81 protein-coding genes, 1 tRNA gene and 1 pseudogene (1 of these 83 cut by a window edge) are annotated in these 89295 nt (G+C 56.2%); 57 read left to right on the top strand and 26 right to left on the bottom strand.

The window, feature by feature from the left end:
• A partial coding sequence (locus Q1A43_RS19200) for an Ig-like domain-containing protein (RefSeq protein ID WP_299937877.1) occupies window positions 1–1970 on the bottom strand: 1970 nt, incomplete at its 3' end.
• Between the two features lie 794 nt (window positions 1971–2764).
• On the opposite strand from Q1A43_RS19200, the gene Q1A43_RS19195 reads away from it, so the two are divergent.
• Window positions 2765–3181, top strand: coding sequence for a hypothetical protein (locus tag Q1A43_RS19195; RefSeq protein ID WP_299937875.1), 417 nt, complete (start codon window positions 2765–2767; stop codon window positions 3179–3181).
• A gap of 79 nt (window positions 3182–3260) precedes the next feature.
• Here Q1A43_RS19195 and Q1A43_RS19190 read toward each other — a convergent pair.
• Window positions 3261–3346 (bottom strand) — tRNA-Leu (locus Q1A43_RS19190).
• Between the two features lie 259 nt (window positions 3347–3605).
• On the opposite strand from Q1A43_RS19190, the gene Q1A43_RS19185 reads away from it, so the two are divergent.
• From Q1A43_RS19185 to gap, 5 genes are all read left to right on the top strand, one after another.
• Complete coding sequence (locus Q1A43_RS19185; RefSeq protein ID WP_299937872.1) at window positions 3606–5303, top strand: alkaline phosphatase family protein; 1698 nt, start codon at window positions 3606–3608, stop codon at window positions 5301–5303.
• Window positions 5304–5408: 105 nt separating this feature from the next.
• Window positions 5409–5987, top strand: coding sequence for a YqaA family protein (locus Q1A43_RS19180; RefSeq protein WP_299921452.1), 579 nt, complete (start codon window positions 5409–5411; stop codon window positions 5985–5987).
• Window positions 5984–6442: a disulfide bond formation protein B gene (locus tag Q1A43_RS19175; protein WP_299937869.1), complete on the top strand. Its 459-nt coding sequence runs from the start codon at window positions 5984–5986 to the stop codon at window positions 6440–6442. Before Q1A43_RS19180 ends, Q1A43_RS19175 begins: the two co-directional genes overlap by 4 nt.
• A gap of 89 nt (window positions 6443–6531) precedes the next feature.
• On the top strand, window positions 6532–6675 hold the full coding sequence (locus tag Q1A43_RS19170; RefSeq protein WP_299921448.1) for a hypothetical protein: 144 nt from the start codon (window positions 6532–6534) through the stop codon (window positions 6673–6675).
• Window positions 6676–6815: 140 nt separating this feature from the next.
• Window positions 6816–7817: a type I glyceraldehyde-3-phosphate dehydrogenase gene (gene gap / locus Q1A43_RS19165; RefSeq protein ID WP_299921446.1), complete on the top strand. Its 1002-nt coding sequence runs from the start codon at window positions 6816–6818 to the stop codon at window positions 7815–7817.
• Window positions 7818–8292: 475 nt separating this feature from the next.
• On the opposite strand, the gene Q1A43_RS19160 is transcribed toward gap, so the two are convergent.
• The 4 genes from Q1A43_RS19160 to Q1A43_RS19145 form a co-directional block, all read right to left on the bottom strand.
• On the bottom strand, window positions 8293–9066 hold the full coding sequence (locus Q1A43_RS19160) for an alpha/beta hydrolase (protein ID WP_299937867.1): 774 nt from the start codon (window positions 9064–9066) through the stop codon (window positions 8293–8295).
• 15 nt (window positions 9067–9081) lie between these two features.
• Window positions 9082–9573 carry a pantetheine-phosphate adenylyltransferase gene (gene coaD / locus Q1A43_RS19155; protein WP_299921442.1) on the bottom strand — a complete coding sequence of 164 codons (492 nt, stop codon included), beginning with the start codon at window positions 9571–9573 and terminating at the stop codon, window positions 9082–9084.
• A gap of 121 nt (window positions 9574–9694) precedes the next feature.
• On the bottom strand, window positions 9695–10129 hold the full coding sequence (locus tag Q1A43_RS19150) for a CBS domain-containing protein (protein WP_299921440.1): 435 nt from the start codon (window positions 10127–10129) through the stop codon (window positions 9695–9697).
• A gap of 57 nt (window positions 10130–10186) precedes the next feature.
• Entirely contained in the window at window positions 10187–11062 is an 876-nt protein-coding gene (locus Q1A43_RS19145) for a LysR family transcriptional regulator (RefSeq protein ID WP_299937864.1), read from the bottom strand.
• Between the two features lie 119 nt (window positions 11063–11181).
• Here Q1A43_RS19145 and Q1A43_RS19140 point away from each other — a divergent pair, with 119 nt between their 5' ends.
• The 11 genes and pseudogenes from Q1A43_RS19140 to Q1A43_RS19095 all read left to right on the top strand — a co-directional run bounded on the left by Q1A43_RS19140 (window position 11182) and on the right by Q1A43_RS19095 (window position 21146).
• A complete protein-coding gene (locus tag Q1A43_RS19140; RefSeq protein WP_299921437.1) occupies window positions 11182–12681 on the top strand; it encodes a CoA-acylating methylmalonate-semialdehyde dehydrogenase in 1500 nt (499 codons plus the stop codon).
• Window positions 12682–12956: 275 nt separating this feature from the next.
• Complete coding sequence (locus tag Q1A43_RS19135; RefSeq protein WP_299937861.1) at window positions 12957–13418, top strand: hypothetical protein; 462 nt, start codon at window positions 12957–12959, stop codon at window positions 13416–13418.
• Window positions 13419–13474: 56 nt separating this feature from the next.
• Entirely contained in the window at window positions 13475–13900 is a 426-nt protein-coding gene (locus Q1A43_RS19130; RefSeq protein WP_299921433.1) for a hypothetical protein, read from the top strand.
• 291 nt (window positions 13901–14191) lie between these two features.
• Window positions 14192–14464: a hypothetical protein gene (locus Q1A43_RS19125; protein WP_299937859.1), complete on the top strand. Its 273-nt coding sequence runs from the start codon at window positions 14192–14194 to the stop codon at window positions 14462–14464.
• A gap of 187 nt (window positions 14465–14651) precedes the next feature.
• Window positions 14652–15053: a hypothetical protein gene (locus Q1A43_RS19120; RefSeq protein WP_299921429.1), complete on the top strand. Its 402-nt coding sequence runs from the start codon at window positions 14652–14654 to the stop codon at window positions 15051–15053.
• A 72-nt stretch (window positions 15054–15125) separates the two neighbouring features.
• The gene (locus tag Q1A43_RS19115) at window positions 15126–16253 is read left to right on the top strand and encodes a carboxylate-amine ligase (RefSeq protein ID WP_299937856.1); all 1128 of its coding nucleotides are present in this window, start codon (window positions 15126–15128) and stop codon (window positions 16251–16253) included.
• A gap of 65 nt (window positions 16254–16318) precedes the next feature.
• Complete coding sequence (locus Q1A43_RS19110; protein ID WP_299937853.1) at window positions 16319–17458, top strand: glycosyltransferase; 1140 nt, start codon at window positions 16319–16321, stop codon at window positions 17456–17458.
• A gap of 221 nt (window positions 17459–17679) precedes the next feature.
• Window positions 17680–18819 (top strand): acyl-CoA dehydrogenase family protein, encoded by a 1140-nt coding sequence (locus tag Q1A43_RS19105; protein ID WP_299937851.1) that lies wholly within the window; start codon window positions 17680–17682, stop codon window positions 18817–18819.
• 93 nt (window positions 18820–18912) lie between these two features.
• A pseudogene (locus tag Q1A43_RS22500) lies at window positions 18913–19923 on the top strand (enoyl-CoA hydratase/isomerase family protein); the annotation flags it as partial.
• A gap of 30 nt (window positions 19924–19953) precedes the next feature.
• Window positions 19954–20826 carry a 3-hydroxyisobutyrate dehydrogenase gene (gene mmsB / locus Q1A43_RS22495; protein ID WP_366944276.1) on the top strand — a complete coding sequence of 291 codons (873 nt, stop codon included), beginning with the start codon at window positions 19954–19956 and terminating at the stop codon, window positions 20824–20826.
• 128 nt (window positions 20827–20954) lie between these two features.
• The gene (locus tag Q1A43_RS19095; RefSeq protein ID WP_299921424.1) at window positions 20955–21146 is read left to right on the top strand and encodes a DUF2892 domain-containing protein; all 192 of its coding nucleotides are present in this window, start codon (window positions 20955–20957) and stop codon (window positions 21144–21146) included.
• Between the two features lie 47 nt (window positions 21147–21193).
• Here the strand turns inward: Q1A43_RS19095 and Q1A43_RS19090 are convergent, their stop codons facing one another.
• Together Q1A43_RS19090 and uvrA are read right to left on the bottom strand one after the other, a co-directional pair.
• The gene (locus Q1A43_RS19090) at window positions 21194–22081 is read right to left on the bottom strand and encodes a patatin-like phospholipase family protein (protein WP_299937845.1); all 888 of its coding nucleotides are present in this window, start codon (window positions 22079–22081) and stop codon (window positions 21194–21196) included.
• Window positions 22078–24948: an excinuclease ABC subunit UvrA gene (gene uvrA, locus Q1A43_RS19085; protein ID WP_299937842.1), complete on the bottom strand. Its 2871-nt coding sequence runs from the start codon at window positions 24946–24948 to the stop codon at window positions 22078–22080. Before uvrA ends, Q1A43_RS19090 begins: the two co-directional genes overlap by 4 nt.
• Before the next feature lie 226 nt (window positions 24949–25174).
• Here uvrA and Q1A43_RS19080 point away from each other — a divergent pair, with 226 nt between their 5' ends.
• Entirely contained in the window at window positions 25175–27646 is a 2472-nt protein-coding gene (locus Q1A43_RS19080) for a VWA domain-containing protein (protein ID WP_299937840.1), read from the top strand.
• Between the two features lie 56 nt (window positions 27647–27702).
• On the opposite strand, the gene ugpC is transcribed toward Q1A43_RS19080, so the two are convergent.
• The 5 genes from ugpC to Q1A43_RS19055 form a co-directional block, all read right to left on the bottom strand.
• Complete coding sequence (gene ugpC, locus Q1A43_RS19075) at window positions 27703–28791, bottom strand: sn-glycerol-3-phosphate ABC transporter ATP-binding protein UgpC (protein WP_299937838.1); 1089 nt, start codon at window positions 28789–28791, stop codon at window positions 27703–27705.
• Between the two features lie 12 nt (window positions 28792–28803).
• On the bottom strand, window positions 28804–30459 hold the full coding sequence (locus Q1A43_RS19070; RefSeq protein ID WP_299937836.1) for an alpha-amylase family glycosyl hydrolase: 1656 nt from the start codon (window positions 30457–30459) through the stop codon (window positions 28804–28806).
• A 7-nt stretch (window positions 30460–30466) separates the two neighbouring features.
• The gene (locus Q1A43_RS19065; RefSeq protein WP_299937833.1) at window positions 30467–31612 is read right to left on the bottom strand and encodes a carbohydrate ABC transporter permease; all 1146 of its coding nucleotides are present in this window, start codon (window positions 31610–31612) and stop codon (window positions 30467–30469) included.
• Window positions 31612–32613, bottom strand: a complete 1002-nt coding sequence (locus Q1A43_RS19060; protein WP_299921417.1) for a carbohydrate ABC transporter permease — start codon at window positions 32611–32613, stop codon at window positions 31612–31614. Before Q1A43_RS19060 ends, Q1A43_RS19065 begins: the two co-directional genes overlap by 1 nt.
• Before the next feature lie 161 nt (window positions 32614–32774).
• A complete protein-coding gene (locus Q1A43_RS19055) occupies window positions 32775–34043 on the bottom strand; it encodes an ABC transporter substrate-binding protein (protein ID WP_299921416.1) in 1269 nt (422 codons plus the stop codon).
• A gap of 261 nt (window positions 34044–34304) precedes the next feature.
• On the opposite strand from Q1A43_RS19055, the gene Q1A43_RS19050 reads away from it, so the two are divergent.
• The 7 genes from Q1A43_RS19050 (at window position 34305) to Q1A43_RS19020 (ending at window position 43589) form a co-directional block, all read left to right on the top strand.
• Complete coding sequence (locus Q1A43_RS19050) at window positions 34305–35336, top strand: substrate-binding domain-containing protein (protein ID WP_299921414.1); 1032 nt, start codon at window positions 34305–34307, stop codon at window positions 35334–35336.
• Window positions 35337–35371: 35 nt separating this feature from the next.
• The gene (locus Q1A43_RS19045) at window positions 35372–36700 is read left to right on the top strand and encodes a GH1 family beta-glucosidase (RefSeq protein WP_299937830.1); all 1329 of its coding nucleotides are present in this window, start codon (window positions 35372–35374) and stop codon (window positions 36698–36700) included.
• Entirely contained in the window at window positions 36697–37668 is a 972-nt protein-coding gene (locus Q1A43_RS19040) for an ROK family protein (protein ID WP_299937827.1), read from the top strand. Before Q1A43_RS19045 ends, Q1A43_RS19040 begins: the two co-directional genes overlap by 4 nt.
• Window positions 37669–37762: 94 nt before the next feature.
• Window positions 37763–39388: an alpha-D-glucose phosphate-specific phosphoglucomutase gene (locus tag Q1A43_RS19035; protein WP_299937825.1), complete on the top strand. Its 1626-nt coding sequence runs from the start codon at window positions 37763–37765 to the stop codon at window positions 39386–39388.
• Entirely contained in the window at window positions 39388–40257 is an 870-nt protein-coding gene (locus Q1A43_RS19030; RefSeq protein ID WP_299921407.1) for a DMT family transporter, read from the top strand. The genes Q1A43_RS19035 and Q1A43_RS19030 overlap by 1 nt, the downstream gene beginning before the upstream one ends.
• 293 nt (window positions 40258–40550) lie before the next feature.
• Window positions 40551–41825, top strand: coding sequence for a phosphopyruvate hydratase (gene eno / locus Q1A43_RS19025; protein WP_299937823.1), 1275 nt, complete (start codon window positions 40551–40553; stop codon window positions 41823–41825).
• 447 nt (window positions 41826–42272) lie between these two features.
• Complete coding sequence (locus Q1A43_RS19020; protein ID WP_299937820.1) at window positions 42273–43589, top strand: ATP-binding protein; 1317 nt, start codon at window positions 42273–42275, stop codon at window positions 43587–43589.
• Window positions 43590–43614: 25 nt separating this feature from the next.
• Here Q1A43_RS19020 and ccmE read toward each other — a convergent pair whose 3' ends face one another.
• Window positions 43615–44073: a cytochrome c maturation protein CcmE gene (gene ccmE / locus Q1A43_RS19015; protein ID WP_299921402.1), complete on the bottom strand. Its 459-nt coding sequence runs from the start codon at window positions 44071–44073 to the stop codon at window positions 43615–43617.
• A 237-nt stretch (window positions 44074–44310) separates the two neighbouring features.
• Complete coding sequence (gene argC / locus Q1A43_RS19010; RefSeq protein WP_299937818.1) at window positions 44311–45339, bottom strand: N-acetyl-gamma-glutamyl-phosphate reductase; 1029 nt, start codon at window positions 45337–45339, stop codon at window positions 44311–44313.
• A 252-nt stretch (window positions 45340–45591) separates the two neighbouring features.
• Between argC and Q1A43_RS19005 the strand changes: the two genes are divergently transcribed.
• From Q1A43_RS19005 to Q1A43_RS18985, 5 genes are all read left to right on the top strand, one after another.
• Window positions 45592–46182: a TetR/AcrR family transcriptional regulator gene (locus Q1A43_RS19005; RefSeq protein ID WP_299937882.1), complete on the top strand. Its 591-nt coding sequence runs from the start codon at window positions 45592–45594 to the stop codon at window positions 46180–46182.
• 108 nt (window positions 46183–46290) lie between these two features.
• Window positions 46291–46968, top strand: coding sequence for a PspA/IM30 family protein (locus tag Q1A43_RS19000; RefSeq protein WP_299937816.1), 678 nt, complete (start codon window positions 46291–46293; stop codon window positions 46966–46968).
• Window positions 46969–47028: 60 nt separating this feature from the next.
• Window positions 47029–47307: a hypothetical protein gene (locus tag Q1A43_RS18995; protein WP_299921396.1), complete on the top strand. Its 279-nt coding sequence runs from the start codon at window positions 47029–47031 to the stop codon at window positions 47305–47307.
• 144 nt (window positions 47308–47451) lie between these two features.
• Window positions 47452–48180 carry a DUF3592 domain-containing protein gene (locus Q1A43_RS18990; RefSeq protein ID WP_299937814.1) on the top strand — a complete coding sequence of 243 codons (729 nt, stop codon included), beginning with the start codon at window positions 47452–47454 and terminating at the stop codon, window positions 48178–48180.
• Window positions 48181–48259: 79 nt separating this feature from the next.
• On the top strand, window positions 48260–48679 hold the full coding sequence (locus Q1A43_RS18985) for a BLUF domain-containing protein (protein WP_299921392.1): 420 nt from the start codon (window positions 48260–48262) through the stop codon (window positions 48677–48679).
• A 12-nt stretch (window positions 48680–48691) separates the two neighbouring features.
• On the opposite strand, the gene murI is transcribed toward Q1A43_RS18985, so the two are convergent.
• Together murI and Q1A43_RS18975 are read right to left on the bottom strand one after the other, a co-directional pair.
• Window positions 48692–49504, bottom strand: coding sequence for a glutamate racemase (murI, locus tag Q1A43_RS18980; RefSeq protein ID WP_299921390.1), 813 nt, complete (start codon window positions 49502–49504; stop codon window positions 48692–48694).
• A 4-nt stretch (window positions 49505–49508) separates the two neighbouring features.
• Window positions 49509–50417: a lysophospholipid acyltransferase family protein gene (locus Q1A43_RS18975; protein ID WP_299937812.1), complete on the bottom strand. Its 909-nt coding sequence runs from the start codon at window positions 50415–50417 to the stop codon at window positions 49509–49511.
• Window positions 50418–50632: 215 nt separating this feature from the next.
• Here Q1A43_RS18975 and Q1A43_RS18970 point away from each other — a divergent pair, with 215 nt between their 5' ends.
• Complete coding sequence (locus Q1A43_RS18970; protein WP_299921387.1) at window positions 50633–50872, top strand: hypothetical protein; 240 nt, start codon at window positions 50633–50635, stop codon at window positions 50870–50872.
• A gap of 67 nt (window positions 50873–50939) precedes the next feature.
• Here the strand turns inward: Q1A43_RS18970 and Q1A43_RS18965 are convergent, their stop codons facing one another.
• On the bottom strand, window positions 50940–54359 hold the full coding sequence (locus Q1A43_RS18965; protein WP_299937810.1) for an indolepyruvate ferredoxin oxidoreductase family protein: 3420 nt from the start codon (window positions 54357–54359) through the stop codon (window positions 50940–50942).
• A 167-nt stretch (window positions 54360–54526) separates the two neighbouring features.
• Here Q1A43_RS18965 and Q1A43_RS18960 point away from each other — a divergent pair, with 167 nt between their 5' ends.
• From Q1A43_RS18960 to Q1A43_RS18935, 6 genes are all read left to right on the top strand, one after another.
• The gene (locus Q1A43_RS18960) at window positions 54527–55432 is read left to right on the top strand and encodes a LysR family transcriptional regulator (protein ID WP_299921383.1); all 906 of its coding nucleotides are present in this window, start codon (window positions 54527–54529) and stop codon (window positions 55430–55432) included.
• A gap of 252 nt (window positions 55433–55684) precedes the next feature.
• Window positions 55685–56116: a YbaN family protein gene (locus tag Q1A43_RS18955; protein WP_366139969.1), complete on the top strand. Its 432-nt coding sequence runs from the start codon at window positions 55685–55687 to the stop codon at window positions 56114–56116.
• Between the two features lie 25 nt (window positions 56117–56141).
• A complete protein-coding gene (locus Q1A43_RS18950; RefSeq protein ID WP_299921381.1) occupies window positions 56142–56720 on the top strand; it encodes a DUF6151 family protein in 579 nt (192 codons plus the stop codon).
• A 537-nt stretch (window positions 56721–57257) separates the two neighbouring features.
• On the top strand, window positions 57258–59417 hold the full coding sequence (gene purL / locus Q1A43_RS18945) for a phosphoribosylformylglycinamidine synthase subunit PurL (protein WP_299937807.1): 2160 nt from the start codon (window positions 57258–57260) through the stop codon (window positions 59415–59417).
• Window positions 59418–59651: 234 nt separating this feature from the next.
• Complete coding sequence (locus tag Q1A43_RS18940; RefSeq protein WP_299937804.1) at window positions 59652–60746, top strand: porin; 1095 nt, start codon at window positions 59652–59654, stop codon at window positions 60744–60746.
• A 67-nt stretch (window positions 60747–60813) separates the two neighbouring features.
• On the top strand, window positions 60814–61509 hold the full coding sequence (locus tag Q1A43_RS18935) for a M48 family metalloprotease (RefSeq protein WP_299937801.1): 696 nt from the start codon (window positions 60814–60816) through the stop codon (window positions 61507–61509).
• Window positions 61510–61622: 113 nt separating this feature from the next.
• Here Q1A43_RS18935 and Q1A43_RS18930 read toward each other — a convergent pair whose 3' ends face one another.
• Window positions 61623–62768 carry a hypothetical protein gene (locus tag Q1A43_RS18930; RefSeq protein ID WP_299937799.1) on the bottom strand — a complete coding sequence of 382 codons (1146 nt, stop codon included), beginning with the start codon at window positions 62766–62768 and terminating at the stop codon, window positions 61623–61625.
• Between the two features lie 85 nt (window positions 62769–62853).
• Window positions 62854–63633, bottom strand: a complete 780-nt coding sequence (locus Q1A43_RS18925) for an SDR family oxidoreductase (protein WP_299921371.1) — start codon at window positions 63631–63633, stop codon at window positions 62854–62856.
• A 172-nt stretch (window positions 63634–63805) separates the two neighbouring features.
• Here Q1A43_RS18925 and Q1A43_RS18920 point away from each other — a divergent pair, with 172 nt between their 5' ends.
• Window positions 63806–64822 carry a Hint domain-containing protein gene (locus tag Q1A43_RS18920; RefSeq protein ID WP_299937797.1) on the top strand — a complete coding sequence of 339 codons (1017 nt, stop codon included), beginning with the start codon at window positions 63806–63808 and terminating at the stop codon, window positions 64820–64822.
• 102 nt (window positions 64823–64924) lie between these two features.
• Complete coding sequence (locus Q1A43_RS18915; protein WP_299937795.1) at window positions 64925–65635, top strand: transporter substrate-binding domain-containing protein; 711 nt, start codon at window positions 64925–64927, stop codon at window positions 65633–65635.
• Window positions 65636–65708: 73 nt separating this feature from the next.
• Here Q1A43_RS18915 and Q1A43_RS18910 read toward each other — a convergent pair whose 3' ends face one another.
• Window positions 65709–67127: a hypothetical protein gene (locus Q1A43_RS18910; protein ID WP_299937792.1), complete on the bottom strand. Its 1419-nt coding sequence runs from the start codon at window positions 67125–67127 to the stop codon at window positions 65709–65711.
• 143 nt (window positions 67128–67270) lie between these two features.
• Between Q1A43_RS18910 and Q1A43_RS18905 the strand changes: the two genes are divergently transcribed.
• Window positions 67271–68890 carry a peptide chain release factor 3 gene (locus tag Q1A43_RS18905; protein ID WP_299921362.1) on the top strand — a complete coding sequence of 540 codons (1620 nt, stop codon included), beginning with the start codon at window positions 67271–67273 and terminating at the stop codon, window positions 68888–68890.
• Window positions 68891–69122: 232 nt separating this feature from the next.
• Here the strand turns inward: Q1A43_RS18905 and Q1A43_RS18900 are convergent, their stop codons facing one another.
• From Q1A43_RS18900 to Q1A43_RS18885, 4 genes are all read right to left on the bottom strand, one after another.
• Complete coding sequence (locus tag Q1A43_RS18900) at window positions 69123–69713, bottom strand: YeeE/YedE thiosulfate transporter family protein (protein ID WP_299921361.1); 591 nt, start codon at window positions 69711–69713, stop codon at window positions 69123–69125.
• Window positions 69714–69716: 3 nt separating this feature from the next.
• A complete protein-coding gene (locus Q1A43_RS18895; RefSeq protein WP_299937790.1) occupies window positions 69717–70265 on the bottom strand; it encodes a YeeE/YedE thiosulfate transporter family protein in 549 nt (182 codons plus the stop codon).
• A 135-nt stretch (window positions 70266–70400) separates the two neighbouring features.
• Window positions 70401–71651: a VWA domain-containing protein gene (locus Q1A43_RS18890; protein ID WP_299937788.1), complete on the bottom strand. Its 1251-nt coding sequence runs from the start codon at window positions 71649–71651 to the stop codon at window positions 70401–70403.
• 58 nt (window positions 71652–71709) lie between these two features.
• Window positions 71710–72630, bottom strand: a complete 921-nt coding sequence (locus tag Q1A43_RS18885; protein ID WP_299937786.1) for a MoxR family ATPase — start codon at window positions 72628–72630, stop codon at window positions 71710–71712.
• On the opposite strand from Q1A43_RS18885, the gene Q1A43_RS18880 reads away from it, so the two are divergent.
• From Q1A43_RS18880 to Q1A43_RS18835, 10 genes are all read left to right on the top strand, one after another.
• Window positions 72629–72796: a hypothetical protein gene (locus Q1A43_RS18880; protein WP_299937782.1), complete on the top strand. Its 168-nt coding sequence runs from the start codon at window positions 72629–72631 to the stop codon at window positions 72794–72796. The genes Q1A43_RS18885 and Q1A43_RS18880 overlap by 2 nt on opposite strands.
• 137 nt (window positions 72797–72933) lie before the next feature.
• Window positions 72934–73965: a glycosyltransferase family 2 protein gene (locus Q1A43_RS18875; protein ID WP_299921352.1), complete on the top strand. Its 1032-nt coding sequence runs from the start codon at window positions 72934–72936 to the stop codon at window positions 73963–73965.
• Window positions 73962–74603, top strand: a complete 642-nt coding sequence (locus Q1A43_RS18870; RefSeq protein WP_299921350.1) for a hypothetical protein — start codon at window positions 73962–73964, stop codon at window positions 74601–74603. Before Q1A43_RS18875 ends, Q1A43_RS18870 begins: the two co-directional genes overlap by 4 nt.
• Window positions 74603–76981, top strand: coding sequence for a glycosyltransferase family 2 protein (locus tag Q1A43_RS18865; protein ID WP_299937780.1), 2379 nt, complete (start codon window positions 74603–74605; stop codon window positions 76979–76981). Before Q1A43_RS18870 ends, Q1A43_RS18865 begins: the two co-directional genes overlap by 1 nt.
• 1 nt (window position 76982) lies before the next feature.
• Window positions 76983–77684 (top strand): FkbM family methyltransferase, encoded by a 702-nt coding sequence (locus Q1A43_RS18860; RefSeq protein WP_299937777.1) that lies wholly within the window; start codon window positions 76983–76985, stop codon window positions 77682–77684.
• 43 nt (window positions 77685–77727) lie between these two features.
• Window positions 77728–78774, top strand: coding sequence for a glycosyltransferase family 2 protein (locus tag Q1A43_RS18855; RefSeq protein ID WP_299937774.1), 1047 nt, complete (start codon window positions 77728–77730; stop codon window positions 78772–78774).
• Between the two features lie 127 nt (window positions 78775–78901).
• Entirely contained in the window at window positions 78902–79846 is a 945-nt protein-coding gene (locus Q1A43_RS18850; RefSeq protein WP_299921342.1) for a phosphoadenosine phosphosulfate reductase, read from the top strand.
• Window positions 79847–79927: 81 nt separating this feature from the next.
• Window positions 79928–80962, top strand: coding sequence for a dihydroorotase (pyrC, locus tag Q1A43_RS18845; RefSeq protein WP_299937772.1), 1035 nt, complete (start codon window positions 79928–79930; stop codon window positions 80960–80962).
• Window positions 80963–81092: 130 nt separating this feature from the next.
• Window positions 81093–81770 (top strand): orotate phosphoribosyltransferase, encoded by a 678-nt coding sequence (locus Q1A43_RS18840; RefSeq protein ID WP_299921339.1) that lies wholly within the window; start codon window positions 81093–81095, stop codon window positions 81768–81770.
• Between the two features lie 225 nt (window positions 81771–81995).
• Window positions 81996–83480 carry a replicative DNA helicase gene (locus tag Q1A43_RS18835; RefSeq protein ID WP_299921338.1) on the top strand — a complete coding sequence of 495 codons (1485 nt, stop codon included), beginning with the start codon at window positions 81996–81998 and terminating at the stop codon, window positions 83478–83480.
• Between the two features lie 84 nt (window positions 83481–83564).
• On the opposite strand, the gene Q1A43_RS18830 is transcribed toward Q1A43_RS18835, so the two are convergent.
• Window positions 83565–84332: an adenosylcobinamide-GDP ribazoletransferase gene (locus tag Q1A43_RS18830; protein WP_299937769.1), complete on the bottom strand. Its 768-nt coding sequence runs from the start codon at window positions 84330–84332 to the stop codon at window positions 83565–83567.
• A 161-nt stretch (window positions 84333–84493) separates the two neighbouring features.
• Here Q1A43_RS18830 and alr point away from each other — a divergent pair, with 161 nt between their 5' ends.
• The 7 genes from alr to radA form a co-directional block, all read left to right on the top strand.
• The gene (gene alr, locus Q1A43_RS18825) at window positions 84494–85543 is read left to right on the top strand and encodes an alanine racemase (protein ID WP_299937767.1); all 1050 of its coding nucleotides are present in this window, start codon (window positions 84494–84496) and stop codon (window positions 85541–85543) included.
• Entirely contained in the window at window positions 85540–86322 is a 783-nt protein-coding gene (locus tag Q1A43_RS18820; RefSeq protein WP_299921333.1) for an ABC transporter permease, read from the top strand. Before alr ends, Q1A43_RS18820 begins: the two co-directional genes overlap by 4 nt.
• Window positions 86319–87065 (top strand): ATP-binding cassette domain-containing protein, encoded by a 747-nt coding sequence (locus Q1A43_RS18815; RefSeq protein WP_299937764.1) that lies wholly within the window; start codon window positions 86319–86321, stop codon window positions 87063–87065. Before Q1A43_RS18820 ends, Q1A43_RS18815 begins: the two co-directional genes overlap by 4 nt.
• Window positions 87066–87075: 10 nt before the next feature.
• Window positions 87076–87459, top strand: coding sequence for a hypothetical protein (locus Q1A43_RS18810; protein WP_299921329.1), 384 nt, complete (start codon window positions 87076–87078; stop codon window positions 87457–87459).
• Between the two features lie 45 nt (window positions 87460–87504).
• Complete coding sequence (locus Q1A43_RS18805) at window positions 87505–87963, top strand: paraquat-inducible protein A (protein WP_299937762.1); 459 nt, start codon at window positions 87505–87507, stop codon at window positions 87961–87963.
• 97 nt (window positions 87964–88060) lie between these two features.
• Window positions 88061–88903 carry a DNA repair protein gene (locus tag Q1A43_RS18800; protein WP_299937760.1) on the top strand — a complete coding sequence of 281 codons (843 nt, stop codon included), beginning with the start codon at window positions 88061–88063 and terminating at the stop codon, window positions 88901–88903.
• A gap of 82 nt (window positions 88904–88985) precedes the next feature.
• A protein-coding gene (gene radA, locus Q1A43_RS18795; RefSeq protein WP_299921322.1) for a DNA repair protein RadA crosses the window boundary here: on the top strand, window positions 88986–89295 show its start. 1058 nt of this gene lie beyond the right edge of the window; only the first 310 of its 1368 coding nucleotides appear in the window; its start codon is at window positions 88986–88988; the stop codon falls past the right edge of the window.

The raw sequence follows: 89295 nt of genomic DNA, 5'->3' as shown, positions 1-89295 counted from the left end.
CCATCGGGGTTCAACGTCGCGGTGCCGTTGGTTGGGTCACCAATTTCGGTCACGGTTAGCGGGTTGCCATCCGGATCGGAGTCGTTGGCCGCCGGATCTTCGATCACAACTGGCGTGCCCTCTGGCGTTGTGGCTTCGTCATCCACAGCCGTTGGAGGCGTGTTTTCGCCATCTGGTGTCACGGTGACAACGATCTCACCGGTGGCGGTGCCGCCGTTACCATCTTCGATGGTGTAAGGAATGGTGTCCTCGCCGGTAAACCCGTCTTCTGGCGTGTAGGTCACGGTGCCATCTGGATTCAGTGTCGCGGTGCCGTTGGTGGGATCACCAAGACCAGTCAAAGTGATGGGATCACCTTCTGGATCGCTGTCGTTTGCAAGCGGATCTTCGATAACAACCGGCGTATCCTCGGGCGTGGTCGCCGCGTCGGGGTTGGCCACCGGATCATCGTTTTCAGCGTCCGGAGTGACTTCGACGGTCACAGTCGCCGTAGATGCAAGGCCCGACGGGTCTTCTACGGTGTATTCAAACGTATCGGTGCCGGTGAAATCATCGTTTGGAGTATAAACGATAGTGCCGTCGGTTGGATCAATCGTCGCCACACCATTCGCAGGTGTCGTCGTCGACACGATTGTCAGCTCATCGCCATCTGGATCATCGTCATTGCCACGCACATAAATGCGAACAGGCGAGCTTTCCTCGGTGCTGCTGGTGTCGTCTTCGGCCACAGGTGCCCGGTTTCCGCTACCATCTTCAACGCTCACGGTCACAGTGGCCGTATCCGAGCCGCCATTGCCGTCGGAAATGGTGTAATCAAACGTGTCGGTCCCGGTGAAATCGGTGTCGGGCTCATAATCGATGGTGCCGTCTGCGTTCACAGTCACGGAGCCATTGGCCGGGTCAGTTGCGCCCGTCACAGACAGAGCATCCATTTCAGGATCGCTGTCGTTGCCCAAGACCGTGATATTCACAGGTGTATTCACAGAAGTGGTGTCGCTATCATCAACGGCATCAGGGTCGGTGTTGCCGCCGCCACCTTCGGTGACTTCCACAGTCACAGTGGCCGTATCGGTGCCGCCATTCCCATCATCAACAACATAGGTAAAGGTGTCGGTCCCAAGGAAGCCAGGTGCCGGAGTATAAGTCATGGTCCCGTCACCGTTATCGGTGACATTGCCGTTTGTAGGAGCTGTGTATGTCAGAACAGACAAGGTATCGCCGTCTGGGTCGCTGTCATTCGACAGAACATCAATGGTCACAGCTGTGTCCAGCAAGGTGCTGTCGCTGTCATCTACCGCATCGGGATCGCTGTTTTCGTCGTAAACATCAACGGTCGAGAATTCGACATCCGAGATCAAAACCGCCTGTTCGCTTTCGCCACCGTTCTCATAGACGATTTCGATGCGCGACACTGGTCCGTCAATATTGACCAGAACCGAACCGGTTGCCTCTTCGAATTCGGACTCGGTATTGCCATCTACGGTGTTGCCACCAACCGATGCGCTTCCCGCGGGTGTCAGGGAAACGGGTACAGCGTTGCCGTCGGCGTCATAGGCCATAACCGACACGACATCTTCGAAGCCAGTGCCAGGGCCATCAAGGTCACCTGCCATGCCGGCGTCAACGTCATTCAAACGGAAGCTGACATTTTGGACGTTGTCTGTGTAGGTCGCGGTGTCGAGGGCCCGGAAATCCAGAACGGTTGTCGATGTGGCCGACGGGTCATCTCCACCGTCACCGCCTTCGCCAAACAGCTTCAAATGCGAGGCTGGGTTTAGGGTCTCATCGCCTTCGACGTAAGCATAGCCATTATAAGTAAAGGCCTGTGCGCCAGCGTCCTGACCGTCAAATGTGATATCAACAGCTACGCCACCGGTATCAACCGTCGCAGTAACCGCATCGGGTGCAGTGTCGTCCAGTACGGTACCATAGGCACCCAAAGCACCCCAATTTAAAAACAAATCAGCCATTGTTAGACCCTCATATACTTCAGACGGGGGCATGCCCCAACCGCCTAGGCGGCAGACAATGCCCACTGCACTGCCCGTTCAATTTCGCTCGTCGCGCCTGTATGTATGCGAAGTGTTCGCGCTGCCTCTGCCCACGTCTTTACGTGGACGAAGAACGCCAAATTGCGGCTCGGGCGGAATCCGCCCACGCTTCACCTCACATCTTTTCAGATGCACAACAGTTCAGCGGCCGCCCCCGTGGCCTATGTCTTCACCCCCCAGTTGGGCTTGCAATATTGATACTGCGAACCGGCGCGTGTCGGAAGGAAAAAATGGCACAACGGCGGCATTCCTTTTGTTCCATTGGCAGAATCCAGCCGGAAAAGGCTCAATTTTTCCGAAGGTTGAGTGCAAATTGTTTCCACACGCCATGTAAAGGCCGCAATAAAACCGCCCTTTTCAGCCAATTTTAAGCGATTTCGCGGCTAATCCTCGTCTTTGCCCAATCGACCGTCTCGCAATTGGCAACAATCGTGTGCTCAATCGGCATGGCTAGTTGGGATTTCCCCCCGGTTCACAATGTGTCGACGTTTGTATCAAAAGCAGAACCAATACGCCCTGTGGCAGAAAATTGACCACTCGCGTCACATTCAAACCTGCCCCAAATACGAATCATTCTTCACAAATCTAAAGCGAATTACGGGATGATTCGACGCCACGTTCCCGCTAAAGGGCATTCCATCACCTCCACTTCTCGCTTAGATAGCGCCCAGATACACACTTTCTTTCTCAACCCACATTTCAGGAATCCACTCATGCCAGTTAAGGCGACCATTATTTCAGATCACCATTTGGTCTATTCTGGTTACACTGGCATCATTCAGCGCCAGGACATCGTCACAGAGCTTATGCGTGTCTATAATAGTGACGGCTATCAACCGGGCATGAACGAGTTGGTCGATTTGCGACGGGTCACTGATGTGCAGATTAGCTATGCTAAGATGAGTGAGCATGTTCGACAAGCCAACCTAACCCACCGCCATCTACAAAAACCAATCAAAGTCTCGTTTTGGGCCGAGGACAAAGTCGCATTTGGCATGGCGCGGATGTTTCAATCACTGGCCGATGCCTTAAACAGTAATATGACATGTTTTGTGTCCAATAACAGAACCGCAGCCCTATCCGTTCTATGCCTGCCCGCATCGGCGCTTGAGTCGATACTGGACCCGTAACTTGCGCTCCAAACAAAAGAAACCCGCCTCTGATGAGACGGGTTTCTTTTGGCAATATCCCCTGAAAATAGAGGATATATGGTACCCAAGGCCGGACTCGAACCGGCACGTCCGCTAGGACGGGGGATTTTGAATCCCCTGCGTCTACCATTCCGCCACTTGGGCATTGACCTTCGTTTAGCGCCCTGTTCCGGCAAGGTAAAGAGGCAAAACGCGCAGATTTGCGACAAAGATTGCGGGGGCGATTTTGGACAGGCCTTATCCTTGCAACGTCCCCCGAAAGGTAGGCAATACACGCGTCCCGCAGCTCGCCGGTTCCACCGCGCCTCAGGTTCCTTGGAAAGGAAAGCTTTACAGTCTCCAACATCACCTCAATACTTCAACCACTTCCTCATTTTCACGCTGTTTCCTTTTGGAGGGCAATATGTTGACTCCCGTACCGAGCCGTCACCTTATTTTTGCATTGGCTGGCCTGTCCTTCTTTGCCCAACCCGCACTGGCCCAAGAGCCGCCGCGCCTTGTGTTGCAAATCACCGTGGACCAGTTGCGTGGTGATTTGATCCAACGATACAGCAACCATTTTGGCCCGGATGGGTTCAATCGCCTGATCGACAGTGGCACGTGGTTTAGGAATGCCCACCACCGGCATTCAAACACCGAAACCATCGTTGGACACACAACCTTGTCGACGGGCACCGACCCCGCCGTGCATGGCATGGTCGCAAATCTATGGTTCGACCGTATCGCGGGGACTCAGTTCTATAATGTCCAAGATCCCGACTATCCCTTGGTCGGGGCCGAGGGTATTGATAAGGACTCCGAAATTGACCCAACCCAGCGCGCCGCCACCACCGATGGCCGATCGCCGCGCAACATCCTAACCTCGACCATTTCCGATGAAGTCGCGTTGCATTTCGGTCCCGAGGCCAAGGTGTTTGGCGTATCGGTCAAAGACCGTGGAGCAATTGCTATGGCCGGACATGCGGGCCAAGCCTATTGGTTCTCGAAATCCGAAGGCCGTTTTGTCACCAGCTCCTTTTATCGCTCGGACTATCCCGATTGGGTGTCATCCTGGAACGATAGCGGCAAAGTCGCAGCCTATGCCGGAACCGACTGGGCCTTAAGCGGAGACGCCAGCGAATATGACTTTGGCACGCGTGACCTTCAGGGGTGGGAAGTGAACCTCCCCGGTTGGGGCAATGTCTTCCCCCACAATTACGGCCCTGTAGACAATAAATACTACACCACACTTCTCACACTTAGCCCTGCTGGGGATGAATTGACGGTCGATTTTGCAAAAACGCTGATCGATGCCGAAGGAATTGGTCAGGACGACATCACTGATTACCTGTCTGTCAGCCTGTCTTCGACAGATTATGTCGGCCACTTCTTTACGCCATCCAGTCTTGAGGCAGAGGATAACCTGCGTCGTTTGGATCGCACTTTGGCGCAGCTGCTTGACCACGTTGATCAAACCGTTGGGATCGAAAACACCTTAATTGTGCTATCTGCCGACCATGGTGCCGCGGATCACCCCGGTTACCTCAAGACGCTCGGGATCGAAGCGGGCAGCTTTAGCTTTGACCGTCTGGATACAGAACCCGGCCTAGTTCGGCTCAAGGCGGATTTTGGGGCCAGCAGTGAGTTGATCAAAAACTTCTCCAACCCTTATCTCTACCTTGATCTTGATGAAATCGCTGCGCGCGGGCTCGACCTTGATGAGGTTGAGGCCGCCGTTGCCGAAGAATTAGAGAAACTTCCCGGGATCGCCAAAGCCGTGGCCAGCAGTAAGTTACGTCGTGGCGAAGTGGTGGGCGAAGGAGTTCTCAACAACGTTTTGGCCAACTATCACCCTGACCGCTCCGGTAATGTCTACATTGTCTTTGAGCCGCATTGGTTCATCGCCGATTTTGATGGGCTGACCGTCGCCGCCGCACATGGGTCACCTTGGACGTATGACACATTTGTTCCGATCTTGTTTGCAGGCGCAGATGTTCCAAAGGGCACGGTCTACCGCCGGGTTGAAACCGTCGATGTCGCCAGCACAATTGCCGCCTATATCGGCACCAAGCCCCCCAGCGGGGCTTTGGGTCAGGTTTTGCCTGAGATTATGCCCAAGTAACCATGTGCAAGTAGAATGCGCTCAAACACGCCACTGGGGCGGGGCAAGGCTTGACGCCCGCCCCGCCCCATGTTTTTTGCCCGGCAAAACAGGGAGCTTTCGAGCATGTTGCGCCGCCTATATGACTGGACCATGGCTCAGGCCGAACACCGCAACGCGCTATGGATATTGGCGATTGTTGCGTTTATCGAAAGCTCGGTCTTTCCGATCCCCCCTGATGTTCTATTGATCCCTATGATCATCGCCGCACCACATCGTGCCTGGCTGATTGCGGGTGTGGCCACCGTGGCCAGTGTTTTGGGCGGAATGCTGGGATATGGCATCGGCTTTTTCTTCTATGAAAGCCTCGGGCAGCCCATTCTCGAAGCAATGGGCAAGGCCGACTCGATGGCGGAGTTCAACGAGAAGTTCAACGACGTTGGGTTCTGGGCGGTGCTAACCGCCGGGGTGACCCCCTTCCCTTATAAGGTTATCACCATCATGTCCGGCTGGACCGCGATGCCATTGGGGACGTTTATCGTGACCTCGATCATTGCGCGCGCGCTACGCTTCTTTATCGTGGCGGCATTGCTGCGCAAGTTTGGATCACCCATTCGTGATTTCATCGAACGGCGTTTGGGGCTTGTCTTCATCGCATTTGTGGCAATTCTGCTCGGCGGCTTCCTATTGGTGAAATACATATGAGACGCAATCTGATCCTTCTGGCCACGCTCGGCTGTACTGGTTTGATCCTTGGGGCCTATGGCTTCCAATACCTTGGCGACATGCCCCCCTGTGCGATGTGTTGGTGGCAACGTTATGGTCATTTCGCCGGGATCGCTTTTGGCACCTTGGGTCTCTTTGTTGCGCCGCGTTTGATGGCTTTTCTGGCGGGGCTTGGGGCCCTGTCCTCGGGGCTGATCGCGATCTATCATTCCGGTGTCGAACGAAAGATTTTCGAGGGGCCCGATACATGTACGTCGAACCCGGTCGGCAATCTCACCCCCGAACAGTTGCTGGAACAGATCATGGCCGCGCCTTTGGTGCGTTGCGATGAAATTCCATGGGAACTGTTTGGCCTATCAATGGCCAACTACAATATCTTTGCATCGCTCGGCATCGCGGCAGTCTTCTTTTATGCGGCCCGCCTGCCCCGCTAACCGCTGTTTCCTAAAACCGACGTGACACGCCGCGCGGGCTCTGGCATCAAGGCCAAGCCCGGCGGTCGGGCCAAGTTGCGGAGCACGCCATGACCAATAAGCTTGCCATTGTTATCGGGTTAGCCGTTGTTGGCGCTGTGGCCGCTGATGTTTTTCTGGCAGACGGAGAAGCCTCCCTTTTCCTAGCTCGCAAGATGTTTGTCTTGCTCGATTGGTTGGCCTTTTGGCGCTAAGCCAAGTTCCCCTTTTGTGGTAAAGTGACTGTTAGCGGGAACATTCCTGTCTTGACAATTTCGCACGTCGGTGGTTGTTAGCGGTAACACTCGCAAACACCGATTTCCGGCCAATTTGGGCCAAAAAGGGGGAACTCCTCATGACTGTCAAAGTAGCCATCAACGGTTTTGGCCGTATCGGCCGCAACATCCTGCGCGCCATCATCGAAAGCGGCCGCACCGATATCGAAGTTGTCGCGATTAACGATCTGGGCCCGGTGGAAACCAACGCCCACCTGCTGCAATTCGACAGCGTCCATGGTCGGTTTCCGGTCGAAGTTAAAACCACCGAAGACACCATCGACGTTGGCCGCGGCCCAATCCGCGTCACAGCCATTCGCAACCCTGCTGACCTGCCTTGGTCGGATGTTGACGTGGTTATGGAATGCACGGGCATCTTCAAATCCAAAGAGCAGTGTCAGGCCCACCTCGACAATGGGGCCAGCCGCGTTTTGATCTCGGCCCCCGGTAAGGACGCCGACAAAACCATCGTTTACGGCGTGAATGATGACGTTTTGACCGCAGAAGATACCGTTGTGTCCAACGCATCCTGCACCACCAACTGCCTTGCCCCTGTTGCCAAGGTGCTGAACGACAAAATTGGCATCGTCAAAGGCTTCATGACCACCATTCACTCCTACACCGGTGATCAGCCAACGCTTGATACCATGCATTCAGACCTGTACCGCGCCCGCGCCGCAGCGATGAACATGATCCCAACATCAACCGGTGCCGCCAAGGCCGTTGGTCTGGTTCTGCCGGAAATGGCGGGCAAGCTCGATGGTGTTGCTATTCGGGTTCCGACGCCGAATGTCTCGGTTGTCGACCTGACCTTTGAAGCCGCGCGCGAAACCACAGTTGAAGAAATCAACACCGCGATCCGTGACGCTGCCAATGGCCCGCTGAAGGGTGTTCTGGCCTTTACCGATCGTCCGAATGTCAGCATGGATTTCAACCACGATCCAAATTCGTCGATCTTTGCCACCGATCAAACCAAAGTTATGGAAGGCACCATGGTGCGTATCTTGACTTGGTATGACAACGAATGGGGCTTCTCCAACCGGATGGCGGATACTGCCGTCGCCATGGGTAAGCTTATCTAATCGAAAAAGCAGGCGTTCTGCCTGATTGATACACGACCATTTCGGGCCGTCCTTTTGGGCGGCCCTATTTTGTGCCGACCGCTGTTTTTGCCGCCCTGTAGGCCAAGGCCGCCCTTGTCGGAGAGGCCGCCCCCGACGGATTGTCACCGCGTGTTTTCACCTGTGCCGCGGGAACCATCCACGCCTGTATCCCTTGTGGCGGAGGATAGGTTGCCGCAACTGGCCGTGACGAGCCACTGGCAGCAACAGATTGCACCGTAGTTGAGCGAGTTGACCGCGCAACTGGGCGGCGTTGGGTCATCAATACATCCATAGTTCACTCCTTTAAATAAGAGCGTCGCACCCCCCGGGCACGCAATACTGGATACAAGAAAAATATCGTCTATTGGTTACCAAATCCTTACTGGGGCCAGATCGGCCCAATAGGGTAACACAATGACGAATGTGGATCGATGTCGACGGCCCGCTGACCACCTTAGAAACGCTCAACAAATGCATCAATTTCATCAAGGTAAGGCGCGGTGCCGAACAGGTTTGTGTGCCCTGCCCCGTCGATCTTAACAAAGGTTGCGTGTTGTAGTTGTCCGGACAAACGAACACCGTGATCCATCGGAATCAACTCATCCTCATTTCCGTGCAAAATCAAAACCGGTTCAGCAAGGTTTGCAGCAAGCGCTGCACTATCCCATTTTTGCACCCCTGGCAAAACACAAGCCGGCAGATACGCCGCCGCGGTCATCAGCTGGCACATCTTTTCATAAGGTGCCGCGAGGATCACCCCGTCAACCTGGCGCTCAGCCGCCACATAAACGGCGAGGCCCGTTCCCAAGGAATAGCCCTGAACAATGACGGCGTCGCCACTCACCAGATCGGGCAAGGCGTCAAACACCGCCAAGGCATCTCGTTTTAAAATGGTTTCAGACGGGTGACCCGGTACGCCGCCCCCACCCCGATAGGGCATCGCCACAACATTGCGACCGGCGCGACGATGGTGATCCAACATGGCGCGGAACAATTCGAGGCTTCCGACATTGCCCATGAAATACAAGACGGTCGGTGCCCCTTTACGGCCACGCGCCACTTGAACCGGCAAAGGTTCCGCCCCTTGGACGGGTATTGCGACTTCTTCAAACCCCTGCGCAGAAAAGCGATCGGGATAGAACGGGTAGATAAAGCGCGGATGCAGCCAAACCATCAACGACGCATAGGCCAAATAGATCAGCCCCAGCGTCAACAAAAGCCGTCTCATGCGCCGCCGCATGGCTTACTTGAACCTGTCGTTCAAGGCCTCAAGTACCCGTGGCGTAACGAATTTGGAAACATCGCCATCAAGACGGGCGATTTCCTTGACCAGTTTCGAGGCAATCGCTTGATGGCGCGCTTCGGCCATCAAAAACACGGTTTCGACGCTATCATCCAGCGCGCGGTTCATACCAACCATCTGATATTCATACTCAAAATCCGCTACCGCCCGCAATCCACGCACGATAAGAGACGCGCCAACATCCTTGGCGCAATTGATCAGCAGGTTTTCAAACGGATGCACAACAATTTCGGTGCCGGTCTGTTGAGATAGGATCGCACATTCTTCTTCGATCATTTCCACCCGCTCTTCGAGGGTGAACAACGGTCCCTTATCGCGATTGATGGCAACACCAATCACAAGACGGTCAACCAAAGAGGCTCCGCGCCGAATAATGTCGATATGACCATGTGTGATCGGATCAAAAGTTCCGGGATAGAGGCCGATGCGCATGAGGGGTCCCCCAAAGCTGGTTGCGAATTGCTGCGCACGCAACATTATTGCGTACGCGAATGCAAGCGCGAAATGTCCGAATACGCCGCATCGCGGCGTATTGCCCGAAACTTCGGTCGGGTTAGTGCCCCATGATCATGCCTTCGAGGGCATCCTTTTCCATAGCCAGTTGCGACAAACGCGCCTTGACCACGTCACCTAGGGTGATCAAACCAATCAATTCGCCGTCTTCAACCACTGGCATGTGACGGAACCGACCGGCAGTCATCTTTTCCAAAACCGCGTCCGACATATCGGCGCGAGTACAAGTGACAAGATCGCGGGTCATGTAGTCATCGACACTGGCCGACAAACACCCCGCCCCACGCGCTGCCAACTCGCGCACAATATCGCGTTCCGACAAAATACCATCGGCCGTTTTGCCATTTTCGGAAATCACCACCGTACCAATGCGCTTATCCGCCAACAGCTTGGCCGCATCGGCAACGGAAGTGCCGGGCTTGACCGTAAAAACACTATCAGTGTCCTTGCTCTTGAGAATTTGCTGTACCTGCATGTGGAACCTCCTTGCACCTTTTCCGTATTCCCAGCGTCAACCCGGATATGCCTGCTGTCAAGTGAGACCTTCCAACCGCGCCAATTCGCGCCGGATACCTGTGGCCAGCGCCTCGGCAAAGCGGTTCATACGTTCGAGCCGTTGATCATCCGCATGACGCACAAGGTAAAAACTCCGGGTGAGAGTCACCTTGTCGGGCAAAACGCGGCGCAGATCGGGGGCGACGGGCATGGTAAAATCATGGACAACACCGATCCCTGCTCCGGTGCGGACCCAGTTGAATTGGACTGAAACCGAGTTTGAGGCCAAGGGCACCCGCTGCATGCCGAGATCGGAGAGATAATCGAGTTCTTTGTCGAAAATCATATCGGGAATATAGCCAATGATCCGATGACCTTGCAGGTCCGACAGCGTGGTAATGGGGGCGTTTTGAGCAAGATAATCGGCACTTGCGGCAAGATGGAGGTGATAATCGGTGAGTTTTTGGACCAACAACCGGCCTGCGGTTGGGGGCGATACGGTGATCGCCATATCCACTTCGCGGCGCGACAGATTCAGCACGCGTGGCAAGGCAACAATCTGCAAATCGAGGTCGGGGTTGTCCGCTGAAATCTCGGCAAGAACTTGCGGCAGAAGAAAGTTTGCACAGCCATCCGGGGCCCCAATTCGGATCTGCCCCGAAAGCCCTTCGGAGTGCCCGCGCACCGCCTCCCCGGCCAGTGAAAACGCCTGTTCGGCGGCCTCGGCATGTTCGATGAGACGGGTTCCGGCCTCGGTCAATCCATAGCCTTGCGGCGATTTGGCAAAGAGCGGTGCCCCCATGTCTTGTTCGAGACGTGCGACCCTGCGCCCCACCGTCGCCGGGTCCATCCGCAGGTCACGACCCGCCGCAGAGAGGCTTTCACCACGCGCCACCGCAAGAAAGATTCGCATATCGTCCCAGCTGCTCACACAACCACCTTTGCATTTTTGCAAAACCCTTTTGCCACATTACACCTTTGATAGGCAAAATTGCAAGACTACTGTGTGGTCAAATTCCAGAGGAGGATTCCATGCAAGAACTGACGCATTACATTAACGGTGAACATGTCTCCGGCACCTCGGGCCGTTTTGCCGATGTCATGAACCCTGCCACCGGCGAAGTTCAGGCACAGGTGCCTTTGGCCACTGTTGCCGAAATCGACGACGCCGTTGCCAAGGCCGCCGAAGTGCAAAAGGTCTGGGGCGCAACCAACCCCCAGAAACGTGCCCGCGTGATGATGAAATTCGGCGCGTTGATCAACGAGCATATGGATGAGCTGGCCGAGATGCTGTCGCGTGAGCACGGCAAAACCATTCCGGATGCCAAAGGCGACGTTCAGCGTGGCCTGGAAGTTATCGAAGTGTGCATGGGCGCGCCGCATATGCTCAAGGGTGAATTCACCGACGCAGGCGGCCCCGGCATCGACCTGCATTCGATGCGTCAGCCACTGGGTGTTGTTGCCGCCATCACGCCGTTCAACTTCCCGGCGATGATCCCACTTTGGAAAATGGGCCCGGCTTTGGCCGCTGGTAACACCATGATCCTCAAGCCATCCGAGCGCGTACCATCGACCGCCCTACGTTTGGGCGAGTTGCTCAAAGAAGCCGGCCTTCCTGATGGCGCGTTGCAAATTGTAAACGGTGACAAAGAAGCCGTTGACGCGCTTTTGGACAACGAAACCATTCAAGCCGTTGGCTTTGTTGGCTCGACACCAATCGCCCAATACATCTATTCGCGCGCCACAGCGAACGGGAAACGCGCCCAGTGTTTTGGCGGCGCAAAAAACCACATGATCATCATGCCGGACGCCGATCTCGACAAGGCCGCCGATGCGCTTGTTGGGGCGGGCTTTGGCGCGGCTGGCGAACGTTGTATGGCGATTTCGGTGGCTGTTCCTGTTGGCAAAGAAACCGCCGACGCCCTAACCGAAAAGCTGATCCCACGGATCGAAGCGTTGAAGGTTGGCCCTTATACCGCCGGTGACGACATCGACTTCGGCCCCGTGATCACCGCCGCATCGCAGGCGCGGATCAACGGTTTGGTTGAAAGTGGCGTCGAGCAAGGTGCCAAGCTGGTTGTTGATGGTCGTAATTTCAAACTGCAAGGCTATGAAAACGGCTTCTTTGTTGGCCCGTCCTATTTTGACGACGTCACCCCCGAGATGGACATCTACAAAGAAGAGATCTTTGGCCCCGTTCTGTCTCAGGTTCGGATGGACAACTACGAAGACGCGCTGCAGCTGATCATGGACAATGATTATGGTAACGGCACCGCGATCTACACCGCCGATGGCGACACCGCGCGCGACTTTGCGCACCGCGTCAATGTTGGCATGGTCGGCATCAACTTCCCAATTCCAGTTCCACTCTCCTACCACACCTTTGGTGGCTGGAAGAAATCGGCCTTTGGCGATTTGAACCAATACGGCCCGGATGCCTTCCGCTTCTATACCCGTACCAAAACCGTCACATCGCGCTGGTTCTCGGGCATTAAAGAAGGCGGAGAGTTCAACTTCAAAGCGATGGATTGATCCCGATCTTCCATCAATGAAAACGATTGGGCCCCGTCGCATTGACGGGGCCTTTTCGTTTCGTCGCTTTAGCCAATTGCGACGGCACAACACCAAGGCGCGTCACCTTCGTTTCAAATGTAACAATAAATTCTGATAGTTAGCGCACCAACTTGTATTCTTATGGATAGATGCACGATGACAAAGCATAGGTTGTTTCATCGTGAACTAAAGCTATCGTAAGATGCACGACTTTCAATCCTACTTTCGGGAGAACCGAAGTAACGGAGCTTAGTGTGCCGGTAAAGTTTGATATATTTGAAGACCGTGGTTTGACTTGCATTCGACTGGTGGGGGATGTCGATTTGAGTGACATTCTCGAACACCTGATTGCCTACAAAGCCGATCCTTGCTTTCGCCCAGATCTCGATGAGTTCATCGACTTATCCGACTGGACAAACACCGATATGGGCTACAAGGAAATGCGGCAGTTTCGTTACGCCCAACGCCTGCAGCAGTCAAAGAGCCAAACCAAAACCCGATGTAGCATTTATGCTCCCAGTGATTTTCAATACGGAATGGCTAGGATTTATGTGAGCCTTGCCGATGCCTCAGGAGAGGTGAGTTCGCAAGTGTTTGAAAAACGCGATCACGCATTGGCGTTTCTCGACATATGCGCCAGCGATATGCCCTCCGTTTCAACTATCAAAAAAACACCCCAAAACGCATCGTTGGCATTGCGCAAAGCGGTATTGTGAACGGGTGAGACAGGCGTGCTACGAATACCGGCCCACGTGACATCCAAGGTGACCTTATGCCAAGTTTCTATAAGTTCTACCCCCACAACAGGATTGCCGTGATTGGGTATTTGGGTGAATACACCGCCGAGGAAAGCTTGAAAACGATCGGGCAATACCTCCAAGATCCTCAGTATGATCCGGATTTCGAGCTTGTCTTGGATTTAACCGAGGCAGAAAGCACCAGCGCGACCTTTTTCGAAATGGAAAAACTGGTTGGCGAAATTGCGTCGAAAGTTCAGCAAAGCAACCGGAACATCTGTGTCGTGATTGCGGTGACCGATCTATTGTACGGAGCAGCCCGGATGTATCAACAATTGATGCAAGACAAAGTATCCTACCCCATTGAAATTGTACGCAATCGCATCGATGCCCTTGCGCTGCTTGGCCTTGAGGGCGACAGCTTTGAATCCCTTGACCATGCCCCAAACGCGCGCAGCTAGGTCGTTCGCTCAGTTTTCACGGGGAACGTTTGGCCAAAAGGAACCTAAGTTTTCAATATGCCTTTAGTTTATTCTAAAGACCAACCGCGTTAAAAAGCAGGCGGTTGATACTTCCGGTAACTTTATTATTTGCGACTGCTTCAGCGGGTTTAATTCGTGGCATCCTTTTATCGATTTCACAAACGACACAAGTTGTTGATCGTGACCTGCTTGGGTCACTACAGCCCTCAAGAGGCTCAGAGTACCATTGCGGCCTATTTACAGGACCCCGATTTTGACCCCGACCACAATATGTTAATCGATTTATCCAAGGCGACGGGCACTGATGCCAGTTATCAGGAAATGCAAAACCTGGCTCAAAACGTGTCTCCAAAAATGAAAAATATCCGGCGCAAGCGTTGTTTGATTATTGCTGGCAATGACCTGATTTACGGTATGGCGCGCATGTACCAACAACTTACCGAGGGGCTCCTTCCCTATCCCATCGAAATCGTACGAAGCGAGCGCGAGGCCTTGGAAATTTTGGGCCTGACAGCGACCACAATTGCTGAGCTGAAGTCTTAGGTATAAGAGACGTGCCTGACTCCAAAGGCATGGTTGCTTCGTTGGTGTTCAAGAATTGATGATGTCATCCCCGTTCCTGTGATCCAAGGGTTTGGCCCAAGGGTTTTCTGGTTGAAACAACCTCAAGACACTTTAGGTACTAAGGTCCGTTCTCTAGGAAACAGCTACGACACTCAGAGGTTTCTCATTGTCAGCCAACTACGCAATCTACCCCCAACACCGCCTCATCGTATTGACGTTCACTGGCGTTTTCGCGCCCGAAACGGCCGAAAAGACCACAAAGGCGTATTTGGCTGATCCATTGTTTGAAAATGGCTATGAGCAGATCATCGACCTATCAGGTGTCACCGAGGTTGATGCGAAATTCAAAGAGATGAGCGGGTTTGTCGACAACACGGCCAACCGCGTAAAGACAATCAAACGCAGCAGATGTGTTTTAGTGGCGACCTCAGAGGTCGTTTACGGAATGGCGCGCATGTACCAACAATTAGGGGCCGACAAATTTCCTTACGATGTTCTTGTGGTGCGCAGCGAAAAAGACGCGCTCAAGACATTCGGAATTGCCGCGACGCATTTGTCAGACCTCTAGACGAAAATCAAAACCTGCCCCTTGCACGACGCCTGCGATCCGCCCAAACTTGAACCAAAGTGGGGGAAAGGCATGGCACAACCTGAATTTACGCTCGGTATTGAAGAAGAATACCTATTGGTTGATCCGCAAAGCGGAGCGTTGGTCGAGGCCCCGGATGGTTTGATGGCGGCCTGTGCGGCGGATTTACAAGATCAGGTCAGCCCAGAATTCCTTCAGTGCCAGATCGAGATCGGCACAAAGCCCTGTGCCAACATCTCAGAAGCGCGCGACGATCTCCGCCGGTTGCGGGCGGGCGTTGCCAAACATGCCGCCGTTTACGGACTGGCCCCGATTGCCGCCTCGTGCCATCCTTTTGCCGATTGGAAGGCCCAACATCACACCAACAAACAACGCTACAATGAGCTTGATCGCGATTTGGGCGGCGTTGTGCGGCGGATGCTGATCTGTGGGATGCATGTCCATATCGGCCTAAGCGATGACCCAATGCGCGCCGACCTTATGCGCCAGATGAGCTATTTCCTCCCACATTTGTTGGCTTTGTCGACCTCTTCACCGTTTTGGAATGGGCGGGATAGCGGGCTTGCCTCCTATCGGATTTCGGTTTTTGACAACCTCCCCCGTACTGGCCTGCCGCCACATTTTGAAAGCTGGAGCGATTATGAACGCTCGGTTCAGATCCTGATTGATCTCGGTGTTATCGAAGACAGTTCGCGCATCTGGTGGGATTTGCGCCCGTCTTCGCGTTTTCCGACACTTGAAACCCGGATTATGGATGTCCAGCCGCGGATGGAAGACACCCTGACCTTGGCCGCACTCAACCAATGTTTGATGCGGATGCTCTGGCGTTTGCGAGTGAAAAACCAACGGTGGCGGATATATGATCGCTTTTTGATCGGTGAAAACCGGTGGCGCGCCCAACGCTATGGCACATCCGAAGGGTTGATTGACTTTGGTGCCGCAAAGATCGAACCGTTTTCATCTTTGACGGATGAATTGATTGATCTGCTTGGCGAAGATGCGGATGCCTTGGGGTGTCGGCCCGAAATTGAGCGGGCCGCAGTGATTGTTCAGCATGGTAATTCATCGGTGCGCCAACGTGCGGTTTTCAAAGACGCGCAAAAACAAGGCGGCGACAACACCGGCCAAATGCGCGCGGTTGTGCAACATCTGATCGAGGAATTTCACAGCGGCCTGTGATCTCTCACCCTTGCAGAGCCGCGCTGTGCCAGCGATAAGACCGCGTCCGACCAAAGGGATCCCATATGCGCACGGCTATCGTCACCTCCGACTATTTCATCATGGGCGAAACCTTTATCAATCGCCATATCGAACATTTGTTTGGCGGCGATACGGTGGTTGTTTGCGGTCGCCACAACGGCCAAGACCCCTATGGAAAACCTCTGTTTACCCGACGTGCGCCCCTGTCTTTGGGTGACAAACTCTTGGCCCCTTTCGCCGCTGTGGCCGGGGCCGCGTGCCATGGCACTTCGCGTCTGCCTTTCGGGGCCAATCGTCGCCAACTTATCAACTGGCTCCGAACCCAAAAGGTCGATGTGATCTTGGCGGAATTTGGCACCCAAGCTTTGGTGATGGCCAAACTCGGCAACGACATGGGAATCCCAGTGTTCACTTATTGGCGCGGAACCGATGCCAGCCGCGCGCTCGGCTCGGCGCAACGGGTGCGCTCTTACAAATTGATGATGCCACGCCTTGCCGGTATGTTTTCCGTTAGCCAATTTTTGTTGGACAACCTCGCCAAACATGGCGTGTCCCACCCCAATGCCCATGTGGTGCCCTCCGGTGTCAACGTCCGCCTGTTTACCCCGTTGGAAAAACGCCCCGGAAGTTTTTTGGCCGTGGGTCGCATGGTGGAAAAAAAGGCCCCTCAGGTCACCTTGCGGGCCTTTGCCAAGGCCGCGCAAGGGCGTGATGCCCATCTGACGTTCATCGGTGACGGCCCGTTGCTCGAGACCTGTAAAACCATGGCCGCCGATCTTGGCATTGCGGATCAAATCACCTTTACCGGGGCCCTCCCCCATGATGAGGTCCGCAAACATCTTCAGGTAACGGAAACCTTCCTTCAGCATTCCATCACCGCCAAAGATGGCAATACCGAAGGCCTTCCGACCGCCATCCAAGAGGCGCTGGCCTGTGGGTGTATCACCATTTCCACCTATCACGCCGGCATCCCAGAAGCGGTTGAGGATGGTGTGAACGGATTGCTGGTTCCTGAATGGGACGAAGACAGGTTTTCAAACCGGATCACCCAAGTTCTCGACATGCCCGATCGCTCGGCCATGACATTGGCGGCGCGCAAAACCGCCGAAGCCAAGTTCGACAACGCCATTTTGTTGGAAAAGGTTGAAAACACCATTCTAAAAACGCTCTGCCCGGCACGATAACGCCCTTTTCGTTTCTTCTTTCCGAAAATATCCCGGGGGTCCGGGGGCTGCCCCCCGTTTGACGATGTTTTCACTCTACGTTGCTGAACAGGCTTTTCTAGACATTTGTCCGACGCAAACATGGTAGTTTCGCGGATTGCACCGCTCAAAACCCTTGCAATCACATCTCTGTTCCGACAAGTTATGAACAAGTGTTCAATTCATGCCGGAAGGAGGAGCCCATGGATTTTGCTCTCACTGAAGAACAAAGCGCAATTTTCGACATGGCCTATGCATTTGGTCAGGACAATATCGCGCCCAATGCGCAAAAATGGGAAGCCGAAGGCACCATCCCAAAGGAGCTTTGGCCAGAAATTGCCGCGCTCGGATTTGGCGGGCTTTATGTTTCCGAGGAAAGCGGTGGGTCTGACCTAACGCGCCTTGATGCAACGTTGGTTTTTGAAGCTTTGTCAATGTCTTGTCCCTCTGTTGCGGCATTCTTATCGATCCACAACATGTGCGCCAAGATGATCGACAAATTCGGCAACGAAGAGATTAAATCTCGCATCCTTCCCAAGGCGATGACCATGGAAACGGTGCTGAGCTACTGCCTAACCGAACCCGGTTCCGGTTCGGACGCCGCAGCGCTTAAAACCCGCGCCGAAAAGACCAACGAAGGGTACCGGCTTACCGGGTCCAAGGCCTTTATCTCGGGCGGAGGTTACTCAGACGCCTACGTCGTGATGTGCCGCACTGGCGACGATGGCCCCAAGGGGATTTCAACCGTTGTTGTCGAAGACGGGGCCGAAGGGCTCAGCTTTGGCGCCAATGAGAAGAAGATGGGCTGGCAATCGCAACCCACCGCCGAGGTTCAATTCGACAACTGCTTGACCCCTATCAACAATCTGGTTGGCGACGAAGGCCACGGTTTCAAATATGCCATGGCGGGTCTTGACGGCGGGCGTTTGAATATTTCGGCCTGTTCTCTTGGTGCCGCGCAGGCCGGGTTGAACGCAACGCTGCAATATATGTCCGAACGCAAAGCCTTTGGTAAAAGCATCGATCAGTTCCAAGCGCTCCAATTCCGCCTCGCAGATATGGAGATCGAGCTTCAGGCGGCCCGTGTGTTCCTACGCCAAGCCGCGTGGAAGCTAGACACCAACGCCCCGGATGCCACGGCACATTGCGCCATGGCCAAGAAATTCGTGACCGAAGCGGGATCGAAGGTGGTGGATCAATGTCTGCAGCTACATGGTGGCTATGGCTATTTGGCGGATTATGGGATCGAAAAACTGGTCCGAGATCTGCGGGTGCACCAAATCCTGGAAGGCACCAATGAAATCATGCGCTTGATCGTTGCCCGCAGCCTATTGGCGCGCTGACCTCACCACCTGCGCCCCAAATTCCGTGCACGGAATTTGCAAAACGCGTGCACGCGTTTTGTACCCACCCAGACTGACCATAGGGATCCATCCATGGCCGATATTCATATCCGCAAGGAAGGCCGTGCTGGCCGCATCACACTGACCCGGCCCCAAGCGTTGAATGCTTTGTCTTATGACATGTGCATCGCGCTTGAGCGCGCCATTGACCAATGGCGGTCGGACAGTGATGTCGACCTTGTTCTCATTGACGCAGAAGGCCCCAAAGCCTTTTGTGCCGGGGGCGACATTGCTGAAATGTATCGCACCGGCACCGAGGGGAATTACGAGTTCGGGCGCAAGTTCTGGCGTGATGAATACCGCATGAACGCCAAACTGGCGGAATACCCCAAACCAGTTGTCAGCTTTCTACAAGGGTTCACGATGGGCGGTGGGGTCGGCGTTGGCTGTCACGGCGGCTATCGCATTGTTGGCGACACCAGCCAAATCGCCATGCCGGAATGTGGGATCGGGTTAATCCCGGATGTCGGTGGGACTTATCTTTTGTCGCGCGCGCCGGGGCGTTTGGGTGAATACATCGGCCTCACCGCCAGCCGGATGGGCCCTGGCGATGCCATCTATGCCGGGTTTGCCGATTTCTATGCACCAGAGGCCCTTTGGGACGATATCAAAGCCACTCTGATCGAAACCGGCGACGCCAACACCATTCGAAACCAAACGCAATTGCCGCCCGATAGCCCCCTTGCCGCTGCGCAAACCGACATTGATGCGCTGTTTGCAGGTGAGAGTTTGGGCGACATCCGCAATATGCTCAACACAAGCGACGGCGAAGTCGCGACCAAAGCTCTCAAGGCGCTCAACCGCAACTCGCCGCTGTCCATGGCGTTGACCACGGAAATGCTGCACCGGTTGCGCGGACCGTCACTCACCATACGCAAAGCGCTTGAGCTTGAATACCGAGTGAGCCACCGGGTTATGGAGCACGGTGATTTCCTTGAGGGTATTCGTGCGGCAATCATCGACAAAGACAAAACCCCCAAGTGGCAATTTGCCGATGGGGATGTGCCTGCTATTGCGGTATCCAAGATGCTGATGCCGCTTGGCAAAGAGGCGTTGGATTTCAGGGAGGACGGAATGAAAATCGGATTTATCGGTCTGGGCAATATGGGGGCCCCGATGGCCGCTAATTTGGCCAAGGAAGGCCATGAGGTTGTTGGGTTTGACGTTGCGGGTGCCACCGCCGAAGGGGTCAGCAACGCAGCAAGCGCCGCCGCCGCCGCAGAGGGCTCGGATGTTGTGATCACCATGCTCCCCAACGGGGCAATCCTGCGCAGCGTTGCGAATGATGTCATCCCTGCGATGAAACCCGGTGCGGTTCTGCTCGATTGCTCAACCGTTGACGTCCAAAGCGCGCGCGATGTCGCTGCCCAAGCGGCTGAGGCCGGTCTTGGTGCCTTGGACGCCCCCGTTTCGGGCGGGATTGGTGGCGCAGCTGGTGGCACGTTGACCTTTATGGTTGGTGGCTCGGATGCTGCCTTTGCAACGGCAAAACCTCTCTTTGATATCATGGGTCAAAAGGCCGTTCATTGCGGTGAATCCGGCAATGGTCAGGCCGCCAAAATCTGTAACAACATGATCCTTGGCGTCACCATGATCGGCACCTGCGAAGCCTTTGCCTTGGCTGACAAATTGGGCCTATCGCGCGAAGCAATGTTTGACGTGGTCAGCACCTCATCGGGCTATAGCTGGTCGATGAATGCCTATTGCCCCTCCCCCGGCGTTGGCCCAACATCGCCAGCCGACAATGACTACAACCCCGGCTTTGCAGCCGAGCTGATGCTTAAGGATCTGCGCCTGTCTCAACAGGCCGCCGAAGCGGCAGACGCCGACACGCCAATGGGCCAAGCCGCAACAGCGCTTTATACCGAATTTGTCGAAAACGAAGACGGACAGGGCCGCGACTTTAGCGCCATGTTGCCCCGTTTTGAAAAACGCGGACGCAACTAACACAGCATCACATGACTGTGAGAAAGGGGCCCGTGGGCCCCTTTTTTGTATTCGCCTTGCGACAGATCAAATAGCATTCCAACATTCGAATGTAGTGATTGCGGCAACGCAACAGGAAAGGACATAACATGTTTGAGAGAAATGTTGGCGGTATTGACCGCGTTGCCCGGATCGTGATTGGCGCTTTGCTGATTATTGGCGCTCTGATGGGCTATGGCGTCTGGATGTGGATTGGTGTTGTTCCGCTTTTGACCGGTCTTGCCGGACGTTGTGGGGCCTACAAACTGTTTGGCATGAACACCTGCCCGATGAAAAAGTAAACCGCATTTTCGCGCGGTCGTGTCAGGGCAATCCGACCACGGCCGCGCTAGAACAAAGACCGCGCGATTTGCTCTTCTGCGGCATCACAAATGCGCGTACCTTCGGTGATTGCAGCTTGGGCACGGTATAGTTCCCCCGCTTTGATCTCTTTCAGATCAGCGTTTAGCATGACGTCCGGCGGGTCGGCCGCAATCCGGGTCGAGCGCACAAAATCCGTCAACACATCCATCGCCGCATTGATGACTTCGGCATAGCTTGGCCCCCGCATCTCGGTATATGGTTCTGGCAAAAGCTTTTCCAAGGCCTCGGGCAACTGATCGCGCACGCCTTCCAACCCTATGCGGCTCAAAAGGGAATCCGGTTCATTGGCTTGCCAAATCGGCTTCCCGCCCCGCCCACTAGGGTTCACCCCAAGGACCGACCGCGCCCCCAAAGCGCGCGCCGCCGATACGGGCACCGGGTTAATCAACCCGCCATCAATCAACCAACGTCCCTGTAGTTGCACCGGGCTAAAAATGCCGGGAATGGCAACCGAAGCCTGCACCGCCGGGATCAAAGGCCCATCCATCAACCAGATTTCCCGCCCGGTCGCCATATCGGTCGCCACCGCCATAAATGGCTTTGGCAAATCCTCAATCCGCTCTGGCAAGTCTAGCTCGCTCAACAGGGTTTCGACACCCTTGCCGCTCAACACGCCGCCGCGATCCAAATGTGGGTCCATGAGTGAAAACAGCTGGGATTGGGTGAATTCGAGCGCCAGTTTCTCCAGCGCATCCAGCTTACCAGCCGCCCAAGCAGCCCCAACCATGGCCCCCATAGAACATCCGGCAACGGCCATTGGTTCGACACCCTGACGTTGCAGCGATCGGATCACCCCGATATGGCACCATCCGCGCGCACCGCCAGACCCCAGCGCCAAACCAAGCTGGCTCATTCCGCCGCTTCTCGAACCAGTCCAAGCATCGGAGCAAGGTAGTGGCCAGTGTGCGACCGCGGTTCCTTGGCGACCTTTTCAGGCGTACCAACGGCAACAACTTCGCCACCGCCATCGCCGCCTTCTGGGCCGATATCAATGATATGGTCGGCGGTTTTCACAACATCAAGATTGTGTTCAATCACCACCACCGTATTGCCCTGATCGACCAGTTCATGCAGCACTTCCAACAACTTGCGCACGTCTTCGAAATGCAATCCAGTTGTCGGCTCATCCAAGATGTAGAGCGTGCGGCCCGTCGACCGCTTGGCGAGTTCTTTCGAGAGTTTCACCCGCTGCGCCTCGCCACCGGACAGGGTTGTGGCCTGTTGACCGACCTTGATATAGCCAAGGCCGACACGCGCCAGCGCATCCATCTTGTCACGGATCGTTGGCACCGCCTTGAAAAACTCCTGCGCATCTTCGACCGTCATATCAAGAACGTCGGCTATGCTTTTGCCCTTAAACCGAATCTCAAGAGTTTCGCGATTGTATCGTGCCCCATGACACGTCTCACAAGTCACATACACATCGGGCAGGAAATGCATCTCAATCTTGATAACACCGTCCCCTTGGCAGGCCTCGCACCGGCCCCCCTTGACGTTGAAGCTGAAGCGCCCTGGTTTATAACCGCGTGCCTTCGCCTCCGGCAGACCGGCGAACCAATCCCGGATTGGCGTGAAAGCGCCCGTATAGGTCGCCGGGTTTGATCGCGGTGTCCGCCCGATTGGGCGTTGGTCGATGTCGATCACCTTGTCCAGATGTTCAAGCCCCTTGATGGTTTCACAAGGCGCAGGCGTCTGACGCGCGCCGTTCAATGCCATCGACGCGGTTTTAAACAGGGTTTCGATGGTGAGCGTGGATTTCCCCCCGCCCGACACACCGGTAACACAGACAAATTTTCCCAAGGGGAAATCGGCGGTCACATTGCGCAGGTTGTTGCCCGTCGCTTTGACAACCATAACCTTTTTGCCGTTTCCTTTGCGCCGCTTGGCCGGAATGCTGATCTCACGCGTCCCCGAGAGATATTGGCCGGTTAGGCTCGCCGGATCGTTAGTGACTTCATCCGGTGTGCCCTTGGACACCACTTGCCCTCCATGCACCCCGGCCCCCGGACCAATGTCAAAAACATAGTCCGCCTCGCGGATCGCCTCTTCGTCGTGTTCGACAACGATCACCGTATTGCCTTGATCCCGAAGGTTTTTCAGCGTGTCGAGCAAGCGGGTATTGTCACGTTGGTGCAACCCGATGCTTGGCTCGTCCAAGACATATAAAACCCCGGTTAGGCCCGAGCCGATCTGGCTCGCCAGTCTGATCCTTTGACTTTCGCCCCCCGAAAGCGTCCCAGAATTGCGCGACAGCGTCAGGTATTCAAGACCAACGTTATTGAGAAACCCAAGCCGCTCGCGAATTTCCTTTAGGATAGCGCGGGCAATTTCGTTTTTCTGAACCGTCAAAACCTCGGGAACCGTAGTACACCAGTTGAACGCCTCTTTGATCGACATTTGAACAACTTGGCCAACATGACGAAGATCGTCCCCGGCCCCAATCTTGACCGCCAACGCCTCGGGACGCAGACGATAGCCACCACAGGCCGCGCAAGGCCGGTTGTTTTGGTAGCGTTCAAACTCTTCGCGAATCCAATTGCTATCGGTCTCGCGATAGCGGCGTTCCATATTGGGGATCACCCCTTCGAACACCCGTTTAACCTCGTAAACTCGGCCGCCTTCGTCATAGCGGAACTGGATTTCCTCGTCCCCTGACCCGAACAAAAACACCTGTTGCACATGTGCAGGAAGGTCTTTCCACCGTGACTTTTTGTCAAACTCATAGTGCTTGGCAATGGCATCAATGGTTTGCAAGAAATACGGTGATTTGCCTTTGCGCCACGGGGCCAATGCCCCATCCGCGATTTGCAAGGTCACATCCGGCACCACCAGCCGCTCGTCAAAGAACAGCTCTTTGCCAAGGCCATCGCAATCCGGGCAGGCACCAAACGGCGCGTTAAAGGAAAACAGCCGTGGCTCAATCTCTGGAATGGTGAAACCGCTCTGCGGACAAGCAAAGTTTTCTGAGAAAACAAGGCGGTCCGGCTCACCTTCCTTGGGGGCGGTTTCCAGAATCGCAATGCCCTCGGCCAGGTCCAAAGCGGTGCGGAAGCTATCGGCCAGACGGGTTTCCATGCCCTCGCGCACCACAACCCGGTCGACCACAACATCGATATTGTGGCGGAACTTTTTGTCCAACGTCGGTGGCGCATCAAGTTCATGAAACTCGCCATCGACTTTCACCCGCTGAAAACCGGATTTGCGCAGCTCAAGGAACTCTTTGCGATACTCGCCCTTACGGTCGCGCACAATCGGCGCAAGAAGATAGGCGCGCGTGCCCTCTTCCATCCCCATAACCCGGTCGACCATATCCTGTACTTGTTGCGCCTCAATCGGCAGGCCGGTGGCGGGGCTATAGGGCGTGCCGACGCGGGCAAAGAGCAAGCGCATATAGTCATAAATTTCGGTCACCGTGCCAACGGTGGAGCGCGGGTTTTTCGACGTTGTTTTTTGTTCGATCGAGATGGCCGGGGACAGGCCAGCGATATGATCAACGTCGGGTTTCTCCATCATATCAAGGAATTGCCGCGCATATGCGCTTAGGCTTTCGACATAGCGACGCTGTCCTTCGGCATAAATCGTATCAAAGGCCAAAGAGGATTTTCCCGACCCGGACAGACCGGTAATCACAACCAGCTGATCACGCGGAATATCCACATCGATTGACTTAAGGTTATGCTCGCGCGCACCGCGCACCTCGATCTGTTTCAACTCTGGCATGTCGTCCCCCAATTACGCGCCCTGACACGCGCCTCGCGCCAAGCCTCGCTAACAGATAGGCGAAAGCCCAAGCTTCGCCAATCGAAATTTTAGTACGAAAGGGGAACACGGTGCATCCCCTGACAATTTCCGGCAGGAACTGGCCTGAGAGGTGCGGAAAACCTGCCTTGAGTTCCGTTTCGTCACCCGCTTTTATCCCGGAAATTGATTTAATCGGAGATTTTTCATGTCGCTTTTGCGCTCACTTTTGGTGTCTGGGCTGTCACTGGCCGCGCTCCCCCTTGCCGCCCAAGATCGCCCATCTAGCATTCTGGTATTGGATGGGTCCGGGTCGATGTGGGGCCAGATCGACGGCAAGGCAAAAATCACCATCGCCCAAGAGGTTGTCGGTGATTTGCTTGGGGCGTTGCCCAAAGATTCCGACCTTGGCCTAACCGTGTATGGCCACCGTGAAAAAGGCAATTGCGCCGATATCGAAACGGTGGTCCGCCCCGGACCGGACACGCGCGGAGCCATTGCGCAGGCGGTCAACGGCATCAAACCCAAGGGCAAAACGCCGCTAAGTGACGCCGTGCGCGCCGCCGCCGAGGAACTGCGCTATACCGAGGAACGCGCCACGGTGATTTTGGTGTCCGATGGGCGCGAAACCTGTGTTGCCGATCCGTGTGAAGTGGCCCGAACGCTCGAAGAAACCGGCGTCGATTTGACCGTGCATGTGGTGGGGTTTGACGTCTCCGACGACGCAACTGCGCTTGGGCAATTGCAGTGTTTGGCCGATGAAACAGGCGGGCAGTTTGTGACGGCGGATGATGCGGATCAGCTTTCGGATGCCCTGACCACCATCGCCGAGGCCCCTGCCCCAGAGCCAGACCCTGAACCCGCTCCTGTTGAGACGCGCTTTGTCGCGCAGGATGGCGAGGATGGTGGCGATATGTCTAACGGTGTGAGCTGGTCCATCTCCGGCCCCGATGGGTTTAGCGCCGATGGAACCGGCATTTTTGCGCTTGAGCTTGCGGCTGGAAACTACACCGCGACCGCCATACGCGACGCCGATGAACAAGAGGTCAGTGGTGACTTTGAGGTCCTCGAAAAGGCCCAAACTGTTACTCTGATCCTGCCCGTCATCGTGCCAGAGGCAACCGTCACCGGCCCGGAAACCGCGTTTCAGGGACAGACCATCGAGGTAAGCTGGGGTGGCCCCGGTGAAAAAGGTGATTTCGTTTCTATTCATGAGGTTGGCGGTAATCAATGGCCAATCAATGACAGCAATGTTAAACACGGAAACCCGCTCAAACTTCGGATGCCTGCCGAACCCGGCCTGTATGAATTGCGGTATCAGGTCAAGCGGAACCGCGAGGTGATCGCCCGCACCCCGATTGAGATTCTGCCTTCGGAAGTAACAATTGACGCCGCCGCCAAAGCCGAAATTGGTGCGTCGATCCCGGTCACTTGGACCGGTCCCGCCAACAAAGGTGACTTTCTTTCGGTCCACGAATTGGGCGGCAATCAATGGCCAATCAACGATGCCAATGTCAAAGAGGGAAGCCCGCTGCAATTGCGGATGCCGGGGGAGCCGGGGCAATACGAACTGCGCTACCAATTGGCCGAAGATCGCGCGGTGATCTATCGCCAGCCCATCGAGGTTACAGAGGCACAAATCGCGCTCGTCCATCCCGAACAGGCCGAAATCGGCTCGGTTATCGAGGTGACGTGGCAAGGGCCGGGCAACAAGGGCGATTTCATTTCCGTTCATGAAACCGGCGGCAACGTTTGGGGGATCAACTCTGCCAATGTTGATGACGGCAACCCTCTGAAATTGCGGATGCCCGGCGAACCCGGCCAATATGAAATCCGCTATCAGCTTGCCGAAGAACGCAAAATCATTCACCGCCAGCCGATAGACGTGGTTGCCGCGAAAGTGGCGTTGGAGTTCCCTCAGCAGGCCGAGATTGGTGAGGTGATTGAGATCATCTGGACCGGTCCCAACAACGATGGCGATTTCATCTCGGTCAAAGAGACCGGAGGTGACGGCTGGGGGATCAACTCCGAAGGCACCCATATTGGGTCGCCCCTCAAGCTGCGGATGCCGCATGAACCCGGTGACTATGAAATTCGCTATCAACTGGCCGAAGAGCGGGAGGTCATCCTGCGCCAGCCGATCACCATCGTCGATGTCGCGGTGACAATCGACGCCCCCGCGAGCGCCGAAATTGGTGAGGTGATTGAATTCAAATGGACCGGGCCGGACAACGAGGGGGATTTTCTCTCGGTCAAAGAAGCCGGTGGCGATGGCTGGGGGATCAATTCCGAAGGCACCCATGTCGGGTCATCCATGAAACTGCGCATGCCGCACAAACCCGGCGCTTATGAACTTCGCTATCAATTGGCACAGGAACGCGCGGTGATCCACCGGGTGCCGATCACCATCACCGACACAGAGGTGAGCATCACAGCACCAACTGACGCCAAAGCCGGGCAAGAGGTGATGATCACCTGGGAGGGTCCCGCCAACGACGGCGATTTCATTTCGATCAAAGAGATCGGTGGCGATGTCTGGGGCCTTCACAGCAACGGGGTTGAACCCGGAAGCCCGGTCAAACTCCGCATGCCGGACCAGCCGGGGGAATACGAGTTGCGCTATCAATTGGCTCAGGAACGCGCGGTGATCCACCGGGTGCCCATTACGGTTTTGCCGTAGAGCAAAGGGCGGGCTTGGCGGCCCGCCCTTTTGGTTTTCACATACCGTGTCATGACCTAGCGATAGAGCAGTGACGTGCCATTCGCGAACAAATGCACTTTATCCGCCGTGGTGGTAAGAGCCACTTCTTTGCCGCGCATCTCTTTGTGGATACCCGGTAATTTGGCAATAACGGGTTCCGCGCCATTCACCGGTTCAAAGTAAAGCAAGGTCACCTCACCCAAGGCTTCGGTGATCTTGACCGTGCCGGTAAAGACCATATCGCCCGCCGCGATGACAAAATCCTCCGGGCGTACACCAACATTCACCTTGAGCCCCATATCGCCATCCGTTGTCGGATAATCCGAAAGGGTTTCGCCGCCCCCGTCCAACCGCACACGTGTTTGCGCGCCGGTGCCGATCACCTCGCCGGGCATCAGGTTCATAGCAGGCGAGCCGATGAACTGGGCCACAAACTCGGAATTGGGTCGTTCGTATAGCTCAAGCGGCGTGCCAACCTGCGCAATCCCCTTGTTCGCCAAAACCACGATGCGGCTGGCAAGGGTCATGGCTTCGACCTGATCATGGGTCACATAAATCATGGTGCGATCCGGCATTTGCTCTTTGAGCTGGGCAATCTCGATCCGCGTCGCCACCCGCAGCGCCGCATCCAGATTTGAGAGCGGTTCATCGAACAGATACACTTTTGGATCGCGCACAATCGAGCGGCCAATCGCCACCCGCTGGCGCTGCCCGCCCGATAGTGCCTTGGGCAGGCGATCTAGGTACTCATCAAGCTGCAACATATGCGCAGCGCTGTTTACGGCCTCGTCGATCTCGCTCTTGGATTTCCCGGCCAGTTTCAGCGCAAAGCTCATGTTTTCGCGCACGGTCATATGCGGATAAAGCGCGTATGACTGAAACACCATGGCAATGCCACGTTGCGCAGGTGGGACGTCGTTGACCAGTTGCCCATCAATCACCAGCTCCCCCGCGGTGATCTTTTCAAGCCCGGCAATCATCCGCAAAAGCGTCGATTTCCCACAGCCCGACGGGCCAACAAAGACGATCAATTCGCCCTGTTTGATATCGAGGTTGATATCCTTGAGCACTTCAACCGCGCCGGCATAGGTCTTGCCCACGCCTGTCAGTTTCAAATCGGTCATCGCCCTCTCCCTTTACGTCTGCACGCGGCGTGCCAACGCCACTTGCCATGGTTTCAATGTGATCTTGCCCTGCTCTGGCACGTCGGCGCTAAGCTCTCCACCAAGCTGTTGCCACTGGCCCGCTGGTCGATCGATCTGCGCGGCATCATCGCTCAGGTTAAAGGCACAGAAAATCTCTTCGCCTTCATCATGCCGGGTAAATGACACCACGGTGCCATTGGCCGTCAGATCGCTCAAATCACCCTTGGACAAGGCGCGATGCGCATGGCGCAGGGCCACGGCGCGGCGGTAATGATGCAACAAGGCGTCAGGGTTTTCTTCCTGCTCGGCCACCGATTGCGTCAGATGCTCTGGCGCGACCGGCAACCAAGGTTTGCCCTCCGAAAAGCCGCCAAAAGAATTGGACTTTTCCCAAACCATCGGAGTGCGACAACCATCGCGCCCCTTAAATTCTGGCCAGAACTCAATACCATACGGGTCTTGCAGATCGTCAAAAGCCACCTCGGCCTCTTCCAATCCCAACTCTTCCCCCTGATACAAACAGGTCGAGCCGCGCAGACACATCAACAGCGTCGCAAAGGCCTTTTGCGCATCGTGACCCAAGGCCCACCGCGAGGCATGGCGCACCACATCATGGTTGGAAAACGCCCAACAGGCCCAACCGTCCGGCGCGGCCTCATCGACCTTGGTCAATACATCAACAACCCGCGCCGCCGTCGGCGTATCCCCCGAGAGGAACTCAAACGAGTAACACATATGCACGCGGTTATCGCCCGCCGTGTATTCGCCCATGATCTCAAGACCACGCTGCGCATCGCCAACCTCCCCCACGGCCGCCGCCGCCGGGTATTCATCCAACAACGCGCGGAACCGTTCCAGAAACGCGATGTTTTCCGGCTGGTTCTTAGAATAGAGATGCATCTGGTGGTTATAGGGGTTCACGCGCGGCGCAATGCTGTCATCGCGTTCTTCGGGCGGCAAAGGCGGGTTCGAGCGTAACAGCTTGTCATGGATATAGAAATTGATTGTATCAAGGCGGAACCCGTCCACCCCGCGATCCAACCAAAAGCGCACGGTTTGCAACAGCGCGTCTTGAACCTCGGCACAGTGAAAGTTCAAATCCGGCTGAGACGTTAGGAAGTTATGCAGGTAGTATTGCTCGCGCCGCGCATCCCATTGCCACGCCGATCCGCCAAAGATCGACAACCAATTGTTGGGCGGCGTGCCATCGGGTTCGGGATCGGCCCAAACATACCAATCGGCCTTGGCGTTGTCGCGGCTGGCCCGGCTTTCCTTGAACCAAGGGTGCTGATCAGAGCTATGTGAAAGCACCTGATCAATCATCACCCTGAGGCCCAAATCATGCGCCCGCGCAATCAGCGCGTCAAAATCCGCCAAGGTGCCAAACATCGGATCAACGTCGCAATAATCCGACACGTCATAGCCGAAATCCTTCATCGGCGATTTGAAAAATGGCGATATCCAGATCGCATCAACGCCGAGCGAGGCAATGTGCGGCAAGCGCCGGGTGATGCCCTTTAGGTCGCCGATGCCATCACCGGTGCTGTCCTGATAGCTGCGCGGATAGATCTGATAGATCACTGCGCCGCGCCACCAATCCTTGTCCGCAACCAAAGGGGACGCTGTGATGTGAGTTTGCGTATTCATAACCATCCTATTTCACCGACCCGGCCAAGAGGCCGCGCACGAGGTATTTCTGCATTGCAAAGAAGACGCCCAAGGGCACTGCGATTGAAACAAAGGCCGCCGTGGCAAGGATTTCCCAATTGCCGCCGCGCGTGCCCAAAAGCTCGACAATCTGCGCGGTCATCACCGTGGTCTGGCCTGAACTATCGATCAGGAAGACTTTGGCCACCAAAAGATCGTTCCATGTCCACAGGAATTGGAAGATCGCAAAAGACGCGAGCGCCGGAAAGCTGAGCGGCAGAATGATCTTGGTAAAGATCTGGAACTCCGTCGCCCCATCTACTCGCGCGTTTTCAATGATGTCCCGCGGCAGGCCGACCATGTAGTTGCGCAATAGGTAGATCGCCAAGGGCAATCCAAAGCCGGTATGGGCAAACCACGTTCCCAAATACCCTTTGCCAATCCCAATCCCAAGGTGGAATTTCAGCAGGGGGATAAGCGCCAATTGCAACGGCACAACCAAGAGCGCCACGATACAAGCAATCAAAAGCGCCCGTCCCGGAAAATCCATCCAAGCCAAGGCATAGGCCGCAAAGGCCGCCACCACGATGGGGATGATCGTTGCCGGAATGGTCACGGTCAGCGTGTTGAAAAACGCCTTGGCCATACCGTCCACATTCTTGGGATCAAGCAACATGTTGTGGTAGTTTTCAGTGGTAAACTCGGGCGGTTGTTCGGCGGTGACAAAGATACGAATGCCCCGCGACCCGGTAAATTCCTCTTCGTTTTCCATGCGATAATCGCCATTGGCCTGCACGGTGACGCGCCCGCCCTTTTTCAACTCGGCGGTGTCGCCGGGCACAAAATCGGCAATGGCGCGCGACGAAATTCCCCAAACGCTGATCTCGGCATCTTTGCCGTCAAACAGGTTGCCCTCGATGACGAAAAGCGGCCCATCAGGACCCTGAGCATCGGGTCCGGCGGTCCGAATGGTGAGGTTTTGTTCGGACGGGAACAAAGATTTCCACCAACCCGAGGTCGAGATTTGATCCGCCGTTCGAAACGAGGACACAAAGAGCCCAACCGTCGGGAAAAGCCAAAGCGCAACCAGAACCGCAACCGAGATGTGGACCGCCCAGGTGAGCGAACTTTTTGTGCCAGCAATGTTATCCATCAGCGCATCTCCTTGCGGGCGTTGTGCACGTTCCAGACAAGGATCGGCGTGACCAGCAACATGATGATCATCGCCGAAGCTGAGCCAACACCCCAGTCAAACGACCGGAACAGTTTGTCATACATGTAGTTGGCCAAAACCTGAGTTTCCCATTGGCCATTGGTCATCGCAAACACGATGTCAAAGACCTTGAGCACAACCAAAGTGATCGTTGTCCAAACCACCATGATCGTCGCCTTGATTTGCGGCACTTTGATCTTAAAGAAAATCTGGATCGGGTTGGCCCCATCGACAATCGCCGCTTCGATGGTTTCTTCGGGAATGCCACGAAGCGCGGCGGACAGTATCACCATAGCAAAACCGGTCTGAATCCAAATCAAAACCACCATCAGGAAAAAGTTGTTCCAAATCGGTAGGGTAAGCCATTGTTGCGGGGCTCCACCGCTAAACCAGACATAGATGGCGTTCAGAACCCCGATCTGTTCGGTGCCTTCAGGACGCGCATCATAGACAAGCTTCCAAATCACCGCCGCACCGACAAAGGAAATCGCCATTGGCATAAAGATCAAGGATTTGGCCAGATTGCCCCATTTGATCCGGTCGGTCAGCTGGGCCACCAAAAGGCCGAACATGGTCGACATCGCGGGAACAACAATCAGCCACAGCATATTGTTGCGCATCGCTTCCCAGAACTTTGGCTCGCTGAACATCTGTTTGTAGTTCGCCAGACCAACAAAGGCCCCATCCTGATCGCGATCGGTCAGCGACAGGCGCAAAGTTTCAAACACCGGATAGGCCAGATAAAGGCCCAGTGCCACAAGGGCCGGAAACAGGAACAACCAAGGCCGGATCATATTGGCGCGGTTGATATTGCGCCCGGCATTCGGCCCTTTGGCCGGATACAAAAGGTTGTCCAAAATCCAATTTGAGCTGAAGTAATAGGTGACGCAGCCCCCTACCCCGATGGCAATTGTGAAAATGCCCAACAGTGCTGGATGCATGATGCCCTCCCTTTTTGACAGGATTCCCGTGCGCCGAAGTCACGGGCAGAGGCCTTGCCCCTTGTCAGCAAAGACCGGGATCAAGACGGGCGAAGTACACTGAGTGTACGAAAAAGGCCCCGGCAACACAACTTGCGCCGGGGCCCCCGTGAGTGGTGCGCTTACTTCAAAGCGTCCCAGCTGGACTGGATTTCACCGGCGACGTCTGCGGCGGGTTTACCACCGGCATAGTCAACCATTCCGGTCCAGAACGATCCTGCGCCAACACCGCCGGGCATCAGGTCAGAGCCGTCAAAGCGGAAGGTGGTGGCCCCCAACAGGATTTCGTTCATCTTTTTCAGCGTCGGATCGCTAAATGCATCCGGGTTCACACCCTTGTGCGGAGTGAGGAAGCCTTTTTGGGCCATCCATGTTTCATGCGCTTCGGTGGACTGGAGGAATTCCACAAACTTATGCGCTTCTGGGCTGTCGTTGGTGATCGCCCAAAGGGTGCCCGCACCAAGAACCGGGTTGCCCAACTCTTTGCTTGCATAGGATGGGAAGTAGAAGAAATCAGCGTCTTCGCCAACAACGGTTCCTTCGGGGAAGAAGGCCGGAATGAACGACGCCTGACGGTGCATGTAGCACTGTGGTGGTGAGGCGAACATGCCTTTGGGGCTATCGCGGAAATCGGTCGAGGCCACGGCCCCGGCACCACCGGCGACATATTCGTCTTTGCGGGCAAAGGCCCCAAATTCGTCAATCGCCGCTACGATGCGCTCATCGGTGAATGGGATCTCATTCTTGACCCAGCCATCATAGACATCTGGCGTCTGGGTGCGAAGCAACAAGTCTTCGACCCAATCGGTTGCTGGCCAGCCGGTTGCGCCGCCTGATCCCAGACCAATGCACCATGGCGTGCCACCATCGGCAACGATCTGATCGCTCAACGCTTTCAGGTCTTCCATGGATGTCGGCACGTCATAGCCCGCATCCTCAAAATTCTCTGGCACGAACCAAACCAGAGATTTCAGATCAACCTTGTAGAAGAACCCATAGAGGTTGTCGTTACCCGCTTTGTCGGCATAGGTGCCAAGATCAACCCAAGACTGACCCGCCGCATAGTTTTCCTTGATCCAATCGCCGGTACCATCCGCCAGTGGTGACAGGAACCCGCGCGATGCCATATCCGCCGCCAGACCGGGCTGTGGGAACACGGCGATATTGGGGGCAGAGCCGGCTTCTGCGTCGATGATGATCTGCTGCTCAAAGCTGTCGGAACCGACATAGCTGACATCGATGCCAGACTGCTCACGGAACACGTCGAGCACTTTTTGAACCTGCTCTTCATCCGCGCCAATCCATGGGCCTGCGATGGTCAATTGTTCGGCCCCGGCCGAGCCTGCGATCAGCGCAGCCGCAGCCGCACCTAGATAAAATGATTTCCTCATGGACGATCCTCCCGGTTGATCACGCCGCGTTGGGCGCGTGTCCTTACTCATGCGCTTTGGCCGCCAAAGTTGTATTGGGCAGCCGTCTTCAAAGCGCTTTGAATGCCTCAAACTGATCCGAGTCGCCCTATCCTGTCAAGCACCAAAGCCAAGTATTATTGGATTTTACCAGTTGGTCAGCGCTTCTGCCCCATTCCCTCGATATGCAAAAAACGCAAAGTGCACTTGACAAATCCGAAGCGCTTTGACCCTTAATGAGGGATGAACCTGAAGAAACTGTCAGAACATCTCAACCTCTCCCAGACCACGGTTAGCCGGGCTCTAAACGGCTATCCCGAGGTGAGTGAGAAGACCCGCGAACGGGTTCAAAAGGCTGCGCGTGAGTTGAATTACAGCCCCAATGCCCGCGCCAAGGGCCTTGCTTTGGGGCGCGCCCACGCCATCGGCCACGTGATCCCCGTGTCGACCCAGCACGAGATGGTGAACCCGGTTTTCGGGGATTTCATCGCCGGAGCCGGGGCCGCCTATTCGGCTGCGGGTTATGAAATGATGCTGAGCTTGGTCGATGACCAAAGCCAGGAACAGCTTTATCGCGACATCTGTGCGCGGCGAAATGTCGATGGGATTATCGTACATGGCCCGACCATGGACGACCCGCGCATCGCGCTTTTGACGGAACTCAACATGCCGTTTGTGGTGCATGGCCGCGCCTCAAACATAGATATTCCCTATAGCTGGCTCGACACCAACAACTCGCGCGCCTTTCGCCGCGCCACCGAATTCCTGCTAGATCTCGGGCACAAACGCATCGCCCTGATGAACGGTCTCGAATTTATGGACTACGCCTTTCGACGTCGTGAGGCCTATCGCGGAGCCCTCGAGACGCGCGATCTGTCGCTTGATCCAGAGCTGATGTGTTCCAAGGAAATGACCGAAAGCAACGGGTTCCTAAGCGCCACCGACATGCTGCGGCTCGACAATCCACCCACCGCCTTTTTGACCTCATCGATGATCACCGCCATCGGTGTACGACGCGCCATTGAAAGCGCCGGTTTGGTGATGGGGCGCGATGTGTCGATCATCACCCATGACGACGATTTAGGCTATTTGAAGAACGGTCACGACGTGCCGATTTTCACCGCCACCCGCTCCTCTGTTCGCGAAGCAGGCATTCGCGCCGGAGAGTTATTGCTTGATCTTATCCGCGATCCATCTGCGGGCCCCATGCATGAAATTATAGAAGCCGAGTTGATCATTGGCACCTCAACCGGCCCCGCCCCAAAAGACCACTGACATAGCGGCAAAACCCCCTAAAGTAGAGAATTAACATGAAGTTTCAACGCTCTGATTTCCCAGAGGACTTTCTCTTTGGGGTCGCAACCTCAAGCTACCAAATCGAAGGGCATGGATTTGGCGGTGCCGGGCGCACCCATTGGGATGATTTCGCCGCCACCCCCGGTAATGTTGTGCGCGCTGAACATGGTGCGGTGGCCTGTGATCACTACCACCGCTATGAGGCAGACCTTGATTTGATCAAGGCCGCTGGGTTTGATTGCTACCGCTTTTCGACATCTTGGGCGCGGGTGATGCCCGATGGCAAAACCGCCAATCCCGAGGGACTGGATTTTTACGACCGATTGACCGATGCGATGTTGGAACGCGGGCTAAAACCCTGTGCGACTCTGTACCATTGGGAATTGCCTTCAACGCTTGCAGATCAGGGTGGCTGGCGCAATGGCGACATAGCCAAATGGTTTGGCGATTACACCGAAACAATCATGGGGCGGATCGGCGACCGGATGTATTCCGTTGCCCCGATCAACGAACCGTGGTGCGTGGCTTGGCTTAGCCATTTCTTGGGCCATCACGCGCCCGGCCTGCGCGACATCCGCGCCACAGCCCGCGCCATGCATCACGTCTTGCTTGCCCATGGCACCGCCATTCAAGCAATGCGCGGTTTGGGCATGACCAACCTTGGGGCTGTCTTCAACTTCGAATGGGCCGACCCTGCCGACCAAAGCCCCGACGCCGCCGAAAAAGCCGCGCTGTATGATGGCATCTACAATCGTTGGTTCCTTGGCGGCGTCTTCAACGGGGCCTACCCCGACAATGTTCTCGCCGGGCTCGAGCCGCATCTACCCAAAGGGTGGCAGGATGATTTCGCCACCATCACCACACCGGTGGATTGGTGTGGCTTGAACTATTACACCCGCAAATTGATCGCCCCCGCGCCCTCAGACCCTTGGCCTTCGTTGACCGAGGTTGAAGGCCCCTTGCCCAAGACCTTTATGGATTGGGAAATCTATCCCGAGGGTCTTTATAAATTCCTCAAACGCACCCGCGACGACTACACTGGCGATCTGCCGCTCTTTGTCACCGAAAACGGCATGGCCGCGCCCGACACCCTTGCCAATGGTCGCTGTGATGACCCGGATCGGATTGATTTTATCGATGACCATATCGTGCAGGTCCAACGTGCCATCGCCGATGGCGTTCCCGTTCAGGGATATTTTTTGTGGTCGCTTTTGGACAACTATGAATGGGCTTTGGGCTATGAAAAGCGCTTTGGTTTGGTGCATGTTGACTTTGAAACCCTTGAGCGAACGCCAAAATCATCGTACCACGCGCTAAAGCAAGCCTTGAGAGCGCTAACATGACCAAATTCACAGCCGTCGTTGCCGATATTGGTGGGACAAACACCCGTGTCGCTTTGACAAGCGGCACTCAGGTGCGCCATGACACCATTCGCCGGTTTCGCAATGCCGAAAACACCGGGATTGAGCCGATCTTGGAGCGTTACTTGACTGAGTTGGGCGAAACGCCCGATGCGGTTTGTATTGATATGGCTGGCCCTGTGCATGAGGGTGTGGGGGAGCTCACCAATCTCGATTGGCGGGTCGAATCCACCGCTTTGGCGGACACCACCGGCGCGAAAACTGTTTCCGTTCTCAATGACTTACAAGCCATGGGTCATGCCCTGGCCCATGTCGGTCCCGATAGTTTGCAAACCGTTTTGCCGGGTCAAAATGCCAGCGGGTCGTCTTTGGCCGTGCGTTTGGTTGTGAATGTCGGCACCGGACTCAACATCGCCCCCGTCTATCATAGCCACGGCCAAACCACCGTGCCACCGGCCGAGGCCGGGCATATTTCGCTCCCTGTGCAAACGGCCCAGGAATTGCGTTTGCGCGATTGGATCGCCGAAAGCCACGGCACTCCGGGTTTTGAGGAAACCCTCTCTGGTCGCGGGTTGGAACGGCTTTACGCTTTTCATTGCCGCGAAGATGGCGAAGGTGACCCGCTTGAAGCCGCCCAAATCATGGCGGCCTTTGGCGAAGGTGAGGATCGCGCCGTTCGAACCCTGCGTATGTTCACCCGCTTTGTTGGCCGCTACGCCAGTGACACCGCCCTGATCACCCTACCCTTTGGGGGTATTTATCTGGTTGGCGGGGTTATGCGCCATGTCGGGCCGCATCTGCTTGACCTTGGCTTTGCCGAAGCCTTTGCCGACAAGGGTCGGTTTAGTGACTACATGGCGCAATTTCCGGTGCATTTGATGACCGATGATTATGCGCCGCTGGCCGGTTGCGCGGGGCATTTGGCGGAAAAGATGGGGCTGTCCACTTAAGCCCCAAGGCCCATAGACGACGCCTCCCTTGCAAAGCCCCCGAAACCCGGCGATACCTCGACGCAAATGATATTTGCCGTCTGAGGCCCTTTGCATGTCTGTTACCCCGATTAAGACCACCCCAATCGCCAACCAAAAACCCGGAACATCGGGTCTGCGCAAAAAGACCCGCGTCTTTCAAGAGCCTCATTTCCTTGAAAATTTCATCCAATCGATCTGGACTGGGATCGGCGGCGCACAGGGCAAAACCTTTGTGCTAGGCGGCGATGGCCGCTTCTTTAATACCGACGCGATCCAGATCGTTTTGCGCATGGCCTCGGCCAATGGCGCGGCGCGGGTGATTGTGGGTCAAAACGGCTTGCTCTCGACGCCTGCCGCCTCGCACCTGATCCGCAAACGCAAGGCCGATGGCGGCATTATCCTATCGGCGAGCCATAATCCCGGTGGGCCAGATGGGGATTTTGGTGTCAAATACAACATCGCCAATGGCGGCCCGGCTCCGGAATCGGTCACCTCGGCCATTCACACCGCCACCGAAGAAATCAGCGCCTATCGCACGATGGACACGCCCGATGTCGACCTGTCCTTAACCGGGATCGCCCAGCTTGGGCGCATGGAGGTCGAAGTTGTCGATCCGGTGGCCGATTATGCCGCGCTGATGGAAGAGATTTTCGACTTTGACGCAATCGCCGATCTGTTCAAATCCGGTTTTCGCATGCGCTTTGACGCCATGCACGCCATCACCGGCCCCTACGCCAAACTGATTTTGGAAAACCGCCTTGGGGCCGACAAAGGCAGTGTTGTGAATGCCATTCCCCTGCCCGACTTTGGTCAGGGTCACCCAGATCCCAACCCGATCTGGGCCAAGGATCTTGTTGATACCATGATGCATGTCGACGGCCCCGATTTTGGCGCGGCAAGCGACGGTGACGGCGATCGCAATATGATTATGGGGCGCGGCATCTATGTCACCCCGTCCGATAGCCTTGCGGCGATGGCGGCCAATGCCACGTTTGTCCCCGCTTACAAGGGCGGGCTTAGCGGCGTTGCGCGGTCAATGCCGACCTCGCTGGCGCTGGATCGCGTCGCCGATAAGCTTGGGATTGAATGCCACGAAACCCCGACCGGTTGGAAATTCTTTGGCAACCTTCTGGATGCGGGCCGCGCCACCCTGTGTGGCGAAGAAAGTGCCGGCACCGGCTCGGACCACGTGCGCGAAAAAGACGGGCTTTGGGCGGTGTTGTTCTGGCTCAACGTTCTGGCCGTGCGCAAATGTTCGGTGGCCGATCTGATGGGCGAACATTGGCAAACCTATGGGCGCAATTACTATTCCCGCCACGATTACGAAGGCATCGATGGCGGTATTGCCAATGACCTGATGCAGGGGCTGCGCGCCAAATTATCCACCCTGCCCGACACCATCGTTGCGGGCCTGCGCGTGCAGGCGGCCGATGAATTTGCCTATGATGATCCGATTGATGGCTCGCGCACCGAAGCCCAAGGCATCCGCATTCATTTCCACGGCGGCGCTCGGGTCGTCTTTCGCCTGTCGGGCACCGGAACCGTTGGGGCCACCCTGCGTGTCTATCTGGAAACCTATGCCACCGATGATCTCGGACAGGACGCCCAAGAGGCGCTGGCCCCGGTTATTCAAGCCGCTGACAAATTGGCCATGATCGTTGAACGCACAGGCCGCAAACGCCCGACCGTGATCACCTGATGGCGCTTCGTGCAATTGCCATCATGGTGGTGGCCATGGCGCTCTTGGCGCTCAGCGATGCGTTTATCAAACTGTCGGGCCAACGCGCGCCGATGGGCCAAATCATGTTCCTGCTTAGCACTGGGGGCACCCTCCTCTTCTTGGCCATGGCCCGGATGCGCGGCCTTACCGTATGGTCCAAAGAGTTCTGGCACCCGATGGTCGTGGTGCGCAACGGCTTTGAAATCATTGGCGCAATTGGCTTGATCGTCGGGATTACGCACGTCCCCCTGTCGATCTTTGCCGCCATTATGCAGGTCGCTCCGCTGATCACCATTCTTGGTGCAGCACTGTTTTTGGGCGAAAAGGTTGGCTGGCGTCGCTGGGCCGCTGTATTGGTCGGACTAACCGGCATGCTGATTGTGATCCGCCCCTTGGGGGCATCCTTTTCGGGCTGGGAGCTCTTCGCGGTTATGGGGGTATCTGGTCTTGCCGGACGCGATCTTGTCACGCGGCTGGCCCCGGCGCACATACCGGCGCTGACCATGTCCGCCTGGGGGTTTGCTTCGACAATCCCGGTAGGCCTTGGTGTCTATATGTTTGAAACGATGCCATTAACCGCCGAACCCATCGCCTTGCTCCACATTCTTGGCGCGGTTCTCTTCACCGCCTTTGGCTATTTGGCTGTGACGGCGGCAATGCGCATGGCCCCCGTCTCCATCGTTGCCCCGTTCCGATACACTCGGCTGCTATTCACCACGAGTTTGGGTGTCATGTTCTTTGCCGAGCGACCTGACAATTACACCCTGTTTGGCGCGGCGCTGGTTTTGGCGGCTGGCATCTATAGCTTCTTGCGAGAGGCGCAAATGGCCCGTGCCGTTCGGGCCTGATCCGGGTCGCGCGCGCCACATCCACACAAAACCGACAATCTATCAGAGCGGCAGATCAGGCACCAAACACGTGGCTCATAAACATCCGTATTGATCTACGATACTCTCCCCATCTCTCAGCCAGCGCCTCATTGCCGCCGTAACGTAAGCCCCACCAACAAAAATCCCGTCCGTTAGCGCAACACGTTAGCGCAACCTTGGGCATCGCCCTACTGTTAGCGGTAACGATTCCGTTGCCTTTCCCGGTCAGCCTGTTATGAGACAAGCAAATTTCAATGCCTGAGGGATAACCCATGAGCACCATCATTGATATTCACGCCCGCGAGATCCTCGATAGCCGCGGCAATCCCACCGTCGAAGTTGACGTCACACTCGAAGACGGGTCCATGGGGCGCGCAGCGGTTCCATCCGGGGCCTCGACCGGTGCCTACGAGGCGGTTGAGCGTCGCGATGGCGACAAGGCGCGTTACATGGGCAAAGGCGTTCTAGAAGCCGTTGCCGCCGTGAACGGCGAAATCGCCGAAGCCATCCTTGGCTTTGACGCCACCGAACAGGTCGCCATCGATATGTCGATGATCGAGCTTGACGGCACCCCAAACAAAAGCCGCCTTGGCGCCAACGCCATTCTCGGCGTGTCCATGGCAACCGCCAAAGCCGCCGCCGAATTCACCGGCCAGCCGCTTTATCGCTATATCGGTGGCACCTCGGCCCGCGTTCTGCCGGTTCCGATGATGAACATCATCAACGGCGGCGAGCACGCCGATAACCCAATCGACATTCAGGAATTCATGATCATGCCGGTGGCTGCGGAAAACATCCGTGACGCCGTGCGTATGGGGTCCGAAGTCTTCCACACTCTGAAAAAAGAGCTTTCTGCCGCGGGTCTCGCCACCGGTGTTGGCGACGAAGGTGGCTTTGCCCCCAACCTGTCAAGCACCCGCGACGCTTTGGATTTCATCCTGAAAGCCATCGAAAAAGCTGGCTACAAGCCCGGTGATGACATTCACCTCGCGCTCGATTGTGCCGCAACTGAGTATTACAAAGATGGCAAATATGTTCTGTCCGGCGAAGGCAAGACCCTGAGCAGCGAAGAAAACGCCGCCTATCTTCAGGCGCTCGTCAACGACTATCCGATCATCTCGATCGAAGACGGTATGGGAGAAGACGACTGGGACGGCTGGAAAGCCCTGATGGACGCCATCGGCGACAAGGTTCAGCTGGTAGGCGACGATCTCTTTGTCACCAACCCAGAGCGTCTGGCCCAAGGGATCGAGCGCGGCTGCGCCAACTCGATGCTGGTCAAGGTCAACCAGATCGGTTCGTTGACTGAAACATTGAAAGCCGTGGATATGGCCCATCGCGCCCGTTTCACCAATGTAATGTCGCACCGCTCCGGTGAAACCGAAGACGCAACCATTGCCGATCTGGCTGTGGCCACCAATTGCGGTCAAATCAAAACCGGCTCTTTGGCGCGGTCTGACCGGTTGGCCAAATACAATCAGCTGATCCGCATTGAAGAAATGTTGGAAGAGACAGCTGAATATGCAGGACGTTCTATTCTGAGATAATCAGGTCTTGAAAAGCATCTCGAAAAGGCGGCCAATTGGTCGCCTTTTTTCATTTTACCCTCACGCGCCCCCAATTTAAATTGATCCGTCGCAAGAGTGTGAAATGACTCTGGCCGTAATTCCACCTCTTTGGACAAAATGACCATCGATTGTGAATAAACGCGATTCGAAAAACTAAACTGATCGGTTCAAAACTGTCACCTTCGACAATCAATCAGGAAGCCCGAAAACTTCAGCTCGCCTTATCGAAGAACGTCAATCGACGATACTCAGAGCTACGAAAATGAACTTTTGAAATGTACCTTTACTGCTCGGACGCAATTCGCGAACAAACCTAACGTTACCTCGTCCATTGTTCTGTACAACTGACCTAAACTATACCTTTGATTAAAACCCAAGCCTTGCTCAAACCGGTCCAATGGTACAGGTTTTGAACGAGCACCCAATATGAACGTATCGCCCATGCCAAATGAAACCTCTGCACGACTGATAAGACTATACCGTGCGGATTATGGAACCAAATCCGAGGTTATCGTTCGGATGGGGGGCGTTGTGTTTGCCGCTATTGCCTTGTCGCTTGTGACGGGAAGCGCCCTGTTTATTGCCTGGCTCGGTCTTTACCTGATACAACAGGCGATCTATTTCCGTGTTATTGACCCGCGTCGTCGCAAATACTCCATGCGTCGATTTCAATTGGCATTGGTGCTCTATTCTATTGGCACAGCTATTTTTCTCTCCGTGCCATTATACCTTCTCACTTGGCCTAGCCCATCAATGTACATGCCAGCGGTTTTTGCGCTATTGGGAACTGTTCTTTACGCCATACAACGCGAAAACCCGACATCCGATGTCCTCATGATAGACACGGGATTCTTCGCGGCCGGGTGCGCGTGGATATTCTACATCTCACTTCCCAAGCTAGATTTCTTTCTAGACCACGCGGTCTTGCTGGGGTTCTGCGTGCTGGTCACTTATCTGTTTTTCAGAGCCCAAGACGTGGAACTTCGCCGACAGGCCGCCCGGCGCGTGGCCGAACGGCGCTATGCGCAGGCCCAAAAAGCCCGCGCTTTGAACCAATTTGTCGGGGGCGTGGCGCATGACTTCAACAACCAAATCACCGCCATCATGGGCAATCTTGAGCTCTTTGAGCTGCTGGATGACCCCGATGAACGCCGATCGGCCATGCAGCAATGCCGGATAGCTGCGGACCGTGCGGCCCTGACGGTACAACAGCTGGTGGCCTCCAGCGGGCGCACCCGTCTGCAACCGGTTCGCTTGGAAATCGACACCTTCCTCAAAGATCTCGACCCGGTCCTCACCGACCTTTTGGACCCCAAAGTTGAACTAGACATCAAATCCGCGGACTATGATTTTCAGGTCAGTGTTGATCGCGACATGCTGGAAACCTGCCTAATCCAACTTAGCTTGAACGCGCAGGATGCGATGCAAGGCGAAGGCCGTATCGAAATAGGGGCGCGGCGCGTTCTTAGCCGGGCCGCCGCTGCTCCGGGCCAACCTGAATCTGACCCGCCCTATATTGGCATCTATGTGCAAGACGCCGGGCCAGGTGTCTCTGACGAAACCCTAAGCAAGCTCTCAGAACCCTTTTACACTACCAAAGGTGTCGGGGCCGGAACTGGCCTCGGGCTATCCGCAGTGTCTGGTTTTGCCAAACAATCCGGCGGCGCACTGGTTTTAGATAATGCGCTTCCGTCCGGATTGCATGTGATGATCTTGCTGCCGCAAACCCGCGATTTGGCATGACCGGAACCGCGCGATACGCCAAGCCTTAGCTGTCGCCTTCACCGTGTTCTTGGTAAACGCCCTGCTCTTTCAACGCGTCAACAACCTCTTTTGGCATATAGTTTTCGTCGTGTTTGGCGAGGATTTCACTCGCCTCAAACACGCCGTTCACATAGCGCCCGGTGCCAACCATCCCTTGGTTTTCTGCAAAGAGATCGGGCAAGACGCCGTCAAAGACCACCGGAATTGTCGCCCCGCCATCGGTGACGCTAAACTTGATCTGCTGGCCCTGGCCGCGCACCAATGATCCATCTTCGACCAAACCGCCGATCCGGAACACTTCGTTGGCCGCCGGTGGCTCTTCTGACACTTGCGTCGGTGAACGAAACAAGTTGATCCCGTCGCGCATTGCATAGCCAATCAAAGCCGTTGACACGACCAAGGCCACCGCGGCCAAGGCGATAACCTGCACGCGCCGTTTTTTCTTGAGTGATTTCAGAGCCATTTCGTTTTCCGATCCACCAGCTTTATCAGACAGTCCCTATATAGGTGCCTTAGATACATATTTGCAGCACCCAATTGTCACACCCAAGATTGCCACATCCTATGCCAGCGCCCAACCATCGATTCCTTGACTTTGCGCAAACCGGCTATGGTTTCTTCTTTCCCCAAATATCCCGGGGGGCCCGAGCTTGCTCGGGATGAGGCAGCGCCCCTCCCCACTCGCCGTAGGCGTCCGCGATTAAGGAAAACAAGGCGCCAGCATCAGACCGGCGGTTTCCTCAACCCCAAGCATCAGGTTGGCGTTTTGCAAGGCCTGACCCGAGCTGCCTTTGGTCAAGTTATCCAAGGCGGCAACCACAATCACCCGACCGAACAAGCGGTCGGCCACCACGCCGATATGGCAAAAATTTGAGCCACGCACATGGTGCGTCGAGGGGGTTTCCCCCTGCGGCAACACCTCGACAAAGGGTTCATTTGCATAGGCGTCGCGCAAGGCCGTTTCCACGGCATCTACATCGCCACGCACATAGGCCGTCGCCAAAATACCGCGATTAAACGGGCCAAGGTGCGGCGTGAACTGAATTTTCACATCCCGCCCAGCAATGGCGCTGAACTCTTGATCGAACTCACCCAAATGCCGGTGCGTGCTGCCAACCGCATAGGCGTTGGTGCCCTCGCTGAGTTCCGCATGAAGCAGGTTTTCCTTGAGCGACCGCCCTGCCCCGCTTACTCCGCATTGCAGATCAAGAATGATCTCATCAAGATCAATCACACCCGCCGCAATCAAAGGCCGCAGAACAAATTGACCGGTGGCGGCGTTACAGCCGGTTCCGGCAACAAGGCGCGCCGATGCAATCTCATCCCGATAGAACTCGGTTAGGCCATAGACCGCTTCGCCCTGCATCTCGACGGCGGAATGCGGGTTGCCGTACCACTTTTCATACTCCGCCGGATCACGAAGCCGGAAATCGGCGGACAGATCGACAATCTTGACCGATTTGGGCAGCTTGGAAATCACCTCTTGGCTGGTCTTATGCGGTAGCGCGCAAAAACACAGGTCGATCTGATCATAATCGATCTGTTCCCATGTGACCAAATCCGGCAACTCCAGATGGCGCAGATGTGGGAACACCTGAGCGAGCGGCTTGCCCGCCTTGGAGTTGGCCGCGAGGGCTTTGATCTCAAACTCGGGATGGGTGGCGATCAGCCGGATAAGTTCGGCGCCGGTATACCCGGACGCACCGATAATGGCGATGGAATGCGACATAGAAAGGCTCGTGCTGGTTGGGGGTGGCCATCGTTTGGCCGAAACAAAGATCATCGTCCGGGAACAAACGCCCGGGTTTCTTCAGCTCATCGTCGCAGGAATGGGACGGTATTCATAGGCATGAAGGATCTCCTTTGACCGAAGCTATAGCCCCGTGGGCGGCGCAATTCAATGGGCTTGGCGCGGCTTTGGTCTTTTGTCGCGGTGCGGGCGCTGATACCATTGAACGGCGTTCAACAAGAAAAGCCTGACATGTCGGAAAAAACCCAAGCCCGCAAAGCCGCCCTGCGTGAAAAACTCATCGAACTGGCCGAGGCGCAGATCGCAGAGGCAGGCCTGTCCTCGCTCCGCGCCCGCAGCCTTGCCAAAGAGGCCGGCTGTGCCGTCGGGGCGATCTATACGCATTTTGATGACCTCAACGCCCTCGTGCTTGAGGTCAACGGCCGCACCTTTCGCCGCCTTGGCGCAACCGTGGCACAATCGGTGACCCAGGCCGCCGGGGCCGCCCCCCGCGACCGTCTCATTGCCATGTCACATGCCTATTTGCATTTCGCATCCGATCAACCCACTCTTTGGCGCGCCCTCTTTGACATTGAAATGTCCACCGACGGCCCCGTCCCGCAATGGTACCTTGATGCCTTGGGCGGCTTGTTCTCCTACATCGCCGAACCCTTGGCCGACTTGTTCCCTGACATGCCAGAGTCCGAGCTCGACCTGATGACCCGCGCTTTGTTCTCTTCTGTGCATGGCATTGTGCTCTTGGGGCTCGAACAACGCATCTCGGCTGTGCCCCTTGATCAGATTGAAGTCATGATCGCTCAGGTTCTCTCTCGGATTCAGTGACGCCACGTCAGATTGAACGCTGTTCATTTTTTTGTTGAACGCCGTTCACGATCTCGCTATATCAAATTCATGAACGATGTTCACAAAGCGATTTAAACGGAGAGCGACATGTTTGGAACTTTGAAAACCTTGATTGCTGGTGCAAATGCCCGGGCCGAAGAAAACGTCCGCGACCATTATAGCATTGAATTAATTGATCAAAAAATCCGCGAAGCCGAAGCCAGCCTCAAGGCCGCCAAATATTCTCTCGCCAGCTTGATGCAGCGCGAACGCGGCGAAAGCCGTCAGGTGGCCACCCTAGAAGGTAAAATCACCGACCTGATGAGCCGCGCCAAAGAGGCCCTCGAAGGTGAACGCGAAGATTTGGCCGCTCAGGCCGCTCAGGCCATCGCCAGCATGGAAAACGAACTCACCCTGCGCCGCACCACGGTTCAACGCCTCGAAACCCGGATTTTACAGCTGCGCCAATCGGTTGAAACCGCCAATCGCCGGATCATCGACCTGAAACAAGGGGCCATCGCCGCCCGCGCCGCCAAAAAAGAACAGCAAATCCAAAAACGTCTGAACGCTCATGTTGCCAAAGACACCAGCTTTGAAGAGGCCGAAGATCTCATCGCACGGGTGCTGCAAAAGGACGATCCCTTTGAGCAAGGTCAAATCCTCAAAGAGATCGACAGCGGCCTGAACCAAAGCGACGTCGCCGACCGTTTGGCCGAACAGGGCTTTGGCCCGGCCTCCAAAAGCACCGCCAATGACGTGCTGAGCCGCCTCAAATCCATGAGTTAACCATCATTCAGCCACAAACACCTGTGAATAAAACAACCACGAGTTTATCGGAGATTTAAAATGTACAATGACACCAAAGAAAACAGCTCAATTCTTTTCATCAACATGGCCGGTGTTGTTCTGGCCTACCTGCTGCTGGGTATTTCGCTCTGGCTGTCGGTCGACGTGCCGCTCTCGACCAAAGGCTACTGGGGCATGGGCATCGTTCTGCTGACCATCAGCTTGATCAATGTGGTGAAATACAAGTTTGACCAGCGCATGAACAGCGACCGCATCAGCCGCATCGAAGAAGCCCGCAACGAAAAAATCCTCGAAGAGGCGCTGCGCGACGACGTGTAAACACGCTCGCCCAACGATCCGTCAAACGCCCACCCTATGCGGTGGGCGTTTTGTTTTGTGAAATACCGCTAAATTGCGCGGCGAATGGTGCCTGTGGCAAAACCGTAGGTTGAGCCGACCACAACCTTGCGCCAAAGTACGCAAATGACTGATTCAGATTTCTATGCGCCAGCCTCCCCTTGGGTTTTGTTTTTGAAACAAGGCGGCATCATTCCGGCCTTCATCGCCTGTATTTGGTCTGTTACGCTGGTTCTCACGGTGGTTTTGTTCTTTCAGGAACGCCGTTTGGCGACGCATATGACGCCCACCACCGCGACCGTCATCGACAATGTCGTCACCGAAAACCGTAACTCCGGCACGCCAAGCTTTACCTATAGTTTGGATTTGCGTTTCACCACCCAAGAGGGACGCAACATGCGCCTCAGACACCCGGTGGATCAGAATGTTTTCAAGGTCGCAACCCCCGGCAGTGTCTTGCAAATCTGGTACCACGACCAAGACCCCAGCATCGCTAATCTGTTTTACCAAAAGACCAGCCGTGGCATGAAGTTTCTGTTTTGGTCCAATCTAACGGTGCTGTTTTGCACCCTCGTTCTTCTTGCCCGGCCGATCCTGAAAACCCGTGGCGCGCTGCGCGTTCGCAAAGACGGTGACTGGCGGACCGCCAAGGTTGTTGGCACCAAAAGCTCTTGGCCCCCCAAAGAAGACGGCCCCATGGCGCGTCTGATCTGGCAGGATTTTGAGGGCAATGAAGGTACCAGTTTTCGGCATCCTGCCAAAGAGTTAGAGAGTTTCCCCAAAGGCCGACGCATCGAAATCGCGAGGCAAGGCAAAGACAGCTGGTGGATCAAGGATATCGGCCAGGAATTCTAACCTCCCTGCCCCGGCCTTAGGTACCATTAAGATTTTAATGAAATGCTATCTATCAGGGGGCGCAAAAAGGGAGGAGCGCATGTTTCGTGCCATCTATATCAGTCATTCAAAGTCACACATGTCGGATCAGGAGCTAGACGAGCTGCTGGCCACATCCCGTATTCGCAACAAAGCGCGCGGGGTTACCGGAATGCTTCTCTATTGCGGGAGCACATTTTTTCAGGTCCTCGAAGGCCCCCGCGAGCAAGTCCAAAGCGTTCTGGAACATGTTTATCACGACACACGTCACTACCGTATGAAGGTCCTATCCCACGGTCCGGCCCGCAAACGTCGTTTCAAGGATTGGTCGATGGGGTATCAGCGCGTTCACAAAAGCAACGCAAATCACCATTGCTTCTTTGACCTGTCGCGCAAGGCCATCGCCTACCGCATTCCGAAAAACGCAGCGGACGATCTGTTAAAACTGATGAGCGGCTATGCCCAAGCTCGGGTGACGTGAAACGCCAAAAAATTAGGCCGCGTTGAACACGATTTCACGGCGCAAAAACTGCGTTGCGTGATCCGATACTTTTTTGGGGTCGCCGGTGGTTAGAAACGTGCTGGTCTGCCCCGATCCGATCATCGTCGGGTGCCGTTTGAGGTAATCCTCAAGCGAGGCGGCCACCAGATCAGCCTGGGAATAGACTTTGACATCCGCGCCAAGCGCATCTTGGAATACCCCCTGCATCAGTGGGTAATGGGTACAGCCCAAAATCGCCGCCTGCGGGTCGGGCATTTTGCGTTTCAACGCATCGACATGGCTGCGCACAAGGGCCTCGGCCAAGATCATGTCGCCCTCTTCGATCGCGTCCACAAGGCCGCCACAGGCCTGCGCCTCGACGTCGACCCCAATGGCGCGAAACGCCAATTCGCGTTGAAAGGCGCGCGACCGCACCGTGGCCGGGGTCGCGAAAAGCGCCACATGTTCCACCGCCACTTCGCGCGGTGGGGAATTGTCGCCCCATTGCCGTTCTGTCAGCGCCTCGATCAAGGGCACAAAGACCCCAAGAACGCGTTTATCCGACGGAATCCACGCCTCTTGCATTCGGCGCAACGCAGCGGCCGAGGCAGTATTGCAGGCCAAGATAACAAGATCACATCCCTCATCCCACAAACGTTCCACCGCCGCCGTGGTCAAGTTGTACACGTCATCCGCATCACGCACCCCGTAAGGCGCGTGGGAATTGTCGCCGTAGTAAACAAATGGCACCTCCGGCATCGCCTTGGACACCGCATCCAGAACCGTCAATCCTCCCAGCCCGGAATCAAAAATACCCACTGCCATGTTACTACCCTCTGCCTTTGTCCCGACTTTGTGCGCGGGACTTGTGTTTTTCTTCGAACTCGAAACCGTAGTCGTAGGAAACGACAGGTTTCGGGGAGAGATCATAAGTTGATTTGCGCAGGAAATCCATCAATCCCCGCGCATCGCGGCTATATGCGTCAATTTTTGCGCGAGGGATCGGTTTGCCAATCGACACACGCACCGGTGTATCGACCCGTTTGCGAAATTCCTTGATCAAAAGCCCCATCCGAAGGTTGGTGTGCATGTGGCTGGCGACCTGAAACAACCGCGAGGTATGGCCATCAAAGAAGATCGGCACCACCGCCGCATCGGATTTGGATATCATTCGCGCTGTAAACGTCCGCCACCCCGGATCCATCGGTGTGCCAAAGGGTTTTTCCGCCGTCGCAACCGTGCCGCCGGGGAAAATGCCCACACATCCGCCCTGCCCCAAATAAGCAAGGCACTCTTTGCGCGTCTTTAGGTTTTGCTGGACCGCCTCGCGGCTCTCGTCGAAATTGACCGGTAGGATGATCTTGTCGAGCTCATCCGCCCTGCGGAAAATCCGATGCGCCAAAATCCGAAAATCACCGCGCGCCTGCGAGAGGATATGCCCCATCATAAGACCATCCAAAATGCCATAGGGGTGATTGGCGATGGCAATGACCGGCCCGGATTTTGGAATGTTATCAAGGCGTCCGCCGACAACCTCAAGCTCAAGACCATAGCGTTCGACCATGACCTGCCAAAAATCGCGACCGGCGCTGACCTCTTCTTCATAGCCTTGGGCGCGCTTGATCAAACTCAATCGCCCGGTGGCATTTTCCAACATCCGGATCACCGCGCGGCCCGGTTTGCTCTGCGCCGAATAGGCATAGGAAATGTCGCGCGCGATATGACGATTGTGTTTCATTCTGGGCCTCTAAATCTGGCGGCTCCTTACGGCATCACGGGTAAGACGACCAGTATCCGCAAGGGCTTTGGCCCTAAAACATCCGAGATTTGCGTAAAAGATTTGTGACGCCAAACCGCCCCGGCAAACGCGGCCGCCTCAGAAAAAACTGGTGCCAGCGACCGCAGGCTGCCATCCTCAAGCGCATATTGTTTTAAGAGATTGAGGGTTAGACCATGGAAGAACCACTTTGGTTGCAAGTTTTGGCCTTTTCGCCGCTGGCGTTTATCGTCATTGCCATCATCTATCGCCTGCGTAAGAAACAGCAAATTCAATCCACCCTGAAACAGCTCGAAAGCGGAAATTGGGAGTGGACGGACCGCAAAGGCAGGCGCCATGTCACCCACACAAACCCGCTGGACGAGATGAAAAAGGATGGCGAAGAGGCGCATCGCGACTGGCATCGCCACAACTAGACCATGCGCACCCAAGGTTATGGTTGCCCGACCAAATTCTGATCTGATCGGGCAGATCGGCGGGGTTCTACTGCGCCGCCGCCCGCACCTCCGGCCCTTGCTTCAACGCCGCCAAAATCTCTTCGCGGCGCTTGGCGGCCTTGGCTTCATTGGCCTGTTTCACCGGCCCAAAGCCGCGGATTTGCAGGGGCAACTCGGCCAGCGCCATCAACGCATCGCCATCAACCTGCGCCGCCTTGGGCAACCATTCGGCCATGTCCCGCTCATATTGCTTGATCAAAGCGCGCTCCATTTTGCGCTCTTCTGTGCGACCAAACACATCCAACGGCGTACCGCGTAGCCCTTTCATCTTGGCCAGCAACTTGAACCAACGCAGCATCCCCTCGCCGTATTCCTTTTTGGCCGGGCGACCGTTTGGACCCATCTTTGACAACAAGGGCGGTGCAAGATGGAAGGTCATTTTCAGATCACCATCAAAGGCCTCGGATGCTTTGGCATGGCTGTCCAAATGAAGACGTGCCACCTCGTATTCATCCTTATAGGTCAAGAGCTTGTGATAGCCCTTGGCCACCGCTTCTTTCAAAGCATCATCACCAATCTGCGCCAGCAACTTGTCGTAACGCTTGGCCAGTCCCTTGCCCTGATAAGCCACAAGATGATCACGCCGATAGGCGATCTTGTCCTCAAGGCTCTTGGGCATATCAACCACGTTTGGCGTGACAAAATCCGCTGCTTCGCTTGGGAATTCCGCCGCCCAACGCCCAATCTCAAAGGCGCGTAGGTTTTTCTCAACCGCTGCGCCATTCAGATCAATCGCCGTGGTGATCGCCTCATGGCTTAGCGGGACCAACCCGTTTTGCCACGCCGCACCAAGGATCATCATGTTGGAAAAGATGCTGTCGCCCAACGTCGCCTTGGCCAGGTCCGAGGCATCAAACAAGGCCACCTTGTCCTGCATCCGCGCTTGTAACGCCAATTGCAGGCGGTCGGATGGCAATGCGAAATTCGGTTCCTGCGTAAAGGCCCCGGTGACAATCTCGTGGCTGTTGACCACCGCGCCGGTCCGGCCCGTGCTTGTCAGACCAAGGGTTTTCGCCCCCGCCGAGACCACCAAATCGCCGCCAATCAGCGCATCACATTCGCCGGTGGCAACACGTACCGCACTGATATCAGACGGTTTATTGGCCAGACGCAGATGGATATGCACCGCCCCGCCCTTTTGCGCCAACCCGGCCATTTCCATCATCGCCGCGCCTTTGCCATCGACCTGCGCCGCCTGTGCCAGAACCGCGCCGATGGTCACAACTCCGGTGCCGCCAACCCCGGTGATCACCACGTTATGGGTGCCGTTGATCGTGGGCAATTGCGGCTCGCTTAGATCAGGAAGTTCCAATTCACGGGTCGCGGCCTTTTTCACCGTGCCGCCCTCAACCGTCACAAAGGACGGGCAGAAGCCGTTCACGCATGAGAAATCCTTGTTGCAGGACGATTGATCAATCGCTCGCTTGCGACCCAATTCGGTCTCGGCTGGCACGATGGACACACAGTTGGATTGCACCCCGCAATCGCCACAGCCCTCGCAGACATCGGTGTTGATAAACACCCGCTTGTCCGGATCGGGGAACAACCCGCGCTTGCGACGGCGGCGTTTTTCGGCCGCGCAGGTCTGGATATATAGGATCACCGACACGCCTGTGGTCTTGGCCATGCGCGCCTGAACATTCGGCAATTCTGCCCGTTCAAAGAACTCCAACCCCTTTGGGAAAAGGCTTTGATCAACGTCCTCTTTTTCGTCGTAAACCACAGCGAGAGTGCGCACCCCCATAGCCATCACTTCGGCGGCAATGCGCGGCGCACTTAGCCCACCTTCGTTAGGCTGGCCGCCGGTCATGGCCACCGCGTCATTATAAAGGATTTTATACGTCATTGTGGTGCCCGCTGCCAAAGCAGAGCGGATAGCCAAAACGCCAGAATGGTTATAGGTGCCATCGCCAAGGTTTTGGAACACATGTTCGGTATTGGAAAACGGTGCTTCGCCGACCCAATTTGCGCCCTCGGCCCCCATATGGGTAAAGCCCGAGGTCTCGCGGTCCATCCATTGCACCATATAATGACAGCCGATCCCGGCATAGGCGCGCGACCCTTCGGGCACTTTGGTCGAGCTGTTGTGAGGGCAACCCGAACAGAACCACGGCGTCCGTGTAGCGATTTCTTCGGCATTATCGGCGCGGGTGATTTCCGCCAACTGCGTCAACCCACCTTGGATCGCGTCGGTGCCGCGCCCCTCTTCGATCAGAATCTGACCAAGCTTTTGTGCGATCCAAATCGGGTCAAGCGCCCCGCGGGTTGGGAACAATTCTTCGCGGCCAAGGTTGCCGGTGCCCCCCTTGTACCATCCGTAAACCCGCCGCCCCTTGCGGTTGTCAAAGATCGCCTCTTTGATCTGCACCTCGATCAGTTTACGTTTTTCTTCAATAACAACAATGAGATCAAGGCCATCGGCCCACTCATTAAAGCCCTTCATATCCAAGGGGAATGTTTGCCCGACCTTATAGGTGGTGATGCCAAGCCGTTCGGCCTCACCCTCATCAACACCAAGCAACGACATCGCGTGTTGCAGATCGAGCCAGTTCTTGCCCGCCGAAACAAAACCGATCTTGGCACCCGGCTTGCCCCACATGCGTTTGTCCATTTTGTTGGCATGGCTAAACGCCTCGGCGGCGAACCGTTTGTAATCAATCATGCGCGTTTCTTGCGCATGGGGCGTGTCACCAAGTCGGATGTTCAACCCGCCCTCGGGCATTTCGAAATCACTCGGCAAAACAACCTGCATCCGCTCTGGACGCCCATCAACAACGGCTGTGGCTTCAACCGTGTCCTTCATGGTTTTCAACCCAACCCAGACTCCCGCATAGCGCGATAGTGCCAGACCATAAATGCCATAATCGATGATTTCCTGCACACCTGCCGGCGACACCACCGGCATATAGGCATCAACAAGCGCCCATTCCGATTGGTGCAGCACGGTCGAACTTTCGCCAGTGTGGTCGTCACCCATGGCCATCAACACACCGCCATATTGCGAGGTGCCCGCCATATTGGCATGACGCATCACATCGCCCGAGCGATCAACCCCCGGCCCCTTGCCGTACCAAAGGCCAAACACACCGTCATGTTTGCCCTCGCCGCGCAATTCCGCCTGCTGCGCGCCCCATAATGCGGTGGCGGCCAGGTCTTCGTTAAGACCTTCTTGAAACTTAACCTGCGCGGCGCTTAGGAATTTTTCCGCCTTGGTCATCTGAAGATCAACCGCACCAAGCGGCGATCCGCGATACCCGGTGACATAGCCAGCGGTATCAAGACCCGCGGCCTTGTCACGGGCGGCTTGGGTGAGCATCAAACGCACCAGAGCCTGTGTGCCATTAAGCAAAACTTGATCTTTGCTTAGATCAAAACGGTCGTTCAGTGAAACTTTTTGAGTGCTCATCGCGCGCCTCCCCTCGCCGAAGTGTACTTTATCTTCGGGCAATATTAGGTCACAATTGCTGACCTGTATAGGGAATTTTTTGTTATTTTCACCCGTTACGTTATGTTCCCTTTAATCTATGAGGTTATGTCGTAAAGACGGCGCTAACAGAGGCGAAAGTTGCGATTATGGACTGGGACAAGCTACGAATATTTCATGCGGTCGCTGATGCAGGCAGTCTCACCCATGCGGGTGATTCCTTGCATTTGTCGCAATCGGCTGTGTCCCGGCAAATCCGGGCGCTCGAGGATTCGCTCAAAACCACACTGTTTCACCGCCATGCGCGCGGGTTGATCCTCACCGAACAAGGTGAGCTGTTGTTTGACGCCACCTCGGCGATGGTCAAACGCATCGAGGCCGCCACCGCCCGCATACACGACAGCGAAGAAGAAGTGTTTGGCGAATTGCGCGTCACCACCACCCATGGCTTTGGCGCCATGTGGCTCGCCCCGCGCCTTGCCAAGTTCTACGAAAAATACCCCGATCTCAAAATTGACCTGATGCTGGCCGAAAACGTGCTCGACCTCCCCATGCGCGAGGCCGATGTCGCCATCCGTATGAAAGAACCAAGTCAGGCCGATCTGATCCGCAAACGGCTGATGGCCATTCGGATGCGCCTCTATGCCTCCCCCGAATACCTCGAAAAAAACGGCACCCCCGAAAGCGTCGAGGACATGCAAGATCACCGTTTGATCTGCCAAAACACCCAATCGGCGCAGGTCAGCGCCGGTTTGCAGCTCAATCAACAACTCTTGTCGATCGTTAAGACCACCCTGACCGTCAACAACTACTTTGGCGTCTTGCAGGCGGTGCAATCCAATCTCGGCATTGGTGTCTTGCCCAACTATATTATCGACGGAAACCCCCAGGTCGTGCGGGTTCTCCCCGAAGTCGAATCCGTAGAAGTGCCTGTTTTTCTGGCATATCCCGAGGAATTGCGTCAATCTAAGCGCGTTTCTGCATTCCGCGATTTTGTCCAAGAGGAAATCACCGAACACCGCCGATCCCTACGCGCACTAAGCGATCAGACTTAGTTCAAATACAACCGATGCGAGAAAAGCACAGTGTGGTATGCGCACAACGCATAGCGGCAATGCTGCAGGTGCGACATCTTTATTCTTGATCGTTCCTAAAGCGATGCCATATTCAGCACATGATGGTGACGCGCTAGCAATAGCAGCACCATCACCTCCCTGTTGGACTTCGGCCGAGCTTTGAGCTCGGCCTTTTTTCTTTAAAGACCCAACTGTCGCGCCCTTGCATCCCGCCCCCCTTGCATTCGCCTCATGATGCGCCATGTTGCCATTCAACAACCACAGGCGCATCTCTTGTCCGACAAACCACATCATAAATTGGCCCGCCCGTTTTGGGTTTTATTTGGCGGTCTAAGCCTCGCGCTTGGGGTGATTGGTATTGTCCTGCCAATCTTGCCAACCACACCTTTTGTCCTGCTTGCGGCCTTTTGCTTTGGCAAAGGTTCGCCGCGCCTACGCCTCTGGCTCGAAACCCACCCAACCTTTGGCGAACCCATTCTGGCATGGGAAGATCACGGTGCCATCGCCCGCAAACACAAGAAACTGGCAGGAGGCATGATGCTCGCGGCATTTTTGCTCAGCCTCGCCTTGCGTTTGCCGGTACATGTGTTGATCATCCAAGCCATCTGTTTGTCGGGGGCGGCGTGGTATGTCTTGTCGCGTCCCGATGGGCCTAAGGACTGAGTGAAACCAAAGTAAAGGGTACGACATGGCCGATAAATGTTCGCTAAACTGTCGTTGCGGCAAAGTTGCATGGCATATTAAACAAGGGGCCGCCGGGCGTCATGTCATGTGCTACTGCGTCGATTGTCAGTGCGAACCGCGCCACCTTGGCGTCGAAGACGGGTTTCTCAAAAACGGTGGCACCCAGATCTTTCAAACCACACCTGACCAGTTTGTTTTTGACAAGGGCCAAGAACACCTCGGCGTAATGCGCCTAAGTCCCAAGGGATTGCTGCGCTGGTACACCACCTGCTGCAACACCCCGATCGCCAACACGCTTCCCACGCCAACGATGCCCTTTGTCGGTGCTGTGCTGCCCATAGGCCATGATCACTATGGCCGCGTAAGCTGTCACGCCAACACCGCCGCCGCCTCGAGCAAGGTGCGCCAGCGCGGCGTCCCCGGTGCGGTCTATTCAATGTTCTGGCGTGCCGCGAAAACCGCGCTGGCTGGGAATGCCAAGGTCACCCCCTTTTTCAACGATGACAAAACCCCGATTGTCACGCCCACCGTTCTCACACTGGACCAACGCAACACCGCCCGCCCCGATACCATTCTGCGCTAGGGTCATGGCGCAGTCGGGCGCGCGGCCGTCCGCAACTCCCCTGTGTTTCCGACCAAGACAAGGCATCAGCAGCGCGAAGGCCTTTCCAAGGCACGCGGGCCAAAACACGTGCCCGCACTCCCCAGCATACCGCTTTTAACCTATCCTAACCGCTTTTAACCAAAAACCACCCGGCTCGGGTGCCACGCCCTCGCCCCTTGATCAATCTCCCCCAAACTCGGCCAGTATCGTACTGATTGCCACGCGCAACGTCCGCCCTCGCCCCAAACACCCCTACCCAATCTCCCCCAAGCTCGCGCAGTTTTGTCCAAATAGCCCCGTTGCCCAAACCCCGACCGCCGCATTACCGTCACCGCGCGCCCCTTTAACCCCCGTCCGCCTGTCTTCTTCTTTCCCAAAATATCCCGGGGTGAATTGGCCAAAGGCCAAGAGGGGCTTGCCCCTCCTGCCGCCCCCTCTGCGCTTCCCCCTTCCCCTTTCGTGATGCTTGTCGTAAAGAGCGCGCAACACCTGCCACTACGATATTAGGGGACCCCCATGACCGAACCGGCCATCACCACAGAGCTGATTGAATCCCACGGGATCAACGCCGAAGAATATGACCGCATTCTAGAGATCATGGGCCGCGAACCCACCTTCACCGAACTTGGTATTTTCAGCGCGATGTGGAACGAACATTGCTCTTACAAATCCTCAAAACTGCACCTGAAAAAGCTGCCCGTTGATGGCCCTCAGGTTATCTGTGGCCCCGGTGAAAACGCCGGTGTGGTTGACATTGGCGACGGTCAAGCTGTTGTTTTCAAAATGGAAAGCCACAACCACCCATCTTACATCGAACCCTACCAAGGTGCGGCCACTGGTGTTGGCGGCATTCTGCGTGACGTCTTTACAATGGGTGCCCGCCCGATCGCGGCGATGAACGCGCTCTCTTTTGGTGAAAAAGATCACCCCAAAACCCGCCAGCTTGTGCATGGTGTGGTCGAAGGTGTTGGCGGCTACGGCAACGCCTTTGGTGTCCCGACCGTTGGCGGCGAAGTGCGCTTTCACCCCGCCTATAATGGCAACTGCCTTGTGAATGCCTTTGCGGCGGGCCTCGCGGATGCCGACAAAATCTTCTACTCCGCCGCCTCTGGTGTGGGTCGCCCGGTTGTTTACCTCGGGGCGAAAACCGGCCGTGACGGTGTTGGCGGTGCCACCATGGCATCGGCGGAATTCGATGATTCTATTGAAGAAAAACGCCCCACCGTTCAGGTCGGAGACCCGTTCACCGAAAAACGTCTGATGGAAGCCACGCTTGAGCTGATGCAGACCGGCGCGGTTATTTCGATCCAGGATATGGGGGCCGCTGGCCTCACGTGTTCCGCCGTTGAAATGGGCGACAAGGGCAAACTTGGCGTGCGTCTTGATCTCGAAAACGTGCCCCAGCGCGAAGAGAACATGACTGCCTATGAAATGATGCTATCGGAATCCCAAGAACGGATGCTGATGGTTCTCGACCCGGCGAAAGAGGCCGAAGCCCGCGCCGTTTTCGTCAAATGGGATCTCGATTTTGCCGTCGTCGGTGAAACACTGGCCGAAGACCGCTTCCTCATCGTGCACAACGGCGAAGTCAAAGCCGATATGGAGCTGTCGAAACTCAGCTCGACCGCGCCCGAATATGACCGCCCGTGGGTCGCCACGCCTGCGGCGGACCCGCTCGAAGACGTGCCACAGGTTGATGGCATCGACGCGCTCAAGGCGCTGATCGGATCGACCAACTATTCTAGCCGCGAATGGGTTTACCAGCAATACGACAGCCAAGTGATGGCCGACACGGTCCGCGTTCCGGGTTATGGCGCGGGCGTGATCCGCGTGCATGGTACCGACAAACAACTGGCCTTTACCAGTGACGTAACCCCCCGTTATGTCAAGGCAAATCCGGTTGAGGGCGGCAAGCAAGCCGTTGCAGAAGCCTTCCGCAACCTCTGCGCTACCGGGGCAAAACCCTTGGCCACCACCGACAACCTGAATTTCGGCAATCCCGAAAAGCCCGAGATCATGGGCCAGTTTGTTGGCGCGTTGGACGGCATCGGTCAGGCCTGCATCGCGCTTGATATGCCGATCGTTTCGGGCAACGTCTCGCTTTATAACGAAACCGACGGTCAGGGCATTTTGCCGACACCAACCATCGGCGCCGTTGGCCTGATTGCCGCCGACGAAGAGCCGATCCTTGACTATGCCCGCGACGGTCATGTCGCCCTGTTGATTGGCGAAACCGAAGGGCATCTGGGCCAATCCGCCCTTCTCGCCGAGGTGTTCAACCGCGAAGACGGCGACGCACCCGCCGTTGATCTGGCGGCGGAACGGCGCAACGGCGATTTCATCCGCGACCAACGCGCGCTGATCAAATGCTGCTCTGACCTCTCGGATGGCGGTCTGGCACTGGCGGCCTTTGAAATGGCCGAAGCCTCGGGCGTTGGCGTTCAGCTCGACACCGACGACACAGCGCAACTGTTTGGCGAAGATCAGGGCCGCTATTTGGTCGCCTGCAACTTTGATCAGGCCGAAGCCCTGATGATGGCCGCTGGTCAGGCCGGGGTTCCCATCTCCTCTGTTGGTAAATTCACCGGCGACACGGTCAAATTCGGCGGCTCCGAAGCCCCGTTGTCCGAGCTGTCTCAGATCAGCCGTGACGCCTTTGCTGGGTATTTCGCATAAGGGTCAATTGCCCGCGTGCAGGCCCCTTTGAAACGCTAAAACGGGCCTCAACCTTGCGGTTGGGGCCTTTTTCATTCCGGATACGTGGCATCCTGAAGCGGTTTTGCGAGTCCCCTTTTTCCAACAAACACAATGAGTCAGACCGCCCCCAAAACGACCAGACACATGTTCTAACAAGCTTTGGTAGTGAAGACAGATCTGTGATACAGCAAGACCCAACCTCAGGAGGTTTTCATGATCCGGCACCTGCTCTGCGGCACCAGCATGATCCTAGCAACACCCGGTTTGGCGGACCCACTCACCTATGCCAATGGGTCTGGTGGCACCGCGACCTTTTACGGGCAACTCAACCCCGCCTACATCACTTTTGATGACGGCAAAAAGACTCACGCTTCTCTGAGTGACAGTTCGGCGTCAAATTCCCGCATCGGGGTTTTCCTTGAAAACCCAACCTCTTCGGGCCTTTTGACCTTCCGGTTTGAGGCGGCCCTAGGGTTGCCCGCCTCCTCGGCCCATAGCCAAAATAGCAATCCGGTCTGGGAGTGGGATGAAACAAAAATCCGCCATGTCGATGTCTCTTATTCGGGCAGCTTCGGCAAGCTGTCCCTTGGTCAGGGCGGCATGGCCTCGGACGGGAATTCAGGCGCGGATTTTAGTGGCACCGGTCTGGCACAAGGCACCTTTCGCCCGGATTACACCGGTGGTTACTTTCTTAGGGATGCAGAGAGTGACGAGCTTAGCGACGTCAAAATTTCCAGCATCTTCAACGACTATGACGGCCCGCGCCGCACCCGCATTCGCTATGACACGCCGGATTTCAACGGGCTGACTTTTGGCGTCGCCTGGGGGCGCAACCTTCTGAGTGATACGGACGATGCCGATTACTATGACATTGGCCTGTCGTGGAACGGAGAAAGCGGCGGCGTCAAAATGGCGGCGGGCGCAGGCTACCTTTGGAAAACCGATGACGGTGACACAAGCGAACAATACGCCCTGTCCTTTGCGCTCCATCACATCGACACCGGGTTGACCGGACGGATTGCCGCCGGGGGTGCCCCAGATGGCGGAACCTATAGCTATGTCAAAGCCGGCTGGAAGGGTGATCTATGGGGTGCCGGTCAAACCGCCTTGTCCGCCGATTACTACTCCGGCAAGGGCTTTGTCAGCGATGGCTCACGCACAACGTCCTGGGGTGTTCAGGCGGTCCAAAAGATCGACAAAGCCAATCTTGAAGCCTATCTCGGCTACACCTCTTACAGTTTTGACGAGAAAACGACTGAGTATCACGATGCCAGCTCGACCAATTTTGGGATGCGTTGGAAGTTTTGACACGTTTGTCCCGGTTGATGCGCCGCAACGCATTGCCCTAACCGGACCATAGCCCCATATTCCCCCTATGCTAAAGCTTACCCCCCTCCTTTTGGCGATGGTCTACGGATACGTCATGTTCCGGTTTTCCGCTTGGCGCAGTGCGCGCGAGCTAGATGCCAAATCAACGGCTTTGGCCGCGCCCTCTCTCGTCCCGCTGCTTGACCAACTGGCGGCCGCGCTCGAGGTGGCGCGGATCAAGGTGCACGTTTACGAAGTGCCGCAAATCAACGGCTTGGCCACTCATGACGGGCGCATTTTCATCACCCGTGGGTTTCTTGATCGCCATGTCAAAGGCGAGGTCAGCGCCGAGGAACTGACATCGGTGATCGCCCATGAACTTGGCCATGTGGCCCTTGGTCATGCGAAAACCCGGATGAATGACTTTTTTGGTCAAAACGCCATGCGCAGCGTTTTGGCGATGGTCTTGAACCGCTATACCTTTGGTTTTGGTGGCTGGGTCGCGGATCGGATTATGAGCTTGCACCGCGCCGGATTGTCCCGTGCCGATGAGTTTGAAGCCGATGAATACGCGGCGGCCTTGCTCACCAAAGCTGGGATTGGCACCGCGCCTCTGACCTCGCTTTTTGAAAAGCTCGAGCATTGGAGCGCCGAGACGTCGCAACCGGTTCCGGCGTGGTTCATGTCCCACCCCAAACCCGGTGATCGGATCAAAGCCATTCAAAAATTGGAAAAGCGTTGGGCTAAAGCGTCCGACCGTTAACCTGAATCATCATGAGACACGAATGTCCCGAGAGTGCCGAAGGCATGGCAGGGTATTCGTGTTTCAAGTTCAAGGTTGGGCGCTCTAAGGTCGACAGGCGCACATAAGCGGCGCTAATCTTGCGCCAATAGCTCAAAATCACCGCTGGCAACGTCTTGGCCGTTGACCTGAACCGTGATCCCATGTGCGCCGGGATGCAGGGTAAAGGTGCTGGCATTGCCCTTGAGTTTATGGGTTTTTGTCAGCGTGAGCGGCGTGCCTTTGACCAGCTTTGCCGTCTTGAGCTTAAAGACTTTCTCCGCCTCTCCCGAAGGGCGGGCAAAGCGCAAACGATAGTCCACCATCACCGGCAAGGCCTCTGGGCTTGTCAGCGTCACATCAAATTCCAACGGCTGTCCGATTGTAACCTTTGGGGTTTTGATCGCGAGGGTCGCCGACACATCCCCGGCCCGGTAGCCCAGCAAATCCAGCGCCCCACGCTCGCCGCGTTTGACCGCCGTGCGCAGCGCGTGTTTGGTCATCCAAGATAGCTCCTTGGGCGTTTGCTCTTGTGTGTTCTGCCAAGACGACAGACGCGTCACAACCTCCTCTGGCATCACTTTTGACAGGTCGTTCATATGGTTGGCGACAGAGCGGGTGACATAGCGGGTTGGATCGCTGTGCAAACGCTCCAGAAACCGCAACGGCACATCCGGGGCGATGTCGATATTGCGCGCCCACGGCAGACGAGGCCGTGTTCCTTCGGACACAAGGCGGCGAACATGGTAGTTGTCATCGCCACACCATGCATCCAACCGCGCCAAAGTCTCGTCGGGCCAACGGTTCAGGAAAGGGCGAATGTAAAACTCCATCGAAAACCGCTTGGTCGCGTCATAGATGAGATCAAGCGCAAGGTCGCGATGATCCTCCACCCCGTGCCGCACCGCCAAAATGCCCGGCACCGCGTGTATAAAACGGCCAAAATCATCGTCAGATTTGCTGGGGTCAAGCTCTGGCGGCATTGCGGCGCGCAATGCCTCGACCATGGCCGGGAAATCCGTGGGCAGGCGATCTTCGACACAGGTCGCAATCCAATCCAGCCGTTCCAAAAGGCCAAGATCGCCAAACCCCGCCAAGACTTCGTTGGCAAAATCATCGTCATCAAAGCCCGGTAACTGGCGATACTCCGCAGCCAAATCACCGATGCTTTGTTCATTAAACAATTGATCGGCAAGCGAGAACCCCGCGCCGCCGCCCTGCCCGTCTGGTCCTCGTGCCATGTCTACCTCTTAAATGTCATCTGGGTGCCCCAAAATTCCGTGCACGGAATTTGCAAAATCCATGCATGGATTTTGGGGCTCTCGGTTAGAGTGTTGCGTTGGTCGCGCCACCGTCGAGCAGGATGTTCTGCCCCACGATAAAGCCCGCGTGTTGCGAACACAGGAACGCGCACATCGCGCCAAATTCCTGACGCGTGCCATAGCGGCGCGCCGGAATGGTGGCCGCGCGTTGATCGGCGGCTTCTTCGATCGAAATGCCCTGTGCATCGGCAACGCCGGTATCAAGCGAAATCGCGCGATCAGTGGCGTGAATACCCGGCAGCAGGTTGTTGACAATAACACCCTCTGGCGCAACCTGACGCGCGGTGCCAGCCACGTAACCGGTCAACCCGGTGCGCGCGGCATTCGACAAGCCCAATTGCGGGATCGGCGCTTTGACCGATTGCGAGGTGATATTGACCACCCGGCCCCAGCCCTTGGCGGCCATTTTTGGCATCAGTTCCGTCATCAAAGCAATCGGCGTCAACATATTGGCATCCAAGGCGGCAAGGAACTCATCGCGCCCCCAATCGGACCACAAACCCGGAGGCGGACCACCGGCGTTGGTGACAAGAATATCCACGTCACCCGCGACTTCCAAAACCTTGGCACGCCCTTCTTCCGATACGATATCGGCCGCAACCGTGGTCACCTTGACGCCATAGGTGTCGCGGATCTCTTGCGCCGTCGCCTCAAGCGCTTCGGCCCCGCGGGCATTCATCACCAGCTCCACACCGGCCTGCGCCAAAGCTTCGGCGCATCCTCGGCCCAAACCTTTGCTTGATGCGCAAACCAATGCGCGTTTTCCTGCAATCCCCAGATCCATGATCTCTCCTGTTCGTATGGCCCACCTCCGGGCCGTTGTTTCGTGTCAGCCGACAAAAGGTCGGATCAACGGCTATTTGATGCCACAATCAGGTATCATACAATGCAAGATGCAACAGCCGCCCGGGATTCGTTTCTTGTTTATCTAGCCGGGCTTCCTGTCACGAGGTGTCATGAGTACGAACCAGACCAACCGCTCCGCTCAAACCCTGCATGTGTACCGTGCCGAGATGATCCGCGTGATCAACGGGGCCAATCTGGGGGATTCCCTCTCCTTTGCGGATGAGCTGGTGCCGGATGATGTCTATCGCCTGTCGCCCTTGGCCGCGACCGTGCGGATGCGGGTGCAGACCGGCGGCAACCCACCGTTTCAAATCGCGTCTGACACCGACATGGGCCTACCCGGTGCTGATCTACATCTCGATTGCTGTGTCACCTTCATGTCGCCAAGCGGCGAGACCGTTGAATGCCTTGTTCTGGTGGAAGTCGATGAGGACGGCAATGTCGCCCAAATCTATACGCTACCCTTGGGGGAAATGACCCCAAATGCCGAATATGTTCTGGTCGGCGTCAATTCCGACAACGCCCTTCAACGCTTTGCACAGGTTGCCTGTGTGTCCTTTACCGCCGGTACGATGATCACCATGGCCAATGGCGCGCAACGCCCGGTCGAGGACCTTGCCGTTGGCGACCGGGTTTTAACCCGCGATGATGGTCCGCAAGAAATCCGTTGGCTGGGTCATCACACCGCCCGCGCCGTTGGGGCCTTTACCCCGATTCTGATCCGCGAAGGCACGCTCAACAACACCCGTGATCTCTTGGTCTGTCCGGATCACCGGCTTTTTATCTATCAACGCAGCGATGAAATTGGGGCCGGTCGCTCCGAAATTCTGGTGCGTGCCCGTCACTTGGTGAATGACATCACGGTCATGCCGGTCACTGGCGGTTTTATCGACTATTACCAGATGCTGTTTGACAGCCATCAAATCATCTATGCCGAAGGCATCGCCGCCGAAAGCATGTTGGTCGACACCCGAACCGGTGCCGCCCTACCCGATGATATGAGCGACAAATTGGGTGAGCTGATCCCCGGTCACCGCCGCTCTGGCTTTGGCGAATTGGAGGTCCAAGAAACCCTCCTGACCCGCCCCGATGTCGCCGATCTACTGCGGAAATCTTCGACGGGGTAACTCCCGACCCACGCTATTTTTATGAAAACTCGCCGGTTAAAGTCCGATTAGGACCTATTTGTTAGCCTCGGTTATCCAAAGTTTGATAATCGGACCTGACACATGATCTCTTTCAAATCCCTACTCTGCGCCGCTGGGTTTTTCGGCGTTGCCACAACCGCGCTAGCCAATGCGCCTTTGACCCTGTTGACCGAAGAATATCCGCCCTACAACTATACCGAAAACGGGGAGATTGTTGGGTCGGCAACCGATCTTGTGCGCGAAGCCTTGGAGGCCGCTAATGTCGCCTATGCGATGGAGGTTCAACCCTGGGCCCGCGCCTTTTCAACCGCGCAGAACACCGCCAATACCTGTGTGTTTTCGACCTCTGTCACCGACGAACGCAAACCCAAATTCAAATGGGTCACGCCCCTTGATGAAAACCATATTATCCTTGTGGGCCGCAAATCCGATAGCCATGTGATCACCTCGCTTGACGATGCGCGTGCCTTGTCCATCGGCACCTATAATGGCGACGTGACCGAGGACATTCTCAAGGCTGAGGGTATGAATATCGTGTCCGCCCCCAAAGAAGAGCTGAACCCCAAGAAACTCAAGGCCGGTCGGGTTGATCTTTGGGTGACGTTCCGCAACCGCCTTCAGCAGGAAAACGACCCCGATCTTGAAGAGGTCTATGTGGTGCAATCGACAATGACCGGATTGGCCTGCAATCTTGATGTGGATGATGCAACCATCGCCAGCATTCAATCCAGCTTAGATCGTTTGATCGCCGACGGTCGCGCCAAGGAAATCAACGGGCTTTACAACAACTAAAGCCAGAAAAACGGCAGTCGGAGCAAGAAGTCCGACTGCTATACTCCTGATAGACTTGAACAAACCGGTGCCCTTATTGTGCGCGATCTGGAATAATCCACGCAAAATCAGAAAGGGTCACGCCCTTGAAACAGGCATCATCCGGCATCAATGGCGCCAATAGATCGGGGCAGTTGGGGGATGAATACCCGGTCTTGTTTGGCGCATCTTTGGGCGTATATCCGGCCCGCACATGGCAGTTGCGGCAATTGGTGCGAATGGGGTGAATGACCCCTTCGATATAGGGATTAACCGCGATCGGCAGTTCGCCTTCCGGCCCCGGATCAAAGGCATTTGCCTCGGTCAAAAGATATTGATCCCACGGCCCCTCGGCCTCCATTTCCGGGCGATCCCAAGAATAGGGGCCCTCATCTGCACGCCCCGACCACCAAAAGCTTTGCAAGGTCCATGTCGGCACCTCTTTGGTGACAATATGCATGGCAACCTCGACAAGGTAATCTCCTGGTTCAAACGGCTCATTATAAAGCCAATAACTCGCTTGCGACAGGATCGCCTTGTCCGCATCGGTAAAGATACCCCAATCCGCATCCGTCACCTGATGATGATAAAACCGATCCAACCCAACCGCTTGCGCCGTTGCGCGGCGCGTTTCCATCGCGCTGCCATCATGGTTTTGAACGCTGTGCAGATAGTCAACCGTGACCCAATCCCCAACCGCATCACCACCGGGGTCAATGGCAACAACCGTGCCCCAGTTTTCATAGCCGACATAGTCATTGTACATCGGTGAATAATTGTTGTCCCACCATGGCAAGGCGGTCAGCCCGTCCTTTTTGACCGGCCAATACATGTGTTTGGTCGACACATAGCGATCGGTCAAATCAATGCTTTCACCATCCTTCCAAAGGTCTTCCAAAACCGAAGCCTGATACAACCCCTGATCGCGAATTTGCCCGAACCCTTCGGGTGATAGCGATTCAACCGCGATCATGATGTCGCCGTTGTTGACAAAAAACGCGCCATCCTTGACCGAGCCATCGGTTTTGATCGCCGTCGGGTACATAGATTTGACCGCATCCGGCACAGGATAGCTCGGGCCCTTGGTGTTGACGGGAATCTCTGCACCGGCTGCTCTGGCTTTGTGAATCTCTTTGATTTGCGGGGACACCCGGATCGAGGAAACCGCCTCGCTGTGCGCGCCTCCGACGGCAAACGCCTGCGCAGACGTGGGCCAGCTAAACCAGATCGGCCAAGAATTCGGGGTTCCCGGCTCAAGCGGCTGGTTCATCCCGGCAAACAAGCGCCACGCATGGGCGCGTGACACCCCCATCTCACCCGCGACGATACTGTCCCACAGGCGTTCATTTTCTTGAAAATAGCCAAATCTCTCTGGGATCGGCTGAAAATCCGGCCGCCCCTCTTGGGCCACGGCTGATGAAGCGAGTAAAATCGAAAAACTGGTTAGATACCCGGCATAGACACGTCTTGGCATGGAAATCTCCAATCAAAGGCTGAAAAGAAAGTTGCACAATCCACCTTAGGGCGATTCACGCAATTCGCATACATCTTTTACATCACGCGCCCGAGCACCACGCATGCATTGCCCCCGCGCTCAAATCGCGCTATCGCACGCCCATGTTAGATACCGCCTCAAACCGCCCCGAACTCCCGCCCGAGATTGCGCGCCGTCGCACATTTGCGATCATCTCGCACCCGGATGCCGGGAAAACCACGCTGACAGAAAAGTTCCTCCTTTATGGTGGTGCTATTCAGATGGCGGGTCAGGTGCGCGCCAAAGGCGAAGCGCGACGCACCCGGTCTGACTTTATGCAGATGGAAAAAGACCGCGGCATCTCGGTCTCGGCATCGGCGATGTCCTTCGATTACACCAGCGGCGAGTCGCACTTCCGCTTCAATCTTGTTGATACGCCCGGCCACTCGGACTTTTCCGAAGACACCTATCGCACCCTGACGGCGGTGGATGCGGCGGTGATGGTAATCGATGGTGCCAAAGGCGTTGAAAGCCAGACGCGAAAGTTGTTTGAGGTTTGCCGTTTGCGCGACCTTCCGATCCTGACCTTCTGTAATAAAATGGACCGCGAGGCGCGGGACACGTTTGATATTATTGATGAAATTCAGGAAAACCTGGCGATTGATGTGACCCCGGCAAGCTGGCCCATCGGTATGGGTCGCGATTTCTTGGGCTGCTATGACATGCTCAATGACCGGCTTGAGCTCATGGATCGCGCCGATCGAAACGTGGTTGCCGAAACCATTCAGATCAACGGCTTAGATGACCCAGAGCTGGAAAAACACATTCCCGAAGCCTTGCTCGAACAGCTGCGCGAAGAGGTGGAAATGGCCAAAGAGCTTTTGCCAAAGCTCGATCCGCAATCGGTTCTTGAAGGGCATATGACCCCGATTTGGTTCGGCTCTGCCATCAACAGCTTTGGCGTCAAAGAGCTGATGGATGGCATCGGCACCTACGGCCCCGAACCGCAAATTCAATCGGCTAGCCCGCGTAGCGTTGCCCCCGAGGAAAAGAAAGTCGCCGGCTTCGTGTTCAAGGTTCAGGCCAATATGGACCCAAAGCACCGCGATCGCGTTGCCTTTGTGCGTCTGGCGTCGGGCCATTTCAAACGCGGCATGAAACTCACCCATGTGCGCACCAAGAAACCGATGGCGATTTCCAATCCGGTGCTATTTTTGGCCGCCGACCGTGAATTGGCCGAAGAGGCATGGGCCGGTGACATCATCGGCATCCCTAACCATGGCCAGTTGCGCATCGGCGATACCTTGACCGAAGGCGAAGCCATCAAGGTCACGGGCATCCCAAGTTTTGCGCCGGAATTGTTGCAAGGGGTGCGCGCCGGTGATCCGCTGAAATCCAAACACCTCGAAAAAGCGCTCATGCAATTCGCCGAAGAAGGGGCCGCCAAGGTCTTTAAACCGATGATTGGCTCGGGCTTTATCGTCGGGGTTGTTGGGGCGCTGCAATTCGAAGTGCTCGGCAGTCGGATTGAGATGGAATACGGCCTTCCGGTGCGTTTTGACGCCTCACAATTCACCAGCGCCCGTTGGGTACATGGCGAACAGGACGCCGTTGATAAATTCGTCAACGCCAACAAACAGCACATCAGCTATGACAATGACGGCGACGTCGTTTACCTGACGCGTTTGCAATGGGACATTGACCGGATTGAACGCGACTACCCCGATGTCACACTCAGCGCGACCAAGGAAATGATGACGTAATTTTGCTCCAACAAAATTACGTCAGGTGTCAAGGTGGTCTTGTGCTTGCAAAAGAGCTGCAGCCACTTAGTCCGGCCCTTGCCACGAACTCAAGGAGCGTCCCCCTTTTAGGGAAGGCATGCTCTTCAAAGCAGAGCGTGTAGCCGCTCAGCAGGGGCCAGAAGACAAACGTATCAATACAAAAAAGGGGCGGCTGATTAAGCCGCCCCTTTTTTATAGTCTCTTTTAGGCGTTACTCCGCCGGGACTTTGGCCCCGTCAGATGATTTCACCAAACCGTCAGGCATCACAAAGGCGACAAGAACAAAAATCGCCCCAATGACGATGCCCAAGATGTCGCCGCGTACTGCAAAAATCGCCTCGTAACCGGATCCGGGGATCGCGCCCAAGGTCACTTTGCCACCGGCGATCGGGTCAAGCAGACCGCTGGCTTTCCACACCGGATAGGTGACCATATAGGCCGCCGCCCCGAGCAATCCGCCTGCGATGAAGAACAACACGTCCTTGCGGCCAGAGCCAATTGCCGTCACCGCAGTGCCCGGACAAAACCCCGACGCGGCCCAGCCGATGCCCAACATCACACCACCGATTAACACACCAATGTAGGCGGATTTGACGCTCATATGGCCGACATCCACCAGCCCAAGCATTTGCCCGCCAAACATCAAGATCGAGCCGGTACCGATAGCCAACATGATGGTTTTAGCGAGATTCATCCGGCGCAACGTCAGCATGCCGGTGATCACATTTGGATTGGCCGCGCCGATCCGGTCGAGCATGAAACCAAAGGCTCCACCAATCACAAGAGCAAGAAGTATCTGCATGGCTTAGCCTTTCTTATAGAGCAAAGTTGCGGTGGGAATGGCGGCGGCAAAAGTCCCAGCCATAAAGATATAGGCCGAAAGCGACGTCTGCATGGTGCCCGACATCATATGCCCCGAGGTACAGCCCCCCGCCAAACGCGCGCCATATAGCGCGATGAACCCACCCAAAAACGCCACCAGATAGCGTTTCATCGGCGTGTCCCCATAATTGGCGCGCCAGACTTCGGGCAATCGCCGTTCAGCCGCGCCAACACCACCGCGCAGGTAAGACGAGACCGCGCCGCCAATCGCCATGGCGATGACAAACACAAAGCCGTAGTTAAGCGGGTTGGCCGCGGCCTTGGCATATTTCCCACCGGATTTCGCCATATAGGCGTTGGACGAGGTATAGCCGTCGTCGGTTTGGGAAATGAAATCAGGGCTCATCGCATTGGCGATCATCCCGTCAAAGATAACAAATTGCGTCGATACACCGATGGGTTTGACCAATAAAACCGCCACAAAAAAGACGGCCCCCAACAGCACACCGCCAATCTTCCAATCTAGTGTCATAGTGATGTCTCCGAATGATCCGCAGGGGCGTGCCATGACGCCCCTTCTGCTACGGCACTATACATTCGAATTATCGCATTTGTCCACAATTAACATTCCAAACGTGGAATATTACATCTCGGCAGCACAACCACCCTAAAGCAGCGACATCAAACGCGCCTTTTCACCGGCATCATCATGGCTCGAAATCACCGCTGCCAGGTCTTCAAGCGATTGGATCGAATGCCCGGCGCGGAAACTATCAACAAGCGGCAACATGGTGCGAATGCCCGAGGCTTTGGGCGCAAATTCATCCCACCGCAATAACGGGTTAAGCCAGATCAAGCGCCGCGACGACAATTGCAGGCGTTGCATTTCATGCGCCAAATCCGCTGGCTCACCACGGTCCAAACCATCCGTGATCAACAAAACAACGGCCCCCTGCCCCATCACCCGACGCGACCAATCTCTGTTGAACTCATGAATGCAGTCGCCAATCCGCGTGCCACCTTCCCAATCCTGCGCCTCGGCCCCGGCGGATTTCAGCGCCGCATCGACATCGCGCGTCGCCAGATGGCGGGTGATATTCGTCAACCGCGTGCCAAAGGTAAAGGCGTGGACTTTGGCCCAACCTGCGCCTTTTTCATTGGCGACAGCATGCAGGAAATGCAGAACCATGCGGCTATATTGGCTCATCGAGCCGGAAATATCGCAAAGCACCACCAAATTGGGCCAACGCAAACGCGGCTTGGCATGAGAAATGCTGTGAATCTCGCCGCCCTGACGCAAGGCGTTGCGCATGGTCTTGCGGTAATCGGTGCGCAAACCGCGCTTGGCCGCGATAGAACGCCGCGAGGCAAAGGGTTTCACCGGCAAGGTCAGCCGCGCCAACATCCGTTTGGCTTGCGCGACCTCCTCGGTCGACATCTGTTCAAAGTCGAGCGATTTGAGCTTTTCCTCGGTGCTAATCGTCATCGAGGCGTCGACCTCGATCTCGGTGCCGTCCTCTTCCTGCTCACCCTCGGGAATATCGGGCATCTCATCGCCCAGCAAAGCCTGCGCCGCGCGTTTTTCACCCGATTGCGCAAGCTTTTCTTCCTGCACACCGCGCACCGCAGGGAGCATCATCGACATCATATGTTCGAGGTATCGAGGATCGCGCCAATAGAGCCGGAAAACCTGCGCATAAATGACCCGATGTTCGGGGCGATTTACAAAACAGGCATGCAACGTCCAGTAAAAATCCATCCGATCCGAAAACCCGGCGGCTTCCACGGCGCGGATCGCATCAATCACCCGCCCCGGTCCAATCGGCAAGCCAGCACGGCGCAACGCCCGCGCGAAATGGATGATATTCTGCGCAAGTCTCGGATTTTCTGGCAATTCCAATGGGATGTATTCAGCCATCACCCACCATAGGGGGCGCTGCCCCCATCCCCGATCCTATGTCGCATCACGGCCAACATCACGCCGGTTCTAGCGCCGCACTTGCTTCGTCCAAAATCCGCTTGGCCTCTGAGCCTTGGATTTTCGAGATGTCGTCCTGATACTTCAGGATCGCGCCCAAGGTGTCGCTGATCATTTCTGGTGACAGGTTGACCACATCCAAGGCCAAGAGGCATTTCGCCCAGTCAATCGTTTCGGCGACGCCCGGTTTCTTGAACAGGTCTTCGGTGCGCAACTTTTGCACAAAGCTGACGATTTCACGCGACAGGTTTTCGGCCACTTCGGGGGCGCGCGCGGTTAGAATTTCGACTTCGCGCTCAAAGTCCGGGTAATCCACCCAGTGATACAAACAGCGCCGTTTCAGTGCATCATGCACTTCGCGGGTCCGGTTGGATGTCAAAATCACGATGGGCGGCTCGGGGGCTTTGATCGTGCCGATCTCAGGAATTGTAACCTGAAAATCCGACAAAGCTTCGAGCAGGAAGGCCTCAAACGGCTCATCTGTGCGGTCCAATTCGTCGATCAATAGGATCGGCGCGCCGTTTTCATCCGGGCGCATGGCCTCAAGCAGCGGGCGTTCGATCAGAAAGTCTTTGGAAAACAATTCGGTCTGCAAAGACCCGCGATCGGCCCCACCCTGTGCTTCGGCGGTGCGGATGGCGATCATTTGCGCCGGAAAGTTCCATTCATAAACCGCCGAAGAGGCATCAAGCCCCTCGTAACATTGCAACCGGATCAGCTTGCGGTTCAACATCAAGGCCAATGCCTTGGCAATCTCGGTTTTGCCAACCCCGGCCTCGCCCTCAAGAAACAAGGGGCGTCCAAGGCGCAATGACAAGAACACAACCGTCGCCAAAGCGCGGCCACAGACATATCCGGTGCTGGCCAGCTGGTTTTGCACCTCGTCAATGGATGCCGGAATTGATGTTGAAATGCCCATGAAAATCCTCCCTCGCCCCCTTCGGATGCCCGCATGGGCGGGCGCGGTCAATAGCGCCAAAGTCGCACAAGCCATCGAAAACGAAGGCTTTGCATTGACGGCTTGCATGGGGAATGCGATGATTCGCATTATAAAAACCGGGAAAACCCGGAACGACGGCGGGTGAGCAGACATGCCAAACATCAACGCGCAGGCCCATGGCCTGACCGCGACATATAACTTAGGCGCAAGCCCTATGATCGTAACCTCTGATTTGCGAGGATGCGCTATAACGCGCGTGCATCTGCAAAAAGGGGGCGGATCATGCGCATAACGGCCGTCACTTGTGTCAAGAATGAGGGGCCGTTCCTTTTGGAATGGATCGCTTTTAACCGTCTCTTGGGTGTGACGGATTTTCTATTCTATTCAAACGATTGCACCGATGGCACCGATGTGTTGCTGGATGCTTTGGCGGAACAGGGAGGGGTCACCCATCTGCCGAACCCGGCGCAGGGGCGCAATTATCAGATGGAGGCGCTCAAAGACGCCGCCAAGCAGGATGTGGTTAAAAACGCCGATTGGGTCTGGGTGGCGGATGTTGACGAATTCCTCAACATTCATGTCGGCAACCACACGATCCCGGCGCTGATCGACGCCTGTGGCAACCCGCACTGTATTTCGGTGACGTTTCAGTTCTTTGCCAATTGCGATGTGGAAGATTTCGAAGACCGCCCGGTGATCGAACAGTTCCTACAGAGCCACAACCCTGATCTGTGGTGTGGCGAGACCGCGATTGAGGTGAAATCCTTGGTCCGAAGCGATTTTCCGCTGCAATATTTCGGCGCGCATCGTCCGTTTTTCCGCGAGAAACTTCCGAAAAACAAAAGGCCAAGCTGGACCGATGGCGCTGGCCGTCCGGTGCCGCATAAATTCCTCGTGGCGGCCAACCCGCGCCGTATCCGCAAATTCCCCGCCCATGGCGCGCGCGAATTTGCGACGCTCAATCACTATGCCCTGCGCTCACTCGACAGCTATCTGGTCAAAAATGACCGCGGCGACGTCAACCGCGAGAACCGCAATTTTGACGACACCTATTGGAAAGAGCGCAATGATCCGTCTTTCGAAGATCGCTCGATCTTGCGGTATGCGCCCGATCTGACCGCCGCGATGGAGGCCTTTCGCGCCGATCCGGTGATTGGGCCGCTGCATGACACGTGCGTGCGCCTGCATTGCGAAAAACGCGACGCGTTGATGGCCGATCCAACCTATGCGGGGCTTTATGGCCATTTGCGCGAACTGCCCCCCTACCCGCCCGGCGAATATGAGCTGATGCTAGAACTGGGATTGGCCTCATGAAGCGGGTGAAATGTGTCAATCTCGGCCTGCCCAAAACCGGCACCACCTCCTTTGCCTTCGCGCTTGAAAAGGCGGGCTGGCGGGTGGCCGATCACAAGGTGCGCCGCATTCACACCCGCGAACCGGGGCTTGGCGGCACCTTTGTTGGGCGGCAATTGTACAACGGCTATTTCGAAGGGGACCCCTTCAAATACCTCGATATTTACGACGCTTTGTCGGAAATCAGTGTGCTCAAAGGCGACACCTCGCTTTGGCCGCAATGCGACTATGCCTTGATCAAGGCGATGCGCCTTGCCCGGCCCGATGTGCTTTTTGTTGCCACTTTGCGCCCGGCGTCTGAAACCTCGGATAGTATGCGGCGCTGGAACAATCTTGGCACCGACCGTTTACCAACCGGGGCCATCCCCGGCCTGCCGATGGGCTACGGCGAAAGCGACGCGGATCGCGTGCGTTGGATTGAGGGGCATTACGACATGCTGCGCGACATCTTTGGCGATGATCCGCGCTATCTGGAACTGCCGATGTCGGCCAAGGATGCGCGCCAACGGCTGTCATCTCATCTCGGGTTGGACCTGCCATGGTGGGGAAAAATGAATGTGAATAGCGGGGCCAAAGGGGCCTCACGAGGGGCGGCGTGATGAAGATTTTCGTTCATATCGGCCCCGACGGAACAAGCAGCGATCGCTTGCAACGCGTCTTGGATTCCAAGCGTGAACAGATGCTTGGCAAGGGGGTTCTCTATGCCCGAAGCCCCGGCGCACGCAATCACACTCGCTTGTTTCTGGCCGTCACCGATCCCGAAAACGTCGATAGCCTGCGTTACAATCGCGGCTTTATCACTGGTGAAAAACAGGCCTCATTGCGCGATGACGTGACGCGCCAATTGCAGGCCGAGGTTGAACGCCACAACCCCGATACGCTGATCCTGTCGGCGCATCAATTTGGCTCATCCCTGTGTACCGCCTCCGAACTGCAACGCTTGCGCGCAATTCTAGCACCGCTGTCCGATGACATTCGCATCGTTGCCCATCTTGATGATCCGGCGCGCCTATTGATCCGCCGTTATGCCGGTCAGCTGATCGAGGGGCGCACCGGGTCCCTTCAACAAGAACTTGATTGTCTTGAAAGCCCAAGTTTTTGGGACGCCGCCCTTGCCACCCGCCCCGTACCCGACCCTCAGGCCGGGCAGTTTGGGGAAATCCAAGGCGCGTGTTACTGGCTTGATTTCAAACGGCTTCAGAATTTTTGGGAAGATGTTTTTGGGGCCGGATCGGTGCGCTTTCGCGCCGTTGACATGCCGCGTTTTTTCTCCAACGCAGCCCCCGAAGAGCTGCGCGCCGCTTTTGACATCTCGACAACCATCGGCAAGGTGATCCCCGAAGACATGCCCGGCCTGCCCTCGGCCGCGTGGCAAACCCGCTCGCGGCTTTTCAACGACGCGGCGCTGCGGCTTTTGGCCAAAAAGGACGTCATCTTGCCCCGGCAATTGTGGCGAAAATTCCTTGGCGAAATCAAAGTGCCCGGTGATCCGATTGCTGCGGGTTCGCTACATGCCCTCTCTGATCATTTCGCCGATGACATAGCCGATCTTTGTGCCTTGCATCCCGGTCTTAATGCCGACCTGCTTGCCCCCGATGCGCCACAAGCCGATTGGCAAGAGGCCGATCCGACCCGCGGGTTTCGCGCCACGCAATACCTCATGGCGTTCCGCTGGCGCATCAATCAAGCCACCAAAGAAGAAATGGCCAACAAAGCCGCCGATCTGGCCGAACTGAACGGCACCACAACGCCGAGCCCCACCCCGCCTCAGGAAAAGGGGATCGAGGCGAAACTTTCGCCAGCCGCGCGCCGCGTCATGACGCCCGAGGCGATCCAGAATTTTGAGAAACTGCAAAACTCAACCTTTGCCCCCCATAACAAAATGGGCCGGGTCAACGAAGAAGAGCTCGCCGGCCCATATACTCCGATTGAACCGCGCAAATTGCCCAAGAATTCCAGCGGCAATGTCATCGTTGGCTGCATGAAAAACGAAGCCCCCTATATCGTCGAATGGGTCGCCTATCACCGCGCCATGGGTTTCGATAACATCTTGGTTTACACCAATGATTGCAGCGACGGCACCACCGAGATCCTTGATCGTTTGCAAGAGATGGGCGTGGTTCAGCACCGCAACAACGACAATTGGTCGGGCAACTCGCCGCAACAACACGCGCTTGATAATTCACTCAAGGAACCGGTGATCAAAAACGCCGACTGGATTGCGCATATCGACGTTGATGAGTTCGTCAATGTGCGCTGTGGCAATGGCACTTTGGCCGATTTCTTTGAACGCGTGCCCGATGCCACCAATGTTGCGATGACGTGGCGGTTGTTTGGTTACAACGGCGTCACCCATCTCAAAGACAAGTTTGTGCTCGAACAATTCGACACCTGCGCCCCGAAATTCTGCCCCAAGCCGCATACGGTCTGGGGGTTCAAGACCATGTTCAAGAACACCGGGGCCTATGCGAAAATCTCCTGCCACCGACCCAACAAGCTTGAGGACGGGGCCGAGAAAAAGGTCAAATGGGTCAACGGATCGGGTCAGGATATGACCAAAGATGCCTTGATGAACGGCTGGCGCAATTCCAAGAAGAACATCGGCTATGATCTGATCCAGCTGAACCACTACGCCCTGCGGAGCGCCGAAAGCTATCTGATCAAACGTCAACGTGGCCGTGCCCTGCATGTGGACCGCTCTATCGGGTTAAACTATTGGATTCGCATGGATTGGTCGGTGCATCGCGATCTGACGATCAAACGCAACTTGCCCCGGATGCAGGCGGAATTTGATCGGCTGATGGCGGATAGTGAGCTGGCCAAATGGCACGCAAGCGGTCTGGACTGGCATCTCGCTAAGGCCACGGAATTGCACGGCATGCCGGAATTTGAAGACCTGTACCAACAGGCGTTGCAACTAGAACTGACAGAAACCGAGCGGGTGGCCTATGCGCTCGCCCTCGATTTGGAGACCTGACATGGACGGAAGTGCTGTGACGGAACGCAAACCTTTTATCCGCTCGCGCGGGATGAAAATCCCCAAACACCCGCAACTGACCACTGGTCGTGTGCGCGGGGCTTTGCGCGAAGGCACCTATGAGCGCAAGGAATGTGACGCGGTCATGCGTGTTGTGCGCGAGGGCGACAAGGTTTTGGAACTCGGCGGCGGGCTTGGCTATATGTCGACCCTGTTGTCGGTCAAGAAAAAGGTCGAAAGGGTCATCAGCTATGAGGCCAACCCGACGCTGATCCCCTATATCCATTCGGTCCACGAGGCCAATGACGTCAAAAACGTTGAGGTGCGTAATGCCCTCCTCTCGCCCGAGGCTGGGGACCCGGTCGAATTCTACATCCGCGAAAACTTTCTCGGCTCGTCGATGGACTTTAACGCCGAACCGGACACCGTCAAAGACATCGTCGAAATCGAAAAACACGCCATTGCCCCGGTTCTGGACGACCTGAAACCCGACGTTTTGGTCTGCGATATCGAAGGGGCCGAAGCCATGTTGCTCCCGGCTGCCGATTGGACGGGCATTCGCGTCGCCATCATCGAATTGCATCCGCAATGGATTGGCCAAGAGGGTGTGCAAAAGGTCTTTGACGCCATGCACAAGGCTGGGTTGACCTATTTCCCCAAGGCCTCAGAAGCCAAGGTTGTCACCTTTCGCAAGGGTTGGTGATGCCTGCTTTACGGCTCCACCCGGCGGCCCAAAGCGAGCCGTCATGAACATCACCGCTGTTCTATGTGTCCGCAACGAAGCGGCCTTCTTGCTCGATTGGATCGCCCATCATCTGGCCTGTGGCGTCACCCATGTGGTGGCGCTTTCCAACGAGTGTGACGATGGCACCGACGCCATGTTGGACCGTCTAGAACAGCTCGGCCATGTCACCCATATTCGCAACGATGGCCCCTATGACAAAGGCGGCATTCAATTCACCGGCTTGAAAAAGGCCGACAAGCTCGACGTGGTCAAACGCTCCGATTGGCTGTTGTCGCTGGACGTTGATGAATTCGTCAACATCCATACCGGGGATCGCACCCTACCCGCCTTAATCGACGCGCTCCCCGATGCCGACGCCATTACCTTGACGTGGCGGCTCTTTGGCAATGCCGGCATTGTGCACTTTGACGATCGCCCGGTGACCGAGCAGTTCACCAAGGCCGCGCCGGTGATCATGCATTGGCCATGGCGCGCGGCGATGTTCAAAACCCTGTATAAAAACAACGGCATCTATCGCAAACTTGGTGTGCATCGCCCGCGCAATCCCGACCCGGATCGTGTCGACACCGCGCGTTGGTTTGATTGCGAGGGGCGCGAATTGGATGCGCAATTTCGCAACCGCCGGATTTTTTCCAACTATGGCCGCCCCAATTATGGTCTGGCCCAACTCAATCACTACCCCCTTGGCGCAATGGAAAGCTATGTGCTCAAGGCCGATCGGGGCCGCGCTGTTCATTCCGACCATGTGCTTGGAATGGATTACTGGGTCGAACGCAATTGGTGCAGCGAAGCCGACAAAACCGTCCAATCGTTACCCAATGTCGCCCAAAAGCGCGCTGATCTGGGCGCTGATCCAACCCTATCTGACCTGCATGACAAGGCGGTGGCATGGCGCAAGTCACGCTTTGAAACCCTGTTACAGGATGAACCAAACCGCGCTCTATTTGCCCGGCTTTTGATGACCCCACCGGCGCGGCCCGTCCCGCTCGACGCGGCCCAGTTTTTGGCCGCTCACGCCACGCGCGCCAAGGCAAACCGCCCCGAGTGATCCATAAAACTTGCCCAGAATGACCCAGCCTTAACCACATTTCCGCCCAAAAGGCCGGTCAAATTTACCTCAAATACAGCGTTGCCGACCCGTGATTTGGGGGGCCGCGCCAATGAGGACTATGGGCATGGCACACAAGAAAACCAGTTTTCCCCCGGATCTAAGCCGTCTGTCGCGCGCCGATTGGCTGGCGCAGCTGCGCAACATTGGGGACAACAAGGGGTTTTCTGAGCCGCTCGGAAAACATCATGCCGGGATTTTTGTCGAAGATGGCGACACCCTGCTGGTAAGCTTTGAATCCATGTCCGGGATCGAAGCGCTATCAACAACCCGCACGCCCATCGGCTTTGACATGGTGCGCAGCAACGGCTGGTCTTCGCTCTCGGTCCTAAGCCACGGCGACACTTGGTTCCGCGATCACCGGGTTTTCGGCTTTTTCGATCAATTGCTGGATGACGGTTTTTTCGATGAATTCGAAAATGTCATCTTTTACGGCGCGGGCCCCTGTGGTTATGCCGCCGCCGCCTATTCCGTCGCCTCGCCCGGCGCCCGCGTGCTCATGCTGCAACCACAAGCCACGCTTGATCCGCGTGTCACCGAATGGGACGACCGCTTTCCGGAGTTACGCCGCCGCGATTTCACCTCGCGTTATGGCTTTGCCCCCGATATGATCGACGCCGCCCATCACGCCCATGTCCTTTATGACCCGCGTGAACAGATGGATGCGATGCATTCGGCGCTGTTTGAACGGCGCAATGTCACCCGTCACCGCATGCCCTATATGGGGAGCGCGCTGCAAACCGACCTGATCGCGCTTGACCTTTTGCCGTCGCTTTTGACGGCGGTGGCCGAAGATCGCCTTGACCGTTTGGCCTTTGCGCAAATGCTACGCGCACGCCGTGACCACCCGCCCTATCTGCGCCGTTTATTGGCCCGAACCGATGCGGATGGTCGCGATGAGCTGTCGCGGCTTTTGTGTCAAAACGTCGTGTCGCGCATGCATGCCCCGCGCTTCCGCCGCCGTCTGGCCGCGCTTGAGGCCGAAGACGATCAAGTCGCGGATCACGACTAAGCGGCGTCGCGCCGCTCTGCCGCAGAATTTGGCGCGCTGAATCACTAGAAACCGATCCCGTCGCATGTTAGGCGCTGCCTCATGCAACAGATCACACTCCGCCGCCCCGATGACTGGCACCTGCATCTGCGCGATGGCGCAATGCTGAACGCCGTTGCCCCTGAAACCGCCCGCCATTTTGGCCGCGCGATCATCATGCCAAACTTGATTCCGCCGGTTGTCACCCGCGATGACGCCGCCGCCTACAAGGGCCGGATCATGGCCGCCCTGCCCGAGGGCAGCGATTTTCAGCCCCTGATGACGCTCTATCTGACCGAAGACACCGATCCGGCGGATGTAAAGCGCGCCAAAGAAGAAGGTTTGATTAGCGCGGTCAAGCTTTACCCGGCGGGCGCGACAACCAATTCCGCCAGCGGTGTCACCAACTTCGACAAAGTCCGCCCGGTGCTGGAAACCATGGCCGAGATCGGCCTGCCGCTCTGTGTCCATGGCGAAGTGGTTGACGCCGATATTGATATTTTTGACCGCGAGGCGGTGTTTATCGACCGCATCCTTGATCCGCTGCGGACATCGGTTCCCGAGCTGCGGGTGATCATGGAACATATCACCACCAAACAGGGGGTCGATTACGCCCGCTCCGGTGGTGACAACCTCGGCGCAACGATCACCACGCACCATTTGGTCATCAACCGCAACGCCATTCTGGTTGGTGGGATCAAGCCACATTATTACTGCCTGCCCGTCGCCAAACGCGAAGAACACCGCCTAGCCCTGCGCGCGGCCGCCACCTCCGGTGACCCGAGCTTTTTCCTAGGTACCGACAGCGCCCCACATATCGATCCCCTCAAGGAAAGCGCCTGTGGCTGTGCCGGTTGCTTTACCGCCACCAACACCATGAGCATTCTCGCCGAAGTCTTTGAACAAGAAGGCGCTTTGGACAAGCTCGAAGGGTTTGCCTCTCTGCATGGTCCCGCCTTTTACGGGCTTGAACCAAACGAGGCGGAGATGGTTTTGACCAAGGGCGAGCCCGTCACCTATCCCGACAAAATCGCCACGCCCGACGGCGATGTGACCGTGTTTGACCCGATGATGCCGCTGCATTGGCGCGTCGGTTGATCTTGGCGGGGGCAAAATCCGTGCACGGATTTTAATCCCACCAATCGATTTTTGGAAAGAAGACGGCAGGCCGGGGTTTTGCCCCGTTCTGTTGTGCGCTAAAGCGAGGCCAAATAGGAGAGTTGCTGCCATGATCCCTACATCTTACCCATCCGCCGAAGAAATGGCCAAGTTGACCGCCCGCATGTTGTGGGAAATCGAAGCGGTACACTTCATGGGCGACGAGCCGTTCAAACTGGCCTCGGGCCTGCCATCGCCGGTCTATATAGACTGTCGCAAGCTGATCTCTTTCCCCCGTATCCGCACCACTTTGATGGATTTTCTCACCGTCACCGTGATGCGCAACGCCGGGTTTGAGGCCTTTGACAATGTTGCCGGTGGCGAAACTGCGGGCATCCCGTTTGGGGCGTTGGTGGCGGAACGCATGGCCCTCCCCATGACCTATGTGCGCAAAAAACCCAAAGGCTATGGCCGCAATGCCCGCATCGAAGGCGTCATGACCGAAGGTGAACGCGTGTTGTTGGTCGAAGACCTCACCACCGATGGCGGCTCCAAACTTTCCTTTGTGGATGCGATCCGCGAAACCGGTGCCACCTGCGCCCATACGGCGGTGATTTTCTACTACGGGATTTTCCCCGAAACCATCAAAACGCTCGGCGATCATGGGGTTGAACTCCATCACCTCTGCACTTGGTGGGATGTGCTTGAAGCGGCGCGTGAAATGGGCAATTTCTCGGATGAAAAACTCGCTCAGGTCGAGGCCTTCTTGAACGCCCCGCGTGAGTGGCAAGAGGCCAACAAGACCTAATTCAGGTCTCAAACGTATAGCGCTTTGATTGGCGTGCGGTCTGTGGCACGCATGTCACGACGCCCACGACATCATACTATATGTTGACACAAAGCCGATCCTGACCGCAAAATAATGCGCGAGGATCGGCCCACAGCTTATCCACATAAATATACAATTTCCCCTCGCCCGCGCATGTTGATACCAACCGCGCAAGGGCAATTTTCGGGGCAGTTGGGGGACCGCATGAACGAAGTCACAACCATTAATCCAACCGGGATTCAGGTCGAAGCCGCGGAAACCATGCCGCATTCGATTGAGGCAGAACAGCAGCTTTTGGGTGCTATTCTGACCGACAACGAGGTCTTTGACAAAGTGACCGCGATCATTGGCGCATCGCATTTCTATGACCCGGTCCACGCCCGCATCTACGAAGTTGCCGCCGCGCGGATTTCCAAGAATAACCTCGCCTCTCCGGTGACGCTCAAGGCGTTTATGGAAGATGACGAAGGCCTCAAAGAGCTCGGCGGCCCCGCCTATCTCGCCCGTCTCGCCGCCTCTTCGGTGTCAAGCTTTGCGGTGCGTGAATACGCCCAGATGATTTATGATCTCGCAGTGCGCCGCGATCTGATCCGCTTGGGCAAAGACATCTCATCCAAAGCCGCCAAGGTTGACGTCGACTCCAACCCCAAAGAGCAAATCATCGAAGCCGAGCAAGCGCTTTATAATATGGCCGAACAGGGCCAGGTCGAAAGCGGCTTTGTCTCCTTCCTCAAGGCCGTCACCGATGCGGTCAACGTCGCCAATGCCGCCTATCAGCGTGAGGGCGGTTTGGCCGGGGTCTCTACCGGGTTGATCGATATGGACGGCAAATTGGGCGGTTTGCACCCGTCGGATTTGCTCATCCTTGCCGGACGTCCGTCTATGGGCAAAACCTCGCTGGCCACCAACATCGCGTTTAACGTCGCCAAAGCCTATAAAAAGGGCATCCGCCCCGATGGCACCGAGGGCACCGTTGATGGCGGCATCGTCGCGTTTTATAGCTTGGAAATGAGCGCCGAACAGCTCGCCAGCCGTATCCTCGCCGAAGCGTCGGAAATTTCGTCCCACAAGATCCGCCAAGGTGACATGGACGAGGCCGAGTTTCGCAAGTTCGTCGAAGCCGCCAAAACGCTCGAGGCCTGCCCGCTTTATATCGACGACACCGCCGCCCTGCCGATTTCACAGGTCGCCGCACGGGCCCGCCGTTTGAAACGGACCCACGGGTTAGACCTTGTTATCGTTGACTATCTCCAGCTCTTGCGTGGCACATCCGATAACCGGGTTCAGGAGATCGGAGAAATCTCCATGGGTCTCAAGGCAATCGCCAAAGAGCTCAACATTCCGGTCATCGCCCTGTCCCAGCTCTCGCGTCAGGTGGAAAGCCGCGACGATAAACGCCCCCAGCTTTCGGACCTGCGTGAATCGGGATCAATCGAACAGGATGCGGACGTGGTTATGTTCGTGTTCCGCGAAGAATACTATGCGGAACGTGAAAAACCTTCCGAAGATCAGCTGGATCGCATGGCCGAATGGCAGGAACGCATGTCGCGCCTGCATGCCAAGGCCGAAGTGATTATCGGCAAACAGCGTCACGGCCCAATTGGTACGGTTGAACTGTCCTTTGAGGCGCAATTCACCCGCTTTGGCAACTTGGCCAAAACCTGGCAAGGCGGCGGCGACGATTACTAACGGTCATACCGGGCGCTCAAATTCCATACATGGAATTTGCAAAACGCGTGTACGCGTTTTTGGCGCGCGCCTTGGGCTTTGTGGTTAAAACCAAACCGCAAGGCCCAGATAGGCACCCAATTCGCCCAACTGCATCACCGCGCCAAGGCAATCGCTGTTGTAGCCGCCCATTTTGCGCATCATCGCGCTGCGAAAAGCTTGACCCAAAACAATGCTGCCCAATAGGGCAAAAAGCGTCGGCCAAGGCCCAAACAGCATGCTTCCCGCCAACAGGATCAAAACAGCACAGGCCAGCGCAAACCGATAGCCATCACCGGTGATGTAGGGCGCGGCGACCTGCAACCCATTGCTATGGGCATAGGGGGTTGTGGCGATGACATGGACCACCGCCATCATGCCAATCATATGCCCAAGAACAAGCGCCACACCGGCAAAAATCACCGGCATATGTGCCAGCAAAACCAGCTTCAACGCCAGCGTCAATGCCACCGCCAAAGCCCCAAAAAGCCCTAGCCCTGGATGCACCATCATCTCAAGAACCTGCACGCGCCCCGCCCCGCGGCATAGCCCTTCGGCGGCATTGGCAAGCCCCTCTTCGTGAAACGCCCCGGTTATCAAGAGCGTTGCAGCAAGCGATAGGATCAAACCCGCCGATTGTGGCAACCACAAACAGGCCACCCAAAACACCCCGGCCCCCGCCGCCCCAACCAACGCCCCAACCAAAGGGAAATACTTGTTGGCCCGGACACGCAAATCATCCGATCCATCCACATCACGCGCCACCGGCAAACAGGTCAGAAACCGCATCGCCAGTTGAAACAACTGCCACTCAAGGCGTAGCGCATCTTTCATCTCTGTCTCCTTGGTCCACTACCCTAGCCCAGCAGGTGTTAACCATTATTTGCCAACGGATCGCAAACAACCAGCCCCCGCCCCCGCGCACCGCCCTCGGGATTGCTCAAATCCGTTCATTTCCCCTTGACCATCCCGTGCGACCTGCCAAAGACAAGAGCATGGCTGTTGCAGAACTTACAATCGATCTCAAGGCGCTGTGCGACAACTGGCAGGCGCTGTCTTCTCACTCGCAATCGGACACCGGCGCGGTGGTCAAGGCCGATGCCTATGGGCTTGGTCTGGCCAAGGTGGCTCCGGCCCTTGCCGCCGCCGGGGCACGGCAATTCTTTGTCGCCGCCTGCGAAGAAGGCGTGCAATTGCGCCATATCCTTGGCAGCGGACCCGAGATTTTCGTGTTTTCCGGCCATATGGACGGCGACACCGATCTGATCACTCAGGCAAATCTGACGCCACTGTTGAATTCCATTGATCAAATGCTGCGCCACGTCGAGGCCCTGCCCGGTCATAGCTTTGGCTTGCAACTCGATACCGGCATGAACCGCCTTGGCATGGAAGACGCCGAATGGCGCGCGTTGCGCGATATTGCGCTGGCCCAACGCCCCGCCTTGGTGATGAGCCATCTGGCCTGTGCGGATGCGACACCCGATGAGCCGGAATTCGCCATGAACGCCCGCCAGCTTCAGAGTTTTGTCGATATGACCGATGAGATCGACGCACCGCGTTCGCTTGCGGCGACGGGGGGAATTTTGCTTGGCGAAGACTACCACTTTGACCTCACCCGCCCCGGCATTGGTATGTATGGTGGCATGCCCTATGCCAACGCCCGCCCGGTGGTGACCCTCTCGGTGCCGGTGATCCAAACCCGCGATGTTTTGCCCGGCGAAACCGTTGGCTATTCCAACACCTGGACCGCCCAAAAACCGACCCGCGTGGCCACCATTGCCGCCGGCTATGCCGATGGTCTTATCCGCGCCATGGGTGGCGATGCTTGGCTTTGGGCGGGCGACACCCGTTGCAAGGTCTTGGGGCGCATTTCGATGGATATGATCGGCGTCGATGTCAGCGATCTTGACGAAGACCCCACCGCGCTAGAGCTTTTGAACGACCGCCAACCGGTTGATATGCTTGCGGACTGGGCCGGAACCATCGGTTATGAAATTCTCACATCGATGGGGGCCCGCTACGCGCGGCGCTATCTGCCCGCATGATCCTTTTGCAGCCCTTCGGCGCCCTTGGCCGCGCCACCCTTCAAGCCCTCGCCTCAATAGGCCGGGTGGCGATTTTTGCGTTTCAAACCCTTGGCCATATGATCCGCCCGCCCTTTTACGGGCGTGAATTTGCGCTGGCTTTGCTCAATATCGGCTGGCTGTCTTTGCCGGTTGTTGGCCTCACCGCCATCTTCACCGGCGCGGCCTTGGCGCTGCAAATCTATTCCGGCGGTGCCCGTTTCAACGCCGAGGCCGTGGTCCCCCAGATCGTCGCCATTGGCATGGTGCGCGAACTTGGCCCGGTCCTTGTTGGGTTGATGATCGCGGCACGTGTGACCTCGTCTATCGCCGCTGAAATCGCCACGATGAAGGTCACCGAACAAATCGACGCCCTTGTCACCCTCTCAACCAATCCGATGAAATACCTCGTGGCGCCGCGCGTGCTTGCGGCGTTGATTGTTGTGCCGCTGCTGGTCGCCGTGGGCGATATCATCGGCATCTTTGGCGGCTGGATTGTCGCCACCGGATCGCTCGGATTTAACCCCGCCGCCTACCTGAAAAACACCGTCGACTTTCTTGAGACGCTCGACATCATCTCATCGCTGGTCAAAGGCTGTGCCTTTGGCGGTTTGGCGGCGCTGATGGGCTGTTATTACGGCATGCACTCGGGCCGTGGTGCCCAAGGGGTTGGCCGCGCCACCAAAGGCTCGGTCGAGGCCGCCGCCATCCTGATCCTTGCCGCCAACTTCCTTCTGACCGGGGCGTTTTTCTCACTATGATTGATCTCGTCCACGTCGAAAAATCATTTGGCAACAATCACGTATTGCGCGGTGTTGACCTCACGATTGAACGCGGCTCTTCGATGGTGATCATCGGCGGGTCGGGTACCGGCAAATCGGTTTTGCTCAAATCCGTGCTTGGGCTGGTCACGCCTGATGCCGGGGTGATCACCCTTGACGGTAAAGATGTGTCCACCGGCGACCGCGACGCGTTTTTGGCGCGCTTTGGCATGTTGTTCCAAGGGGCCGCCCTTTTTGATAGCCTCACGGTCTGGCAAAACGTCGCCTTTCGTCTGCTGCGTGGGTCGCTCAAACGCCCCAAGGACGAAGCCCGCGAGATCGCTATCGAAAAGCTGCGCCGCGTTGGCCTGAAACCCGACGTGGCCGATCGCTTCCCCGCCGAACTCTCGGGTGGCATGCAAAAACGTGTTGGCCTTGCCCGTGCCATCGCCGCCGAACCCGAAATCATCTTTTTCGACGAACCGACCACCGGGCTTGATCCGATCATGGCCGGGGTCATCAATGAACTGATCCGCGAGATTGTCGATGAAATGGGCGCCACCGCCATGACCATCACCCATGATATGACCAGCGTGCGCGCCATTGCCGATCATGTCGCCATGTTGCATGACGGGGTGATCCAATGGACGGGGCATGTGCGCGATCTCGACCAAAGTGGCGATCCCTTTGTCGACCAATTCATTTCCGGACGTGCAGAAGGCCCGATTGAGGCCGTCAGGTAAGAGGTATGACATGACTTTCTTGGAACCCAGCCCGGTCCTTTTGGCCTTCTTCTTCTACAAGAAATTCGTCTTCCTCGAACTTCTCGCCGTTCTCGCCCTAACCCGTGTCATTGTCGGGCGCGGCATTGCCCGTTGGCCGGCGCTCATCGCCTTGTTCTTGTCGATTGGCGGCATCCTCACGGTGTTCGCCCCCGCCGCCGGGCTCGCCCAAGGGCCGCTTTATGTTTCGGCGGCGCAATTCATGGCCGAAGGCGGCGGCATGGCCGCTCTGCTTGTGCCATCCGCCTTTTTCCTGATCTGCTCCATCACCCCACGGGCGCGCTGGCGTTGGCTTGATGTGATCCACATCGTCATGTTGGTGGTGCTTTTGGGCCTGTGGTGGTGGACAAACTGAGATCAAGGGCTGGAAACCACGCCGGTCGCCGCTTAAGTGCCTGACATGCGTTGGTTAAATCTTCTCTTGCTGGGTCTCTACCCGATCTCATGGTTCGCGCCCCTTCTGCGGGCCGGGTTACTCCCTATCTTTGGTCTCTCGGAAATTAGCGTCATATCCGGCTTGCAATCGCTCTGGGGCACCGATGTGTTTCTGGCCCTGTTGGTCACGGTCTTTGCTCTCTTTGCCCCGATGCTCAAAACCATCGGCCTCGCCTTGGTTCAGTTCAATCTGCTTGATCGCAAATCCCTTCCGGTGCTGAACTTGATTGGCAAATTTGCCATGGCCGACATCTTCCTTGTGGCGCTTTATATCACCCTCTCCAAAGGCATTGGCGTTGGCACAATCGAAACCGCCTGGGGTCTTTACCTGTTCACATTTTGCATCCTCGGATCCATCGTTTTGGGTGCCTTAGAAAGCCGCAAACCTGTGACACCGAGAGAACACGCCCCCGAAACAGATTAATTCCCCGTTAAAAATAACTTCCTTTTTGCCACGATCGGCATAAACTCGCCGATGAGCTGCCGCTCTCATAAAGAGTATTCTGGGGGATTTTTATCCTATGTCGACCACGCACCCTGTTGCTGGGCTTTTTCGCGCTGTTTTTCAACGCATCGCATTTGGATTGATGATTGCACTGTCACTTGGTCTGGCGGGCTATTCTATTGCCTGCGCCTTTGAGCTTGCTCCGTGGTTGGAATTGCCGCTTGGATTTGGCGACAAAATCTATCTAGAGGCTGGTAAATACGTGCAAATTGGCGTGTCGGCGCTCTGTTTGGCGCTGTGCTTTTTCCTCCCCACCAATGCCCGTGTCATGGCGCTGGAAAACTCACATCGCAAGTTTCACATGGGGATGACCGATGTGGCCAAGGCCTATGCGCTCTCTCATCGCTCTGACCGGACCGGCGTGTTTGAGATGAAGGGCGAATTTGATTCGATCCGCGAACGTATCGCCTTTCTGCGCGATCACCCGGAATTGGCCGATCTGGAACCTTCGGTGCTCGAACTGGCATCTCAGATGAGCCACGTCAGTCACGAATTGGCAACAACCTATTCCGACAACAAGGTCGCCCGCGCCCGCGATTTCCTCATCGCCCGCCAACAGGAAATCGCCCTGTTCAACGAACGTTTGGAAAACGCCAAAGTCGCGGCCACCGAAATCCGGCAATGGAGCGAACAGGTCGAGATGGAAGAAGCCATCGCCCGCGCCCAGCTTGACCGCCTCAAGGCCGAGCTTGGCGATATCCTGCCCCAGCTCCAACAAGCGGCGGATGACAATTTCTATCCCGCGCGCGCTCTTGCCGCCGCCCAACCCGACCCCCCCGAGGTTGTGTTGGAAGAGGATGACGTGGACATGGCGCTTGCGGCCGATAACATCACAATTTTGCCCCGCGCCGCCGAATAATTCCCCCTATTGGCCTGCCCCCTGCAATCGGGCATAACCGCCCTGCCTTTGACGATCGGGGCAAGCACGGACAGGACGTTTCATGGCAAAATCTGCAACAACATTCGTGTGCCAATCTTGTGGCGCATCCAGTACCAAATGGTCCGGTCGCTGCGAGGCTTGCGGAGAATGGAACACCATTGTCGAAGAAAAGCCGCTAAGCCAAGGCCCGTCGAAAAAGTCGCTCGGGGCCATGCGTGGCCGCTCCATTCCGCTCACTGATCTGTCGACCAAAGAGGCCCCGCCACCGCGCACCGCCTCCAAACTTGACGAACTCGACCGGGTTTTGGGCGGTGGTTTGGTCCCGGCCAGCGCGGTTTTGGTTGGTGGCGATCCCGGCATCGGTAAATCGA

Origin of the sequence: uncultured Pelagimonas sp. (assembly GCF_947498515.1) — a bacterium.
Classification (GTDB): Bacteria; Pseudomonadota; Alphaproteobacteria; order Rhodobacterales; family Rhodobacteraceae; genus Pelagimonas.
This window is presented reverse-complemented; position numbering and strand designations above follow the sequence as displayed.

Bases quoted from the DNA above. Each gene is read 5' to 3' on its own strand.
- Q1A43_RS19195 (WP_299937875.1), top strand. From the start codon at position 2,765: ATGCCAGTTAAGGCGACCATTATTTCAGATCACCATTTGGTCTATTCT.
- Q1A43_RS19185 (WP_299937872.1), top strand. From the start codon at position 3,606: ATGTTGACTCCCGTACCGAGCCGTCACCTTATTTTTGCATTGGCTGGC.
- Q1A43_RS19180 (WP_299921452.1), top strand. From the start codon at position 5,409: ATGTTGCGCCGCCTATATGACTGGACCATGGCTCAGGCCGAACACCGC.
- Q1A43_RS19175 (WP_299937869.1), top strand. From the start codon at position 5,984: ATGAGACGCAATCTGATCCTTCTGGCCACGCTCGGCTGTACTGGTTTG.
- Q1A43_RS19170 (WP_299921448.1), top strand. From the start codon at position 6,532: ATGACCAATAAGCTTGCCATTGTTATCGGGTTAGCCGTTGTTGGCGCT.
- gap (WP_299921446.1), top strand. From the start codon at position 6,816: ATGACTGTCAAAGTAGCCATCAACGGTTTTGGCCGTATCGGCCGCAAC.
- Q1A43_RS19160 (WP_299937867.1), bottom strand. From the start codon at position 9,066: ATGAGACGGCTTTTGTTGACGCTGGGGCTGATCTATTTGGCCTATGCG.
- coaD (WP_299921442.1), bottom strand. From the start codon at position 9,573: ATGCGCATCGGCCTCTATCCCGGAACTTTTGATCCGATCACACATGGT.
- Q1A43_RS19150 (WP_299921440.1), bottom strand. From the start codon at position 10,129: ATGCAGGTACAGCAAATTCTCAAGAGCAAGGACACTGATAGTGTTTTT.
- Q1A43_RS19145 (WP_299937864.1), bottom strand. From the start codon at position 11,062: ATGCGAATCTTTCTTGCGGTGGCGCGTGGTGAAAGCCTCTCTGCGGCG.
- Q1A43_RS19140 (WP_299921437.1), top strand. From the start codon at position 11,182: ATGCAAGAACTGACGCATTACATTAACGGTGAACATGTCTCCGGCACC.
- Q1A43_RS19130 (WP_299921433.1), top strand. From the start codon at position 13,475: ATGCCAAGTTTCTATAAGTTCTACCCCCACAACAGGATTGCCGTGATT.
- Q1A43_RS19125 (WP_299937859.1), top strand. From the start codon at position 14,192: ATGTTAATCGATTTATCCAAGGCGACGGGCACTGATGCCAGTTATCAG.
- Q1A43_RS19115 (WP_299937856.1), top strand. From the start codon at position 15,126: ATGGCACAACCTGAATTTACGCTCGGTATTGAAGAAGAATACCTATTG.
- Q1A43_RS19110 (WP_299937853.1), top strand. From the start codon at position 16,319: ATGCGCACGGCTATCGTCACCTCCGACTATTTCATCATGGGCGAAACC.
- Q1A43_RS19105 (WP_299937851.1), top strand. From the start codon at position 17,680: ATGGATTTTGCTCTCACTGAAGAACAAAGCGCAATTTTCGACATGGCC.
- mmsB (WP_366944276.1), top strand. From the start codon at position 19,954: ATGAAAATCGGATTTATCGGTCTGGGCAATATGGGGGCCCCGATGGCC.
- Q1A43_RS19095 (WP_299921424.1), top strand. From the start codon at position 20,955: ATGTTTGAGAGAAATGTTGGCGGTATTGACCGCGTTGCCCGGATCGTG.
- Q1A43_RS19090 (WP_299937845.1), bottom strand. From the start codon at position 22,081: ATGAGCCAGCTTGGTTTGGCGCTGGGGTCTGGCGGTGCGCGCGGATGG.
- uvrA (WP_299937842.1), bottom strand. From the start codon at position 24,948: ATGCCAGAGTTGAAACAGATCGAGGTGCGCGGTGCGCGCGAGCATAAC.
- Q1A43_RS19080 (WP_299937840.1), top strand. From the start codon at position 25,175: ATGTCGCTTTTGCGCTCACTTTTGGTGTCTGGGCTGTCACTGGCCGCG.
- ugpC (WP_299937838.1), bottom strand. From the start codon at position 28,791: ATGACCGATTTGAAACTGACAGGCGTGGGCAAGACCTATGCCGGCGCG.
- Q1A43_RS19070 (WP_299937836.1), bottom strand. From the start codon at position 30,459: ATGAATACGCAAACTCACATCACAGCGTCCCCTTTGGTTGCGGACAAG.
- Q1A43_RS19065 (WP_299937833.1), bottom strand. From the start codon at position 31,612: ATGGATAACATTGCTGGCACAAAAAGTTCGCTCACCTGGGCGGTCCAC.
- Q1A43_RS19060 (WP_299921417.1), bottom strand. From the start codon at position 32,613: ATGCATCCAGCACTGTTGGGCATTTTCACAATTGCCATCGGGGTAGGG.
- Q1A43_RS19055 (WP_299921416.1), bottom strand. From the start codon at position 34,043: ATGAGGAAATCATTTTATCTAGGTGCGGCTGCGGCTGCGCTGATCGCA.
- Q1A43_RS19050 (WP_299921414.1), top strand. From the start codon at position 34,305: ATGAACCTGAAGAAACTGTCAGAACATCTCAACCTCTCCCAGACCACG.
- Q1A43_RS19045 (WP_299937830.1), top strand. From the start codon at position 35,372: ATGAAGTTTCAACGCTCTGATTTCCCAGAGGACTTTCTCTTTGGGGTC.
- Q1A43_RS19040 (WP_299937827.1), top strand. From the start codon at position 36,697: ATGACCAAATTCACAGCCGTCGTTGCCGATATTGGTGGGACAAACACC.
- Q1A43_RS19035 (WP_299937825.1), top strand. From the start codon at position 37,763: ATGTCTGTTACCCCGATTAAGACCACCCCAATCGCCAACCAAAAACCC.
- Q1A43_RS19030 (WP_299921407.1), top strand. From the start codon at position 39,388: ATGGCGCTTCGTGCAATTGCCATCATGGTGGTGGCCATGGCGCTCTTG.
- eno (WP_299937823.1), top strand. From the start codon at position 40,551: ATGAGCACCATCATTGATATTCACGCCCGCGAGATCCTCGATAGCCGC.
- Q1A43_RS19020 (WP_299937820.1), top strand. From the start codon at position 42,273: ATGAACGTATCGCCCATGCCAAATGAAACCTCTGCACGACTGATAAGA.
- ccmE (WP_299921402.1), bottom strand. From the start codon at position 44,073: ATGGCTCTGAAATCACTCAAGAAAAAACGGCGCGTGCAGGTTATCGCC.
- argC (WP_299937818.1), bottom strand. From the start codon at position 45,339: ATGTCGCATTCCATCGCCATTATCGGTGCGTCCGGGTATACCGGCGCC.
- Q1A43_RS19005 (WP_299937882.1), top strand. From the start codon at position 45,592: ATGTCGGAAAAAACCCAAGCCCGCAAAGCCGCCCTGCGTGAAAAACTC.
- Q1A43_RS19000 (WP_299937816.1), top strand. From the start codon at position 46,291: ATGTTTGGAACTTTGAAAACCTTGATTGCTGGTGCAAATGCCCGGGCC.
- Q1A43_RS18995 (WP_299921396.1), top strand. From the start codon at position 47,029: ATGTACAATGACACCAAAGAAAACAGCTCAATTCTTTTCATCAACATG.
- Q1A43_RS18990 (WP_299937814.1), top strand. From the start codon at position 47,452: ATGACTGATTCAGATTTCTATGCGCCAGCCTCCCCTTGGGTTTTGTTT.
- Q1A43_RS18985 (WP_299921392.1), top strand. From the start codon at position 48,260: ATGTTTCGTGCCATCTATATCAGTCATTCAAAGTCACACATGTCGGAT.
- murI (WP_299921390.1), bottom strand. From the start codon at position 49,504: ATGGCAGTGGGTATTTTTGATTCCGGGCTGGGAGGATTGACGGTTCTG.
- Q1A43_RS18975 (WP_299937812.1), bottom strand. From the start codon at position 50,417: ATGAAACACAATCGTCATATCGCGCGCGACATTTCCTATGCCTATTCG.
- Q1A43_RS18970 (WP_299921387.1), top strand. From the start codon at position 50,633: ATGGAAGAACCACTTTGGTTGCAAGTTTTGGCCTTTTCGCCGCTGGCG.
- Q1A43_RS18965 (WP_299937810.1), bottom strand. From the start codon at position 54,359: ATGAGCACTCAAAAAGTTTCACTGAACGACCGTTTTGATCTAAGCAAA.
- Q1A43_RS18960 (WP_299921383.1), top strand. From the start codon at position 54,527: ATGGACTGGGACAAGCTACGAATATTTCATGCGGTCGCTGATGCAGGC.
- Q1A43_RS18955 (WP_366139969.1), top strand. From the start codon at position 55,685: ATGATGCGCCATGTTGCCATTCAACAACCACAGGCGCATCTCTTGTCC.
- Q1A43_RS18950 (WP_299921381.1), top strand. From the start codon at position 56,142: ATGGCCGATAAATGTTCGCTAAACTGTCGTTGCGGCAAAGTTGCATGG.
- purL (WP_299937807.1), top strand. From the start codon at position 57,258: ATGACCGAACCGGCCATCACCACAGAGCTGATTGAATCCCACGGGATC.
- Q1A43_RS18940 (WP_299937804.1), top strand. From the start codon at position 59,652: ATGATCCGGCACCTGCTCTGCGGCACCAGCATGATCCTAGCAACACCC.
- Q1A43_RS18935 (WP_299937801.1), top strand. From the start codon at position 60,814: ATGCTAAAGCTTACCCCCCTCCTTTTGGCGATGGTCTACGGATACGTC.
- Q1A43_RS18930 (WP_299937799.1), bottom strand. From the start codon at position 62,768: ATGGCACGAGGACCAGACGGGCAGGGCGGCGGCGCGGGGTTCTCGCTT.
- Q1A43_RS18925 (WP_299921371.1), bottom strand. From the start codon at position 63,633: ATGGATCTGGGGATTGCAGGAAAACGCGCATTGGTTTGCGCATCAAGC.
- Q1A43_RS18920 (WP_299937797.1), top strand. From the start codon at position 63,806: ATGAGTACGAACCAGACCAACCGCTCCGCTCAAACCCTGCATGTGTAC.
- Q1A43_RS18915 (WP_299937795.1), top strand. From the start codon at position 64,925: ATGATCTCTTTCAAATCCCTACTCTGCGCCGCTGGGTTTTTCGGCGTT.
- Q1A43_RS18910 (WP_299937792.1), bottom strand. From the start codon at position 67,127: ATGCCAAGACGTGTCTATGCCGGGTATCTAACCAGTTTTTCGATTTTA.
- Q1A43_RS18905 (WP_299921362.1), top strand. From the start codon at position 67,271: ATGTTAGATACCGCCTCAAACCGCCCCGAACTCCCGCCCGAGATTGCG.
- Q1A43_RS18900 (WP_299921361.1), bottom strand. From the start codon at position 69,713: ATGCAGATACTTCTTGCTCTTGTGATTGGTGGAGCCTTTGGTTTCATG.
- Q1A43_RS18895 (WP_299937790.1), bottom strand. From the start codon at position 70,265: ATGACACTAGATTGGAAGATTGGCGGTGTGCTGTTGGGGGCCGTCTTT.
- Q1A43_RS18890 (WP_299937788.1), bottom strand. From the start codon at position 71,651: ATGGCTGAATACATCCCATTGGAATTGCCAGAAAATCCGAGACTTGCG.
- Q1A43_RS18880 (WP_299937782.1), top strand. From the start codon at position 72,629: ATGAAAATCCTCCCTCGCCCCCTTCGGATGCCCGCATGGGCGGGCGCG.
- Q1A43_RS18885 (WP_299937786.1), bottom strand. From the start codon at position 72,630: ATGGGCATTTCAACATCAATTCCGGCATCCATTGACGAGGTGCAAAAC.
- Q1A43_RS18875 (WP_299921352.1), top strand. From the start codon at position 72,934: ATGCGCATAACGGCCGTCACTTGTGTCAAGAATGAGGGGCCGTTCCTT.
- Q1A43_RS18870 (WP_299921350.1), top strand. From the start codon at position 73,962: ATGAAGCGGGTGAAATGTGTCAATCTCGGCCTGCCCAAAACCGGCACC.
- Q1A43_RS18865 (WP_299937780.1), top strand. From the start codon at position 74,603: ATGAAGATTTTCGTTCATATCGGCCCCGACGGAACAAGCAGCGATCGC.
- Q1A43_RS18860 (WP_299937777.1), top strand. From the start codon at position 76,983: ATGGACGGAAGTGCTGTGACGGAACGCAAACCTTTTATCCGCTCGCGC.
- Q1A43_RS18855 (WP_299937774.1), top strand. From the start codon at position 77,728: ATGAACATCACCGCTGTTCTATGTGTCCGCAACGAAGCGGCCTTCTTG.
- Q1A43_RS18850 (WP_299921342.1), top strand. From the start codon at position 78,902: ATGGCACACAAGAAAACCAGTTTTCCCCCGGATCTAAGCCGTCTGTCG.
- pyrC (WP_299937772.1), top strand. From the start codon at position 79,928: ATGCAACAGATCACACTCCGCCGCCCCGATGACTGGCACCTGCATCTG.
- Q1A43_RS18840 (WP_299921339.1), top strand. From the start codon at position 81,093: ATGATCCCTACATCTTACCCATCCGCCGAAGAAATGGCCAAGTTGACC.
- Q1A43_RS18835 (WP_299921338.1), top strand. From the start codon at position 81,996: ATGAACGAAGTCACAACCATTAATCCAACCGGGATTCAGGTCGAAGCC.
- Q1A43_RS18830 (WP_299937769.1), bottom strand. From the start codon at position 84,332: ATGAAAGATGCGCTACGCCTTGAGTGGCAGTTGTTTCAACTGGCGATG.
- alr (WP_299937767.1), top strand. From the start codon at position 84,494: ATGGCTGTTGCAGAACTTACAATCGATCTCAAGGCGCTGTGCGACAAC.
- Q1A43_RS18820 (WP_299921333.1), top strand. From the start codon at position 85,540: ATGATCCTTTTGCAGCCCTTCGGCGCCCTTGGCCGCGCCACCCTTCAA.
- Q1A43_RS18815 (WP_299937764.1), top strand. From the start codon at position 86,319: ATGATTGATCTCGTCCACGTCGAAAAATCATTTGGCAACAATCACGTA.
- Q1A43_RS18810 (WP_299921329.1), top strand. From the start codon at position 87,076: ATGACTTTCTTGGAACCCAGCCCGGTCCTTTTGGCCTTCTTCTTCTAC.
- Q1A43_RS18805 (WP_299937762.1), top strand. From the start codon at position 87,505: ATGCGTTGGTTAAATCTTCTCTTGCTGGGTCTCTACCCGATCTCATGG.
- Q1A43_RS18800 (WP_299937760.1), top strand. From the start codon at position 88,061: ATGTCGACCACGCACCCTGTTGCTGGGCTTTTTCGCGCTGTTTTTCAA.